The sequence below is a fragment of the Streptomyces sp. TRD_SC_5 genome (assembly GCF_056836825.1).
Map to the genome: position 1 here is coordinate 1,414,605 of NZ_JBWZZS010000001.1, position 111,011 is coordinate 1,525,615.

Genomic DNA, 111,011 nt, shown 5'->3' on the forward strand with positions numbered 1-111,011 from the left:
CTCGCCGGTCTCGACGAGGCAACGCTGGCCGCTTCGCTGTCGGAGCTCCCGCACGCCAAGGTCACGGAGCTGGGGTCCGTCGTGGACCTCTTCGTGGAGGTCGGCCTCGCGCCGAGCAAGTCGGCCGCCCGCCGTACGGTCAAGGAGGGCGGGGCCTACGTGAACAACGTCAAGGCCGCCGACGAGGACGCCGTACCGGCGACCGATGACCTGTTGCACGGCCGCTGGCTGGTGCTGCGGCGCGGAAAGAAGAACCTGGCGGCGATCGAGGTCGCGGCCGGCTGAGTCACTCGCGCACAGAGAAGCGGCCGGGAGCGTGGAATCGTCCACGTCCCGGCCGCTTCTCTGTCGCGTTTCTCTGTCGCGCAAGCGACCGCGCATCGCTCAGGCCCGGCGTTTCTTGCCCTTCATCGATGCCCAGAGCATGTCGCCGAGTCCGACGATCACCACGGCGCCGATCAGCTGGAGCAGATGCCGGATCCAGTCGATTCCCTTGGTGTCGTCGACGCCGATCCCCGCGGCGACGGCGTTGCCGACGATGCTGCCGAGGATGCCGAAGACGACCGTCAGCCACAGCGGGATCTGCTGCTTGCCCGGGATGATCGCCTTGGCGAGCAGACCGAGGACCAGACCCACGATGATTGCCCACAACCAACTCATGTCGCCTCCTCATCGGCGCGGTGTGCGCATGTTCGCCCAGTCTCCGACGGCCGCGCGTACGGCGCATGCCGGACACCGCCATACGTGGTCCGGCGGTGGGCGGACACCCCGCTGAAGGACGCCCCGCTCTCGAAGGCGTCGCAGCGTCGGCGTACCGTGGAAGGCGTCCGGTCAGGGAGCGTCCGGCAGGGAAACGGGTGGTGCGACGTGATGCGGAAGAAGAGCGACGCCGAGGTCTTCCGGATCACCGGAGCCCGGCCGGCCCTGGCCGACGATGTGCGCGGGCGCCAGCGCCGGTACGTGATCTCGATGTCGGTACGGACCCTGGCCGTGATCCTGTCGGCCGTCCTGTGGAACGTGGAGCGGCACGTCGCGATCGTGGCCCTGGCGTTGGGGCTCCTTCTCCCTTACATTGCCGTGGTGATCGCCAACGGCGGCCGGGAGAACGCCTCTTCCCTGCCCTCGGCCAACATTCCGACGCCCGTGCGGCCGGCCCTGGAGAGTTCGCACGAACCGGCCGCACCGGAACCCGCGCCGGAGACGCCGGGCCAGGGCCGTGAGCAACAGCCGCATGAACACAGTTGATCCTGTTGCGGTCTGCAAAGCTCAAGAAAAGCTCAGATCAATCATGAAGTTCCGGTGCACCGCACCCCGTGTCGCGTGACATACTTCGTAGGCGCTCCGCATCCCCCGTCGGAGCGACGGACCGACGCCGGGCAGCTCCCCCCGTGGCTGCTCGGCGTCGCCCTTGTGACCTAGGGTTGAGTGCGTGAACTCCCCTGATTCCCTTCTTTTTCCCGGTTCGGCCGACGCCGGGGCCACTGTCTGCTCCGCCAAGGGCTGCCGTTCCGCCGCCGTGTGGGTTCTCGCCTGGAACAACCCGAAGCTCCACACGCCCGAGCGCCGCAAGACGTGGCTCGCGTGCGACGAGCACCGTGAGCACCTGTCCCAATTCCTTGGCGTACGCGGCTTCCTGAAGGACGTGGTGACGCTGGAGGAGTGGGCAGCCCGGTCAGCCTCCGATGGCTGACATCGGGCGGTCGGGCTGCAGGAAGGACGGGTCGTCGAGGCCGGAGCCCGCCTTCTTGCCCCACATCGCCAGCTTCCACAGCCGGGCGATCTCCTCGTCCGGAGCGCCGGAGCGCAGGGCGCCGCGCAGGTCGGACTCCTCGCGGGCGAACAGGCACGTGCGTACCTGACCGTCGGCGGTGAGCCTGGTCCGGTCGCAGGCCCGGCAGAACGGGCGCGTGACCGAGGCGATGACGCCGACGCGGTGCGGGCCGCCGTCGACGACCCAGCGCTCGGCGGGCGCCGAGCCGCGCTCGTCCTCGCCCTCCGCCGTGAGCGTGAAGCGGGTACGCAGCGACTCCAGGATGTCACCCGCGGTGATCATGCCGTCACGCTTCCAGCCGTGCTGGGCATCGAGCGGCATCTGCTCGATGAAGCGCATCTCGTACTCGTTCTCGACGGCCCAGGCGAGCAGGTCGGGGGCCTCGTCGTCATTGAGCCCCGGCATCAGTACGGCGTTGACCTTGACCGGGGTCAGGCCGGCGTCGCGGGCGGCGGCCATGCCGTCGATGACGTCGTGGTGGCGGTCGCGACGGGTCAGGGTCTTGAAGACGTCGGGGCGCAGGGTGTCGAGCGAGACATTGACCCGGTCCAGGCCGGCCGCCTTGAGGGCGGTCGCGGTGCGCTTGAGGCCGATTCCGTTGGTGGTGAGGGACATCTTGGGGCGCGGCGCGAGCGCGGCGCAGCGCTCGACTATCCCGACCAGTCCCGGGCGCAGCAGCGGCTCGCCGCCGGTGAACCGCACCTCGGTCACGCCGAGGTCGGTGACGGCAATGCCGATCAGCCGCACGATCTCGTCGTCCGTGAGCAGATCCGGCTTGGCCAGCCACTGCAGACCCTCCTCGGGCATGCAGTACGTACAGCGCAGATTGCAGCGGTCGGTGAGGGAAACGCGCAGGTCAGTGGCTACTCGGCCATAAGTGTCGATAAGCATCGTCGACCCACTCCCCGATCCGGATTCGTCCTTGATGAACGCTGTCGAGCCTACGCGACACCTCTGACAACAACAGGGGCCCGATGCCACGGGACCTGTGTGGCCGCGTCGTACGACTCTACGACGCGGCCACGGGGGCACAGCTGTGGGAAAGGTGGAGAGCGCGGGCCCTCAGTACGCTCAGTGCGCGCCGATGCCGGTGAGTGACTTGACCTCCAGCTCCGCGTACTTCCCCTTGTCCGGCTCGTCCTTGGACAGTACGGACCCGACCCAGCCGAGCAGGAAGCCGAGCGGGATCGAGATCAGCCCGGGGTTCTCCAGCGGGAACCACGCGAAGTCCACGCCCGGGAACATTGACGAGGGCTTGCCGGAGACGACCGGCGAGAACAGCACAAGGCCCACGGAGGCGGTCAGACCGCCGTAGATGGACCACAGGGCGCCCTGTGTCGTGAACTTCTTCCAGAAGAGGCTGTAGAGGATCGTCGGCAGGTTGGCGGACGCCGCCACCGCGAAGGCGAGAGCGACCAGGCCTGCCACGTTCAGGTCGCGGGCGAGCGCGCCCAGCGCGATGGAGACCACGCCGATGGCCACGGTCGCCCAGCGGGCGGCGCGTACCTCTTCCTTCTCGGTGGCCTTGCCGCGCCTGATGACGTTGGCGTAGATGTCGTGCGCGAACGATGACGAGGACGCCAGGGTGAGGCCGGCGACCACCGCGAGGATGGTGGCGAACGCGACGGCGGAGATCACGGCGAGCAGGATCGCGCCGCCCGCGGAGCCGGCGCCGCCGCCGATCTCCAGCGCGGCGAGCGGGGCCGCCGTATTGCCCGCCTTGTTGGAGGCGATGATGTCGCCGGGCTTGAGGAGCGCGGCGGCGCCGAAGCCGAGCACGATCGTCATCAGGTAGAAGGCGCCGATGATGCCGATCGCCCAGTTCACGGACTTACGGGCGGCCTTGGCCGTGGGGACGGTGTAGAAGCGGATCAGGATGTGCGGCAGGCCGGCGGTGCCCAGGACCAGGGCGATGCCGAGCGAGATGAAGTCGAGCTTCGAGGTGGCGGTGAGGCCGTACTTGAGGCCGGGCTCCAGGAACGCCGAGCCCTTGCCGCTGTTGGAGGCCGCCGTACCGAGCAGGTCGGACAGGTTGAAGTTGAACTTCAGCAGGATCAGGAAGGTGATCAGCAGTGTGCCCGCGATGAGCAGCACGGCCTTGACCATCTGGACCCAAGTGGTGCCCTTCATGCCGCCGATGGTGACGTACACGATCATCAGGATGCCGACGAGCGCGACGATGAGGATCTTGCCGGCGTCACTGGTGATGCCCAGGAGCAGTGAGACCAGTACGCCCGCGCCCGCCATCTGCGCGAGCAGGTAGAAGATCGACACGACGATGGTGGAGGTGCCCGCGGCGGTGCGCACGGGGCGCTGGCGCATGCGGTAGGCGAGGACGTCACCCATCGTGTAGCGGCCGGAGTTGCGCAGCGGTTCGGCGACGAGGAGCAGCGCGACCAGCCAGGCGACCAGGAAGCCGATGGAGTAGAGGAAGCCGTCGTAACCGAAGAGGGCGATGGCGCCCGCGATGCCGAGGAACGACGCGGCGGACATGTAGTCGCCGGAGATCGCGAGGCCGTTCTGGAAGCCGGTGAACTGGCGGCCGCCGGCGTAGAAGTCGGAGGCGCTCTTGGTCTGACGGCCCGCCCATACCGTGATGAACAGGGTGGCGATGACGAAGAGACCGAAGAGGGTGATGATCAGCGGCCGGTGCTCGCTGGCGTCACCGGCGGCGGCGAACTGGAGCGTGGTCGCCGTGGTCAGCGCGGGGCTCATGCGTCGCTCTCCAGACGGGACTTGATGGCCTCGGACTTCGGGTCGAGCTGCGTGGCGGCATGACGCGAGTAGAACCAGGCGATGAGGAAGGTGGTGGCGAACTGGGCGAGGCCGAGGACAAGGGCCACGTTGATGTTGCCGAAGAGCTTGGTGCCCATGAAGCCGCCCGCGTAGCTGGACAGCAGGACATACAGCAGATACCAGGCGATGAAGGCGATGGTCAGGGGGAAGGCGAAGGAACGGTGGGCACGGCGCAGTGCGCCGAACTCGGCGCTCTCCTGCACCTCGACGAACTCCTCTGTCGTGTGCCCTGTTCGGATCAGGCCCGTGCCGCCCTGGGGCGGTGGTGCATCGGTTGCCACGGAATCTCCTCGCGACGCGGGTGCGGTGGGGGTGGGTGTGTGTGGGTTGGACAAGATGACCTCACTGGTGGGGGGCGGTGTTGCTCGTCCCCCTGACAACGGCACGGATCGCATCACGACTCGGTTCGGCATCCGCCATTCTTTTCCCAACACGTTGATACGAACGCATGATCGGCGCTAGCTTCACTCGTCATGTACCCGCTCATGTGCACCCGCGCAGGGGCGGCTCTCACGGATGATGTGGAGAACCCATGGCTCATCTGGGATCCAGACGGCAGCGAACCCTCGCCCTGCCCGTCGGACTGGCTCTCACGGCTTCGCTCGGCTTCCTGCCCGGAGCGGCCGCCTCGGCCGCGCCGCTCGACGGCCCCGCCGTCGCGGCGTCCACCGCCACAGGACCGAAGCTGTCGTACGTGGTCAACACCAAGGCCGGCCACGGCACGAGCGCTGCGGTGAAGCGGGCGATCGCCAAGGCCGGTGGCACGGTGGTGAAGGCGTACGACCAGATCGGCGTCATCGTCGTCCACTCGCAGAACCCGGACTTCGGCAAGCAGATACGCAAGGCCAAGGGTGTCTCGTCGGCGGGCGCGACCCGCACCGCCCCGCTCACCCCGGTCGGCATCACCGAGGAAGGCACCACCCAGAAGCTGTCCGCGGCCGAGGCCGCGAAGGCGGAGGCCGCCGCGGCGCCGGGTCAGGAGCCGCTGGAGGCCAACCAGTGGGACATCCGCGCCATCGGCGCCGACAAGGCCGCCAAGGTCAATGACGGCAGCAGCAGGGTCACGGTCGGCGTGATCGACACCGGTGTCGACGACACGCACCCGGACCTCGCGCCGAACTTCTCCAAGTCCCAGTCGGCCAACTGCGTGGGCGGCGTCGCGGACTCCTCGGAGGGCGCCTGGCGTCCGTACGCCGACGGCAGTGACCACGGCACCCATGTCGCCGGTACGATCGCCGCTCCGCGCAACGGACTCGGCGTCGCCGGTGTCGCGCCGGGCGTGAAGCTCGCGGGCATCAAGGTGAGCGAGCCGGGCACCAGCCTCTTCTTCACCGAGGCGGTCGTCTGCGGCTTCGTCTGGGCCGCCGAGCACGACATCGACGTAACGAACAACAGCTATTACGTCGACCCGTGGATGTTCAACTGCAAGGACGACCCGGACCAGAAGGCGCTGCTCGACGCCCTCACGCGCGCGACGAAGTACGCGGAGCGCAAGGGCGCCCTGAACGTCGCGGCGGCGGGCAACTCGAACTTCGACCTGTCGGCCGACGAGATCCTCGACGACTCCAGCCCGAACGACAGCACCCCCGGCGACCGGATCATCGACCCGTCCGAGTGCCTTGACGTCCCGACCCAGCTGCCGGGCGTCATGACGGTCACCGCGACGGGCGACAAGAACGTCAAGTCGTACTACTCCAGTTACGGGTACGGCGTCGCCGACGTCGCGGCCCCCGGCGGCGACAAGTGGCAGATCCCGGCCACCCCGGACGCCAACGGCCGCGTCCTGTCGACCGTCCTGAACGGCGGCTACGGCTACAAGCAGGGCACCTCGATGGCCACCCCGCACGTCGCGGGCGTAGCCGCGCTGCTCAAGAGCGCGCACCCGAAGGCGAGCCCCGCGCAGCTCCAGCGGCTGCTCAAGAAGCAGGCGGACAACCCGGGCTGCCCGAGCCACGTCTACGACGCGGCCGGCAACTGGGTCGAGGCCACCACCTGCGAGGGCGGCAAGAACTACAACGGTTACTACGGCGCCGGTGTCGTCGACGCCCTCGACGCCGTCAAGAAGTGATCGTCCAAGGTCCCGCCCACTTACGCGAACCGGAGATTTCATGACGCCGCATCGCACCCAGCGGTCCCGCCGCACCGTGGCCATATCCGCCGGCATGGCCGTCACGGCCGCCCTCGCGTTCCTGCCGGGCACCGCGTCGGCCACCTCGGCCGACGCGCTCGGCGCGGTCGGCTCGGCCGACACCAGGCCGGCCGTGACCGAGGCCGTCGGCACGCCGCTGAGTTACGTGGTCAACGTACGTCCGGGCAAGGGCAATTCGGCCAAGGTGAAGAAGGCCATCGGCCGGGCCGGCGGCACGATCGTCCAGGCGTACGACCAGATCGGCGTGATCGTCGTCCACTCGTCGAACGACGGGTTCGCGAAGACGATGCGCAGGGTCAAGGGCGTCCAGTCGGCGGGTGCGACCCGCACGGCGCCGCTGCCGGCGCAGTCGACGAAGGACGTCGGCACGCCGAAGGCGCTCACCGCCGCGCAGGCGAAGGCGGCGTCCGCGGAAGCCGTCGCCGGTGAGGACCCGCTGCAGCCGTTGCAGTGGGACCTGCCCGCCATCAAGGCGGACAAGGCCCACGAGAAGACGCTGGGCAGCAGGGACGTCACGGTCGCCGTGATCGACACGGGCGTCGACGACACCCACCCGGACCTCGCGCCGAACTTCGACCGCGAGGCGTCGGTCAACTGCGTGACCGGCAAGCCCAACACGGCGGACGGCGCCTGGCGCCCGTCGGCCGAGGAAAGCCCGCACGGCACGCACGTGGCGGGCGAGATCGCCGCCGCGAAGAACGGCGTCGGCGTCACCGGTGTCGCGCCGGGCGTCAAGGTCTCGGGCATCAAGGTGTCCACGACGGCCGGCTTCTTCTACACGGAGTCGGTCGTCTGCGGCTTCGTGTGGGCGGCCGAGCACGGCGTCGATGTGACGAACAACAGCTATTACACCGACCCGTGGATGTTCAACTGCAAGGACGACCCGGACCAGAAGGCGCTCGTCGACGCCATCGTCCGGGCCTCGCGGTACGCCGAGAAGAAGGGCGCGGTGAACGTCGCCGCGGCCGGCAACTCGAACTACGATCTCGCGGCGGACTCGATCAATGACACGACGAGCCCGAACGACACCACGCCGGTGCCGCGCGACATCGACCCGAGCGAATGCCTCGACTCGCCGACGCAGCTGCCGGGCGTCGTCACCGTCGCCTCGACGGGTGCGAAGGGCCTCAAGTCGTCGTTCTCCAACTACGGTCACGGTGTCATCGACATCGCGGCTCCGGGCGGCGACAGCACGGCGTACCAGCGGCCCGCGCCTCCCGCGACGAGCGGCCTGATCCTGGGTCCGGTGCCGGGCGGCAAGTGGGGCTACATGGCCGGTACGTCGATGGCCTCCCCGCACGTCGCGGGTGTGGCGGCGCTCATCAAGAGCACGCATCCGCACGCGTCGGCGAAGCGCGTCAAGGCCCTCCTGGCGAGCCAGGCGGACGCTGCGCCGTGCACCGACCCGTACGACATCGACGGCGACGGCAAGATCGACGCGGTGTGCGAGGGCGGTAAGAACTACAACGGCTTCTACGGGGTCGGCATCGCCGACGCGCTGGACGCCGTGACGAAGAAGTAAGCAAGCGGTACGCGGAGAGCGGGCCGCCCGGACTCCATCCGGGCGGCCCGCTCCCATGTCACGGCGTCACGGCGTCACGGCGTCACGGCGTCACGGCGTCACGGCGTCACGGCTTGACGAGGACCTTGAGGGCCGTGCGTCCGTCCATCGCCTTGTAGCCCTCGGGCACGCCGTCGAGGCCGACGGTGACGTCGAAGACCGGCGACGGGTCGATCGTCCCGTCCAGGACGTCCGGCAGCAGTTCCGGGATGTACGCGCGCACGGGCGCCACTCCCCCGCGCAGGGCGACGTTCCGGTTGAACATGTCGCTCAGGTCGAGGCCGGTGCCGCTGCCGTGCGGGACGCCGACGTAACCGATCGCGCCGCCGTCGCGGGTGATCCCGACTGCCGTACGCATCGACTGCTCGGTGCCGACGGCCTCGATCACGGCATGCGCCCCCTGGCCGCCGGTGAGTTCCCGTACGGCCGCGACCGCCGCGTCGCCGCGCTCGGCGACGATGTCGGTGGCACCGAAGGTCTTCGCGATGTCGGTACGCGCCTGATGGCGGCCCAGCGCGATGATCCGCTCGGCCCCGAGCCGCTTGGCGGCCAGTACCCCGCACAGCCCGACCGCGCCGTCGCCGACGACCGCGACCGTCGAGCCGCGCCGTACGCCCGCGCCGACAGCGGCGTGGTGTCCGGTGCCCAGTACGTCGGAGAGGGCGAGCAGCGCGGTCAGCAGCCGGTCGTCGGAGGCCGCGGCAGCCGGGAGCTTGACCAGCGTGCCGTCGGCGAAGGGCACCCGGACGGCCTCGCCCTGCCCGCCGTCGGAGCCCACCGAACCCCAGAAGCCGCCCTGCAGGCATGAGGTCTGGAGCCCTTCGGCGCAGTACTCGCACGACCCGTCGGACCACACGAAGGGCGCGACCACGAGATCGCCGGGCACGAACCCTGCGACCCGGGAACCGGCCTCCTCGACCACACCCAGGAACTCGTGCCCGATGCGCTGTCCGGGCTGCCGGGCGGACTCGCCCCGGTAGGCCCAGAGGTCGCTGCCACAGATGCAGGCGCGCAGCACCCGTACGACCACGTCAGTGGGTTCCTGGACCCGCGGATCCGGCACCTCCTCCACGCGGATGTCGTGCGGTGCATGGATGACGGTGGCGCGCATGGGGTGGTTCCTCGGTGCTCAGACGGTTGTACGGCCTTCACGGTACGCCGATGGGGTGGCCGCGACCTCTTCCCGCCCCAGCACGCCCCTGACCAGCAGAAACTGCGCGGCGACGTAGGTGAGCATGATCCAGAAGTCGGGGGCGGGCAGCTGGGGCCACTCGGCGACGCCGGTGGCGATGAGGGTGTCGGAGAGGAGGAAGAGTGCGCCGCCGAGTCCGGCGTACAGGCCGATGCCGCTCGCTCGCCAGGCCATGGCGGTGAGCAGCAGGCTGTACCCGGCGACCGGGATGCGCAGGTCGGCGGGGAGGTCGGGCCACAGGAGGGCGACCGTGGTGAGGAGGGCTACGGCGTACCCGGCGCCGAGGAGCGTGGACGTACGACTACGTCCGAACAGCACGAGATAGCAGACGTGACCGGCGGCGAAGGAACCCATGCCGACGAGGAAGGCCCAGTCCGCGTCGGCGAGCAGGAAGACATCGCCGCCCCAGCCGAAGAGCAGCGCGGCGATCAGCAGACGCGGCGCGCCGCGCACGGCCGCGTACGCCGCGAGGAGCGGCATCAGCAGCGGCTTGGCGATCATGTGGCCGGGGTCGGCCCCGGCGACGAGCGAGCCGAGGTCGGCGAGCGCCGCGACCCCGAAGGCGACAAGGAGCCCCCGCTCCCAGCCCGCCCGCCGGCCGGGGCGGGCGCCGTCGCCGGGGCGGGCGCCGTCGCCGGGGCGGGCGCCGTCGCCGGGGCGGGCGCCGGGCGTGGCCGTGGCGCTCACGCGGTGCGTCCCGCGGCGGCTTCCTGCGTCGGCCCGGTTGCTTGCGGCCCCGCCGGGTGGCGCGGCTGCCAGCCCGGGCCGCCGAAGACCCGGCCCGCGCGCTCGCCCCAGGTGGTGGCCGCCCGGACGTCGCGGGCGATGGCGGCGTACTCGTGGGTGGCGACGCGCAGCGGGTTGTAGGTCTCGATGTTCTTGGTCAGGCCGTAGACGGGCCGCTCGGTCTCGGCCGCGAAGGAACGGAAGAGCCGGTCCCAGAGGATCAGGATGCCGCCGAAATTCCGGTCCAGGTATCCGCCTTGGGAGGCGTGGTGGACGCGGTGGTGGGAGGGAGTGTTCAGGACGTACTCGAAGGGGCGCGGCAGCTTGCCGACACGCTCGGTGTGCACCCAGAACTGGTAGACGAGGTTCGCGGAGGAGCAGAACGCGAGCGCGGCCGGGTGCACGCCGCACGCGATCAGTGGCAGGTAGAACGGCCAGACGGTGAGGCTCGTCCAGGGCTGGCGCAGGGCGGTGGTGAGGTTGAACTTGCGGCTGGAGTGGTGGACGACGTGGCAGGCCCACAGGATGCGGATGACGTGGTGGCCCCGGTGGGACCAGTAGTAGAAGAAGTCCTGCGCGAGCAGCATCAGCGGAATCGTCCACCACAGGAGCGGGACGCGGGCGGGCGTCAGCTCGTATACCGCCATGTAGATCGCGACAATCGGGATCTTCCACAGCAAGTCGAACCCGATGCTGCCGAGCCCCATGCCGACGCTGGTGACGGCGTCCTTGGTCTCGTACCCGGCGGCGTCCTCGTCGGGATGCAGGCGGTAGCTCACGATCTCCAGGACGGTGAGCAGGACGAAGGCCGGTATCGACCACAGCACGACATCGGGCAGGTTCGGCATGACGGCACGATAGAGGCGCAGGTGAGGGCTCCGCTAGGGGTTGTTACCGACAAGTATGCGAGACGGCCTGTCAGCGGGGTGCGCGATACGGAATTCGGCCTCTTCCGTGACGGTCGTCCGGCATACGATGCAGGTCCGCCGACACCCGTTCCGGTTCCGGGGAGGAACACCCTTGCAGGGCCCAGAAGTTGTCCTCGCCCGGCTCGCGGGAACGGTCGCCGGCGCGGCGGCCAAGTCCCTCCTGTTTCCCCGCCCGGGCGCCGGCCTGGGCTGAGCATCGCGGGCGACATGCAAGGTGAGCAGATGGCCCGACGAAGTCCTCCGGTCCGGCTGACCGTTCTGCAGATGATCGACCAGTCCGCCCTCGACCTCGGCACTGTGGTGCATCACCAGGACGTGAGCAGGTTGCACCTGGGAAGGTCAATACGACCGTGCATGGAGCGGAGCTTTCCCTCCGGAACGGCTCGCCCACCAAAACTAGACCCCCGCCGCGCCCAGCAACGACCCCGCCCCGTACGTCACAGCCATCGCCAGCGCCCCGCCCGCCATGTTCCGCAGCACCGCCGGCCGTGGCGGCGCGGCGCCCAGGCGGGCGCTGCTCCAGCCCGTCAGGGCCAGGGCGACCAGGACCGAGACGACCGTGACCAGGAGCCGCCACGACGGGGGCGGGAGGGTGATCGCCAGGAGCGGGAGCAGCGCGCCCACCGTGAAGGCGACGAAGCTGGCGGCCGCCGCGTGCCAGGGGTTGGTGAGGTCCTCGGGGTCGATACCGAGCTCCACGCGCGCGTGGGCGCGCAAAGCGTCGCGTTCGGTGAGCTGCTGGGCGGCCTCGCGGGCCACGTCCTCGGACAGGCCGCGGGCCGCCAACAGGTCGGTCAGCTCCGCCAGTTCGGCCTCGGGCTCCTCCCGCAGCTCACGCCGTTCCTGCGCCAGCGCCGCCTCCTCCGAGTCGCGCTGCGTCGACACCGATACGTACTCCCCCGCCGCCATCGACATGGACCCGGCCAGCAGTCCGGCGAGGCCCGCCGTCAGGAGCACGGACCGGTCGTCCGTCGCCCCGGCGACGCCGACGACGATGCCGGCGGTCGAGACGATGCCGTCGTTGGCCCCGAGCACCCCGGCGCGCAGCCAGTTCAGGCGCGCGCCGAGGGCTCCGCCGTGGGCTTCGTCATGAGTCTGCTCAGTCACCCGGGGAGGGTCTCACCCGTTCCGTCACCAGACGCGTACCGACCCGCCCGGTGCGAAGGCCGGACTCGTCGCGTCGGGCGGGATCGTGGTGAGCGGCTGGGCGATCTCGTCCACCAGCGGGCCGGCTTTCGCCGCGATCGCGTCGAGCAGACCGAGGTCGAAGCCGTACACGCGGGCCGCGTTCCCGCCCACCATGGCCGCGATCTCCTCCCTCGGCAGTCCGGCGTACGCGATCCTCAGACCCTCGCGGGAGTACGGCGCCGTACCTTCGTCGTGGGGATAGTCGCTGCCCCACATGATCTTGTCGAGGCCGATACGGTCGCGCAGCGGCACCTCGTGCGGGCGCATGAAGCTCGCGCCGACGTAGCAGTTGTCGCGCCAGACCTCACCCGGACTGCTGCCCATCGAATCCGCCAGCCCGGCGCCGAATTTCGACTCGGCGGTGGAAGCGCGGGTCGCTGCCGCCACCAGACGGGAATGGTAGTAGTCCAGCATCTCGATCACGCCCGGGATCCAGCCGGAGCCCTGTTCGGTGAGCACCAGCCTCAGGCCCGGGTGGCGCCGGAAGGCTCCACCGAACATCAGGTGCCACAGCACCCGGTGTGAGAACCACGTCGTCTCCACCATGAAGACGGCGCGGGCGGCCGGTTCGTCGCCCAGGGGCGGGGAGGCCGACCCGCCGTGGTGGTTGACGGGGACCTCCAGCTCCTCACACACCGCCCAGATCGGGTCGTACGTCCGCGAGTAGAGCTCGGGTATGCCGGAACCCGGCGGCGCGCCCGGCAGCAGGACGCCTCCGGTGAGGCCCGCGTCCTTGGTGCGGCGGATCTCGCGCACCGCCTCGTCGACGTCGTTGAGGAGGATCTGCGCGACGCCGGCGCGACGCCCCGGCGCGGCCTCGCAGAAATCGGCCAGCCAGCGGTTGTGCGCGCGCAGACCGGCCCATCGCTGCTCGAGCTCCTGCCGGGTCGGCACGGGCGCCATCAGGGAAGCACTGGGAAAGAAGGGCGGGATGGTGTTCGGAAACACCACTTCCGCCACGACACCGTCCGCCTCCAGCTCGGCGAGGCGGCGCGCGGAGTTCCAGTTGCGGTCGGCGGTGTCGGCGAGGAGGTCCTCGTACGGGTTGACGTACGTCGCCGCCCAGGCGTCGAAGTCGTCGTGGTGGCGCTTCTCCAAGTACGGCTTGTAGTCCAGGAGGTCGGCGCCCGCGTGGCAGTCGGCGGTGATGACGGTGTAACGGTCGGTCGTGCGGTTGGTCGTCCGGTTGGTCGTCCGGTTGGTCGTCCGGTCGGTCGTCCGGTCGGTCATGGCGAAACTCCCAGCTGAGGGAAGTCGTGGTCGGTCAGCCAGTGCCGCCCCACCTCGCGCGACCTCGCCCACGACGCCTCGACGGGCCCCTGGTCGTCCGGCTGGCCGAGTTCCTCGGGCGTGGGGCCGATGCGGCGCGCGAGCGGGGTGAGCTTCGCTGTGTCGAAGCCGAAGACGTCGGCCGCCGCCACGCCGAGGATGCGGCGGGTCTCGTCGACGGGGATGTCGTGGAAGGTTCGCTTCAGCCACGCGCGCGTGTCGGGCCAGGTGCCCTCGGGGTGCGGGAAGTCGCTGCCCCACAGGATGTTGTCCACACCGATCTCGTAGCGCTGGGCGAGTTCGCGGCGCTTGGTGTTGGTGGCGCAGATGAAGACCTGCCGGTCCAGGTACTCACTCGGCGGCCGCTTCAGCTCGGCAAAGGGGGAGAGTTTCTTGCCGCCGTGCGCGCCGAGGTACAGCCGATCCATGAACCACAGCTGGTTCGGCAGCCACCAGCAGCCGGACTCCGCGACGCCGAACCTCAGCCCCGGGTGGCGCTCGAAGACGCCCGACCAGAGCAGGAACCACAGCGGCCTGGCCGGCCACCACGTCACCTCGGAGACGTAGATGCCGAGGTGGTCGCCGTACTCGTGGCGCGGCGCGGCTCCCGAGTGCGTCACGACCGGCATCCGCGTCTCGGCCGCCGCCGCCCACACCGGGTCGTAACGGCGGTCGTGGTACGGCGCCTTGTCGACCCACATCGAAGGGATCATCAGCGCGCCGAGCCCGGACTCCTTGGCCCGGTGGATCTCGGCGACGACCTTCTCCACCTCGCCCGTGATGGGCAGCAGCGCCACGCCGCAGTGCCGTTCGGGGTTGCGCGCCACGAATTCCGCGAGCCACCTGTTGTGCGCCTGCGCGCCCGCCATGCCCAGGCGCGGGTCCTGGTCCCCGGAGAGGCCGAGGCCGACTCCGAAGGGCGCGGCGGTCCGGCTGTCGACGGCATCGGCGTCGGGGAAGACGACCTCGGCCGCCACCCCGTCGCCGTCCAGCTCCTTGAGGCGCTGGGCGGTGTCCCAGCCGCCCCGCAGTCCCTCCTCGTTGTCGTGGAACCACTTGGCGGCGAAGGCCTCGTTGCGTACGCCGAGGCGTGTCATCTCCTCGCGGCGGGCGTCCCGCTGTCCGAGGAAGTCGTCGAAGTCCCGGTGGAAGGCGCTGTCCAGGTAGGGCCGGTACTGCTCGGTCGGCAGACCGGCGTGGCAGTCGGAGGAGATGATCAGGTACGGGTCACGGTCGCTCTGTTCTGTCATCGTGTGTCCCCCTCAGTCGAGAGTGTCGAGAATGAAGCTCTCCAGGTACGTCGGATCGGAGCGGTCGAGCATCGACTGCGACCTGGCGCGGATCTGCCGGTCGCTGTGCTCGCTGGCCGGAAGCATCCAGAAGCGGTCCGCGGTTATCCCGTCCACGACGGTCCCGGCAACGTCCTCGACCGGCGTGAACTCGATCGCGTGCCCCGCCTTCCCCATCGCCGTCTCCCACTGCCCGAGACTGCGGTACGGCGTCTTGCGCGGCCGTTCCTTGGCATAGCGCGCGGGCCGGTTGCGGTGCGACTCCCACAGCCCCGTACGGAGCATGTGCGGTCCGGGGAACAGCACCGACGCGCTCACGGGAACGTTCTCCGCCCGCAGATGGGCGTACAGCGACTCGGTCATCGTCACGACGGCCGCCTTGGTGACGGCGTACACGGACGCGGTCGGCAGCGGGGCGATCCCGCCGTCCCCCGAGGACGTGTTGACGACGTGCCCGGGTTCGCCGCCCTCGATCATCCGCGGAACGAACGCCTGGATGCCGTGGAAGACGCCCCACACGTTCACCGCGAACGCCCACTTCCAGTCGTTCACCTCGTGCTCCCACATGCGGCCCTCGGCGCCGGAGCCGACCCCCGCGTTGTTGCACAGCACGTGCACCGCTCCGAAGGTGTCGTACGCCGCGTCCGCGAGCGCGGTGACGGACTCCCGTTCGCTGACGTCGACGACGCACGCGAGCACCTGCGCGCCTTGCGCCCGGAGTTCGGAAGCGGCCTTCTCCAGCGCCTCCTCCTCCACATCGGCGAGTACGACCTTGAGCCCCTCGGCGGCGAACCGGCGCACCATCGCGAGCCCGATGCCGCTCGCCGCGCCCGTGACGACGGCGACCTGCCCCTCCCGCAGCCGCATCAGACGCTCCCCTCCGGCGGGCCGTCGAGGATCTGCTGCGGGTCGTCGTAGCGCTGGTGGATGTACGGGAGCAGCGCCTGCGCGCTCACCCGCTCCACCACGCGCCCCTTCTGGTCGGTGGTCTTCTCGCCGACGGTGATCTCCACGACGCGGCGTACGGGCAGATCGGCGATCGGGTCGTACATCGACTCGCGCAGCACCACGTCGCCGGTGATCCGCTCCAGCTTGCGCACCTTCTCGTTGCGGACGCAGTGCACGAGGACGGGGTCGGCGTCGAAGCCCCGGCCGTCCACCGCCGGCAGGAACTTGAAGTAGAAGTCCACCTTCTCCGTCGGCTCGGGCAGCGGCAGCGGTCCCTCGACCGCGCCGCGCACCTCGACGAAGGCGATGCCGTGGCGGGCGAGCGCAGCCCGTACGACGAGGCCGTCGCGGTCGACGGTGACCTCGCCGAGCTTCTTCGGCTCACCGAAGACCTCGCGGCCGCCGATCAGGGCCCGTTCGTGGGTCATCGGCATGACGAGGGGGTACCAGCCGGTGATGCCGTCATGGACGGCGGCGACGGACACCGAGCCGGCGCCCAGCGGATAGCCCGGCAGATCGACCTTGCTGATGTTGGCCCGTACGAGCGGCCGCTCGGCGGGCTTGAGCGGCGGCGGCAGTACGGCCGCCACCGCGTCCGGGTCGCTCTCCCAGAGGGCCACCACACCGGTGGACCAGATGTCGGGGAGCCTGGAACTCGCTTCGCGCGCCGCCGCGATCTCGGCCTCGGTCCGTGCGCCGTACCGTACGCGTGCCATGTCGTACCGCCCTTCGTCGGGAGAGCCTGCGCAGCCTGTAACACTGTTACACCGGCGCCGATGAAGGGGAAAGAGCCGTGCACGTACGGGATTTGGGAGCTCCATGCCACGCAGCCCACGCACTCCAGGCACCCCAGGCAGTCCGCACAGCCCACGCAGCCCGCGTACCGCGCTGACGCGCGAGGAGGTCCTGGACGCGGCCGCGGCGCTCGTCAAGCAGCACGGCCCGGCCATGCTCACCATGCGCAAGCTCGCCGCCGAACTCGGCACGGCGGTCACCTCGATCTACTGGCACGTCGGCAACCGCGAGTCCCTCCTCGACGCCCTCGTCGAGCGGACCGTGGAGGAGATGGGCGCCGTCCGCCCGGCCGGCCGCACCCCGGCCGCCCGCATCGTCTCCGTCGCTCGCGGACTGCGCCGGGAGCTGCGGGAGCGCCCCCACCTGATCGCGATGGTCCACGAACGCGGCCTCACCGAGCGGATGTTCCTGCCCGCCCAGCAGGCCCTCGTCCACGAGGTGCACGCGGCGGGCCTGCGCGGGGCTCGGGCCGCCGAGGCCGTACGGGCCGTCCAGTTCCAGGTCGTCGGGTACGTCCTCGTCGAACGCAACCGCGAACGCGCCCCCGCGCAGCACCCGGGCGAGGAGGACCTGTGGGACGCCGAGAGCGCGGAACACGACCCGGCCCTCGCCCGCGCCCTGGCCCGGCCCGCCGATCCCGAACGGCTCTTCGTCAACTCCGTGAGGGCTCTCGTGGACGGTCTGCTCACCCGGGCGGGCGGGGCTGTCAGTGGGGGCCCGTATCCTCAGTGACCATGCTCGAAGACCAGCCGACAGCACCGACAGCAGCGCCGTGGCCGACCGCCTACCCGAAGGGGTACGCGGTCGTCGACGTGGAGACCACCGGGCTCGCGCGCGACGACCGGATAATCTCCGCTGCCGTCTACCGGCTGGACTACCGGGGGGACGTCGAGGACCACTGGTACACGCTCGTCAACCCTGAGCGTGACCCCGGCCCCGTCTGGATCCACGGCCTGACGAGTGATGTGCTCGTGGGCGCCCCGCTGTTCCCGGACATCGCCGCGGAGCTGTCCGAGCGGCTCGACGGCCGGGTGCTCGTCGCGCACAACGCGATGTTCGACTGGTCGATGATCGCCCGGGAGTACGCACGCGCCGAGCGCACCGCGCCCGTCCAGCAGCGGCTGTGCACCATCGCGCTCTCCAAGGAGCTGCGACTGCCCCTGCCCAACCACAAGCTGGAGTCGCTGGCCGCGCATTTCGGCGTCGTACAGCAACGCGCTCACCACGCGCTCGACGACGCGCGCGTGTTGGCCGAGGCGTTCCGCCCGAGCCTGCACGCGGCGGCGCAGGGCGGTGTGCGACTGCCGCTGCTCGAATGCCTGCCGCTCGCCGAGTGGTCGGACTCGCCCGCGACACCACGGATCGGCTATCAGGCGTCGTACCGGGGAGGTGGCGGCAGCTGGCGCCCGTCGCGGAAGCGGCCGGCGTGCCCGCACCCGAACCCCGGACGGTACGAACCGGGCAAACTACTCAAGCAGGGCATGCGGGTGGCGTTTTCGGGCGATACGTCCGTGGACCGCGAGCTGTTGGAGGACCGGGCCGTGGAGGCGGGTCTGCACATCGCGACGAGTGTGTCGCGGCTCACGAGCCTGCTCGTCACCAATGACCCCGACTCCGCGACGTCCAAGACCGTCAAGGCCAAGTCCTTCGGCACGCCCGTCGTCGACGAGGCCGCCTTCACCCAGCTGCTGCGGGACGTGTCTCCGGCAGACGGGTGATTGGCGGCGACTCGCCCGCCCACCACTCGCCCTGCCGCGCCCACCGTCCCACCCTGTGGCGCATGGCACGTTGCGAGGTATGCGGAAACGACTACGGCATGTCCTTCGAGGTGCACGCGCAGGGCGCGGTGCACGTCTTCGACTGCTTCTCCTGCGCCATCCACCGGATGGCGCCCATCTGCGAGCACTGCCGGGTCCAGATCCTGGGCCAGGGCGTCGAGGTCGAGGGCCACTGGTTCTGCGGCGCGCACTGCTCCCGCGCGGAGGGGAAGGTGGGCATCGTCGACAAGGTCTGAGGGCCCCGGAGCCGCGAACGCGGGCTCGCCCCGGCGGGAGACCCGCCCGCCGGGGACCACCGCGCGCCAGGTAACGTCAACGACGTGTACCGCTTCCTGTTGACCCGGCAGTGGGTGATCCTCACCCTCCTGATGCTCGTCCTCATTCCCACCATGGTCGAGCTGGGCTTCTGGCAGTTCCACCGGCACGAGCACCGGGTCGCGCAGAACAGGCTGATCTCCGACAACCTCAGGGCGAAGCCCCTCCCCATCGGCAACATCACCTCCCCCGGACACACCGTCCCGCGCTCCGACTACTGGCGCCGAGTAACCGCCACCGGCACGTACGACACCGCACACGAAGTCGTCGTACGCCGCAGGACGAACGCCGACGACAAGGTCGGCTACCACGTCCTCACCCCGCTGACCATGGACGACGGCCGCGCCGTCCTCGTCAACCGCGGCTGGATCCCCTTCGACGCCGACCAGCAGGCGTACCCCGAGGTCCCTGCCGCCCCCAAGGGCGAAGTCACCGTCACCGGGCGCCTGAAGGCCGACGAGACGACGGCGGGCAGCGGCATCAAGGATCTGAGCGGTCTGCCGCCCCGGCAGGTCATGCTGATCAACAGCGAGCAGCAGGCGAAGGCGCTCTCGCGACCCGTCCTCGGCGGCTACATCGAGCAGACCGGGCCCGTCCCGGCCGGCCCCGAGCCGGAGCTGGTGCCCGAGCCCGACGCCGACTCGATCGGTGCGCACATGGCGTACGCCGTGCAGTGGTGGCTGTTCGCCGCCGCGGTGCCGTTCGGCTGGTTCGTTCTCGTACGCCGTGAACTGCGCGACCGCGCCGAGGCGGCCCGGTCCCACGACGACGCACCCGCCGAGCCGGCCACCGCGGACGCCTGAGCCGACTCCCGCCCGCGGCACTGCTTAATGCCGCTTAATGCCATGCCCGCGCGGGAACACGAGTTTGCGTGACCCAACGCATCGAGGACTACGCGCTCATCGGAGACCTGCAGACCGCGGCACTGGTCGGCAAAGACGGTTCCATCGACTGGCTCTGCCTGCCCCGCTTCGACTCGGCCGCCTGCTTCGCCGCACTGCTCGGCGACGAGGAGAACGGCCACTGGCGGATGGCCCCCGCAGGCGCCGACTCCTGCGCGCGCCGCGCGTACCGCGGCGACAGCCTCGTCCTGGACACGGTCTGGGAGACCCGTTCCGGCTCGGTCAAGGTCACCGACTTCATGCCGCAGCGCGACAAGGCGCCCGATGTCGTACGGATCGTGGAGGGCCTCTCCGGCGAGGTGACGATGCGCTCCACCCTCCGGCTGCGCTTCGACTACGGCAACATCGTGCCGTGGATGCGCCGCACGGCCGGGCACCGGGTCGCCGTCGCGGGCCCCGATGCCGTGTGGCTGCGCGCCGAGCCCGCGGACCGGGTGAAGAGCTGGGGCCAGCAGTACACCACTTACTCGTCGTTCACCGTCGCCGAGGGCGAAAAGGTGGCATTCATCCTGACATGGCACCCGTCGCACGAGCCGGAGCCGCCCTTCACCGATCCGTACGAGGGACTGGAGCACAGCCTCCAGGACTGGGAGGACTGGGCCGCCCGCTGCCGCTACGAAGGCCCCCACCGTGAGGCCGTGCTGCGCTCCCTCATCACCCTCAAGGCGCTCACGTACGCCCCGACCGGGGGCATCGTCGCCGCCCCCACCACCTCACTGCCGGAGGAGCTCGGCGGCGTACGCAACTGGGACTACCGCTACTGCTGGCTGCGCGACTCCACCCTCACGCTCGGCGCGCTCGTCGCCGCCGGCTACATCGACGAGGCCGCGGCCTGGCGCGACTGGCTGCTGCGGGCGGTCGCGGGCGACCCCGCCGACCTCCAGATCATGTACGGCCTGGCCGGCGAGCGCCGGCTGCCCGAGACGGAACTGCCGTGGCTGAGCGGATACGAGGGGTCCAAGCCCGTCCGTACCGGCAACGCGGCCGTCAAACAGCTCCAGCTCGATGTGTACGGAGAGGTCATCGACTCCCTCCACCTGGCCAGAGCCTGGGGCATGCAGTCCAAACCGCACGCGTGGAACCTGCAGCTCAGCCTCCTCGGCTTCCTGGAGTCCAACTGGCGCGAGCCGGACGAGGGCCTGTGGGAGGTCCGGGGGCCGCGCCGGCACTTCGTGCACTCCAAGGTGATGGCGTGGGTCGCGGCCGACCGCGCCGTACGCGCCCTGGAGGACGACCCGGCGCTGCGCGGCGACGCGGACCGGTGGCGGGCGATGCGCGACGAGGTGCACCGGGAGGTCTGCGAGAAGGGGTACGACCCCGCGCGCAACACCTTCACGCAGTCCTACGGCTCCACCGAACTCGACGCCGCCACACTCCTCATCCCCCGGGTCGGCTTCCTGCCGCCGGACGATCCACGGGTCGTCGGGACGGTCGAGGCGGTGCAGACCGAGCTCGGCCGCGGCGGTTTCATCCGCCGCTACAGCACGGACGGCCTCACCGTCGACGGGCTGCCCGGCGACGAAGGAACGTTCCTCGCCTGCTCGTTCTGGCTCGTCGACGCGTTGCGGATGACGGGACGGGTGAAGGAGGCCCGGGAGCTCTTCGAGCGGCTGCTGGCCCTGCGCAACGACGTGGGGCTGCTCGCCGAGGAGTACGACCCGGCCACCGGGCGGCAGCTCGGGAACTTCCCCCAGGCATTCAGTCATATCGGACTTGTGGGGTCCGCTCTCGCCCTCGGCGGGGAGGACGCGGCAGGATGGGCCCATGGATCTTGAACTGAAAGACCGCGTATACGTCGTCACCGGAGCCAGCCGCGGGCTCGGCTTCGCCTCGGCACGGCAGTTGACGGCCGACGGCGCGAAGGTGGTGGTGAGCGGCCGGGACGAGAAGGCGGTGGCCGACGCAGCCGCGGAACTCGGCCCGAACGCGGTGGGTGTCGCCGCCGACAACGCGGACCCCGCGTCGGCGGAGCGCCTGATCGCCGCTGCCCGGGCGCACTTCGGGCGCTTCGACGGCATCCTCATCAGCGTCGGCGGCCCGGTGCCGGGCGTCGCGGCCGACAACACGGACGAACAGTGGCAGGCGGCCTTCGACGCCGTCTTCCTCGGGGCGGTACGGCTGGCCCGTGCGGCGGCGGCCGAACTCTCCGAGGGCGGCGTCATCGGCTTCGTACTCTCCGGCTCGGTCCACGAACCCATCCACGGCCTCACCATCTCCAACGGCCTGCGGCTGGGGCTGGCGGGCTTCGCCAAGTCCCTCTCCGACGACCTGGGCCCCCGGGGCATCCGGGTCGTGGGCCTGCTGCCGGCCCGGATCGACACGGACCGGGTACGGCAGCTGGACGCGCTGTCCGGCGACGCGGAGGGGGCGCGCGCGGCCAACGAGTCACGCATCCCGCTGCGGCGCTACGGCAGGCCGGAGGAGTTCGGCAAGGCGGCGGCGTTCCTGCTGTCACCGGCGGCGTCGTACCTGACGGGCATCATGCTCCCGGTCGACGGCGGCACGCGTCACGGCTTCTGACCTTGCCGGGCCCACGGCCCCGGGACGACGGTGCGGGTTGCGCGGCGCGGAGCGCCGCTGCACCGCGTGTGGGGCTCCGCCCCAGACCCCGCTCCTCAAACGCCGGAGGGGCTGGAGTGTGCCGCTGAGCGGGCTGTGCCGGCCGAGGCGGGATGTGTCCGCTGCGCGGCATATCCGTCCTGCGCGGCACATCCGATCCGCCCCGCCCGGCAAATCCAGCCCGTCCGGCGTTTGAGGACACGCCCGGAGGGCGTCCGGGGGTCTGGGGGCCTGCCCCCGGTTTCGGGAAGGGGCGGGGTGGGGAAGTTTCGCCGTTACGCAACGCGCCGCCCGCGCGTACCAGCGCCGGTCGGCCGGTGCCGGGGCCGGTAGGCCGGGACCGGGCCCAAGGGCAGGGCCAAGCCACCGTGAACCGAGGCCCGGTCGCCTCAACTCACCCGGCGCGCCCCGTGTTTGACCTCGCGGAGGCGGACCTCCGCCGGGAGCGACTCCAGCCCCGCCGAGTTCCGCGCATGGGCCAGCGCCCCGTGCGTGAGCCCGGCCAGCGTTTCGGCCGGTTCCGCGTGGGGCGCGAGGAGCAGTGCGATCCGCGCCCGGGGCGCGTCCCGGCGCCCGGTCAGCGTCACGTGCGCCCGCTCCACCCCGTCCAGGGTCTGCGCCTCCCCCGCCAGCACGTTCTCCAGCGCCCGCCCCCGCAGTACCGCGCCCTCCCCGTCACCGCTGTCGACCAGCACTTCGGCGAGCCGGTGCCGGCGCAGTTGGGCCAGCAGCCACCACAGCGCGAGCAGGACGAGCACAGCAAGGGCCGCGATGACGGCCGGCCACCACCACCCCGAGTCCCGCCACCGCGTACGGTCCGCCTCGCTCAGCAGCACATCGTCGCGCCCGTCGAACGGCCACCACGACGGTACGGACATCCCGAGCCCGGTGGCGAGCACCCCCGCGCCGACGGCGAGGAGCACCAGGCCCGCGAGTCCGAGCAGGACACGGTTGACCTTCTTGGGCATCGCTCCGTCACCCCTTCTTGTCCGGCCGGAGGACACGCACCGACAGACTCGGCCGCCCGGCCAGCCCGAGCTGCTGGATCGCAGTGGTGAGCACCGCTTCCAAGTCGGCCTCCACCTCTTCGAGTTCGCGGAAGTGCGACACGGCCCGCACGCGCACCCTGGAGCGCCCCACCGCCACCCGTACGGACTGCACGCCGGACACCTCCATGGCCCGGTCGCGCAGCATCATCGCGGCGGCCTTCCGGTCGAGTCCGGCCCGGGTGTCAGCCGACGTACGCCGCATCGGCAGGATCGCGCGCAGCCCGGGCGCGACGGCGAAGAGCAGCAGCCACAGCCCGAGGGCCGCCGCGACGCCCGCGCCGATGAGCACCCACACGTTGTCCAGGGGCCGCGTCGCGAGGCCGTCCGCCAGCTCGCGGCGCCAGCGCATCGCGGGGTGGCCGGCCCGTACCGCCGCGATGTCGTACAGCAGCAGACCGGCGCCGCCGAGTACCACCAGGGCGACCAGCGCGGCCGGCACCCGGCGGGCGGACCAGAAGCGTCCCGCCCTCCCGCCGTCCTCCTCATGGAGGGTCGGGACCGGCTCCTGCACCGTGGCACTCGAACCGGGCACGGCGGGCCCGGCGGGCGCAGCGGGGGAGGCGCCGGCCGGGCCCTGCTCGCGTCCGATGATCGGAAGCCGCTGCGTGCGTCCGTTGTCTCCCAGGTCGCCGTGGTCGGGTCCGGTCATCGGATCCTCCCCCGCTCCGCGCCCCGCGCCTGCGCCGAATGCAGCCGCTCGACGTGAACCGCCACCTCGGACACTTCCATGCCGGCCAACGTGCTCACCCCCCGGGCGACTTCATGACGTACCGCACCGCACTGACCGCCGATGTCGCTGGGATAGCCGAGTTCGAGAACGACCCGTACCCGCGCCTTGTCGTGATGCACGGTCACCGTCGCGTGCGGCGCCTTGCCGCCCTCCGGCACCTTGCCGAGCGCCTCGCGCGCCGACTGCGCGGCGATCTTCGCGACGACCCGGTCGGCGATCCGGGTCGCGCCGCGCTCGGCGGCCTCGACCTGACCGGTGGCCATCGCGGGGTTCACCTCGGCCGGCCGCCGCGCTCACCCACGCGGAAGAAGTCGCCTGGTTCGAGGTCACCGTCGGCGAACTTACCCACCACGAAGCCGATCGCGCCCAACGCCGCCACCAAGAGAAATGCTCCGAACCCGCCGAAGTATCCGGCGAACCCGAGCGCCATACCGGCCACAAGGCCGACCACCGCCATGCTCATCCTGCTACTCCCTCTACTGGAGACGTGGCTCCGGCTCGTCCTCTTCCTCGTCGGGCAGCTTCACATCGCTGACCGCGATATTGACCTCGACGACTTCGAGGCCCGTCATGCGTTCCACGGCCGATACGACGTTCTCCCGGACCGCGCGGGCGACATCGGCGATCGATACGCCGTACTCGACGACGATCTCCAGGTCCAGAGCCGTCTGCACCTCGCCGACCTCGGCCTTGACGCCCCGGCTGACGGTCTTCGCTCCGCCCGGCACCCGGTCGCGCACGGCCCCGAAGGTGCGGGAGAGTCCGCTTCCCATGGCGTGCACACCCAGTACGTCACGGGCCGCGAGACCGGCGACCTTCTCGACTACGCCGTCGGCGATCGTCGTACGGCCACGGGAGGACGGATCACCGCTGCCGCGCTTCGTCATGGAGGGCTTCTTCCCCTCCTCGCCGGGCGACCCCTTGTCGGGGTTGCCGGGCCGGTTTCGCTGCGTGGTGTCACTCATAGCCGTTCGTCCCTTTCCGGGCGGTACTGGACTCCACTGCCCACATTAGGTGCGGTTGCCCGATCTCGCGCCGGGGATGCGGCAGGCTGGAGCAATGGCACCTGACGGATTGACCCGGGCAGTACGGCAACGACTCGGCCTGGGCAGACTGCTGCCTCTGGGTGAGGCGTCGGACGGCGCGTGGCTTGCGGAGAAGGCGGCCGATTCGGTTCTGCGGCAAGCAGCGGAGGAGGTTGCCGGCGTCAGTCTCGGGCCGCTGCGCATCGCGCTCGCCGACCCGGACACGGCTGCCGCACCTGCCGTTCCACCGCCGCCGGGCGCGCTGCCGCCCGGGCCGCTGCGCATCGACGCGAACCTCACGGCCACGGCCGGGGGCGAACCGCTGCCGCACCAGGCGGAGCGGCTGCGTATCGCACTGCGGGAGGCGGCCTCGGCCCGGCTGGGACTGGTGGTCGCGGCCGTGGACCTGCGTGTGACGGACCTGGTGGAAGCGGGTTGGGATCCCGCCGCGACCACTCCCCCGAACGGGGGACAGGGACGTCATGACGCTTACGAGGAGGAGTACGAGGACGACTCCTCACGGCCCGAGGGAGAACAGCCCGGGGAAGAGGCGGGCGGGCCGGAGGCGGGCGGCGCCGCCGAACGGGCAGCCGCAGCGGCGGCCGCGGCGACGTCCGTCCCCGGCGTGGCGCGCCTGACCCACACCCTCGGCGCCTCTGTCCGGCTCACGGACGGCCATGTACAGGTCCAGCTCGCGACGGCGACGGGCCACCGCGCGCTGGCGGTCGCCATCGCCGTACGCAGGGCCGTCGCCGCGTCCCAGGACGGCCGGCCCACAGTGGCCGTCCTGGTGACCGGCGTGGAGTGAACGGGCCGGCAGATCAGCCGGTCCTCGAGTCAGCGCGTCAGTCGCCGAGGCCCGCGAGGTCGCGCAGCCTGCGGGCCTGGGCGGCGCGCTCCGCGACGCGCTGCTCCTCGTACGTACGCGAGGGCGCACCCTGGAGCAGCGCCTTGGTCTCGATCACGGCGTCGCGGGGCGCGGCGAGCAGGGCGCTCGCCAAGTCCCGTACGGCGCCGTCGAGTTCGTCGCCGGGCACGACAAGGTTGGCGAGCCCGACACGCTCGGCCTCCGCCGCGTGGACGAACCGTCCGGTGGCGCAGATCTCCAGCGCACGCGCGTAGCCGACGAGGCCGGTGAGCGGGTGCGTGCCGGTGAGGTCGGGCACGAGACCGAGGCTGGTCTCGCGCATCGCGAACTGCACGTCCTCGGCGACGACCCGCAGGTCGCAGGCGAGGGCGAGCTGGAAACCGGCGCCGATGGCATGGCCCTGTACGGCGGCGATGGTGACGAGGTCGCCGCGCCGCCACCAGGTGAATGCCTCCTGGTACTCGGCGATGACCGCGTCGAGGTCTTCGTCGGAGCCGCGTGCGAGATCAAGGAAGGAGGGCTCACCGTCGAAGCCTTCGGGGCTGAACGCCTGCCGGTCCAGGCCGGCGGAGAAGGACTTGCCCTCGCCGCGCAGCACCACGACCCGCACGTTGCCAGGAAGAGACCGTCCGGCTTCCGTCAACGCCCGCCACAGAGCGGGAGACTGGGCGTTGCGCTTGGCCGCGTTGGTCAGGGTCACCGTGGCAACGGCGTCCTCGACGGTGAGTCGTACGCCGTCCTTGTCGAGCACAGAGTCGAGCGAAGCCATGTGGCGCCTCCGGTTCGGGTGGCAGTCGTGCGGTCAGTAAGTGACTGCACAGTAACCACCCGGGCGATCCTGCGATCGACCGGGTGGCCACCGCCCAAAAACCGATGGGCCGGGCCCGCCCGAGGCGGTCAGGCCGTAGTGGCCTTCTTGCCTCGTGTCGCCCCGCCGCGTCCCCGCAGCGTGACGCCGGACTCGCTGAGCATCCGGTGTACGAATCCGTAGGAGCGGCCGGTCTCTTCGGCCAGCGCCCGGATGCTCGCACCGGAGTCGTACTTCTTCTTCAGGTCTGCCGCGAGCTTGTCGCGCGCGGCGCCGGTTACCCGGCTGCCCTTCTTCAGAGTCTCGGCCACCCGTGCCTCCTCAAGGAAGTGCGCTCTGGACTCTCATGATCACCCCTCCCGGGCTTCCTGGCCACCCATTCGGCAAGGTCCGTACAACTACGTTTGCCCGAGAGGAGCCCCCGACTGCAATCGGAATGCACGGTTCCGCAGACTTTCCGTCGTACGTCCGGACGATCCCTGGAGGGAATCGGCAGGTCAGCGCGGGTATAGGAGCAGCGGAACGCGGACGGCCCGCCCCACGGGGGACGGGCCGCAATCCGGTGCATGACACGCCGGGGTACGAGAGCCACTCACTCAGATGAAGGATCACCCATAAGCCGAATGATCCAGTGGAAGTGGATCAGGCCCACGGATCCACGGATCGAGCCGGGATCAGGCCAGGGCGACGAGGTCCTTGTAGTCCGGACCCCACAGGTCCTCCACGCCGTCCGGCAGCAGGATGATCCGCTCCGGCTCCAGCGCGTCGACCGCGCCCTCGTCGTGGGTGACGAGGATGACCGCGCCCTTGTACGTGCGCAGGGCGCCGAGGATCTCCTCGCGGCTGGCCGGGTCGAGGTTGTTCGTCGGCTCGTCGAGGAGCAGGACGTTGGCGGACGAGACGACCAGGGTGGCCAGGGCGAGACGGGTCTTCTCGCCGCCGGAGAGGACCCCGGCCGGCTTGTTGACGTCGTCACCGGTGAAGAGGAACGAGCCGAGCGTCTTGCGGACCGCGACGAGGTCGAGGTCGGGCGCCGCCGAGCGCATGTTCTCCAGGACCGAGCGCTCCGGGTCGAGTGTCTCGTGCTCCTGGGCGTAGTAGCCGAGCTTGAGGCCGTGGCCCGGGATGACCTCGCCGGTGTCGGGCTTCTCCGTGCCGCCGAGCAGGCGCAGCAGGGTCGTCTTGCCCGCGCCGTTGAGGCCGAGGATGACGACGCGCGAACCCTTGTCGATGGCCAGGTTGACGTCGGTGAAGATCTCCAGCGAGCCGTACGACTTGGACAGGCCCTCCGCCATCAGCGGGGTCTTGCCGCAGGGCGCGGGGTCCGGGAAGCGCAGCTTGGCGACCTTGTCGGAGACCCGTACCGCATCGAGGCCTGAGAGCAGGCGCTCGGCGCGCTTGGCCATGTTCTGCGCGGCGACGGTCTTGGTGGCCTTCGCGCGCATCTTGTCGGCCTGCGAGTTGAGGGCGGAGGCCTTCTTCTCGGCGTTCTGACGCTCGCGCTTGCGGCGCTTCTCGTCGGCCTCGCGCTGCTGCTGGTAGAGCTTCCAGCCCATGTTGTAGACGTCGATCTGCGAGCGGTTGGCGTCCAGGTAGAAGACCTTGTTGACGACCGTCTCGACGAGCTCGACATCATGGGAGATCACGATGAAGCCGCCGCGGTACGTCTTGAGGTAGTCCCGGAGCCAGACGATGGAGTCCGCGTCGAGGTGGTTCGTCGGCTCGTCGAGGAGCAGGGTGTCGGCGTCCGAGAAGAGGATGCGGGCCAGCTCGACACGACGGCGCTGACCGCCGGAGAGCGTGTGGAGGGGCTGGCCGAGCACACGGTCGGGCAACCCGAGCGCGGCGGCGATGGTGGCGGCCTCGGCCTCGGCGGCGTAACCGCCCTTGGTGAGGAACTCCGTCTCCAGGCGCTCGTACTTCTTCATCGCCTTTTCGCGGGTGGCGCCCTGTCCGTTCGACATGCGCTCCTCGTTCTCGCGCATCTTGCGCAGGACCGAGTCGAGGTCGCGGGCGGACAGGATGCGGTCGCTGGCGAGGACGTCGAGGTCGCCGGTGCGCGGGTCCTGCGGGAGGTAGCCGACCTCGCCGGAGCGGGTGATGGTGCCGCCGGCGGGGGTGCCTTCGCCTGCGAGGCACTTGGTGAGGGTCGTCTTGCCCGCTCCGTTGCGGCCGACGAGGCCGATGCGGTCGCCCTTGGCGATACGGAAGGAGGCGGACTCGATGAGGAGACGGGCGCCGGCGCGCAGCTCGATGCCGGAGGCGGTGATCAAGGAAAAACTCCAAGGCGGTATGGACGGCGGAAGGGACGGACGGAGATTTCTTCGACGCCGTCTAATGCACAAGGAGAGTTGCCATAGACCCAGTCTAACGGTCGTCCGCAACTACTTTTCTGGCGCGGGTTCCGTCGCCGGGAAGGGCGTTGCCGAGGGGTGTGCGATCCGGCACGATCCGGCCGAGACCGTCGACGGCGACCAGTTCGGCCGTCCAGGAGGCGTCGGCGCCGCAGGGCTGCGCGACCAGCAGCGCGCCCCCGGTGCGGGCCGTGCGGCGCGCGTCGAAGGCGCATCCGGGCTCGGCGGGCAGCACCCAGCGCAGGTCGCCGTCGACGGTGCGGTACGCCGCGATGCGCTGCGGGGTGACGACGGCGAGCATGCCGGCGCCGGGGTCGAGGGGCTGCAGGACGCCGTCGGCGCGGTCGGGGCCGCCGGTCGCCGGCCGGTGCGAGAGGCCGGGGACGGCGCGGTGCCAGTGGACCGTACGGCCGGTGGTGCGGGCGGTGTCGGTGACCAGCCCGTCGCTCCACAGCGCGAAGGCGTGGCCGGGCGCGGGGCGCAGGGCGACGGGGCGCCTCCCCGCGCGGGTGTGCGTCCAGTGCCGCCGGCCGCTCGCCTTGTCGTACGCCTCGACGGCCTCGCCCCGGATGCGCAGGGCGGGGTCGGGGCGGGCCGCGGGGGTGTGGGCGGTGAGCCGGTCGCCGTACGGGGCGTGCCTGGCCTGGTGGGCGGCGGTGGCCAGGGGCAGGGCGAGGGCGGCGGCAGCGAGGGTGAGCGCGATGCGCAGGACGCGGCGGGGGGCGCGGTGACCGCTCGGGGCGATGTGCCGGTCGCGAGAGCTGCGAGGAGCGCTGCGGGGGCCGGCGGAATCGCGGGTGCCACCGGCCGGCGGCGCCGCTGACGTGCTGGCAGTCACGATTCCCCCTTGCGGCGCCGCCCATGGATCAGGCACAGAAGGTAGTCGCGGGCGTCGGGGGCCGGGTTCCGGGCCGGGCCGACACGGCGGGCGGGGCCGGACGTGTCCCCCGTTCGGCCCCGCGCGGCCACGCCCGGCCTGGTGCGGCCCTGCTCGCTTTGTCCCCGGCGGACCAGGAATGGCGTTGTCAGTGGCCGGTGCAAGACTGAGAGCCACGTCACACCTGGCACGCTCGACGAGAGGACGAGGTGATCGGCATGGCCGGCGCACCGAGCATTTACCCGACGGTTCTGTACAAGGACGCCAAGGCCGCCATCAGGCTGCTGAAGGACGCTTTCGGTTTCCGTGAGGTCGCCCTCTACGAGAGCGAGAGCGGGTACGTCGAGCACGCGGAGCTGGCGCACGGCAACGGCGCGGTGATGGTGGGGTCGCACGGCCGGGAGGGCGTCTTCGCCAAGGCGATGGCGGATGCGGGGCCGGTGGGCGTGTATGTGGTGGTCGAGGACGTGGACGCGCATCACGCGCGGGCGGTGGAGCACGGGGTGGAGATCCTGATACCGCCGACCGACCAGGACTACGGCTCCCGCGACTACATGGCCCGGGACCCCGAGGGCAACCTCTGGAGCTTCGGGACGTACACCCCGGCGGTCGGGGGCTGACACGACACGGCGCGACTGCTGGGGACGCCCTGGGGGCGTGTCCTCAAGCGCCGGACGGGGCTGAGGAGAGACGGGGACACTGGGGCTCCGCCCCCCAGACCCCGCTCCTCAAACGCCGGAGGGGCTGGAGGGTGCCGCACGGCGGGAAGGTGCTGAGCGCGGCAGACCAGCTCAGCCGCATCCAGCCCGTCCGGCCCGTAGGGGGTCCGGGCCTGGGGCTTGCCCCAGTTCGGGGAGGGGCGGGTCGAGGAACAGGCCCCCGCGGAGCGGCGGGCTACACGCCGCCCGTGTGGACCTGGAACGCCGCTCTGCGGACCGCCTTCGCCAGGGCTGGGTCCGGGTGGGCCGCGGCCAGGGCGACCAGGACCTGGACCGTGCGGGGGTGGCCGATGGCGCGGACCTCGTCCAGCAGTGCGGGCACGGTTGATTGCACCGCCGCGTCCAGGTGGCGTACCAGCAACTGCGTCTCGCCGTGGTCCGCGACCGCAGCGGCCGTGTCCACCCACAGCCACGTGGACTCCTCGCGGGTGAGGATCTCGTGGGCGTCCTCGGGATCGGCGCCCTCGTACTCCGCCAGCCACAGCAGCGCGTAGGGACGCAGCGAGCTGTCGTCGGCCGCGGCCCGTACGCCGGACTCCGCCGGGGCCCCGACCACCCGCAGCGCGTCGAAGGCGAGTCCGCGCAGCAGCGCGTCCTCGCCGCGGGCCGCTTCGAGCAGCTCGGCGACGGCGCTGGAGACGGTACGGGCGGCGAGCCAGGCGCGGTACTCGGCGCGGGCCGGGCCGGGCGTCAGGCGGGCGCAGCCGCGCAGCATGTCCTCGGCGGACTGCTCGATGTTCCCGGCGGGGCTCTGTGCCGCGACGCAGATCTGCTCCAGCTTGACCCACACCGCCCAGTTGCCGAGCGCGGTGAGGGTGGCGAGGCCGGGGGCGAGGGTCAGGGCCCCCACTGCGGCCTGGCCTGCCAGGGCCCAGTCGAGGAGGAGTGGGAGCGGAGCGGCGGGAGTGAGGGGGGCGGGGAGCGGCTCGGGGCCGTACGGGACCTCGCAGTGCTCCTCGCGGAGTTCGGCCACGCGCTGTTCGAGCAGGTCGAGCAGCGCCGGCACCTGCACGGGACCGGCCGAGAGCTGGAGGAGGGAGAGCACCTGGGGGACGGCTTCCACGACCTCGGCGACGGAGGTGGCGGCGATGCCGTCGGGCGCGGGGTGGACGATCGACCACGCGTCGAAGAGTGCGACCCAGCCGCGCAGGACGGCCGCGTCGTCACGGTCCCAGGCGCGCAGCCGCCAGCCGGGGCGGGTGCGGTCGCCGTGGAGTTCGATCAGCCCGGCGAGCCTGGCCCTGTCCCAGCCGGCGCGGACCTGGGCCGGAGTCATGTCCAGTTCCGACGAGGCCTGTTGGACGGCCTCGGCGGAGAGCGCGCCGTCCCGGCCGGGCTCGACGCGGGACGCCGCTCCGCGCGGCGACGGGGAGGCCCAGCGTGCGACCCGTACGGCGTCGGCGAGCACGGTCCTGGCCTGACGGGCCAGTTCCGCGGGGGGCGGAGTGCCCTCGGGGGGCCTCGGGGCCGGGCGGGTACGCCGGTTCGTCACGGCCTGGGGTCCGCCCTGGGAAGCCAGGGGGAGGGCAGCGGCGAGGGGTCGCGGGCGGACAAGTCGGAGCCTGGAGTCGCGCGGGGTACGGGACGTCACAGAGAGCAGTCTCGCCGCTGACGCCCCGAAAGCCCAAACGGAATCGAACTCGCCGTTCATGGACGCCATCTGGCCGGAACCTTTCTCCGCCGGACGGGCCGGATATTCCGGGCGCGGCTGGGGGCGCGGCCTACATCAAGGGGGTCAGAAAGCGGCGCAGAACCTCTTCGTAGCCGGCCGGGGACGCGTTCCACATGGCCGCGTGCGGGGCCTGCGGCACGGGGTGGAGTACGACCAGGTCGGGGAGCAGCCGCGCCAGCGCCCGCGAGGGTTGCCAGGGGGCGACCGTGTCGTCCGGGCCGTGGAAGACCAGCGTGGGGACGCGCAGCCCTTCGGGACCTGCCGCTTCGCGCAGGCGGTCGCCGCGCAGTCCCGTGCTGCCCTGCACGGCCCTGACGGCGAGCGGGAGCAGCGCGCCCGGGGTGCGGCGGGCGACGGCCAGCGCCCGCACTGTCGCCTCCCAGTCGAGGACCGGGGAGTCGAGCACGAGGCCGCTGATGCGGTCACGGAGCGGGGAGCGCACGGCGGCGTGCACGGCCATGGCGCCGCCGGTGGACCAGCCGTGCAGGATGACGCGCTCGGCGCCGCCGCGCACGGCGTAGCGGATGGCGGCGTCCACGTCGCGCCACTCCGAGTCGCCGAGGTGGCAGAGGCCGCCCGGCGGCCTGGGGGCGCCGGCGTCTCCCCGGTAGGCGAGGCCGAGGACCGGGAGGTGCTGGGACCGCAGGAACGGCATGACGTTCATGGGGTGTTCCCGGGTGGTGCCGAGGCCGTGCACGGTGATCACCCAGGTGCTGCGGGCGCCCGGCAGGAACCAGGCGGGCAGTGCGCCGAGTTCGCCCGGCACGTCCACGTCGGTGTGGTCGATGCCGAGTGCGGTGCGCGGATCGCCGACGTACAGCCGCGGGGTGAGCCGGACTCTGGCGCCGGGGCCGAGTGTGCCGTGGCTGACGCGTTCCAGGCGGCGTACGACGGTGTCGGGGGTGTGCGGCGCGTTCTCGACGACGGGTCCGACGACCGCGTGGACGCCCGGTCCCTCGATGCCGTACGTGCCGGGGCGCAGGGACGCCAGGCAGCGGGTCAGGGTGACCTGTCCCGCCGCGGTGGCGTGCACGGTGAGCCGGGGGTCGGACGGCAGCGGCCTGCCGGCCGACGCCTTGAGCGCGGCGTCGCCGGCGTACCGGCCGATCGCGACCGCTGCCGCGCCGACGCCGAGGAGTGTCGTGACGGCCGCTGCCGTCGCTGTAGCCGGGCGCACCGCTCCAGTGTCCGCATCCGGGGGGCGCGGGGCCAGTGGGCGGGGGCCGGACGGCTCCTTTGACGACGCTGCGTGGCGGGGCGTCAGCTTTGTTGCGGGGCTTCGGGTCGGGGCCTTGGCGCGGGCGTTCGCGCGGGGCCTTCGCGGGGGTCTTCGCACGGGGTCTTCGCGCGGGGTCTTCGCGCGGGCGTCAGCCTCGCTGGCCGTACCCCTTGAGCTTTTCCTGTACTTCGCGCAGCCGGCCCTCGGAGAGCAGGGACGGTTCGCGGCCCGGCACGGAGCTCGCGGTGAGCCAGAGCCTGCACATCCATTCCAGCTGCGCGGTGCGGTCGTAGGCCTGGTCGAGCGTGTCTCCGTAGGTCACGGTGCCGTGGTTCTGGAGCAGACAGCCCGAGCGGTCACGCAGGGCCTGGAGCATGTTTTCGGCCAATTCTCGCGATCCGTACGTCGCATACGGGGCGGTGCGGACGGGGCCGCCGAGGGCCGCGGCCATGTAGTGCACGAGGGGCAGCTCGGTCACGAGGGTGGAGACGGCGGTGGCGTGCACGGCGTGGGTGTGGACCACGGCCGCGGCGTCGGTGCTGCGGTAGACGGCGAGGTGCATCGGGAGCTCGCTGGTGGGGGTGAGCCCGCCGAGGATCTGCTCGCCGTCGAGGTCCACGGCGACGGCGTCCTCCGGCCGCAGCCGGTCGTACGGGACTCCGCTCGGGGTGACGAGGACGAGTTCGCCGACGCGTACGGACACATTGCCCGAGGTGCCGACCACCAGCCCTTCGCGCACTGTCCTGCGGGCCGTGGCCACCAGGTCGTCCCATGCCCGTTCGATCGCGTCCCGCGTCGTGTCCTGAATCTGCTCCGCCATGGGGCGATCCTGCCAGGAGGCGGGCGCACCGCGGTGCGCCCGCCTCCTGGCAGGTGACCAGGATCTCTTCCACGGATTCACGACCCGCCGAAGCGGTTCGCGAGGGGCTGACGGGCCCCCGATTGCCCGGATCCCCGCCGCCGCGGCCACAAGCGGAATGGCGCCGACTCCTTTGGGGTCACCGCACCGCCCGGCCCAGTTCACCTTCCGTTCACTCAGGTTGCCTACGTTCCACGTGCCACTGACGTCGAACGATTGCCTGGGTAAATGGAACACATCACCTTGCTGCTCGCGATTGTGATCGTGACAGCTCTAGTGTTCGATTTCACGAACGGTTTCCACGACACCGCCAACGCGATGGCCACCACCATCTCGACCGGCGCCCTGAAGCCCAAGACGGCGGTGGCCATGTCCGCCGTGCTCAACCTGGTCGGCGCGTTCCTGTCCGTGGAGGTCGCCAAAACGATCTCCAGCGGCATCGTGACCGAAGACGGCATCACACCCGAAGTGATCTTCGCGGCGCTCGTCGGCGCCATCCTCTGGAACCTGATGACCTGGCTGATCGGCCTGCCGTCCAGTTCCTCGCACGCCCTCATGGGCGGTCTGATCGGTGCCACCATCGCCTCGGTCGGCGTCAGTGGTGTCAACGGCGGAACCGTCGTCACCAAGGTCCTGATCCCCGCGATCGCCGCCCCGCTCGTCGCCGGCCTCGCCGCGTACCTCGGCTCCCGGCTGACGTACCGGATCGGCAGGAACGCCGACCCGAAGGCCACCGCGAAGGGCTACCGCGCCGGGCAGATCACCTCGGCGGGCCTGGTCTCGCTGGCCCACGGCACCAACGACGCGCAGAAGACGATGGGCATCATCACGCTGGCGCTCGTCGCCGGCGGTGTCCTCGCCCCCGGCTCCAACCCCCCGATGTGGGTCATCATGTCCGCCGGTGTCGCCATCGCGCTGGGCACGTACCTGGGCGGCTGGCGCATCATCCGGACCATGGGCAAGGGCCTCACCGACCTCCAGCCGCAGCAGGGCTTCGCCGCCCAGACCAGCGCGGCCAGCGTCATCCTCGCCTCCTCCAACCTCGGCTTCTCCCTGTCGACCACGCATTCCTGCTCCGGCGCCGTGATGGGTGCGGGCCTGGGCCGCAAGGGCGGCGTGGTCCGCTGGTCCACCGCCACCCGGATGTTCGTCGCCTGGGGCCTGACGCTGCCGGCCGCCGGCCTGATCGCCGCGGGCTCGGAGTTCGTGACCAAGCAGGGCGACTGGGGCGTCGCGGTCGTCGCGGTCTTCCTGGTCGCCTCCTGCATCGCGATCTGGTTCATCTCCCGCCGCCAGGTGGTCGACCACACCAACGTCAACGACGTGGACGCGGAGGCCGAGCCCGCCGGTGTGGTCACGACCGCCATGGCAGCCGTCAGCGTGCCGCCCACGGCCGCGGCCCTCGCCGCCGAGGACCTCATGACCACCATCCCGGCCCCGGCCGGCAGCTCCGCCGAGCCGGCCCGCCCGGCCGCGGTGTAAGGACTAGGGACACATCACCATGAACATCGACTGGGTAGCTCTCGGCTCCGTATTCGGCGTGAGCCTCGTGGCGACCGTGGGACTGGTTGGCCTGTTCACCCTGGGCATCGTGGGTCTCTCCAAGCAGGAGAGCGCCTCCGCGCAGGGCGGCGGCTCCGCCGTCCTGGCCCGCACCGGCGCGTACACCTGCTTCGCGCTGTGCGCGGCGGCCGTGACGTACGGGATCTACCTGATCGTCGTCTGACGCGCCGGTAAGATCCTTCGCGAACCATTGCAGAAAGCGCCCCGCCGTCGGCCTTCAACAGCCGTCGGCGGGGCGCTTTCTGTGTGCCTCAGCACACTCTCCCGTCGCAGGTCAACGGCAAGTTGACGGCGTTCGCGGAGCGTGGTGGACTGCCGGAGCCGAATACGGCGGCACGAGAGGAAGCCCGGTGCGAATCCGGCGCGGTCCCGCCACTGTGACCGGGGAAGAGGAAGAGATCCCCGGGAGCCAGGAACTCTCACCGCCGGTCACGTCGAACCAGGGCGCGGACCCTGAGTGAGGACATACCGCCATGCCCGGCTGCCGTTCAGTCAGTCCTGCCCGTTCTGCCGGATCTGTCAGTCCTGACATCCCTGAGAGCACGACGCGTTCGCTTCGAGGCGCATCGGCCTGCTGAGCCATGCGTGCCGATCGCATCTTCGCGTACGGCGCCACCGCCGGCCTGATCGGCGACCTCGTCCTCGGTGATCCTCGCCGTGGGCATCCGGTCGCCGCGTTCGGGCGGGCCGCGGGCGCCGTCGAGTCCCTGCTGTGGCGTGACCACCGCGGGTGGGGCGCGGTGCACACCCTGGTGTGCGCCGGAGGCGCCGCCGGAGCCGCCGCGCTCGCTTCCCGCGCCGTACGCCGCTCCCCCGCCGCCGCGATCGCCCTGACCGCCGCCGCCACCTGGGCCGTCGTCGGAGGTACGTCGCTGGGCCGCGAGGCCCGTGCCGTGGGCAGCGCCCTGGAGGCCGGGGACATCGAGGTCGCCCGCGAACGCCTCCCCCACCTGTGCGGCCGCGACCCGCAGTCGCTGGACGCCCAGCAGATCGCCCGCGCCGTCGTCGAGTCCGTCGCCGAGAACACCTCGGACGCGGTCGTCGGCGCGCTGGTGTGGGGCGCGCTGGGCGGTGTGCCGGGGCTCGTGGCCTTCCGCGCCATCAACACACTTGACGCCATGGTGGGGCACAAATCCGCCAAATACCTGCGCTACGGCTGGGCTTCGGCCCGCCTCGACGACGTGGCCGGCTGGCCCGGGGCCCGGCTGACGGCCGCCCTGGCAGCGGTCGCGGCCGTCTCCGGGGGCGACCCTCGCGGTGCGGTGCGGGCCTGGCGTACGGACGCCTCGAAGCATCCGAGCCCCAACGCGGGCCCGGTGGAGGCGTCCTTCGCGGGCGCGCTCGGCGTACGGCTCGGCGGGACGCTCTCGTACGCGGGCCGGGTCGAGCACCGGCCCGTGCTCAACGCCGCCGGCCGGCCCGTCGGCGTACCGGACATCGAGCGGGCGGCGCGGCTGTCGCGGCGCGTCGGCGCGCTGGCTCTGGCGACGGCTGTCGTGGGGCGGCCGGCTTTCGGCGCGGTGCGACGCGGACTTGGTGCGCGCGGTGGGATACGTACTGGCATACGTGGTGGGAAGGGGCACGCGTGAGCGGTTCATTGGGGGGCGGTCTGCTCGTCGCGGGGACCACGTCCGACGCCGGCAAGAGCGTCGTGACGGCCGGCATCTGCCGGTGGCTCGTCCGCACGGGTGTGAAGGTCGCGCCGTTCAAGGCGCAGAACATGTCGCTGAACTCGTTCGTGACGCGCGAGGGCGCGGAGATCGGACGGGCGCAGGCCATGCAGGCGCAGGCGGCGCGCGTGGAGCCGACGGCGCTCATGAACCCCGTGCTGCTCAAGCCGGGCAGCGACCGCAGCAGCCAGGTGGTGCTGATGGGCAAGCCGGTGGGCGAGATGAGTGCCCGGGGCTACCACGGGGGGCGGCAGGAAGCGCTCCTCGGAACGGTGACGGACTGTCTGCGGGAATTGCGGGGCACGTATGACGCCGTGATCTGCGAGGGGGCGGGCAGTCCCGCCGAGATCAATCTGCGGCGTACGGACATCGTGAACATGGGCATCGCGCGAGCGGCCAGGTTCCCGGTGGTCGTCGTCGGCGACATCGACCGGGGCGGGGTGTTCGCTTCCTTCTTCGGTACGACCGCGCTGCTGAGCCGGGAGGACCAGGAGCTGGTGGCCGGTTATCTGGTCAACAAGTTCCGGGGTGACGTGTCGCTCCTCGAGCCCGGTCTCGACATGCTGGAAGGGCTCACGGGGCGGCGTACGTACGGCGTCCTGCCCTTCGCGCACGGCCTCGGCATCGACGAGGAGGACGGACTGCGGGTCTCGCTTCGGGGAGCCGTACGGGAGTCGGTCGTCGCGCCGCCGGTCGGGGACGACGTGCTGCGGGTCGCCGTGTGCGCCGTACCGCTCATGTCGAACTTCACGGATGTCGACGCGCTCGCCGCCGAACCGGGTGTCGTCGTGCGGTTCGTGGACCGCGCCGAGGAGCTTGTCGACGCCGATCTCGTCATCGTGCCGGGGACGCGCGGGACCGTGAAGGCGCTGGAGTGGCTGCGCGAGCGCGGGCTGGCCGGCGCGCTGGCGCGGCGGGCGGCACAGGGCCGTCCCGTGCTCGGTATCTGCGGTGGTTTCCAGCTGCTGGGCGAACGCATCGAGGACGATGTCGAGTCGAAGGCGGGGGCGGTCGACGGGCTGGGGCTGCTGCCGGTGCGTGTGCGGTTCGCGGTCGAGAAGACGCTGGCGCGGCCGGTCGGCAGCGCGCTGGGCGAGCCCGTCGAGGGGTACGAGATCCATCACGGGGTCGCCGAAGTACTGGGCGGTGACCCCTTTCTGGACGGCTGCCGGGTGGGATCCGTCTGGGGCACCCACTGGCACGGCTCGCTGGAGAGTGACGCGTTCCGGCGGGCGTTCCTGCGCGAAGTCGCGGCTGCTGCCGGGCGCCGCTTCGTACCGGCCCCCGACACCTCGTTCGAGGCGCTGCGCGAGGAGCAGCTCGACCGCCTCGGCGACCTCATCGAAGAACACGCGGATACGGACGCGCTGCTGCGGCTCATCGAGTCTGGCGCGCCCTCAGGACTTCCCTTCATCGCACCTGGAGCGCCCGCATGAGCACTGAGCACACCGAGAGCACGGAGAACACCGTGCTGTTGCTGTCCACCGCCGATACGGACCTGCTGGCGGCCCGCGCCTCCGGCGCCCCGTACCGCATCGGCAACCCCACCCGTATCGACGCGGCGACGGAGCTGCCCGCGCTGATCGACGGCGCCACCGTCGCCGTCGTCCGGCTGCTCGGCGGCAAGCGGGCCTGGGAGGACGGGCTCGCCGTTCTCAAGGCGTCCGGGATACCGACGGTCCTGCTGGGCGGTGAGACCGTCCCCGACGCGGAGCTGATGGCCGAGTCGTCCGTACCGGCCGGTGTCGTCGCGGAGGCGCTGCGCTACCTCGTCGAGGGCGGCCCCGGCAACCTCGTCGAGCTGGCCAGGTTCCTGTCCGACACCGTGCTGCTCACGGGTGTCGGCTTCGCCGAGCCGCAGAAGATGCCCGAGTGGGGCGTGCACGGGTCGCGCAAGTACGACGATCGTCGTCCGACGGTCGGCGTGCTCTTCTACCGTGCGCACGAGCTGTCCGGGAACACGTCGTTCGTCGACGTACTGTGCGACCAGATCGAGGCGCAGGGCGCAAACGCCGTTCCCGTGTACTGCGGTTCGCTGCGCAGCGCCGACGCTGAGCTGTACCGGGAGCTCGGCAAGGCCGACGCGCTGATCGCCACCGTCCTCGCGGCGGGCGGCACGCGCGCGAGTGACGCCTCGGCCGGGGGCGACGACGAAGCGTGGGACATCGGCGCGCTCGCCGACCTCGACGTGCCCGTTCTGCAAGGGCTGTGCCTTACGTCGTCGCGCGCCACCTGGGACGCGTCCGACGCGGCGCTGTCGCCGATGGACGCGGCGATGCAGGTCGCCATCCCCGAGTTCGACGGGCGGCTCATCACCGTGCCCTTCTCCTTCAAGGAGCAGGGCGAGGGTGACGTGCCGGTGTACGTCGCCGATCCCGAGCGGGCCGCGCGCGTCGCCGGTATCGCCGTACGGCACGCCAGGCTGGCCCACAAGCCGAACAAGGACAAGCGCCTCGCGCTCGTCTTCACGGCCTACCCGACGAAGCATTCGCGGGTCGGCAACGCGGTGGGCCTCGACACGCCCGCTTCCGCGATCCGGGTGCTCGATGCCCTGCGCGATGCCGGTTACGCGGTCGAGGGCCACCCCGACAACGGCGACGAGCTGATCCACCGGCTCATCCACGCCGGTGGCCACGACGTGGAGTGGCTGACCGAGGAGCAGCTCGCGGCGGCGCCCGCGCGCGTACCGCTCGCCGACTACCAAACGTGGTTCGACAAGCTGGAGCCCGAGCTGCGCGCCGGGATGCTGGAGCACTGGGGCGAGGCTCCGGGGCAGCTGTACGTCGACGGTGACGAGATCGTGCTGGCGTCCCTGCAGTTCGGGAACGTCGTCGTGATGATCCAGCCGCCGCGCGGCTTCGGCGAGAACCCGATCGCGATCTACCACGACCCCGACATGCCGCCGTCGCACCACTACATGGCGGCGTACCGGTGGCTCGAGAATTCGTTCGGCGCGGACGCGATCGTGCACATGGGCAAGCACGGGACCATGGAGTGGCTGCCGGGCAAGGGCCTCGGCCTGTCGGCGGGCTGCGGGCCGGACGCCGTGCTCGGTGAGCTGCCGCTGATCTACCCGTTCATCGTCAACGACCCGGGCGAGGGTACGCAGGCCAAGCGGCGCGGGCACGCCACGGTCGTGGACCACCTGGTGCCGCCGATGGCGCGTGCGGACACGTACGGAGACCTCGCGAAGCTCGAGCAGTTGCTGGACGAGTACGCGCTGGTGAGCGACCTCGACCCGGCCAAGGCACCTGCCGTACGGGCGCAGATCTGGACGCTGGTGACGGCGGCCCAGCTGCACCACGACTTGCATCTCGACGAGCAGCCGACCGACGACGACTTCGACGAGTTCGTCATGCACATCGACGGCTACCTGTGCGAGATCAAGGACGTGCAGATCCGCGACGGCCTGCACATTCTGGGCGGCGGTCCGGAGGCCGAGGCCCGGGTCAACCTGGTGCTCGCCGTACTGCGCGCCTCGCAGGTGTGGGGCGGCAAGGCCAACGCGCTGCCGGGTCTGCGGGCCTGCCTCGCCGAGCACTTCGGGCTGGTCGAGAAGGAGCTGCTGGGCGAGCCGGGTGCGCCGGTGAAGGTGGCGGACGGGCTGACGGCGCTGGTCGACGGTCCGGCGCGGACCGGGGCCGATGCTGTTGATCTGCTGGAGCAGCTGTGCCGCCGGCTCGCGGAGGGCATGGAGGAGCGACGCTGGGACGCGCGGGAAGCGGCCGGTCTGGTGGGCGAGGTGCTGGGCGTCGAGCTTCCGGACGCTGTGGCTGTGCTGCGGTTCGCTTGCGAGGAAGTCGTGCCGAGGCTTGCCCGTACGACCGACGAGATCTCCAACATCCTGCACGCGCTGGACGGCGGCTACGTGCCGGCCGGGCCGTCCGGATCGCCGACGCGCGGCCTGGTGAATGTGCTGCCCACCGGGCGCAACTTCTATTCGGTGGACCCGAAGGCGATTCCGTCCCGGTTGTCGTGGGAGGTCGGCCAGGCGCTCGCCGACTCGCTCGTGGCGCGCTACCTGACGGACACCGGCGACTACCCGAAGTCGGTGGGTCTGACGGTCTGGGGTACGTCGGCGATGCGTACCCAGGGCGACGACATCGCGGAGATCCTGGCGCTGCTGGGCTGCCGGCCGGTGTGGGACGACGCGTCGCGGCGGGTCACGGGCTTCGAGGTCGTACCGCTGGACGAGCTGGGACGGCCGCGCATCGACGTGACGGTGCGGATCTCGGGGTTCTTCCGGGACGCGTTCCCGCATGTGGTGGGGCTGATCGATGACGCGGTACGGGCCGTGGCCGACCTGGACGAGCCCGCCGACCGCAACTTCGTGCGCGCCCACGCGGACGAGGACACCGCCGAGCACGGCGACCGGCGGCGCGCGACGGCCCGCATCTTCGGCTCGAAGCCGGGGGCTTACGGCGCCGGCCTGCTGCCGCTGATCGACGCGCGGAACTGGCGGTCGGACGCGGATCTGGCCGAGGTGTACGCGGTGTGGGGCGGTTACGCGTACGGGCGAGGGCTGGAGGGCAAGGCCGCTCGGGGCGACATGGAGACGGCGTTCCGGCGGATCGCCGTGGCCGCGAAAAACGTCGACACGCGCGAGCACGATCTCGTCGACGCGGACGACTACTTCCAGTACCACGGCGGCATGGTCGCCATGGTGCGCCACCTGACGGGTGCGTCGCCCGAGGCGTATGTGGGTGACAGCGCGACGCCGGACCAGGTGAAGACGCGGACGCTGGGCGAGGAGACGCACCGGGTGTTCCGGGCGCGGGTGGTCAATCCTCGGTGGATGGCGGCGATGCGCAGGCATGGCTACAAGGGGGCCTTCGAGATGGCCGCCACCGTCGACTACCTGTTCGGGTACGACGCGACGGCGGGTGTGGTCGACGACTGGATGTACGAGAAGTTGTCGAGCGAGTACGTCTTCGATCCGGAGAACCGGGACTTCATGAAGAAGTCCAACCCCTGGGCGCTGAGGGGTATTACGGAGCGGTTGCTGGAGGCGGCCGAGCGGGGGCTTTGGGCGGAGCCGGACGCACAGACGCTGGAGCGGCTGCGGGCCACGTACCTGGAGCTTGAGGGCGACCTGGAAGGTGACGCGTGAGAGCGACGCCTGCGGCGGGCTTCTTTCCCCACCCCGCCCCTTCCCACCCCGCCCCTTCCCGCTGTGACACCTTGCGGCTCCGCCGCGGGCCGGGCTGCGCCACCGGCGGGCTGACCTGTACGCCGAACAGGCTTGATGTGGAGGCTTCCTCGTGAGTACCCCCTACCCCTTCACCGCCATCGTCGGCATGGACGATCTGCGGCTGGGACTGCTGCTCAACGCCGTCTCGCCCGCCGTCGGCGGTGTGCTCGTACGTGGCGAGAAGGGCACCGCCAAGTCCACGGCCGTGCGTGCCCTCTCGGCGCTGATGCCCGAGGTGGCGGTAGTCGCCGGATGTCGGTTCTCATGTGCCCCGGGCTCCCCCGACCCGGCGTGTCCCGACGGGCCGCACGAGGTCGCGGGTGGCGTTTCGCGTCCCGCGCGGATGGTCGAACTGCCGGTCGGAGCGTCCGAGGACCGGCTCGTCGGTGCGCTCGACATCGAGCGGGCGCTGGCCGAGGGCGTGAAGGCATTCGAGCCGGGGCTGCTGGCCGACGCTCATCGCGGGATTCTGTACGTCGACGAAGTCAACCTGCTGCACGACCACTTGGTCGATCTGCTGCTGGACGCCGCCGCCATGGGCGCGTCGTACGTCGAGCGCGAAGGCGTGTCCGTGCGGCACGCCGCGCGGTTCCTGCTCGTCGGGACCATGAACCCCGAAGAGGGCGAGCTGCGGCCGCAGTTGCTGGACCGGTTCGGGCTGACCGTGGAGGTGGCCGCCTCCCGGGAGACCGATCAGCGGGTGGAGGTCGTACGGCGCAGGCTCGCCTACGACGACGACCCCGCCGCCTTTGCCGCGAAGTGGGCCGGTGAAGAGGCCGCGCTGCGCGCCCGGATCGTGGCCGCGCGGGCACTGCTGCCCGAAGTCCGGCTCGGAGACGGGGCATTGCGGCAGATCGCCGCCACCTGTGCGGCCTTCGAGGTCGACGGGATGCGGGCCGACATCGTCATGGCCCGCACCGCGACCGCGCTGGCCGCGTGGGCAGGGCGCGGCGACGTGATCGCCGAGGATGTACGTCAGGCCGCGCTGCTCGCGCTTCCGCACCGGCGCCGGCGCAATCCGTTCGACGCGCCGGGGCTCGACGAGGACAAGCTGGACGACACGCTGGAGCAGAACAGCGGGTCCGACGACGATGACTCCGACCCGGACCCGGACGGTCCTGGTGGAGGCGGGCAGCCGCCGCAGGGCGATGGTCCCGATTCACCGCACGAGGGCGAGGGCGAGGCCGACGCCGAGCAGGGCGACACCCCCGCGCAGCCCGAGGCCGGGGAGGGGCAGCAGGCTCCCGCCGGGTCGGGCGGCGAGCAGGCGGCGGCGCGGGCCGGTGAGCCGTTCCGTACGAAGATGCTGAGCGTGCCCGGACTGGGTGAGGGGGCGGCCGGGCGACGGTCTCGCGCCCGTACCGAGCACGGTCGTACGACAGGGGCCCGTCGGCCGCGGGGGGCGCTCACCAAGCTGCATCTCGCGGCGACCGTTCAGGCCGCCGCGCCGCATCAGCGGGCGCGCGGGCGCAGTGGGCGTGGGCTGGTCGTACGGCGGGACGATCTGCGGCAGGCGACGCGGGAGGGGCGCGAGGGGAACCTCGTGCTGTTCGTCGTGGACGCGTCCGGGTCGATGGCTGCCCGGCAGCGGATGAGTGCGGTGAAGGGTGCTGTGCTGTCGCTGCTGCTGGACGCGTATCAGCGGCGGGACAAGGTCGGGCTGGTGACGTTCCGGGGGAAGGACGCCGAGCTGGTTCTGCCGCCGACGTCGTCCGTGGACACGGCCGCCGTTCGGCTGGAGACGCTGCCCACCGGGGGGCGTACGCCGCTGTCCGCCGGGCTGTTGAAGGCGCACGACGTACTGCGGGTGGAGCGGCTGCGGGACCCTTCGCGGCGGCCGCTGCTCGTGGTCGTGACCGACGGGCGGGCGACGGGCGGGCCCGAGCCGGTGGCTCTGGCGGCGCGGGCGGCCCGGCTGCACGAGGTGGAGGGTGTCGCCTCGGTGGTCGTGGACTGCGAGTCCGGTCCGGTGCGGCTCGGTCTCGCCGGTGAGCTGGCGCGTGATCTGGGCGGCACCGCCGTCACGCTCGACGAGCTGCGGGCCGACAGCATCGCCGGGCTCGTCAAGGACGTACAGGGAACGAACAGCAGGAGGGCAGCCTGATGCCGCAGGGACAGCCGAGTGTCGTGCCGGAAGACGGTCTCACCACGCGCCAGCGGCGCAACCGGCCGCTTGTCGTCGTGCACACGGGGATCGGGAAGGGCAAGTCGACCGCTGCCTTCGGGCTCGCGCTGCGCGCCTGGAATCAGGGCTGGCCGATCGGGGTCTTCCAGTTCGTGAAGTCGGCGAAGTGGAAGGTCGGCGAGGAGAACGCGCTGAAGGTGCTGGGCGCGAGCGGCGAGGGCGGGTCCGTCGCCTGGCACAAGATGGGCGAGGGCTGGTCCTGGGTACAGCGCGACGCGCAGCTCGACAACGAGGCGGCGGCGCGCGAGGGGTGGGAGCAGGTCAAGCGTGACCTGGCCGCCGAGACGTACAAGCTGTACGTGCTGGACGAGTTCGCCTACCCGATGCACTGGGGCTGGGTGGACACCGACGAGGTGGTGCGCGTGCTGCGGGAGCGGCCGGGGACGCAGCATGTGGTCATCACTGGCCGTAATGCTCCGGAGAAGCTCGTTGAAGCCGCCGATCTGGTGACGGACATGTCCAAGGTCAAGCACCCGATGGACGCGGGCCAGAAGGGGCAGCGGGGCATCGAGTGGTAGCACGTCTTGTCATTGCCGCGCCGTCGTCGGGGAGTGGGAAGACCACTGTCGCGACCGGGCTGATGGCTGCCTTCGCCGAACGGGGACTGCGGGTCTCGCCGCACAAGGTGGGGCCGGATTACATCGATCCCGGGTATCACGCGCTGGCCACCGGCCGGCCGGGGCGGAATCTGGACGCGTATCTGTGCGGTACGGAGCTGATCGCGCCGCTCTTCGCGCACGGTGCGGCCGGGTGCGACGTCGCCGTCGTCGAGGGCGTGATGGGGATGTATGACGGGGCTTCGGGGCAGGGGGAGCTCGCCTCCACCGCGCAGATCGCGAAGCTGCTGCGGGCCCCGGTGGTGCTCGTCGTCGACGCCTCGTCCCAGTCGCGGTCGGTGGCGGCGCTGGTGCACGGCTTCGCGTCCTGGGATCCGGAGGTGCGGATCGGGGGCGTGATCCTGAACAAGGTGGGTTCCGCACGGCACGAGGAGTTGCTGCGGGAGGCGCTGGACGCGTCCGGTGTGCCGGTGCTGGGGGCGCTGCGGCGTGAGCGGCAGGTGCGGACTCCTTCGCGGCACCTGGGTCTTGTGCCGGTGGCCGAGCGGCGGGCCGAAGCGGTGGACGCGGTGGCGGCGCTGGCGGAGCAGGTGCGCTCGGGCTGCGACCTGGAGGCGGTGCTCGCCCTGGCCCGGAGTGCGCCGGAGCTTGGCGCGGGGGTGTGGGATCCGGCGAGGGTGTGGGATCCGGCGGGAGCGGTTGCGGGTGCGCTGAGTGGGCGGCCGGTGGTCGCCGTCGCGTCCGGGGCCGCGTTCACGTTCTCGTACGCCGAGCACAGCGAGCTGCTCGCCGCCGCCGGCGCCGAGGTCGTGCCGTTCGATCCGCTGCGGGACGAGGGTCTGCCGGAGGGAACGCGCGGGCTCGTCGTCGGCGGCGGATTCCCCGAGGTGTACGCCCCGGAGCTCTCCGCTAATGAACCCCTGCGCGAGGCCGTTGCCGAGCTCGCCCTGTCGGGGGCGCCCGTCGCCGCCGAATGCGCCGGGCTGCTCTACCTCGCGCGGTCCCTCGACGGGCAGCCCATGTGCGGGGTGCTCGACGCCGAGGCGCGGATGTCGGAGCGGCTGACGCTCGGGTATCGCGAGGCGGTCGCCGTCTCGGACAGTTCGCTGGCCGCCGTCGGGACTCGGCTGCGGGGGCACGAGTTTCACCGGACCGTGATCGAGCCCGGCGCGGGTTCGGCTCCCGCCTGGGGGATGCACCTGCCGGAGCGGCGGGTCGAGGGGTTCGTACAACTGGGTGTGCATGCGAGTTATCTGCATACCCACTGGGCTGCCGAGCCAGGCATGGCCAAGAGATTTGTCGAGAGGTGCACGGGATGAGCGGGGCGAGCGGGTTGAACGGGACGACCGGGTTGAACGGGTTGAACACGAAGCTGACAGGGGTCGGTGTCGGTCCCGGTGATCCCGAGCTGGTGACCGTGAAGGGCGTCAACGCCCTGCGGGACGCGGCTGTCGTGGTCGTACCGGTGATGGACAGCGGCGAGCGCGGGCGGGCCGAGGCGACCGTGCTGCATTACGTCGACGAGGCGAAGATCGTCCGGGTCGTCTTCGCGCTCAACGAGCGTGAGGACCGGGCGCGGCGCGAGGCCGCGTGGGACGCGGCCGGCACACGGGTCGCCGAACTGCTGCGTACGCACGGCTCGGTGGCCTTCGCGACGATCGGCGACCCCAATGTGTACTCGACGTTCACCTATCTCGCGCAGACGATCGCGGACCTGGTGCCGGGGACCGACATCGTGACGGTGCCGGGCATCACCGCCATGCAGGATCTGGCCGCCCGCAGCGGGGCCGTACTGACGGAGGGGACCGAGCCGTTGACGCTCGTGCCCGTGACCGCCGGGGCCGCTGTGCTCAAGGAGGCGCTGGAGGGCCCCGGGACCGTCGTGGCGTACAAGTTCGGGCGGCTGGCGGGCGAGGTGGCGACGGCGCTGCGCGAGACCGGGCGTACCGGGGACGCGGTGTGGGGTTCGGCGCTCGGGCTGCCCGAGGAATCGATTCGGCCCGCCGCCGAGCTTGAGGAGGGCGGCACGCTGCCGTACCTCTCCACGCTGATCGCGCCCGCGCGGCGCGACGGCGGTCGCGGGGGCAAGTTGTGAGATCAGTGCGCGATGCCCACCACCAGCCAGATGAACGCCACCCCCGCGACCGTGCACAGCAGTGTGGAGCGGGCGGGGTGTTCGTGGTGGGCCTCGGGCAGGATTTCGGCGGCCGCGAGGTAGAGCAGGGCGCCGCCGAAAAAGCCCAGATAGCTGCCGAGAAGTTCCTCCGGAAGGGTGAAGAGCAGAGTGGACGCCGCGCCCGCCACCGGGGCCAGCGCGTCCGCGAACAGCATCGCCACGGCCTTGCGGCGCGCGTTCCCGTACACGCTGGTGAGCGTGTACGTGTTGAATCCGTCGGCAAAGTCGTGAGTGACGACGGCGAGCGCGACGGTCGTTCCCATGCCCTCACCGATCTGGAACGCGGCCCCGATCGCGATGCCGTCCATCAGGCTGTGGCCGACCATCGCGCCCGCTGCCGTCAGCCCCACCTGAGGCGTTCGTTCCACGCCCGCGCCGTGCGCCGCCTGGCGTCCGGCGAGCAGCCGCTCCACCAAGTGGGCCACCAGGAAGCCGCCGACGAACAGCAGAAGTGCCTGCGGTACGCCGAACACTTCGCCGCCCGCCGCCTCCATCGCCTCCGGCAGCAGGTCCAGGCCGACGACGCCGAGCATCAGCCCGCCGGCAAGGCCCAGCACGAGGTGGCGGCGGTCGGTGACGCGCAGCGCCACCCAGCCACCGAAAAGCGTCATGAGGAACGCGCCGAGCGCGACGAACACCGCCATGTGCTCTTGCTAGTCGATTGACCCCCTGCTCCGCACATCCCGGATCCGACCTGCTTCACCCCTGAATCCCGAGAGGACCCCCACTCATGGCCGATGCCCCCACCGGCAAGGTGACCTTCGTGGGCGCCGGCCCCGGCGCCGCCGACCTGCTGACCTTCCGTGCCGCGCGCGCCATCGCCGACGCGGACGTCGTGATCTGGGCGGCGAGCCTCGTGCAGGCCGAGATCCTGGAGCACGCGCGCGAGGGCGCCGAGATCCTGGACTCCGCCGCGATGTCCCTGGAGGACGTGGTGGCGGTGTACGAGCGGGCGCTGCGGGACGGGTTGAAGGTGGCACGCGTGCACTCCGGCGACCCGGCACTGTGGGGCGGTACGCAGGAGCAGGTCGACCGGTGCGACGAACTCGGCCTGGACGTCGAGATCGTGCCGGGCGTCTCGTCGTTCTCGGCGGTCGCCGCGATCGCCCAGCGCGAGCTGACGATTCCCGAGGTCGCGCAGTCCGTGATCCTGACCCGGCTCGGCGGCGGCAAGACGCCGATGCCGCCCGGTGAGGAAGTACGGGAGTTCGCGCGGCACGGCACGACGATGGCGATCTTCCTGTCGGCGGCCAGGTCCGGCCAGCTCACGGCGGAGCTGCTCGAGGGGGGCTACCCGACGGACACGCCGGTCGTCATCGCGTACCAGGTCACCTGGCCCGAGGAGCTGGTGCTGCGCTGCACCATCGCCACGCTGGAGGAGACCGTGAAGGAGCACAAGCTCTGGAAGCACACGCTCTTCCTGGTCGGACCCGCGCTCTCCGCCTCCGGTACGCGCTCGCACCTCTACCACCCGGGCCACTTCCACGGCTTCCGGCGGGCCGACCGCACCGCGCGGGCGGCACTGCGCGAGGCGCGCAAGTCCGCGGAGGCGGGCGCAGAGGTGAGCGCGGAGTCGGGGGCCGGGAAGTCCGGCTCATGATCACTGTTTTCGGTACGGGCACGGGCGCTCCGCTCTCCCCCGACGCCCGTGCGGCGATCGACGCCGCCGGGCTCGTCGTCGGCGGGCGACGCCACCTGGACGCCGCCGGGCTGCCGGACGGCACGGCCCGCGTGGTGCTCGGGCCGCTCGTGCCCGCGCTGGACGCGGTCGCGGAGCACCTGGACAAGCGGGCGGACGCCGACATCGCGCGCGGGGTTGTGGTGCTGGCGTCGGGCGACCCCGGGTTCTTCGGGATCGTGCGGGCGCTGGCGGAGCGGTTCGGTGCGGACGCCCTGGACGTACGGCCGGGGGCACCCTCCGTCGCTGTCGCCTTCGCGCGGCTCGGGCTGCCGTGGGACGACGCGGTGGTGGTGAGCGCGCACGGGCGGGCGCTGCGTACCGCCGTGAACGTGTGCCGGGCGCACCCGAAGACGGCCGTTCTGACCGGGCCCGGCGCCGGACCCGCCGAACTGGGCGCCGCGCTGGCCCGTACCGGCATCGCACGCACCCTCGTCGTGGCGTCCGCGCTCGGCGACGCCGACGGGGGCGAGAGCGTCGAGCGCCTCTCCCCCTGCGAGGCGGCGGCGCGCGACTGGCCGACGGTCAGCGTCGTCATCTGCCTGGACGAGTCGCGGGCGCTGGCGCCGGAGCAGCGGACGGTCGCGGGGCGAGGTGTCGGCCCGGCCCAATGGGCGCTTCCGGAGGCCGCGTTCGAGCACCGCGACTCGATGATCACCAAGTTCGAGGTACGGGCGCTGGCGCTCGCCAGGCTCGGCCCCCGCCTGGGTGACCTGGTGTGGGACATCGGCGCTGGGTCGGGGTCCATGGCCGTGGAGTGCGCGCGGCTCGGGGCGGCGGCAATCGCGGTGGAGAAGACCTCCGACGGCGTGGAACGCATCCGGGCGAACGCCGCCGCGCACGGGATCGACGTACAGACGGTGCACGGAGCGGCGCCGACAGTGCTGTCCCAACTGCCCGAGCCCGACGCGGTGTTCATCGGCGGCGGCGGGCACGAACTGCCCGCCATCGTCGCGGCGTGCGCGCGCAACGCTCGGCGCACGGTCGTCGTCGCGCTGGCGGCGCTGGACCGGGTGCCTGCGGTACGGGCGGCCCTCGCGTCCGCCGGGTTCGAACCCGAGGGCGTACTGCTGCAGTCGTCGCGCCTCGCGCCGCTGCCCGGGGACGTGACCCGGCTCGCGGCCGCCAACCCAGTCTTTCTCCTGTGGGGCCATCGCCCCGCGGATCCGGCAAGTGAAGGAGCAGTTCAGTGATCGGCCTCATCTCCGCCACGGCGGCAGGCGCCATGGCCCGCGACCGGCTGGCCGCCGCCTGGCCCGGGCGTACACGGGTGTACGACGGCCCGGTACGGGAGGCGGTCGGGCGGGCCTTCGCGGAGTGCGACCAGCTGGTGTGCTTCCTCGCGACGGGCGCGGTCGTACGGCTGGTCGCCCCGCTCCTGGCGGACAAGGCGTCCGACCCGGGCGTGGTGTGCGTCGACGAGGCGCAGCGCCACGCGGTGTCGCTCGTCGGCGGCCACGGCGGCGGCGCGAACGAGCTGGCGCTCGCGGTGTCGGGCGTCCTGGGCTGCGCCCCGGTGATCACGACGGCGACGGACGCCACGGACATCCCCGGCCTGGACACCCTCGGCTGGCCGGTCGAGGGCGCGACGGCGGCCGTGACCCGGGCAATCCTGGACGGCGCCCCGGTCACGCTGGAGGCGGACGCGGTGTGGCCGCTGCCGCCGCTGCCGGGGAATGTGGCTCCGGCTGGCACGCCGAGTGGCGACGCGACGACAACTGCCCCTGGGGCGCTGGGCGCGGGCGACGCGCAGGTCTCTGCAGCGGGTGGTAGCCGTCCGGTAGACGTGGGCGGCGACCGGATCGAGGACGCGCGCATGGGCGGGCCGGGGCGCGGTGAAGAGCCCGCCGTCAGTCTGGCCGAGGCGACTGCGGCCGCTGCTGTGCCGGTGGGCGGGTTGCCCGGGGCCATGGCCGCGACCGTCGCCGCCGGTGTGATCGCCGAGGCGGCCGCGGCCAGGGCGGCGGAGGAACCGGCGCAGGACGCGCCCGCCGTGCTGCGCGTCAGCGACCGGGTCCTCGACATCGGGGAGTGCGAGGTCGTGCTGCGGCCGCCGTCGCTGGTGGTCGGGGTGGGGGCGAGCAAGGGCGCCTCCGTCGACGAGGTCCTCGGGCTGGTCGAGGAGACGCTGGCGGGCGCCGGGCTGTCGGTGCGTTCGGTCGCCGCGCTCGCGACCGTCGACGCCAAGGCGGAGGAGGCCGGGATCGTGGGGGCGGCGGCCCGGCTGGGCGTGCCCCTGCGGACGTACGCCGCCGAGGAGCTGGCCCGTATCGACGTGCCCAATCCCTCAGGAGCTCCGCTCGCCGCCGTCGGCACGCCCTCCGTCGCGGAAGCCGCCGCGCTCGCCGGTGGCGGTGAACTCCTCGTGCCCAAGCGGAAGTCCGCCCCCGAGGGACGTGCGGCCATGGCCACCTGCGCCGTCGTGCGCAAGAAGCCGCGTGGGCGGCTTGCCGTCGTCGGGCTCGGGCCCGGCGCACGCGATCTGCTGACGCCGCGCGCCCGCGACGAGATCCGGCGCGCCTCGGTGCTCGTCGGGCTCGACCAGTACGTCGACCAGATCCGCGACCTGCTGCGGCCGGGTACCCGCGTACTGGAGTCGGGGCTCGGCGCCGAGGAGGAGCGGGCCCGTACCGCCGTCGCCGAGGCCCGCGCCGGGCACGCGGTCGCGCTGATCGGATCGGGGGACGCGGGCGTGTACGCCATGGCGTCGCCCGCGCTCGCCGAGGCGAGCGACGACATCGACGTCGTCGGCGTACCGGGGGTGACGGCGGCGCTCGCCGCCGCCGCGATCCTGGGGGCGCCGCTCGGCCACGACCACGTCTCGATCAGCCTCTCCGATCTGCACACGCCGTGGGAGGTCATCGAGCGGCGTGTACGGGCGGCGGCGGAGGCCGACATCGTCGTCACGTTCTACAACCCCCGCAGCCGGGGCCGCGACTGGCAGCTCCCCAAGGCGCTGTCGATCCTCGCGGAGCACCGCGAGCCCACGACGCCCGTCGGTGTCGTACGCAACGCCTCGCGCCCGGACGGCACAAGCCGTCTCACCACGATCGCCGCGCTCGACCCGGCGACTGTCGACATGATGACCGTCGTGGTCGTCGGCAACACCGCAGCCCGCGAGATCGCCGGCCGCATGGTGACGCCGCGCGGCTACCGCTGGCAGACGCAGACGGAGGGTTCGTGATGACCGCCGACAGGGTTGTGCATCCCATCGAGCAGGAGTCGTTCCGGCGCCTGCGCTCCCGCCTCGACACCTCGCACTTCGCACCGCTGACGCGAGCCGTCGTGGAGCGGGTCATCCACTCCGCGGCGGATCTGGAGTACGCGGACGACCTCGTCTGCGACGAGCGCACGCTCGAAACCGCGCACGCCGCGCTGCACGCCGGTGCGCCGGTCGTCGTGGACGTGGAGATGGTCGCGGCGGGCATCACCCGGCGCGAGACCGTGTGCCGGCTGAAGGAAGCCACGGCGGGCCCCGGCCTGACCCGCAGCGCGCACGCGATCAGGCTGGCGTACGAGCAAGTCGGGCCCGGCGCCCTGTGGGTGATCGGCTGCGCGCCCACCGCGCTGGAGGAGCTGCTGCTCCTGAACGCCGAACCCGCACTCGTCATCGGGCTTCCCGTCGGCTTCGTCGGGGCGGCCGAGTCCAAGGCAGCACTGCGCGAAAGCGGACTGCCGGCTGTCAGCAACATCTCCGAGAAGGGCGGTTCGGCGGTCGCGGCGGCCGCGCTGAACGCCCTCCTCTACACCCCTCTCACCTCACTCGACACCCCCCTCACCAAGGAGAACGCGTGACCACCGCGCCCCCCGCACTGCTGATCGCCGGCCACGGCACCCGGGACGAAGCGGGAGCCGGAGCCTTCCGTGACTTCGTCGAGGAGCTGGGCCGGCGTCACCCCGAGCTGCCCGTCGCCGGTGGCTTCATCGAGCTGTCCCCGCCGCCGCTCGGCGACGCGGTGGCCGGCCTGGTCGAGCGGGGTGTGACGCGCTTCGCGGCCGTGCCGCTGATGCTGGTCTCGGCCGGTCATGCCAAGGGCGACATACCGGCGGCGCTGACCCGCGAGAAGGAGCGCCACCCGGGGATCACGTACACCTACGGCCGCCCGCTCGGCCCGCACCCGGGTCTGCTGGCCGTGCTGGAGCGCCGGGTCGACGAGGTGCTCGGCGACCTCGACCGGTCCGAGGTGACCGTGCTGCTGGTGGGCCGGGGCTCGACCGATCCGGACGCCAACGCCGAGGTGTACAAGGCGGCACGACTGTTCTGGGAGGGACGTGGGTATGCGGGTGTGGAAACCGCATTCGTGTCGCTCGCCGCGCCCGACGTGCCGAGCGGACTCGACCGCTGCACGAAGCTCGGGGCCAGGCACATCGTGGTTCTGCCGTACTTCCTCTTCACCGGGATCCTGCCGGACCGGGTGCGGAAGCAGACGCGGGACTGGGCCGAGGCGCATCCCGCGACAGGGGTGACTTCGGCCGATGTGATCGGCCCCACCGAGGAGTTGATGGACCTCGTGATGGAGCGCTACCGCGAAGCCGTGAAGGGTGACCTCCGCATGAACTGCGACTCCTGCGTCTACCGCATCGCACTGCCCGGCTTCGAGGACAAGGTGGGTGCGCCGCAGCAGCCGCACTTCCACCCCGACGACGACGGCCACCACCATCACCACCACCCAGGCAGCCATGCACACGCCCACTGACGCGTCCGCCGCGACGGCCGCCGGTGCCGCCGCCGGTGCCGCCGCCGGTGCCGCCGCCTCTCACGATCTGCGGCACCACGGCGACGCCGAGGTCCGCGAGGGCGATCTCACCGATCTCGCGGTCAATGTACGGGCGGACGCTCCCCCGGCCTGGCTCAAGGCCCGCATCGCCGCGTCCCTGGACACGCTCGCGGCCTACCCGGACGGCCGGGCCGCGCGCGCGGCGGTGGCGCAGCGGCACGGGCTGCCGGTGGAGCGAGTGCTGCTGACGGCGGGCGCGGCTGAGGCCTTCGTGCTGCTCGCACGGGCGCTCGCGGTGCGGCGGCCCGTCGTCGTACACCCGCAGTTCACTGAGCCGGAGGCGGCGCTGCGGGACGCGGGGCACGAGGTCGGCCGGGTCCTGCTGCGGGAGGAGGACGGTTTCCGGCTCGCACCGGCGGACGTCCCCGAGGATGCGGACCTGGTGGTCGTCGGCAACCCCACCAACCCCACGTCCGTCCTCCACCCGGCGGACACCATCGCCCGCCTCGCCCACCCCGGGCGGACGCTGGTGGTGGACGAGGCGTTCATGGACGCGGTGCCGGGCGAACCGGAGGCACTGGCAGGGCGTACGGACGTACCCGGTCTGGTCGTGCTCCGCAGCCTGACGAAGACCTGGGGCCTGGCGGGCCTGCGCATCGGGTACGTCCTTGCCGACCCCGAGACGATCGCGGCGCTGGAGCGGGCGCAGCCGCTGTGGCCGGTGTCGACGCCGGCGCTGACCGCCGCCGAGGCGTGCGTCGCACCGGCGGCGCTCGCGGAGGCGACGCGGGCCGCGCACCGGGTGGCCGCCGACCGGGCCCATCTGCTGGCCGGGCTGGCGGAGTTCGAGGAGGTACGGGCGGTGGGGGCGGCCGAGGGGCCGTTCGTACTGGTACGAATGGAACGGGCCGACGAGGTACGGGTACGCCTGCGCGGCCTGGGCTTCGCGGTGCGGCGGGGAGACACGTTCCCGGGCCTCGGCCCGCAGTGGCTCCGCCTGGCCGTACGCGACCGCGCCACGACGGGCCGCTTCCTCCAGGCCCTGGACCAGGCGCTGACGCTGGTGGGGCGCTGACGCGGGCGAGTGCCTGCGGCGGGCCTTTCCCCTACCCGCCCCTTCCCGAACTGGGGCAAGCCCCAGGCCCCGGACGCCCTACGGGCGTGTCCTCAAACGCCGGACGGGCTGGAATTGTCTGGCGGCACTATCCAGCCCCTCCGGCGTTTGAGGAGCGGGGTCTGGGGCACCGCCCCACCCCGCCCCCGCGTCACGCCCCGTTACGGGATCGCCGGCTCCTCGCCACCGCCAGCGCGCCGCCACCCGCCGCCAGCAGCAGCGCCGCTCCGCCCGCGAGATACGGAGTCGTCGAACTGCCTCCCGTCTCCGCCAGGTTCGCCTCCGTCGCCGGCACCGTCTGCGGCTTCACGTCCGGGGCGGAGGGGTCGGTGGGGGCGGAGGGCTCCCCCTTCGGCGCCTTCGGGGACTCGCACGTCGCGCCCGCCAGCGTGACCGTGCCCTCGACCTCGGCGACGTTCAGCTTGAGCGGGTTCACCGACACCTTGAGCTCGAGCGCCGTGGCAGCCGCCGTACGCGACGTGGTGTGCGTCTTCGACAGGTCCAGCGTCACCACGCCGACCGCCGGCACATCGACCCGCGTCGGCCCTCCCGCCGTCAGGGTGACCTTCTTCCCGAGTACGGTCACCGCACCGAGCACGTTGGACTCGGCAACCGGCTGCTTGCCCGCCTCGCACAGCGCCTTCGACGTGACCTTCTCGACCTCGATGAGCGAAAGCAGCGGCAACCCCGGCACATGCACCTTGGCGTGCGCGAGGTTGACGTACCCCTCGGCCTTGTGCGCGTCGGCCGTCGCCTTCGCCGTGGCAACGTCGGCGCGCAGCACACTCACCGGGTTGCCCTGCTCGATCCCGTCCAACTGGACTGTCAGCGCGGTCTTTTCGGCGCTCCCGGGGGCATTCACCTCGTTGAGCGCGGTCGTGAGCGGCACATTGACGGTCTTGTTGAGCAGGGAGACGTCGAGCCCGGTACGGAGTACGACGGCGGCGGCCTTTCCTTCGCCGCCCCCGGTGGCGTGCGCGGGAGCGGCGAGGAACAGGGCGGCGGGGCCCGCGGCCACGGCGAAGACAGCCGCAGCGGCTGCGGACCGGCGTGCGGGCATGCTGAAGAAGGTGCTGTTCAAAACGGTGGAACCCCCACAAGTGACACGGCGCCGCCCGGCGCACTCCACGGGGACACGTGAGCGCCGGGGCGGCTGAGACACAGGAATACTTACGCACTTAGAGTGAACGGTCAGCAACCTGACGTGAGTTCACTCCATCGTGGGGTTTCCGATCCCGCATTCGAATCCGCCGTACCACTCCGCACGCCCATTCCCGTCAGCCGACGACGATCCGGCCGTTCAGGATGATCCGCCGCGGCGCCGCGAGTACCCGTACGTCCGCGCGCGGGTCCTCGTCGTACACCACCAGGTCGGCGGGGGCTCCCTCCTCCAGCGAGGGGCGGCCGAGCCACTGCCGGGCTCCCCACGACGTGGCCGAGAGGGCTTCGATCGCCGGGATGCCCGCCTTCACCAGCTCCGCGACCTCGTCCGCCACCAGTCCGTGGGCCAGCGAGCCGCCCGCGTCCGTGCCGACGAAGACGGGGACGCCCGCGTCGTACGCCGCGCGGACCGTGTCGTACCGGCGCGCGTGCAGCTCCCGCATGTGCGCCGACCAGCGCGGGAACTTCGCCTCGCCGCCGTCCGCGAGATGCGGGAACGTCGCGATGTTGACGAGTGTGGGGACGATCGCGACGCCGCGCTCGGCGAAGAGCGGGATGGTGTCCTCGGTCAGGCCCGTGGCGTGTTCGATGCAGTCGATGCCGGCCTCGACGAGGTCGCGCAGCGACTCCTCGGCGAAGCAGTGCGCGGTGACCCGGGCGCCGAGCCGGTGCGCCTCCGCGATGGCCGCCTCGACCTCGCCGCGCGGCCAGCACGCGCCCAGGTCACCGGTTTCCCGGTCGAGCCAGTCGCCGACGAGCTTGACCCAGCCGTCGCCGCGCCGCGCCTCCCGGGCGACGTACGCGACCAGGTCACCCGGCTCGATCTCGTGGGCGTAATTACGGATGTAGCGGCGGGTACGGGCGATGTGCCGGCCCGCCCTGATGATCTTCGGGAGGTCTTCCCGGTCGTCGATCCACCGGGTGTCGGACGGCGACCCCGCGTCGCGGATCAGCAGCGTCCCCGCCTCCCGGTCGGTGAGCGCCTGCTTCTCGCTCGTCGCCTCGTCGACCGGGCCGTGCCGGTCGAGTCCGACATGGCAGTGCGCGTCGACCAGTCCGGGCAGCGCCCAGCCGTGGACGACCCGCACATCGCGTGCGCCCACGGGCCGTTCGTACGTGATCCTGCCGTCCACGGCCCACAGCTCGTCCCGTACGTCGTCGGGCCCGGCGAGCACCCGCCCCTTCACCCGCAGCACCATGCGATCGCTCATGAACAGCACTCTACGAGGGGGCGACTACGCTCGGCCGGGAGAGATCGAACACTGATCCATCGACGTACGTGCCGAACCTGAGACCCGAAGATCCGAAGAGAGCTCCGCCGTGACACATCCGCTTCTGGACCTGGCCCCGCTGACCGCCGCGCGCTTCGCGGCCATCGAACGCCGGGTCGCCGCCCTCCTGTCCACCGAGCAGGACGTGGTCATCATGCAGGGCGAGGCGCTGCTGCCCCTCGAAGGCTGCATCCGGGCCGGCGCCCGCCCCGGCTCGGCCGCGCTGAACGTGGTCACCGGGCCGTACGGGCAGACCTTCGGGAACTGGCTGCGCGACTGCGGCGCGGCCGTCTTCGACCTGACCGTCCCGTTCCACACGGCGGTCACCGCCGACCAGATCGGGCAGGAGCTCGACGAGCACCCGGAGATCGACTTCGTCTCGCTCGTGCACGCGGAGGCGGCGACCGGCAACACCAACCCGGTGGCCGAGATCGGCGAGGTCGTACGGGCCCACGGAGCCCTCTTCATGCTCGACGCGGTGGCCTCGGTGGCCGCCGAGCCGCTGCTGCCCGACGCCTGGGGCGTGGACCTGTGCGTGATCGGGGCGCAGAAGGCGATGGGCGGGCCGGCCGGGGTCTCCGCGGTGTCGGTGAGCGAGCGCGCCTGGGAGCGGTTCGCCGCGAACCCCGCCGCCCCGCGCCGCTCGTACCTCTCCCTCCTGGACTGGAAGGAGCGCTGGATCGACGGCGGCCGCAAGGCCTTGCTGCACGCGCCCGCGCAGCTGGAGATGCTGGCGCTGGAGGCCTGCCTGGAGCGTATCGAGGCAGCGGGGCTCGACGCGGTCGAGGCCGGGCATCTGGCTGCCGCATCGGCCACGCGGGCGGGAGCGATCGCGCTGGGCGGGGGCCTGGAGCCGTACGTTCACGCGGCGCGGGACGCCGCGCCGGTCGCCACGACGCTGCGCACCCCGGCCGGGGTGAACGCGTCGGAGGTCGTCGCGAAGGCGCTGGCCGCCGACGCGTCGCTGCCGCTGATCGCGGGTGGCGGGGCGCTGTCCAAGGAGATGATCCGGGTCAATCACTATGGAGCCGATGCCACACGGAGTGTGGTCAATGCGTCGCTCGCCGCGCTGGGCGCGGCACTGAGCGAATCGGGTCTGCGGGTCGACTTCGAAGCTGCCCGAAAGGCCGTGGCGGAAACGTGGCCCAGCGCATAAATTCTTTGAATTCAATGAATTGACGGATAACGGGAAGCCGCTTTATCAGCACAGCTTCCCGTTCTCTTCTGCCCCGGATCTCCGACCCTAAACACCTGAGTTTCGGCAAGAAATCGGCGCCGTTTCGAGTGTGTGACCGACCCCACATCGAAGGCGATTTGCCCAGATATATACGGTCAAATACCCCGAATTTGCAGTCTGCTCGAGCGAAGGGCGTGCTCGCGCGATAACACAGAAGGGGCTCTCACCCAACCCCTTCCGACGATGCACTTTTTGAATTTGCTCGGTAAATTTCATCCGCATGACCGCCGCACCAGCAGACCTTGCACGTGCCCGAAGCGAATTCCTGCAGATCGAAGCTCCGCGAGTGGAGGACGGAGCCGCGATCTGGCGCATTGCCCGTGACTCCAAGGCCCTGGACCTCAACTCCTCGTACAGCTATCTGCTGTGGTGCCGCGATTTCGCGGCAACGTCCGTCGTGGCCAGGGACCGCCCGGGCGGCGAGCCGATCGCGTTCATCACGGGCTACGTACGCCCCGAATGCCCCGAGACACTCGTCGTCTGGCAGGTCGCCGTCGACCACGAGCACCGCGGCCGCGGGCTGGCCGGCACGCTCCTGGAGGCACTGACCGAGAAGGTCGCCGCCCGGCAGGGAGTGAAGACGATCGAGACGACCGTGACCCCGGACAACACCGCATCCGACCGGCTGTTCACTTCGTACGCCGAGCGCCGTGGGGCGTCCCTGGAGCGCGAAGTGCTCTTCGACGGCGGGCTGTTCCCCGAGGGCACCCACCTGCCCGAGGTGCTGTACCGCATCGGCCCGATCGCGCCCTGACGGGCCCGCCCTCCCCCGGACTTTTCCCCCTTCTCTCTCCCAGGAGACCGCCGTGACCATCACTCCTCCCGCCCTGAGCGTCTTCGAGACCCTGGAATCCGAGGTACGCAGCTACTGCCGCGGCTGGCCGGCCGTGTTCGACCGCGCGCAGGGCAGCCACCTCCACGACGAGGACGGGCACACCTACCTCGACTTCTTCGCCGGCGCCGGGTCACTCAACTACGGACACAACAACCCGGTCCTGAAACGAGCGCTGATCGACTACATCGAGCGCGACGGCATCACCCACGGCCTGGACATGGCGACGACCGCCAAGCGCGCATTCCTCGAGACCTTCGAGAATGTGATCCTGCGGCCGCGCGACCTGCCGTACAAGGTGATGTTCCCGGGCCCGACCGGCACCAACGCCGTCGAGGCCGCGCTGAAGCTGGCCCGCAAGGTCAAGGGCCGCGAGTCGGTCGTGTCCTTCACCAACGCCTTCCACGGCATGTCGCTGGGCTCGCTGGCCGTCACCGGCAACGCGTTCAAGCGGGCCGGCGCCGGCATCCCGCTGGTGCACGGCACGCCGATGCCGTTCGACAACTACTTCGACGGCACGGTCGAGGACTTCCTGTGGTTCGAGCGACTGCTCGACGACCAGGGCTCGGGCCTCAACAAGCCCGCCGCGGTGATCGTCGAGACAGTGCAGGGCGAGGGCGGCATCAATGTGGCCCGCGCCGAGTGGCTGCGCGCGCTGCAGGATCTGTGCCACCGCCAGGACATGCTGCTGATCGTCGACGACATCCAGATGGGCTGCGGGCGTACGGGTGGCTTCTTCTCCTTCGAGGAGGCCGGCATCACGCCGGACATCGTCACCCTGTCGAAGTCCATCAGCGGCTACGGCATGCCCATGTCGCTGTGCCTGTTCAAGCCCGAGCTGGACATCTGGGAGCCGGGCGAGCACAACGGCACCTTCCGCGGCAACAACCCGGCGTTCGTCACCGCCACCGCCTCGCTCAACACCTACTGGGCCGACGGCCAGATGGAGAAGCAGACGCTGGCGCGCGGCGAGCAGGTCGAGCGCGCGCTGCTGGCCATCGCCGACGAGAACGCCGAAGCCGGCGTGAGCTTCCGCGGCCGCGGCCTGGTCTGGGGCATGGAATTCACCGACAAGGCGCGTGCCACGGCGGTCTGCCGCCGCGCCTTCGAACTGGGCATGCTGCTGGAGACATCGGGTCCCCAGAGCGAGGTCGTGAAGCTGCTGCCGGCGCTCACCATCTCTCCCGAGGAACTGGACGAGGGGCTGCGCATCATGGCCCGCTCCGTCCGCGAGACCGCCTGACCGCTGCATCGCAGTAACGAAGTAACACAGAAGGGCTCAACTCACCGTGATCGTCCGATCGTTCAAGGACATTGAGGGCACCGACCGCCATGTGAAGGCCGCATCGGGGACCTGGGAGAGCAAGCGCATCGTGCTCGCCAAGGAGAAGGTCGGCTTCTCGCTCCACGAGACCGTGCTGTACGCGGGTACGGAGACGTCGATGTGGTACGCGAACCACATCGAGGCCGTCCTGTGCACCGAGGGTGAGGCCGAGCTCACCAACGACGAGACCGGCGAGACCCACTGGATCTCGCCGGGCACGATGTACTTGCTGGACGGCCACGAGCGCCACACCATGCGCCCGAAGACCGACTTCCGCTGCGTATGCGTCTTCAACCCTCCCGTCACCGGACGGGAGGACCACGACGAGAACGGTGTCTACCCGCTGCTGACCGAGGAGGTCTGAACCATGACCGACGTACTGACCCCACGTACCGAGACCCCACGCGCCGACCTCTACCCGACGCGCGGCGCCGCCGAGGTGACCACCCCCCGCCAGGACCCGGTCGTCTGGTCCGCGCCCGGCGCGCCGGGTCCCATCGAGCCCGCCGGACTCACGGGCTTCGAGCGGGACGGTTTCCTCACCGTCGACCAGCTCATCACCCCGGACGAGGTGTCGGTCTACCGGGCGGAGCTGGACCGGCTGGTCGGCGACCCGGGGGTGCGGGCGGACGAGCGCTCGATCGTCGAGCCGAAGTCCCAGGACGTACGGACGGTCTTCGAGGTGCACCGCATCAGTGAGGTCTTCGCCCGGCTCGTGCGGGACCCCAGGGTCGTGGGCCGGGCCCGGCAGATCCTCGGCTCGGACGTGTACGTCCACCAGTCGCGGATCAACGTCAAGCCGGGCTTCGGGGCTTCGGGCTTCTACTGGCACTCGGACTTCGAGACGTGGCACGCCGAGGACGGACTGCCGAACATGCGGACCGTGTCCGTCTCGATCGCGCTGACCGAGAACTACGACACCAACGGCGGCCTGATGATCATGCCGGGGTCGCACAAGGAGTTCCTGGGCTGCGCGGGTGAGACGCCCAAGGACAACTACAAGCGGTCGCTGCAGATGCAGGACGCCGGCATCCCGTCGGACGAGGTGCTGACGCGCATGGCGGACCGGCACGGCATCAGGCTCTTCACGGGCAAGGCCGGTTCGGCGACCTGGTTCGACTGCAACGCGATGCACGGCTCGGGTGACAACATCACGCCGTACCCGCGCAGCAATGTCTTCATCGTCTTCAACAGCGTGGAGAACACGGCGGTAGAGCCGTTCGCGGCGCCCGTACCGCGGCCCGACTTCATCGGAGCGAGGGACTTTACGCCGGTGAAGTGAGGCCCCGTGTACGACGGCCAGACGGGCGGGACCGGTTCGGTGGAACCGGTCCCGCCCGTCTTGGGCTTTCGGGGACTCGGGCCCTTCAGACGCCTCAGACGTTCAGACAGCCAGCGCCGGGTAGTCGGTGTAACCCCTGTGGTCGCCGCCGAAGAAGGAGGCCGGGTCAGGGGTGTTGTACGGGCCCTCGGTCCTCAGCCGGGCCGGCAGGTCGGGGTTGGCGAGGAAGAGCGCTCCGAAGGCGACGAGGTCGGCCGCGCCCTCCTCGACGAGGCCGAGCGAACCGTGGTCCGTGGGAGCCTCGGTCGCCGGGTTGAGGACGAAGGTGCCGCCGAACTTCGCGCGCAGCTCAAGCAACAGCCCGCGCCACTCCGGGGCCACCTCGACGGCGTGCAGGTACGCGAGGCCGAGCGGTGCGACGGCCTCGATGAGGGCCGGGTACACGATGTCGGTGTCGGCCTCGGCGATGTCGTTGTACGGGTTGGCGGGCGAGATCCGCAGCCCGGTCCGGTCGGCGCCGATGGCCTCCACGACCGCCTTGGCGACCTCGACGGCGAAGCGGATGCGGTTCTCGACGGAGCCGCCCCACTCGTCGGTGCGCAGATTGGTGTTGGTGGCGAGGAACTGCTGGATCAGATAGCCGTTGGCGCCGTGCAGCTCGACGCCGTCGAATCCGGCGTCGATGGCGTTGCGGGCGGCCGCCACGAAGTCCGCGATCGCCTCGCGCACCTCGGCTCCCGTCAACTCGCGCGGGGTGACGAAGTCCTTCATGCCCTCGGCCGTGTAGAGCTGACCGGCGGGGGCGACCGCGGACGGGGCGACCGGGATCAATCCGTCGGGGAGGAGGACGGGGTGGCCGATGCGGCCCGCGTGCATGATCTGGGCGTAGATCCGGCCGCCGGCGGCGTGCACGGCGTCGGTGACCTTGCGCCAGCCCGCGACCTGCTCCGCGCTGTGCAGGCCGGGGGTGAACGGGTAGCCCTGGCCGACGACGGAGGGCTGGATGCCTTCGGTGACGATCAGCCCCGCGGAGGCGCGCTGGGCGTAATACTCGGCTGTGAGCTCGGTGGGTACGCCGCCCTCGGCGGCACGGCTGCGGGTCATCGGCGCCATCACGATGCGGTTGGCGAGCGGCGTACCCGACAGGTCGAACGGATCGAAAGCGATGGTCATGGCAGAGCCCCCAAAGGAGATATGTGGTCGGCCAAGTAATCCGACGAGTGCCACTGTAGCGCATTACTTGGCCGACCAAGGTAAAGTTGTTCCGGACAGTTCCCACAAGGAGTTCTCATGAAGGCCGCCCCTGCCTGTCCCGAGCCGCCGAGCACCGTGCGCGACGCTCCGGTCAGCCACTCCATCTCCCAGACGGCGCGGCTCCACCGCATCGCGGCGGGCAGGCTGCTGCGCGACCTCGGCCTCTACCCCGGCCAGGAAATCGTGATGATGCAGCTGTGGGACGCGGGCCCGGTGCGCCAGTCGGAGTTGATCAAGGCGGTCGGACTCGATCCGTCGACGGTGACGAAGATGCTCCAGCGCCTGGAGCAGTCGGGCCATGTGCGCCGCTGCCCCGACCCCTCCGACCGGCGCGCTGCGCTCGTCGAGGCGACCGGCGCCAGCTGCGGCCTGAAGACGCAGGTGGAGCAGGCGTGGCGGCAGCTCGAGGAGATCACGCTGGCCGGACTCGACGAGCACGAGCGCAAGGAACTGCTGAGGCTGCTGGGCCGTGTGGAAGGCAACCTCTGCCCGCAGGCGCGCGAGGCGGAGGCGTGCGAGGAACAGGCGGAGGCGTGCGACAAGCCGGCGGCTGCGTGCGACGAGCCGGCGGCCCTCTGACCGCCGCCGGACGGGCCCGAGAACGCGGCCCTCACCGCCGGACGGCCCGGAGACGCGGCCGGTCCGGCGGCGGCCACGCTCAGCCCGCGAGCACCTCCAGCACCCGGTCCACGTCGGCGCGGGTGTTGTAGAGGTGGAATGACGCCCGCAGGTTGCCCGCGCGGACCGAGACGACGATGTCCGCCTCGGTCAGCGCGTCGAGCCGGTGGTCGAGGCCGGGGGTGGCGACGACCACGGAGTCGGCGGGAACCGGCGTGTGGCCGAGGGACGCAAGCCCCTCGCGGTAGCGCGCGGCGAGCGCGAGGTTGTGGTCCCGCACGTGCTCGATGCCGACCTCCTCGAGGAACGCGAGGGACTGCTCTGCGCCGACGTACGGCAGGAAGGGCGGCGGCTCGTCGAACCGGCGCGCGCTGCGGGCGAGTTCCCGCACGGGGCCGTAGGTGCTGGTCCAGATGTCCTCGCCGGCCATCCACCCCGCGTGGAGCGGCGTGAGGCCCTCCTGCGCCTCCTCGGACACGGTGAGGAACGACGCGCCGCGCGGCGCCATCAGGTACTTGTAGCCGCCCGCGACGGTGTAGTCGAAGCTGCCCGCGTCGAAGGGCAGCCAGCCCACCGCCTGGGTGGCGTCGACGAGCGTACGGGCGCCGTGCGCGGCGGCCGCGGCCCGTACGGCGGACAGGTCGGCGACGCGGCCGTCGGCGGACTGCACCGCGGAGAAGGCCACCAGTGCGGTCTCCGGGCGTACGGACTCGGCCAGGTCCTCCAGCGGCACGTACCGCATCTTGAGGTCACCGCGCACCGCGAAGGGGTTGACCACCGAGGCGAACTCCCCCTCGGGGCACAGAACTTCGGCTCCGGCGGGCAGCGAGGCCGCGATCAGCCCGACATGGACGGCCACCGCGCTGCCGACGGCGACCCGCTCACCGGGAACGCCGACGAGCCGCCCGTAGGAGGCGCGCACGGCGGCCACCGCGTCGAAGCTGTCCCCGCCGCCGGGGGTGCCCGTCGCGTTCAGCTCGGTCGCGGCCTTGACGGCCTCGACGCCGCGCCGGGGCAGCAGCCCGCAGGTGGAGGTGTTGAGGTACGTGGTCTCCGGCGCGAACTCCGCGCTCACGGCTTCGGTGAGAGTAAGGGGCTTCATGCCCCCACTCTGCTACGCCGCCAACACCTCGTCCATTACGTATATTTGACAGGTATCTCCAAGCAATGCTTATGCGTTGCTCTTGCTGCTGTCGGCGACGTGGCTCGCCCAGGCCTGGGCGAGCGCCTGGGTGAAGACCTCGGCGGGCTGGCCGCCGGAGATCCCGTAACGCCGGTCGAAGACGAAGAACGGCACGCTGTCCGCCCCCAGCTCGGCCGCCTCGCGCTCGTCGCCGCGCACCTCTTCGGCGTACGCGCTCTCGTCGGCCAGCACCGCTCGCGCCTCCTGCGCGTCGAGTCCGGCCTCCACCGCGAGGTCCAGCAACACCCGAGGGTCGAAGACGGACCGCTCCTCGGCGAAGTTGGCGCGAAAGGCGAGGTCGAGCAACTCGTCCTGACGGCCGCGCGCCTTGGCGAGGTGCAGCAGCCGGTGGATGTCGAAGGTGTTGCCGTGGTCCCGGCCCTCGGCCAGGAAGCCGAGGCCTTCGGCATGCGCGTGGGAGGCGACCTGCTGCTCCATGGCGAGCACTTCCTCGTGCGTACGCCCGTATTTCCTGGCCAGCATGTCGGTCACGGAGTCCGTGACGCCCTTGGGGCTCGCGGGGTCGAGCTCGAAGGAGCGGTGCACCACCTCGACGTCGGCGCGGTGCGGGAAGGCGGCCAGCCCCTTCTCGAAGCGGGCCTTGCCGATGTAGCACCACGGGCAGGCGATGTCGCTCCAGATCTCGACGCGCATGTCTTTCTTCGCTCCAGGTCAGGGGGCGTGCTGCGGGTGCGGAGGGCCCCTCCGCTCCCGCCTCAACACGTTCCGGGCACGGCTCATTCCCGGCAGTAGGTCAGCAAGCGGCGGGCGCGGCACGCGTCGGGGGTACGCAACGCCGCCCGTCAGGCCCGCCCTACTCCCGCCGGTCGTCCACCCGCCGCGGCAGCCCCTGCGGGTTCGCATCCCGCAGTTCCACCGGAAGCAACGCCTCCGGCGTCGACTGGTAGGTGACCGGCCGCAGCCACCGTTCCACCGCTGTGGCCCCCACCGAGGTGGAGGTGGACGTCGTCGCCGGGTACGGCCCGCCATGGTGCTGCGCCGGCGCCACCGCCACCCCCGTCGGCCACCCGTTGACCAGCACGCGCCCCGCGAGGGGCGTGAGCTCCGCAAGCAGATCCGCACCGGTACCCCCGTCGCCCGCCAGCTCCTGCGTGGAGAGCTGCAGCGTGGCGGTGAGGTTGCCCGGCAGCCGGGAAAGCACCGCGCCGATCTCCGCCGGGTCCTCGTACCGCGCCACAACCGTGACCGGCCCGAAGCACTCCTCCAGGAGCAGGTCGTGCGCTCCTTCGGCGGCCAGCAGCCGTGCCGGTACGGTCAGGTAGCCCGCGCTGACGGTGTGCTCGCCGCCCGCGCCCGGGGTCACCGGGGCTTCGGTGTCCGGGAGGCCGGCCCGTTCCCGTACACCGGCGACAAACGCGTCCCGCATGCGGTGGTCGAGCATGACGCCCGGGTCGGTGTCGCTGACGGCCGCCGTGAGGGACTTCAGCAGACGGTCTCCGGCCGCACCGGCCGGTGCCAGTACGAAGCCGGGCTTGGTGCAGAACTGCCCCTCCCCCACCGTCATCGAGCCCGCGAGCCCCGCCCCGATCTGCTCCGCGCGCTCCTCCGCCGCCGCAGCGGTGATCACGACCGGGTTGAGGGAACCGAGTTCGCCGTGGAAGGGGATGGGCGCGGGCCGGGCCGCCGCGGCGTCGAAGAGAGCCCGTCCGCCGCGCACCGAACCGGTGAAGCCCGCGGCGGCGACCAGCGGGTGACGTACCAGCTCGATGCCGGCGTCGAAGCCGTGGAGCAGGATCACCACGTCTTGCGGCACGCCCACTTGGGCCGCCGCCCTGCGCAGTACGGACGCGCAGAGCTCCGACGTCGCGGGGTGATCGGGGTGCGCCTTGACGACGACCGGGCAACCCGCCGCGAGCGCGCTCGCCGTGTCGCCGCCGGGCACCGAGAAGGCGAGCGGGAAGTTGCTGGCCGCGTAGACGGCGACGACGCCCAACGGAATCTTGTAGCGGCGCAGATCCGGCCAGGGCGGAGTCTTCGTGCCGTCCTCGTGGTCGATCCTGATGTCGAGGAAGGCACCCTCGTCCACGACGTCCGCGAAGGCCCGCAGCTGCGCGGTCGTACGGGCGAGTTCGCCGGTCAGCCGCGTCGGGCCGAGCGCCGTCTCCGCGTCGGCCGCCTCGACGACGTGCCGCGCCGCCTCGTCGAGGAGCCCGGCGGCGGTACGGAGCAGGGCGGCCCGTACCGTACGGTCGGCGAGGGCGGAGCGAACGGCGTGCGCGGCCCGGACCGCGCGGTCGACCTCCTCCGCCGTGGCCTCCACCGCGACCTGCTCACGCGGCTTCCCCGTTCGGGGGTCGACACTCCAGACTGGTGTTGCTGCCACCGTGAGTCCTTCCAGCCGTTCAAGCTGTTCGGTATTCTGAACAGAGTTCCTGATTCTGAATATGCTGGAACTCTATTAACGGACGTTCTGAGCGGTCAAGGGTGGCCAAGAAGGGGCGGGGCTCAATGTCTACTGCCGATACGGGCGGGGCGCAGGTCAAATCGGCGGTGCGGACCGTGGAGTTGCTCGAATTCTTCGCCGGCCGCCCCGGCATGCATTCCTTGGCCGCCGTCCAAGAAGCCGTCGGGTACCCCAAGTCCAGCCTCTACATGCTGCTGCGCACGCTCGTCGAGCTCGGCTGGGTGGAGACGGACGCGACGGGCACGCGCTATGGCATCGGCGTACGCGCCCTGCTCGTCGGGACGTCGTACATCGACGGCGACGAGGTCGTGGCCTCCGCCCGCCCCACCCTCGACCGGCTGTCCGACGACACGACGGAGACGATCCACCTCGCCCGCCTCGACGGTACGAACGTCGTGTACCTCGCGACCCGCCAGTCCCAGCACTACCTGCGTCCCTTCACCCGCGTCGGCCGCCGGCTCCCCGCGCACTCCACGTCCCTCGGCAAGGCACTGCTCGCGACGCACACCGACGAGCAGGTGCGCAAGCTGCTGCCGGAGACCCTGCCGGCGCTGACCGAGCACACCATCACCGACCGCGAGAAGCTGATCGAGGAGCTGCGCCTCGTGCGCGAGCAGGGGTACGCCGTGGACCGCGAGGAGAACACGCTGGGCCTGCGCTGCTTCGGTGTCGCGATCCCGTACCGGACGCCGGCCCGCGACGCCATCAGCTGCTCGGTGCCGGTCGCCCGGCTCACCCCGGCGCACGAACAGACGGTCAAGGACGCCCTGTTCGACGCACGGGACCGGCTCACGCTCGCCACGCGCAGGCTCTGACACGGTCCGCACCCCTCAGCCTCACCGGCTGAGAGCTCTCCCCCGGATGGGGGAGGCGGATCACCGCTGCGTGGGAGGTGCGGCGGCGGCCCGTGCCGGAACGTGGGTGTCATGACAGAGACCACTCTCGCTCCGCCACCTCAAGGCCTCCGTCCGGCCCCCGTCCGGCGGCTGCGCTCCGCGCTGCGGGCAGCCGCCGTCATCTCCTGCGTCCCCTACGTCGCGCTCAAGATCGCCTGGATCGCCGGCAGCCAGGTCGGCATCCCCGACGGCAGCGTGCTGCTCGACCGCCCCGGGCTGACGGCCGCAGCCAACGGCGTCACGGTTCTGATGGACGCGACCGTCGTCGTACTGGCCCTGCTGCTCACGCAGAGCTGGGGACGACGTGTCCCGGCGTGGCTGCTGGCGCTGCCCATGTGGGTGGCGACCGGGCTGCTGACGCCGATCGTGACCGGGTTTCCGCTCCAGCTGCTGGCGAAGGTGTTCACCGGATCGGAAAGCGCACCGGGCGGAAGCGAACCGTTCCTCGACGAATGGGTCTTCGGCGTCGTCTACACCGGCTTCATCGTCCAGGGCCTCACGCTCGGCACCCTCTTCGCGCTGTACGCCCGCGAGCGGTGGGGGCACCTGTGGCAGGGCACCGTCAGGGAGCTGCCCCGCTCCTCCGTGGGGCCCCGGCTGAGGGCGGGTGCCGTGGCGGCGTCCGTACTGGCGGCGCTCACCGCCGTACCGCACGTGATGTGGGCCGCCGGTTCGGTCACGGGTCTCAGCCGCGGGAGGACCGAGCAGCGTACGACGGACTTCTACCTGCTCGAAGGGACGTACGTCCTGTTCGCGGTCGTCACCGTGGCCTCCGTCCTGGCGCTCGCTCTGCGCCGCGGCCGGGGCCTGGCGCTGAAGACACCGCTGGCGCTCGGCTGGCTGAGTTCGGGCGCGCTGGGCTGCTGGGGCGGCTGGCTGCTCGTCGCCTCGGCGATGCCCGCATTCGGCGGAGCCGATCGGGCCACCGGGCTCATGCTGCTGACCTACGCTGTCCAGATGATCTCTGGTCTCCTCGTCCTCGGCATGGGGGCCTCATTCCTGCGGGGACGCGCGGCGTGAAGCGGTTGTTCGGGGCGCGGGCCCGGCTGCGCTGGATCCATCTGATCCTCGGCGGCGCGCTGTCGATGCCGTACTTCCTCCTCGGCAGCGTCTTCGTCGGCCCGTTCCTCGGCAACCAGAACGTCTTCACCTCGACCGCCCTGCAGTTCGCCGCCTTCGGCGTCGCGCTGCCGGTCGCCGCCCTCACCGCGTTCTTCCCGCTCGTCAGACCCCTGTCGGTGGGTGCGGTACGGGCATTGTGCGGGGTGCGGCGCGAGCGGCTGGCCGAGGGGCCCGCGCGGTCCAGGGCGGCGCGGGTGCGGACCGCCGGCTGGTTCACGCTGCATCTCGGGCTCGGCGGCATCATCAGCGGCATGACGCTCGCGGTGCCGCCGTTCGCCGGCACGCTGATCGTCCTGCCGCTGCTGACCTGGCTGCGTGACCGCCCGCCCGGTCTGCCCGAAGTCCTGGACCACACCTGGGCGTTGGCGCTCGCCCCGGTTGCCGGGATCGCGATGCTGGTGGCGCTGGCGGGGTGCGCGGCGCTGGCCGGGGCGCTGCTGGCCCGCTGGGCGCCGGTGCTGCTCGGGCCGACACCGGCCGACCGGCTCGCGGCGGCGGAGCGGCGGGCCGCGGATCTCGCCGTACGCAACCGGCTGGCCCGCGAACTGCACGACTCGGTGGGGCACGCGCTCAGCGCGGTCACGCTCCAGGCGGGCGCGGCGCGCAGGGTGCTGGACAGCGATGTGGAGTTCGTACGGGAGGCGCTGACGGTGATCGAGGAGACGACGCGGCGCACGGTGGGCGAACTGGACGCCGTACTGGGCCTGTTGCGACAGGGCGAGGACGCAGCCGGTGACCTGCCGGGGCCCACGCTCGACGTACTGGACGACCTGCTGTCCCGCAGCGGTGTGAAGGTCGCGTACACGCAGGACGGCGATCCGGCCGCCCGGGCCCCCGAAGCGGTGTCCCGTGAGGCGTACCGCATCGTCCAGGAAGGGCTGAGCAACGCCCTTCGGCACGGCGGCGCCGCGCCGGTGTCGCTACGGATCGCCCTGTGCGGCGAGGAGTTGGAGATCGTGATGGAGAACCCGCTGCCCGACAGGGCTCCGGTGGTACGCCCCGGGGGCGGCCGGGGCCTGCCCGGCATAGCGGAACGGGCCACCCTGCTCGGCGGCCACGCCGAAGCGGGCCCGTACGGCGACGTGTGGCGGCTCACGGCCCGCCTGCCCGTCGGCGGCGCGGGAGGGGAACGATGAACGCGCCGGTCAGGGTCGTCCTCGCCGACGACGAGCGCATGGTCCGCACCGCGCTGCGCGTGATCCTCGACGCCGAGCCCGACCTGGAGGTCGTCGGTGAGGCCGCGACCGGTGCGGAGGCCGTGTCGGTAGTGCGTGAGCTGCGGCCCGACGTGGTGCTGATGGACGTACGCATGCCGGAGATCGACGGCATCCGCGCCACCGAGCAGATCCTCGGCGGCATGCAAGCGCCCCCGCGCATCGTCGTCGTCACCACCTTCGAGAACGACTCGTATGTGTACGACGCACTGCGCGCCGGCGCCGCGGGGTTCCTGCTCAAGCGCGCAGCCGCCGAGGATCTGGTCCAGGCGGTGCGGCTGGTCGCGCGCAGTGACTCCCTGCTCTTCCCGTCCGCCGTGCGCGGCCTGGCCGCCGAGCACGCCAGGCGGCAGCCCGCCCCGCCGCCGCCCTGGGTCGCGCGGCTGACCGAGCGCGAGGCGGAGGTGCTGCGGCTGATGGCGACGGGCCTGACGAACGCGGAGATAGCGGACCGGCTGCGGGTCGGCCCGGCGACGGCGAAGAGTCACGTGGCGGCGGTGTTGGCGAAGACGGGTGTGCGCGACCGTACACAAGCGGTGATCGCGGCGTACGAGTCGGGCTTCATCACCCCGCGCTGAGGGTGCCGCGCAAGGGGTGCCGCGCGAGATGAAGATTCTCTGAGAAGCGCGACATATGGGAACTCGGACGGCCGCTTTGTTCGTCTCCCGTACGGGATGAACAAAACGATCAGGCACGCCTCGGTCTTCTGCCTGCTGATGGTGCTCGCCCTGCTGGTGCGGATCACCTGGGTGCAGGCATACCAGGGCCAGGCCCTCGCAGACGACAAGCACAACCGGCGGAACGTCATCGCGCAGTACGCGCAGCCGCTCGGGAACATCATTGTGGCCGGTTCGCCGGTCACCGGATCGAAGAAGACGGAGGGCAGTGATCTCGAGTACAAGCGGACCTACAGGGACGGCAAGCTCTACGCGGCCGTCACCGGCTACAGCTCGCAGGCGTACGGAGCCACCCAGCTCGAAGGCATCTACAGCGACGTCCTGGACGGCACCGACCCCCGGCTGAAGAACCCGGCCGACGCCATCATGGGCAAGCAGAGCGACCCCGGTGACGTCGTGACGACGATCGACCCCGCCGTGCAGAAGGCGGCGTACGAGGCGCTGGGCGACAAGAAGGGCGCGGCGGTCGCGATCGACCCGAAGACCGGCCGGATCCTGGGCATGGTCTCCACGCCTTCGTACGATCCGTCGAAGATCAGCGGTACGAGGGACGGTGACGCCTGGCAGTCGCTGACCGGTGACGAGGACAAGCCGATGGTGAACCGGGCGCTGCGGCAGCCGCTGCCGCCGGGCTCGACGTTCAAGCTGGTGGTCGCCGCGGCGGCGCTGGAGGACGGGTTGTTCGGGTCGGTCGACGAGCGGACGGACAGCCCGGACCCGTACACGCTGCCCGGCACGCGGACGGTCCTCACGAACGAGAACGCGTCGGCGCCCTGTGAGGACGCGACGCTGCGCACCGCGCTGAAGTACTCGTGCAACAACGTCTTCGCGAAGCTCGCGGTCGACCTCGGCCAGGACAAGGTGAAGGCGATGGCGGAGAAGTTCGGCTTCAACACCGACAAGCTTGATGTGCCGGTCCGGGCGTCGGAGAGCGTGTACCCGTCCGGCATGGACAAGGCTCAGACGGCGCTGACGGGCATCGGCCAGTTCGATGTGACGGCCACCCCGGTCCAGATGGCCATGGTCTCGGCGGCCCTCGCCAACGGCGGTGAGCTCGCGTCGCCGCACATGGTGTCCAAGGTGACGGACGCCGACGGCGACACCCTGGAAGACCTCGGGGACGCGGGCAGCGAGCGGATCGTCTCGTCCTCCACCGCCGAGCAGCTGCGGAGCGCGATGGTCACGGTCGTCGAGGACGGCACGGGGACGAACGCGCGGATCGGCGGCGCCGAGGTCGGCGGCAAGACGGGCACCGCGCAGCACGGCGTCGACAACAGCAAGACGCCGTACGCCTGGTTCACGTCGTACGCGAAGGACAAGTCGACCGGCAAGGAGGTGGCCGTCGCCGTCGTCGTCGAGGACTCGGGAGCGGAGCGCTCGGAGGTCAGCGGCAACGGCCTGGCGGCCCCCATCGCGGAGAAGACGATGAGGGCGGCGCTCAGCCGCTGACGCGGAACACGGAACGCAGCACGCGGACGACGCGGAACGCGGGTGCCGGGCCGGTGGGAAGAACCGGCCCGGCGCCCCCTCGGAGGCCTGCGACTACTGGCCTGCCCAGCGCTTCACGGTGGCCTCCGCCTCGGCCCGCGCGGCGGGCGTCAGCTTGGAGATGAGCGCGCCGTGGTTGGTGTCCGGCGCGACGTAGAGGTGCGAATCGTGCTTGCTGGGCTTGAACTGCTCGGCGCTCCACGGGTCGTTCTGCCCGTACACGAACATCATCTGCTCGCCCCGGGTCGCCACCCAGCGGTCGACGTCCTTGATGACCCGGCCGTTGTAGGAGGTGCGCATGTCGGCGGGCAGCACCGAGTTGGGCTGGTAGATGTCCGGGTAGTTGCGGACATCGCGCAGGTGCTTGAACTTCAGGTCCGCCCAGCCCAGCTGGCCGGCCGCCTGCCGGTAGTACGGGCCGGCGCCCTCGGCCCCGTTGCCCTGGTCCGAGTAGATGCTCAGACCGTGGTTCAGCGACCACGTGTACAGCGCGTCGTCCGTCGCCTTCTTCGCGTCGGGAACGTCCGGGCAGTCGGTGTACGTGCCGCTCTGCCAGAAGTTCCACACCTGGTCGAGTACGGAGAACTCGAAGGCCCGGTCGGCCGATCCGAGGTACTTGAAGGTGAGCTTCTGCTCCTTGGAGGTGGCCTCGAAGCGCGGCAGCATCGCGTCGCGCCGTACCAGCATTTCGCGCTGTACTGCGTCCAGAGCCGTCCGGCACTCGGGCGTGCCGACCGTCTTGAAGAAGTTCTCGTAGACGCTGTCGTCGCGGTTGTTGGCGTCGTTCGGTGCGACGTACGCGACGACCGCGTCCAGGTCCCCGGGGTAGAAGCGCTCGTGGTAGACCTGCGTCATCCCGCCCTTGCTCGCGCCGGTTCCCAGCCACTTCGCCTTGTAGATGCTCTTGAGCGCCTGGACGATCGCGTGTTCGTCGCTCGCCTGCTGCCAGACGTCCAGGTCGTCCCAGTCGATGTCGGCGGGGCGCGAGGTGTTGAAGTAACGGTGCTCCACGCTGACCTGGTTCGCGCCGAGCAGCGTGGTGATCTCGCGGGTGCCCGACGACAGTCCGTATCCGCCGGTGTAGTGCACGACCGGCGCCGTCTCGGTCTTGTGCCAGAGCGTGAGCTTCTGCTGGAAGGTGCCGCTGCCGGGGTCGCGGTGGTCGACGGGCTGCGCCAGCGTCAGGGTGTAGAAGGGGAATCCGCCCTTGTCGGCCACCGAAACGACCGTCAGCCCCGGGATCTGCTCCAGCTTTTCGCGGATGTCGGCCGCCGCGGAGACATCGGTTGCGGCGCCATCGTTCGCGGCGGCGTCGGCGGCGAGGGCCGGTTCGGCGGCGAGGGCGGCGGGCGAAGAAGCCAGCAGACCGGTTGCCGCTATGAGGCCGCCACAGAGCAGGGAAGGCAGGACCTTGGTGCGCACGCTGAAGTCCCCTCGGTCGGAGATGATGCGATGGATGCGACGCGCCGCATGGTATGCGCTTTCGTACTGTGATCGGCCTCACTCCGGATCTTTGGATTCCGTGTCAACCGGACGCGGGCTCCCGGGCGTATGCCAGGTGAGACCGAAGAGATCCAGGAGTGGTTGTTGACCGTCGAGGAGTTTGAAGAGTTCTACGCGCATACGGCCTCCCGCCTCATCGGGCAGCTGTATGTGATGCTCGGCGATCTGCACGAGGCCCAGGACGTCGTACAGGAAGCGTTCGTCCGGGGCTGGAGCCGGCGGCGACAGCTCGACGGCGGCGGCGAACCCGAGGCGTGGATCCGTACGGTGGCGTGGCGTCTGGCGGTGAGCAGATGGCGTGTGCACCGCCGCTCCGCGGACGCGTGGCAACGGCGCGGCGGCCCGCCGTCCGAGCCGGGGCCCGGCCCCGAACAGGTCGCGCTGGTCTCGGCGCTGCGCGAACTGCCGCCCAAGCAGCGGCGGACCGTGACCCTGCACTACCTGTGCGACCTGACGGTCGTCCAGATCGCCGCCGAGACCGGCCTTTCCACCGGCACCGTCAAGACGCACCTGGCCCGGGGCCGGGCAGCGCTCTCCCACCTTCTGCAGGATCCGCGCGCTGAGGAGGCCTCCGGTGCCTGAGCCCCACGACCCTTTGAGGAACGCTTTCAAGCAGGCGGCCGCGGCCGGGCAGGCCCACGCGCGGCCCGCACCCGTCTCGGTGATCTCGCGGCGCGGCGAAGGACGCCGCCGACGGCGCATGGCGGTGGCGGCCGCCACCGCGTGCCTGGCCTTCGCCAGTACGGGCGCTGTGGCGGTGACGGCGTTGCTGCCGAGCAACGGCACGGGCACCACCGTCCCCGCTTCCACTCCGCCCGGCCTTCCTTCCGGCCTTCCGTCCAGCCTTCCTTCCGTACTGCCTTCTTCCTCGCCCTTCCCCTCCTCCTCGTCGTCTCCTACGCGCACCACTCCCCCGGTGTCCTCGCCGCCGCCCCAGACACCGACCGACACCCCGTCAGGTACGGCGCCGCCCGGGGGCTGACCCGCACCGAGCCCCGCCGTACCGCCCCCTGTCCGCCGCATCGCCGCAGGGCGATCCCGCATGCCCCGATGCCCGCACCAGGAGTACGAACATGGCCACCGCGACCCCTCTGCGGCCCCCCGTACAGGGCCGGGCCCCAGCCACCGGCCCCACGGCCGAGCCCCGTCGGCGGCTCGGGCACCGGCTCCGGCACCGGTTCCCGTTCCGGCTCGGGGCCGACGACCGGAACGTCCTGCTGCTGTACGTGCTCACCCGGGCCGGCATCTGGACCACCGCCTACTGCACGCGGTGGCTGTTCGCCGAGGACCGTAAGGCCCGCGACGTACAGCCGGCGCTGTCGTCGTGGGGCCAGTGGGACTGGTGGCACTACCTGCACATAGCCCAGGACGGTTACTTCCCGGGCGGGGCGGGGCCATGGACGGACGGCTGGGACAACAGGGAGGCCTTCTTCCCCGGCTTCCCGCTCGTCCTGCGCGCCGTCCATGTCGTGATCCCCGACTGGACGGTCGCGGGCCTGCTGATCTCCTTCGTCTCGGGGGCCGTCACCGTCCTGGCCCTGGCACGCATCGCCCACCTCCACCTGCCGGCCCGCCTCCACCTGCCGGGCACCGACAGCGCCCTCGGCCGACGTGCCGTGCTCTTCTTCCTCCTCTCGCCGTGCGCGGTGTTCCTGGCCGCGGGCTACACCGAGTCGCTCTTCCTCGCCCTGGCCCTGCCGGCCTGGCTCGCCGCCCGGCGCGGCAACTGGCCGCTCGCGGGCATCCTGGCCTGCCTGGCCACCGGCGTACGGGTCAGCGGACTGTTCCTCGCGGCGGCGATCGCGGTCCACTTCGTCGCCGCCACCGACCTCCGAAAGCAGGGGCGTTCGATTCCGTGGATCGCGCTGCCCGCGCTCCCCGCCGTCCTCTACACCTGGTTCCTGCACGCGCACACCGGCGACTGGATGGCCTGGAACCACGCCCAGGAGCGCGGCTGGTACCGGGACTTCCACGCGCCCTGGGAGGCGTGGCAGAACACCTGGAAGGCCGCCTTCGCGCACACCCAGTCCAGCGGTTACGCCGCCATGTTCCAGGCCGAACTCGTCACCATGGCCGTCGGACTGCTCCTGCTGGGGGTGCTGCTGAGGCGGCGCCGGTGGCCGGAAGCCGTGTACATCGGGCTCGGCCTGTGGGCTCTCGGCACCTCGTACTGGTACACCTCCATCCCCCGCGCCACGCTCCTGTGGTGGCCGATGTGGGTGCTACTGGCCACGTGGAGTCTGCGCCGCCCCTGGGTGCGGAGCGCGTACCTGTGCCTGGTCGCGCCCCTGTCGACCGTCCTCACCATCACCTTCCTGTCGGGACGCTGGGCGGGCTGACAGCCGGCACGACGACATCCGGAGCCACCCGGGCCGCGCGCCGCGCGAGCGACGCCGCCCAGGCCGTCGCCGCGACGCCGAGCGCACCGACGCCGGCGCCGACCCACGCGACCGAGGTGTAGCCGAAGCCCGCGTCGATGGTCATGCCACCCAGCATGGGCGTGAGCGTGATGCCCACGTTGAAGGCCGAGGTACTGACGGCCGGGACCAGCGTCGGCGCGTCGGGCGCGATGGTGAACACCCGTGACTGGAGTACGGGGTTGGTGACGTAACCGGCCACGCCGAGGACGAGGACCAGTACGACGGTGAGAGTCAGGTTCGGCGCGGCGAGCGCCACCGCCGCCGAAGCGAGTGTGAGGGCCCCGATGCCGAGGTAGAGCGTACGGAACGGAGCACGGTCGGCGACGCGCCCGCCGATCGTGATGCCGATCAGCCCGCCGATTCCGTACAGCGACAGGACGGCCGGCACCCAGCCCTCGGGCAGTCCGCTCACGCCGGTGAGCAGCGGGGCCAGGTAGCTGAACGTAACGATGGCCGCCCCGAAGGCCAGTACGGTCACGGCGAAGGAGACCCACAGCTCGGGCCGCGCCAGCCCCTTCAACTCGCGCCGGACGGAAGGAACTTCACGACCGGTGACGAGACCGCCCGGCAGCACGGCCCGGACGGCGACCAGGCTCACGGCGGTGAGCGCCGCGACCCCCCAGAAGGCCGCGCGCCAGCCGACGTGCTGGCTCATCAGTGTCCCCGCCGGTACGCCGACGATCGTGGCCAGCGTCAGACCGGTGGCGACGACGGAGAGCGCCCGGCCCTTGGCGGTCGCGGGCACCAGACTCACTGCGGTCGCGGCGGCCACGCTCCAGAACCCGGCGTACGCGACCGCTGTCACGACGCGGGTCGCGAACACCACGGCGTACTCCGGCACGAGGGCCGCCACCACGTGCCCGGCGATGAAGACTGCCTGGAAAGCGACGAGTGCGCTGCGGCGCGGGACGCGCAGGGTCAGCACACTCATCAGGGGTGCGCCGACGACCATGCCGATGGCGAAGGCGGAGATGAGCAGTCCCGCGCCGGGAATGGAGACGCCGAGGTCGTCGGCCATGGCGGGGAGCAGGCCGGAGAGCATGAACTCCGAGGTCCCCTGGGCGAATATGCCCAGGCCGAGTATGTAGACGGCGATTGGCATGAGGGAGTGCTCCGCTCGCGTGAGTGGGCCGGCATGTTGTTTTGTACTGTGCGTTTCAAAATGAGCCCATGAAAAACCGGGCGCGCGGCGGCGCGCCATCAACCTTCCTGCCTTCAGAGAGCCGCGAGGGCGGCGTCGGCGACGCTCTCCAGCGCGGACCGCTGCGGAGTGAATCGCGCCGAGACCTTGAGGCCGGCGATGGTCGCGATGACGAAGTGCGCGAGCGCGGTGGGGTTCTTGTCGCGGGCGATGTCGCCGTCCCGCTGTCCCGACTCGATCGCGGCTCGGATCACCGCGAGGCGCAGCCGGTGATCGCGGGCCAGGTCGTCCGCGATGCCCTGGTCACGGGTGGCCACTTCGACGGCCGTGTTGACGACGAGACAACCACGGCCTCCAGGCCCGTCGGAACCGCGCTCGAACTCCTCGTCGATCACACGCCGAAACTGTGTACGGATCTTCTCCCGGACCGGGAGATCGCTCTCCATCAGCTCGGTCAGCTCGGCGTTCTTGTACTCCATGTAGCGGGCGAGCGCCCGGTCGAACAGGTCGCGCTTGCTCTTGAAGGTGTTGTAGATGCTGCTGCGCCCCAGGCCGGTGGCCTCGCACAGGTCCTGGGTGGACGTCGCCTCGTAGCCGGCGGTCCAGAACGCCTGCATCGCGGCGTCGACCGCCCGCTCCTCGTCGAACTTCCTCGGCCTGGCCATGACTTGGACGCTAGCACGTTTTGGAACGCACGGTCCATTACCTGGTCGGTCACATGGCCGACCAGGACGGACTGCGGCCCGCGCGCCCCACGACCCGGTCGAGGAGCGGCGCGTCCTCGGGCACCTCGACCGGCGTCCCGAAGATCCCGTCGTCGCCCGGGGCATCGCCTGTGGGCTCCAGCAGCTCGTACGACGACTGAAGGCTCGCGGCGTCGACGGTGTACGCCTGGCCGGTGGCGCGGGCCAGGTCCCATCCGTGCACGACGATCTCGTTGAGGGCGATCTGCCCCGCGACCGCGCCCGGCAGCGTGACACCGCCCGCCCGGGTGGTGCCCTGCCAGGCGTCGGGGCTGCGCCAGGCCGCGACGAGTTCGTCGAGCCGGCGCGGGAGGCGGGTGCGCCAGTCGTCGTCGAGTACGGGCATTGCGGCGCCGGGGGCGGTGTCGGTCGTCGGCCCCAGCTTCTTCTTCGCGGCGTCGCGGAAGGCCGCGGTGAGGCCGACGAGGTGGGCCAGGAGGTGGTGTACGGCGTACTTCTCGCACGGGGTGGGGCCGGCGAGACGGTCGTCCGTGACCCCGTCGAGCAGTCGGGCGACCTGGCGGGCGGCCGGTTCGAAGTCGAGCATGTGGGGCGTGGGGTCATGGGCGGTCATGGCGCTGCCTCCGGTGAGCGGACGATCTCTGCGCAGTAATGACTGCCGACCACCGGAAAACTCATCGGCGCGCCGCCGGGGATCCTCCTCCCCACCCCGGCCCCGACCCGAACAGGGAGCAAGTCCCACCCCCCAGCCGCCCTCCGGACGTGTCTTCGAACGCCGGACCGCCGCAGCGCGGTCACGCCTCGCGAGACGCCTCGAAGGCCGCCCGGGTCAAGAACATGAGCCGTGCCCGCTTCTCCGGCAGGAAGACCTCCGGGAGGTCGATCTCCGGCATCACGATCTCCGGCCCCAGCTCGAACCCCGCCCGCTCCAACCGCGCCACCGCCTTGCCGTTGCCCGCGTCCGGCTCCGCCACGATGCGCTCGTGGGCCGGGTCCGAGAACACGAAGCCGATCAGCACGGCCAGCAGGTTCGCGGTGAAGCCACGCTCCGGGGCCGCCGAGCCGACGGGTCCGACAAGAATGTGCACCCCGAAGTCCCCAGGCCGGGCGTCGTAGCACTCGCTGACCCGGTCCGCCTCGGGCTCGTACGTCTGGAAGAGCGCGACAGGTGCGCCGTCCCGCAGGACCAGGTAGCCGTGGTGCGTGGTGAGGGAGTTCAGATGCGCGTAGATCTCCTCGACCTGTTCGAGGGTCGCCTCCCCCATGCCCCAGAACCTGGCCCGCTCCTCGGTGACCCAGCCGTGCAGCAGCCCGGCGTCGCGCGCCGGGTCCACGGGGACGAGACGGACCGTCCCGAAGCCGTCGATCTCCTCCTCGTACACGGGTTCGGCGGTGATGGGGGTGCTCGTGGTCATCGGGACTCCTTGGTCAGACGGTTCCAGTCGGTGGTCACGGGGACGAGTTCGCCCCGCAGCCACAACGGCAGTTGGTCGCGGTGGTGGGCGTCGCCCGGGACACCGGAAGCGCCGAGCGGCACCACCCAGAGGCTGTCCTCGCGTCGGGCGAGGTCCCAGACGTAGCGGGCGGCCGGCCCCCGCGCGCAGCGGTCGGTGACGCCGGGGACGCTCGACGTGGACAGCACACAGTCGTGGTCGCCGGCCACTCCGGGCCAACCACCGGCCGGGTCGGAAGGCAGCGCCTGCCACGGCGCGAGGCGGTGTACGTCGCTCCAGGGCGTCGGCACCGGATCAGTCGCGGCGACCGCCTCGACGGCCGCCGCCACGATGCCCGGCCTGTCGATGCCGGGCAGCAGGTCCGTGGTCAGCAGGGTCTCCAGCGCGAAGCCGACGCGCGTGGTGAGAACCAGCCAGGGCAGGAAGATCCCGGGGTACGCCGGATCCGCCACCGGCTCGGTCAGTGCGGCCAGGTCCGGGTGGCCCGCGATCCGCCGCACCACCTCGGTCCGGACGGCCGCGTACACCGTGGCGTCGGTACTGTCGGCCTCCATGCGGCGGTCCCACGCCAGGAGCCGCTCCCGCAGCCGCGCGCCCCGCTCGCTGAGCTCTTCGAGCCCGGCGACCGTCTCGAGCAGGGGCCGGGCGGACGCGAGATGCGTGTCGGTGTGGATGCCCGCCATGCCCCCGGCGGTCCACGCCCCGGACCCGCCGAGCAACTGCCCGATGCGGTCGGCCCGGTACGGCGGTGCGAACTCGACGCCGAGCGGTGCGGCCAAGCCACGCTGGTTCGCCATCACCGCGACGCCGTCGACGTCCGCGCGGGGCATTGGCCGGTCCTCACCGGGCCAGGCGTACGCCGCTTCCCAGGCCGGTACGACGCGCAGCCCGTTGTCCCGGTGGCGAAGCGGCACCCGGCCCGCGACCCGGTGCAGCAGTCCGCCCCCGGTGTCGGCGGCCTGTACGACGTTGACGGGCTCGACCCACTGCTCGAAGGCCCGGTCCACGTCGGCGACGGTGCGCGCCCTGAGCAGTGCGGGCAGCGCGGCGAAGCCCAGGTCCTCGTACACGCGCGTCGGGCAGCGCAGGCTGACGGTCACGGCTTCGCCGGGGCCGCCGATGATGACGGTCCCGCGCTCGGTCTCGACCACCTCGGTCTCGACGGGGTCGCCGTCCGCCACCTCGATGACCTCGGTATGGGCGGTGGCCGGCCGCCAGCCGTCCGGGCCGAGAGCCTCGACGCCGGCGCCGTCGGGGGCGCGCCGCAGTTGCTCGCGGTAGAGATCCTGGTAGTCGGCCATGGCGTTGGTGATCGCCCACGCCACGGTGGAGGTGTGACCGAAGTGGGCGATGCCCGGGATGCCGGGTACGGCGAGGCCGACGACGTCGAATTCGGGGCAGGCGAGGCGTACCTGCTGGTAGACGCCCGGGTCTTCGATGAACCGGTGCGGATCGCCCGCGATCAGCGGTGCGCCGGTGGCGGTGCGCTCGCCGGTGACGAGCCAGCCGTTGCTGCCGGAGGTGCCGGGGCCGTCGGTGGCGAAGAGGGTGATCGCCTCGTCGCCGAGCCTGCGGGCGACCTCCTCGCGCCACAGCTTGGTGGGAAAGCCGGCGAAGAGGATGTGCGTGGACAGCCAGATCCCGAGCGGCGTCCACGGCTCCCACTGCCCCGGGGCCAGCCCCACGGCGGCGAACTCGGGCGCCCGCAGCGCCCCTTCGGCCAGACCGGCGTTGACCCCGTCGACGTAACGCGTGATCCACGCGGCGGTGTCCTCGTCGAGTGCGCGGAAGCAGCGCCGGGCGGTGTCGTCCAGCCGGGACCGGCGGGCGAAGACGTCCCAGCCGACGGCGTCGGCGCCGAGGAAGGCGGCGGTGGTTCCCCGGGACCGGTGCCGCTCGACCTCGATCTGCCAGGCGCGGTCGGTAGCGGCGTTGCAGCCCTGCGCGAAGGCGAGTTCCTGTGCGCTGCCCGCGCGGAGATGGGGGACCCCCCAGGCGTCCCGGAAGACCTCGGTGCTCAAGTTGTTCCCCATCTGAATGCCGCTGGGCGGGTACGTAGGTAGGTTAGGCTCGCCTAACCTAGTGGATGGACCGTCGCGGAACCAAGCCGGGGGTGCGGGTGGCGTGCCAGGCTGACTCTTCCCGCGCAAGCGAGGCAATTCCCCGCTCAGCGGGCACATCCCCGCCCAGCGGCGCCATCCAGCCCCTCCGGCGCTTGAGGAGCGGGATCCGAAGCGGATCCCCGCAGGGCTTCGCGCACCAGCCTGAGGTCGGCGTCGGAGGCCAACCCGGCGTGATACAGGCGCAGTTGGTCCGCGCCGAGGGCGGCAGCGCGGGCCGCGTCCGCGGCAAGGGTGGCGGGGCTTCCGCCCATGCCTGCGACGACACCGAGGTTGGCCGCGACGACGGTCGCGGCGCCGGGACGGCGGTGCTCCACGAAGGGCGCGAGCAGCTCCGGGCCATCGGCGCACGGCACCACCACGCCGTCCGCCACCCCGAGGACGTGCCCGGGATCGACACCCGCGTTCGCCCCGCAGTGGTATGCCGCCGGATCGGCGTGCAGCAGCACCTGGAAGCCGGGGGGCGCGGCGGCGCGTACCGCCGCGACGGCCGATTCCTGGAGCCTACGGGCGGCCCGGGTACGCCACGCGAGCGTCGCGGCGGCGCGTTCGGCGCCGATGAGCTTCTCGACGGCCGGCCATGCGGCGCTCTCGGACGACCCGGCTGCCCACGCGGGTTCCAGGGCGCGGCGTACGGCTGCCCTCAACTCCTCGCCGTCCAGTCCGGCCTCCGCGTACCCGGCGCGGCAGTCCGCGCAGAAGCAGAGCGACATCAGGTACTGCGCGGCGTCGCCGAGCCCCACCCCCGCGATCTTGTCGTGCGCGTGCAGATGGGCCAGGCCGTACCAGCCGCAGGACTCCAGCTCGGTGCCGCGCGCCCCTGGGCGTACGGCCGCCTCCGCCGCGAGGTCGGTGAGGTAGGTACGGACGGCGGGGCGGGCGATGCACGGGGCCCAGGGGTAGCGGTCGCCGTACGCGTTGACGACGGACATGTCCGGATGGTCGGCGCCGAGGCGGGAGTTGTGGGCGAGGACGACCCAGGAGTGCACGTCGAGCCCGGCCGCCGCCAGCGCTTCGGCCGCCTCGCCGTACGGGTCGGCGGTGGGCGCCCAGTCCCCGGCCGCGTACGGCCGCAGACTCCGCCCCGACCAGCGGGCCTCGTCGACGGGGTAGAGCACCGCCGAGTGACCGGCTGTGACGACGCGGTGGCGGGGGTGGCGCGGCGTGAGGGCGCGGGTCGAGTGGTAGACGGAGGCGAGGGTGACCTGCTGGACGCCGAGGTCCACGATGCGGGCGGCGGCGTCCGGGTCGCCGACGACGTCCCACGGATAGAGGAAAGCGGCGGCCTTCACGCGCGCTCGCCGCCGCCCACGACGCCGGTCAGGGCCCTGCCCCGCTCGATGAGCTCCGCCAGCATCTTGACGTGTACGGGGTCGGGTTCACTGAGCGGCGGCCGCACTTCGCCGACATCCAGGCCGGTGAGACGTACGCCCGCCTTGACGAGCGAGACGGCGTATCCATGCCCGAGGTTGCGCAGTTCGACGAGCGGGGCGTAGAAGCCGTCGAGCAGGCGGTTGACGGTGTCGTCGTCGCCGGTGGTGAGCGCCCGGTGGAAGGCGAGCGCGATGTCCGGGGCGAAGCAGAAGACGGCGGAGGAGTAGAGGGTCACGCCGATGCCCCGGTAGGCGAGGGCGGTGAGTTCGGCGGTGGGCAGGCCGTTGAAGTAGAGGAAGGGGTGCCCGGACGGCAGGTCGCGGCGTACGGCGCCGATGATGCGCTGCATCAGGTCGAGGTCGCCGTGACCGTCCTTGAGCCCGATGACGCCGGGCACGCGCGCGAGTCCGACGACGGTCTCGGGGGTGAAGACGGCGTTGTCGCGCTGGTAGACGATGACGTCGAGGGAGGTGGCGGCGGCCAGTTCGGTGTAGTGGCGCAGCAGCCCTTCCTGGTCGGCGACGACGAGGTACGGGGGCATGGCGAGCAGCCCGTCGGCGCCCGCTTCCTCGGCGGCCCGCGCGTACCGGACGGCGAGCGCCGTGCCGTAGCCGGCTCCGGCGACGACGGGGACCCGGCCGGCCGCCTCTTCCACGGCGGCGGCGACGCACGTGCCGAATTCCTCCGGCGTCAGGGCGTGGAACTCGCCGGTGCCGCAGCAGGCGAAGACGGCGGCGGCGCCGGCCTCGACGCCGCCGCGTACATGGGCGCGGAAGGCGGCGATGTCGAGGCCGCCGTCCGGCCCGTACGCGGTGACGGGGAAGAAGAGCAGGCCGTCGAGTCGGCCGGCGAGCGGGGCTGAGGTCACGGGCGCTCCCTGTGGCGTGCACAATTATGATCAGCGTCTATATCCCTGAACGCCGTCACGCTAAGGCAGCCCCCTGGGGCCGGTCAAGACGAGAAACGCCAATGCGGAGGCGAATTGGGGGCCTCCGCGCGACACTTGACGGGGTTCGCCGCCACTCCATAGCGTGTCCACGCATGTGAATTAGATTCACCTACTTGTCCGCGAATCGCGCTCGCGCACCCCCCACCGCGCCCCGAGGAGACCCGCCGATGCCCGCACCCCGCACCCTCCTGCTGACCGGCGCCGCCGGAGGCCTCGGCACCCTGATGCGCGGCCTCCTTCCGGCGTACGGCTACGCACTGCGCCTCTTCGACGCCACCCCCATAGAGGGCGAGCCGGACGCGATCACCGCCGATCTGGCCGACAAGCAGGCGCTGGGCGAGGCCGTGCGCGGCGTGGACGCGGTCATCCATCTCGCGGGCATCTCATTGGAGGCGCCCTTCGAGAAGATCCTGCGCTCCAACATCGAGGGGACGTACAACCTCTACGAGGCGGCCCGCGAGGAGGGTGTCGGCCGGATCGTCTTCGCCTCGTCCAACCACGCGGTCGGCTTCACCCCCGTCCCGGCCGAGGGTGCACCGCTCATCCCCGTCACCGCCGCGCACCGCCCCGACACCTTCTACGGCCTCTCCAAGGCCTTCGGCGAGGACCTGGCGCAGCTCTACTGGGATCTGCACGGCCTCGAGACCGTCTCGGTGCGGATCGGTTCCTGCTTCATGGAGCCCAGTTCGGTGCGGATGCTGTCGATCTGGCTGAGCCCGGGAGACGGCGCCCGCCTCTTCCACGCCGCGCTCACCGCCGAGGACGTGGGCCACACCGTCGTCCACGGCTCCTCCGCCAACACCCGCCTGTGGTGGGACCTGACGTCCGCGCGGGCCATCGGGTACGAGCCGCAGGACGACTCCGAGCAGTACGCTCAGAAGCTCATCGCGGACCAGGGCGAACTCGACCCGGCCAACCCCGACCACGCGAACCTGGGCGGCCAGTTCTGCACCAGCCCGCCCCTGTGGCCGTACTGAAAAACCGCGCGCCCCGGCGGGCGGAGCGTACAGACACGGCAACGAGCGGGCGGCGAAAAATCACCCGCGCAACGGGTGACGGGTGAGGGAACGGCAAAGGCGTGTCGGTCGTTAGCTTTGGCATGACCGCAATGACCCCCGGCTCGAACATCCCGCTTTCCACCGCCCGCGTGGCCGTGGACGTTGCCGCCCCGGTGCGGCTCGACGTATCGGGCCTGCTGCTCACCGCCGACGGCAAGGTTCGCTCGGACGACGACTTCATCTTCTACAACCAGCCGACCGGACCCGGTGTCACCTACCGCTCCGGCGGCGGCACCGCCCCCGACGCGATCGTGGTGGACACCTCGGCGGTCCCGCCGGGCATCGAGAAGATCGTGGTCACCGCGAGCCCCGACGCCGAGGGCCAGACCTTCCAGGGCATCGAGCCCACCGCCACCGTGCGGGGCGCCGACGACGGCGTCGCGATCGCCAGCTTCACCCCGCCGCAGCTCGGCTCGGAGACGGCACTGGTGATCGTGGAGATCTACCTGCGCAACGGCGCGTGGAAGGTGCGCGCTGTCGGCCAGGGTTACGCCAACGGGCTGGCCGGCATCGCCACGGACTTCGGCGTCTCGGTGGAGGAGCCCGCCGCCACGGCCGCTCCCGCGCCCGCTCAGGCGCCCGTGGCCCCGCCCGCGGCCCCGGTGGCCGACCCGCGGGTTGCGGCCGCCCCTGCGGCCCCTGCCGCCCCCGCCGCTCCGCCCGCGGCCCCCGCCGCGAGCGGCAAGATCAACCTCGACAAGGGCCGGGTCAGCCTCCAGAAGAACCAGACGGTCTCGCTGGTCAAGGGCGGCCGTCCGCTGCTGTCCCAGGTCAAGATGGGCCTCGGCTGGGAGCCGGCGTTCCGGGGCAAGGACATCGACCTCGACGCGTCCGTCATCGCGTACGACGGCAACCGCAAGCACCTGGACAGCTGCTACTTCGGCAAGCTGTCGATCCTGAGCGGTGCGGTCAAGCACTCCGGTGACAACCTCACCGGCGAGGGGGCGGGCGACGACGAGGTGATCACCGTCGACCTCGGCCGCATCCCCCCGGAGGCGACGGGCCTGGTGTTCACGGTGAACTCCTTCACGGGACAGAAGTTCACCGAGGTGGCGAAGGCCTACTGCCGTCTGCTGGACGCGGCGACCGGTGAGGAACTGGTCCGCTTCGACCTGACGGGCGCCGAGCCGCAGACGGGGGTAATGATGGCCAAGCTGATCAAGCAGTTCTCTGGAGAATGGGAAATGACCGCGATGGGCGACTTCGTGAAGAGTCGCACCGTTCGCGGCATGGTCAAGCCGGCAGCCCAGGCCCTCTAGCGCTCGCGCGCCGGAGGGGCTAGAGCTTGGTCAGCTTGGTGAAGGGGCTCAGGATGCGGCCTTGTCGCCCTGCGAAGTCGATGAGAACTGCTGCTTCACCTTCGACTGCGATGACCCTCCCGAGTCCGAACTGATCATGCGAAACCCGGTCGCCCACCTCGAAAACCTCAATCGGGGGGGCGTCCGCGGCGGGGACGTTGAAGGGACTGGACGGCAGGTAGCGCCGGGCTCCGGCTGACTTTGTCATTAGTTGAGAGTATGCGCCCCGGGAGGCCGCCACGCCATGCCCGTCCATGATCACTTCAGCAGGGGCCGGTCGGCGGCCCTCCCCGCCTGCGGCAGCGGCACCATGCGCAAGGCCGCGTCCGTAAGGCCGTCGAGGGTGTGCCGACCAGGTGTTCCGGACGCAGCGTGACCGGCCCGGTACCCGGCGAGAGTCCAGGCGCAGACCGGAATTCTCGCCGGGAATCAGGCAGGCCGGACCACACCGGTCGTCGGGCGCGGCCTGATCGTCGGTGACGACTGCCGACGCCCTGGCGCCCCCCGACCCGTAAAGGTCTGCTGCGACACGAAATTGGCGACGTCGGGCAGAAAAAGCGCCGACCGCGCGTCGTGAAGCCGGCCAGGCAGGTCACTCCTGCCCACGAAGGCGGCCGCGAGCACGGCCCGGAACACATTCTTCTGAGCATTGAAGCGCGACATGCGGATTCCCTCGAATTCATGGCGGAACGCAGCGGAAACGGCGTGCCCGACGCCGTTCGAGAAGTCGGCGACGGACTGAAACACCTGCTCTGACCGCTGATCTGCACCGATCCGAAGCCGATGACGGAATTCGGACGGGCGCCCCACTGCCCCCTAGAAGTAACCGTTGCCCGCGCACCGGAGACTCCGTTTCCCAGGCCTCTCGAGAGCAATGGCGGCAGCGGCCTGATTTCGTGGAAGGAAGTAGTCGCGGACGGCACGCCGGAACGCGTGCACGACTTCAGGAGAGCAATTGGCGTCGGCGCCAAGGGTTTTTACCGAAAGCGCGGATCGGCCCCCGGGGCGCGCAACCGAACCGGCCGCCGTACGCGTCGCAGCTGACGTCCGGGACACTGGGTCACGATCACGATCGCGTACGACCGGAGGGACCACGGCATGGCCGAGCGCGCGGAGTACCGCATCGTCTCGCTGATCGGTGAGGGCGGTACGGGCCGTGTGCGGCTGGCACGGGATCCCGCCGGGCGACTGGTCGCACTCAAGAGCGTCCACGAGCGGCTGACCGGCGCTCCGAGGTTCCGCGAGCGCTTCCGCCGCGAGGCCGCCGCCGCCCTCCGGGTCCGCGGGCCCTTCACCGCCACGGTGTTCGACGCGGGTACGGAGGACGAGCAGCCGTGGCTGGCGGCCGAGTTCTGCGTGGGGCCGCCGCTCGTCGAGGCCATCACCACGGGGGGCCCGCTGGGCCCCTCGGACCTCGGCACGTTCGGCTCCGCGATCGCCGTGGCCCTGTCCGCCATCCACGGCGCCGGCCCCGCCCTCCTCGACCTCAAGCCGGCCCATGTCCTGATCACCCACCGCGGCCCGAAGATCATCGACTTCGGTACCGTCGGCCGCTCGGCCGGGCTCGATCCCGCCGGTTCCGGTTTCCTCGGCTTCGTCGCCCCCGAGGAGCTGACGCCCGGCAGCCGGGCGGACACACCCGCCGACGTGTTCGCTCTGGGGGCGCTGCTCGCGTTGTCCAGTACGGGACGCAATCCGTTCGGGTCGGGCAGCGCCGAGCAGGTGGCTCACCGGACCCTGCACGACGCCCCCGACCTCGTCGGCGTGCCGGGAGCCGAGTGGCCCGCCTTCCTCGCCGCCTGCCTGGCCACTGCCCCCGCCGACCGGCCGAGCATGCCGGAGGCCCTCGCCTGGTGCGCGGAGCGCGCGGCCCCCGTGCCGTGGTGGGAGCAGGAGCTGGTGGCAGGCCTGATCGGCGAGCACGAGGCCGACCTGGCCGAGCTGCTCGCCGTCAGCGAGGGCGGTGGCGCCGCCGCCACGGACCGGTGATGGCGAGCAGGATGCCGGGGCTCTGGATGTTGGCGTAGAGCGTCTTCCCGTCGGGCGAGAAGACGACCCCCGCGAACTCGCTGAACTCCGGCTCGGCGGGCGTGCCCACGTTGAGTTCATTGCGGGCGACGGGGTACGTACGGCCGCTCTCGGTGGCGCCGAAGAGGTGCTGGCCGCCCTCGCCGTCCTCCGCGAGGACCAGGCCGCCGTACGGCGAGACGGTGATGTTGTCGGGCCCGTCGAACGGCCCACCGGCCCCGAGCAGGACCTTCAGCGTGAGCGTCCGGCGCCTGGGGTCGTAGAACCACACCTGGCCGTCGTGCGGCTCACCCGGACTCTCGTCACGGGCGTACGACGAGACGATGTACGCGCCGCCGTCGGCCCACCACATGCCCTCCAGTTTCCGGGCCCGCGTGATGTCGCCGTCGTCGAACTGCTCGCGCACCGGGGCCGTCCGGCCGTCCCGGTCGGGTACGTCGATCCAGTCGACGCCGTAGACCGTGCCGATGCGCGTGGCGCGCGACAGGTCGTCGACGAACCGGCCGCCGGAGTCGTAGCACTTGGGCGCCTGCAGGGTGCCCGCGTCGTCGGCGAGCTTGCGGAGCTGCCCGCGGCCGTGCTTGAAGCCGTGCGGCGGGACCCAGCGGAAGAGCAGCCCGTTGGGCTCCGAGTCGTCCTCGGTGAGGTAGGCGTGGCCGCGCTTCGGGTCGATGACGACGGCCTCGTGGTCGAAGCGGCCGAACGCCTTGATCGGCTTGGGGTCCAGGTTGGCCCGGCGGTCGTAGGGGTCGACCTCGAAGACGTAGCCGTGGTCCTTGGTCATGCCGTTCTCGCCGGCCCGGTCGGAGTTCTCCTCGCAGGTCAGCCAGGTGCCCCAGCTGGTGCTGCCGCCGGCGCAGTTGGTGGAGGTCCCCGCGATGCCGACCCATTCGGCGACCTCGCCGCCCCGGTGGACCTCGACGACCGTGCAGCCGCCGGACGCGGCCGGGTCGTACACCAGGCCTTCGGCGAGCGGGACGGGGTGCTGCCACTTCGACCGCACGCCCTTGAGCTCATGGTTGTTGACGAGGAGCGTCGTGCCGCGCGGACCTTCGAAGGCGGCGGTGCCGTCGTGGTTGGACGGCGTGTACTCACCCGACTCCAGCTTCGTGACGCCGGAGTGCGTGATGATCCGGTACGAGAACCCCGCCGGGAGGGCCAGGATGCCCTCCGGGTCGGGGACGAGCGGCCCGTATCGGGGGCCGTGCCCGCCCTTCCCGGCCTCGTCGCCCGCGCCGCCTTCGGTTTCCGCCGGGTCGTCGGCGGCGAGGGCTCCGGGGGCGGTGGCGAGCGCGCCGACGCTGCCGACGAGCGCGACCGAGGCGCCCGTGAGCGCGGAGCGTCTGGCGAAGTCCCTGCGGCTGATCGTCATGCGTACCTCCTGAGGCCCGTGAGGGGCACGTGTTTTCGGGCTCAGGCTCGCGCGCGCGTATAAACGGGGGCTGAACAGTGCCCGTCGTACGAGAGGCCACCGTCATGCACCTGCCCCCGCACTCACCGCCGCATCTGCCCCCTGCCGGCCGTCGCGTCCTCGTCAGCGGCGCGTCGCGCGGTCTCGGCCGCGCCGTGGCCCACGCCTTCGCGGCGGTCGGCGACCGCGTGGCGGTCCACTACCACTCGCGGCGCGAGGACGCCCTGCGAACCCTGGAAGGGCTCCCCGGTACGGGCCATGTGCCGGCCGGCGGCGATCTGTCCGACCCCGCGGGCGCGGCCGCCGTCGCGGACCTGGCGGCGGAGGGGCTCGGCGGCATTGACGTACTGGTGAACAACGCGGCCGTGAACGAACGCCACCCGCTCGCGGAGACGCCGTACGACGAGTGGGCGGCCGTATGGCAGCGCCATGTGTCCGTCAACCTGCTGGCCACGGCCAACCTGAGCCATCTCGCGGCCCGCCGCATGATCGACCAGGGCACGGGAGGCCGGATCGTCAACATCGGCTCGCGCGGCGCGTTCCGCGGGGAGCCCGACCACCCGGCGTACGGGGCGACGAAGGCGGCGGTGCACGCGCTCGGCCAGTCGCTGGCGGTGTCCCTCGCGCCGTACGGCATCGGGGTGGCGTCCGTCGCGCCCGGATTCTTCGGCACCGAGCGCGTCGCGGACCGGCTGAACGGGCCGGAGGGCGAGGCGATCCGTGCGCAGAGCCCGTTCGGGCGGGTGGCGACGGCGGAGGAGATCGCGGGCGCGGTGGTGTGGCTGGCGTCGCCGGGGGCGGAGTGGTCGTCGGGGACGGTGCTGGATATGAACGGGGCGTCGTATTTGCGGACTTGAGGGCGGGGGGCGCGGGTTGCGGTGGTGCGGGTTGCCTGCGGCGCTGTTTCCCCTACCCGCCCCTTCCCGAAGCCGGGGGCAAGCCCCCAGGCCCCCCCGACGCCCTACGGGCGTGTCCTCAAACGCCGGACGGGCTGAGTTTTGACCACCCCGGCCACTTCGGCCCGTCCGGCGCTTGAGGACCGGGGCCTGGGGCGGAGCCCCGGTTCGGGAAGGGGCGAAGGGGCGGGTCGGGGAAAGCCCCGCAGGGCCACCCGCACCGCACCCCCACCCATCCCCTCAACCCGCCCTGCGCGACCTCGCCTTGAACGCCGCCTTCCGCGCTTCCTTCGCCGCCCTCTTGTCCGGATGCAACCGCCCCATCGCCTCCAGCACATCCGCCGTGGCGGGGTGGTCCACCCGCCACGCCGCGTCGAAGAAGCCGCTGTGCCGGCCGGTCAGCCCCGCCACCAGCCCCTGTAGCTCCTCCGGTTCGCCGTCCGCGTCGAGCTGCGCGGCGATGGTGTCGATCGCGAGCCAGAAGATCATCGACTCGGGCGGCGGCGGCACGTCGGACGCGCCGTGCTCGGCGAGCCAGACCCGCGCCAGCCCGCCCAGTTCCGCGTCGTCGAGCACTTCGCGCACCGCGTCCTCCGCCTCCGGCCCGACCAGCGACAGCGCCTGCTGGCTGCGCAGCCGGCGCAGCGGCGCGCCGCCGTCGGCACCACGGGCGGCGGCGAGCAACTCCCGCGCGGCGGCGGCCGGTTCGCGCCGGGCGAGCCACAGCTGCGTCTCGGCCCCGGCGGACGCCTCGGGGAAGTACGCGATGCCGTCGAGCAGCGCCTCGGCCCCCTTGTCCGCGAGATCGCCGACCGCGGGCGCGTCGACCCCCGCTTCGAGCATGCGGACCCTGACCCCGTACAGACCGAGCGGGGTCAGCCCCACCATTCCGTACCGCGACACGTCCTCGTCGTCGACGGGCGGTTCGGGCTCCGCGCCCTCCTCCGCCATCAGCGCCTCGTCGACCGGCCGGTAGGCGACGAGCCCGATCGGCTCCAGCACCCGGAACTGGTCGTCGAGCCGCATCATCGCGTCCGACACCTGCTCCAGTACGTCGTCGGTCGGCTCGCCCATGTCGTCCGGCACGATCATCGACGCGGCGAGCGCGGGCAGCGGCACCGGGCCTTCGGCCGCGCCCTCGGAGACGGTGAGCAGATACAGATTGCCCAGTACGCCCTCCAGGAACTCCGCCTCCGCCTCCGGGTCCCACTCCAGCGCCTCGAAGTCGATCTGCCCGTCCTCGTCGATGACGTCCGCGAGGTCGTCCAGGACGGGTGCGGTGGCATCGGCGAAGACGGCGTCGAAGGCTTCGAGCCAAATGGCGAGTACGTCCTGGGGGCTTCCGGAGGTGAGCAGCGCCAGGTTCTCGCCGGCGGTGACTGTGCCGCCGGTCTCCGCGTCACCCTCCTCGCCGCCCTCGGGATCCGTTACGTCGACAAGCCCCGCGTCCACGGCAAGACGCCATGCCTCGCTCGCCTCCGCCGCGCCGTCCTCGTCGGCACTGAGTCCGAGGTGCTCGGCGGCCTCGGGCAGCTGCTCGTCGACGAGTTCGCCGCCCGCGCCGACCCGGGTCGCGGGCCCCGCCCACCGGGCGAGCCGTGCGGCGCGCGCGAGCAGCGGCGAGGTGAGCGCCTCCCGCGCCAGCTCGGCGTCGGAGTGGAGCCGCACCGGCGGCAGGGTCGGGCGGTCACCGGACATCTGGGAGTTCTCCTTGGGGCATGCGGGTCGGGCGGCCCCCAGCGTAGACGTATTTGACCCCATGCCACCGGGTTCATGTACCCGTCAGGACTCGTACACCCGGCGACCCTTGACAACCCCCTGACTGACACAAGAGATTGACGCGCGTAGAACTACGTCCGGAACCACGCTCTACCCCTCATCCATCGCACTCGGAGCCACGTGATGACTGCCCGTTCCTCCTCCTCCCTCCCGAGATCCGCCGCCGTCGCGGCCGTCGTAGCCACCGCGCTGGCAGGCGGCCTCCTGGCAAGCTCGTCCTCCGCGTCGGCCACCGCCGCCGCGGAGGCCCGGATCCACGACATCCAGGGCACCACCCGGATATCCCCGCTCGTGGGACAGCAGGTCACCGCCGTGTCCGGCATCGTCACGGGTGTGCGGACGTACGGCTCCAGGGGCTTCTGGTTCCAGGACCCCGAGGCCGACTCCAACGCCGCCACCAGCGAGGGCATCTTCGTCTTCACCAGTTCCGCGCCCACCGTCGCCGTCGGTGACGCCGTCAAGGTGTCGGGCACGGTCGGCGAGTACATCCCCGGCGGTACGTCGTCCGGCAACCAGTCGCTCACCCAGATCTCCAAGCCGGCCGTGACCGTGGTCTCCTCGGGCAACGCGCTGCCCGCGCCGGTCACCGTCTCGGCCAAGTCCGTTCCGTCCACGTACGCCCCCGAAGGCGACCCGGCGGCGGACGGCAGCATCAACGCGCTGCCGCTGGACCCGTCGGCGTACGCCCTCGACTACTACGAGTCGCTGGAGGGCAGCAACATCCGCATCGGCTCGTCGCGCGTGGTCGGCGCGACCGACCCGTACTCGGAGCTGTGGGTCACGGTCAAGCCGCACGAGAACGACAACCGGCGCGGCGGCGCGGTCTACGGTTCGTACACCTCGCAGAACACCGGCCGGCTCCAGATCCAGCAGCTCGCGCCGATCTCCCAGCAGCCGTTCCCGAAAGCGAACGTCGGAGATGTGCTGTCGGGTACGACCGAAGGGCCCCTGGACTTCAACCAGTTCGGCGGCTACACGCTGACCGCCCGCACCCTCGGCACGGTCACCGACCGCGGCCTGGAGCGCGAGTCGACCCGGCCGCAGCGCCGCGGCGAGCTGGCGGTGGCGACGTACAACGTCGAGAACCTCGACCCGAGCGACCCGCAGGCGAAGTTCGACGCGCTGGCGGCGGCGGTCGTGAACAACCTCGCCTCGCCCGACATCCTCGCCCTGGAGGAGATCCAGGACGACAACGGCGCGAAGAACGACGGCACGGTCTCCGCCGACGAGACGCTGAAGAAGTTCACGGCTGCGATCGCAGCGGCCGGCGGCCCGTCGTACGCCTGGCGCACCGTCGACCCCGTCAACAACAAGGACGGCGGCGAGCCCGGCGGCAACATCCGCCAGGTCTTCCTCTTCAACCCCGAGCGGGTCTCCTTCACCGACCGCGCGGCCGGCGACGCCACCACCGCGACCGGTGTCGTACGGGAGAAGGGCCGCGCGGCCCTGACCCACTCGCCCGGCCGGATCGACCCGGCGAACGCGGCCTGGGAGAACAGCCGCAAGCCGCTCGCCGGTGAGTTCACCTTCCGTGGCCGTACGGTCTTCGTCATCGCCAACCACTTCGGCTCGAAGGGCGGCGACGAGGGCCTGTCGTCGCACCACCAGCCGCCGGTGCGCAAGTCGGAGGTCAAGCGGCTGGAGCAGGCCAAGTCGGTCAACTCCTTCGTCAAGGACATCCTCAAGGCGCAGCGCAACGCGGACGTGCTGGTCCTCGGCGACATCAACGACTTCGAGTTCTCGGCGACGACGAAGGCCCTGACGGCGGACGGCGTGCTCTACCCGGCGATCAAGTCCCTGAGTCGCTCGGAGCGTTACTCGTACGTCTTCCAGGGCAACAGCCAGGTCCTGGACCAGATCCTGACGAGCCCGTCGGTCGGGAAGTTCAGTTACGACAGCGTGCACATCAACGCGGAGTTCGCGGCGCAGAACAGCGACCACGACCCGCAGGTGCTGCGCTTCCGCCCGTAGCGGCCGCTACACGCCCGCGCTCAGGCTGAGCGCGGGCGTGTACCGCTTCACCCCGCCGCCGGTCACGCCCGGGTAGCCGTGCACCTTCGCCCACTGCGGTGTCGTCGAGCCCACTCCGCCGGTCCCGCCCAGCGCCTCGATGTGCGCCTCGGCGCTCTCCCACTCCGCGTAGTTCAGCACGCGCGTCCCGTCCGTACTGACGTGGAAGTGCCCGGCGATCCCGCCGGGGTGCAGGCCGGAGTCCGCTCCGAGCGCCTCGAATACGGTGTCCACCCAGTCCCGCTGCCGGGCCGCGTCGGGCCCCTCGAACTCGACGTCGACGATCACGATGCATCCCGGCACCCGGCCGTCGCCACCGGGCGTGAGCGCCGTGCTCCGGTAGAGCTCGTACTCATGCAGTCCGACACGCTCGATCCCGGGCACGGCCGCGTCGATCGCGGCATTGCGATCGTCCCTGAAGGTACGGAAGAACTCCCGGTAGTCCTCCACGCTCCGCCACTGCGAGTAGTGCAGCAGAGTGTCGCCGTCCTCGCCCTCGTAGACGCTGTACGAGAGCAGCCCGACGTCCGGCCACGGCCGGCTCTGCCACGCGGCGGCGACGGCCTCGACGGTGGCCCGCTGCCGCTCGGGCGTACCGACCCGCCAGGTACTGACCATGACGACCCCGGCGTCCGAACGCTCCACCTGGGGACGGGCGTTGAGCTGCGCGCTCTGCTGCACGGACATGGCGTTGCCTCCTCACTGGACGCGCCGGTGCGGCGCGTTCTCATGCCCCTCATCCTCGAACCTGAAGCAGGCTTGAGGTCAAGCGTGTGAGAATCCGGGCCATCTCCTGCGTATGCCCATGCTCCCCATCCCCCACTTCGGTGTCACCACAAGTGTCCGCCACCGTCGACAAGCAGTACCTCGCCGGTGATGCACGCGGCGCGAGCGGCGTTGAGGCACACGGCCACACCCTCACTCTTCAGCGCTGCTTACCCTTCACACGAAGAAGATCTAAGTGGACCTTCACCCTCCGGCCGCCGAGACTTCCCGTATGACCGCATCCGCATCCGCTTCAGGCCCCTTCGGCCGGGCCCTGTGCGCAATGATCACGCCCTTCACCGCCACGGGCGCACTGGACCTCGACGGCGCCCAGTCGCTGGCCGAGCGCTTGGTGTCGGAGGGCGGCTGCGAAGGCCTCGTACTGAACGGCACCACCGGTGAGTCCCCGACCACCACCGACGCCGAGAAGAGCGCGCTCGTACGGGCCGTGTCCGAGGCGGTCGGAGACCGGGCGTCGGTCCTCGCGGGCGTCGGGAGCGCCGACACGCGGCACACGGTCGAACTGGCGCGGGAGGCCGAACGGGCGGGCGCGGACGGGCTGTTGGTGGTGACGCCGTACTACAGCCGACCACCGCAGGACGCGGTGGAGGCGCACTTCCGGCGAGTCGCGGACGCGGTCGGCGTCCCGCTGATGCTGTACGACATCCCGGGCCGCACCGGCACCCGCATCGAGGTCGAGACGATGCTGCGCCTCGCCGGGCATCCGCGCATCACCGCGGTCAAGGACTGCGCGTACGACCTGCTGGGCAGCGCCACCGTCATCTCCCGTACGGATCTGGCCTACTACTCGGGCAGCGAAGAGCTGAACCTGCCGCTCTACGCGCTGGGCGGCGCGGGTTATGTCAGTACGGTCGCCAACTCCGCACCCCGCGCGATGCGGGCGGTCCTCGACGCGTACGACACCGGGGACACGGCGGGGGCCGCCCGCGCCCACCGGCGCGCGCTGACTCTCATCACCCTCACCATGGCGTCGGGCCTGCCCGGCACCGTCACCACGAAGGGGCTGCTCGGCGCGCTCGGACTGCCTGCGGGCCCGGTCAGGGAACCGCTGCGGCCCGCCGACCGTACGACGGTCGACGGGCTGCTCAAGGCGTATGAAGAGCTGACCCGGCCGGATCAGCCGATGACGTAGGTCCTGCCGAGGACCGTGGCGTGCTCCAGGACGTCCTCCAGCGGATCGTCGATCTGACCGGTGGAGATCAGCATGACGCGGGGCGCGTTGTGCGCGTTGTTGTGCGTCTCGTCGGCGTGCGCCACCCCGGCGGGCAGCCCCACTGCCATCAGAACCGCGCCGCATCCGGTGATCCACCGGGCCAGTGCCCGCGTCTGCTGTGCCTTCATGCCATTCCCTCGCCCTGATTCATCGTCCGATGTGCCGACCTGCTTATCCACCCTGCTTATCCACCCTGCTTATCCACCCGAACGGCCCAGAGGTCACGCAAGGTCATCCGTCAGAGTGCGGTTTACGGCGGCGAGTACCGCGGTCGTTGTGCGGGGGGACGGAACTCGTCCCACCCTGTGCCGGAATGCGAATGAGCGCCCTCCTGGCCTTCTGGGGCCGTGGAAGGGCGCTCACTCAGTGACGTGATCAGTTGTGGCTGTGCAGGATCTCGTTCAGGCCGCCCCAGACCGCGTTGTTCGGGCGGGCCTCGACGGCGCCGCTCACCGAGTTGCGGCGGAAGAGGATGTTGCTGGCGCCCGAGAGTTCGCGGGCCTTGACGATCTGGCCGTCGGGCATCGTGACGCGGGTGCCCGCCGTGACGTACAGGCCGGCCTCGACGACGCACTCGTCACCGAGCGCGATGCCGACGCCCGCCTCGGCGCCGACCAGGCAGCGCTCGCCGATGGTGATGCGGACGTTGCCGCCGCCGGAGAGGGTGCCCATGGTGGACGCGCCGCCGCCGATGTCGGAGCCGTTGCCGACGACGACGCCCGCCGAGACGCGGCCCTCGACCATGGAGGTGCCGAGCGTGCCGGCGTTGAAGTTCACGAAGCCCTCGTGCATCACCGTGGTGCCCTCGGCGAGGTGCGCGCCGAGGCGGACACGGTCGGCATCGGCGATACGCACGCCCTTGGGCGCGACGTAGTCGGTCATGCGCGGGAACTTGTCGACCGACGTCACCTGGAGGTGCAGGCCCTCGGCGCGGGCGTTCAGCCGTACCGTCTCCAGCTGGTCGACGGCGACCGGGCCGAGCGAGGTCCAGGCGACGTTGGCGAGGAGGCCGAAGAGGCCGTCCAGGTTCTGGCCGTGCGGCTGGACCAGGCGGTGGCTGAGGAGGTGCAGGCGCAGGTACGCGTCGTGGGCGTCCAGCGGCTTGTCGTCGAGCGAGGCGATGACCGTACGGACGGCGACGACCTCGACGCCACGGCGGGCGTCGGGGCCGGTGGCCTTCGGCGCGGAGGCGCCGAGCAGCTCGGCGGCGCGCTCGGCGGTGAGGCGCTCGGTGCCGGCGGGGCCCGGCTCGGCGACGAGCTCGGGGGCGGGGAACCAGGTGTCGAGGACGGTGCCGTCAGCGGCGATGGTGGCGAGGCCGGCGGCGACGGCGCCGGTGGTGCGAGTAGCAGTCGTATCGGTCATGCCTGAACGCTAACCGGCCCCGGCACATCGAGGCGAACCGGTCCCGGATGCCGGGCGCCGGCCGCCCGCACGAGGCCCGGTCACGGACATCGTGGCGAGCGTCGAGAGGGCGCTGGGCACCGTCAGATCCGCCGGCCGATGACGCGCGCCAGCATCTCCCGCGCGTACGCCGCGTCGTACTCAGCGCCCGTCAGCAGCACCTGAAGGCAGATCCCGTCCATCAGCGCGACCAGCGCCCGCGCCGTGACCGGGTCGGTGCGCCGCGCCAGCTGGTCGGCCACCCCCGCGCACCACTCGGCGGCGACGGGGCGCAGGGCCGGCCGGCGCAGCGCCGCCAGGTAGAGCTCGTACTCCAGCTCCACTCCGGTACGGTCCCCGGACAGCCACTCCCCCAGCAACTGGGCGAGTTCGTCCGCCAGATCGGCCTGCGGGTCCTCCAGGGCGCCGCGCGTGCTCACCGCCTTCGCGAAGCCTTCGTTGGCCTGTCGCAGCGCGGCGACCATCAGCTCGTCGAGGGTCTTGAAGTGGTACGTCGTCGAGCCGAGCGGCACATCGGCCTCGGCCGCGACGGACCGGTGGCTCAGCCCGGCGATGCCCTTGCTCCCGACGACCCGTATCGCGGCGTCGATGATGCGCTGGCGGCGCTCGGGGTCGTAACGGCGGGCCATCAGTAGCGGTCCATCAGTGCGCGCCGCCGAGGTTGAGCAGCACGACTCCGACGATGACCAGGGCGATTCCCGCCAGCCTCGCGGCATTCGCCGGCTCTCCGAGGAAGAAGATGCCGATCGCGGCGATGACGGCCGTGCCGACGCCCGCCCAGATCGCGTAGGCGGTGCCGACCGACATGGTCTTGAGGGTCTGCGCGAGCAGGGTGAAGGCGAGCAGGTAGCCGACGGCCGTGCCCAGCGAGGGCCACAGCTTGGTGAATCCGTCGCTGTACTTCATGGCCGTCGTTCCGGCCACCTCCGCCGCGATGGCCGCGGCCAGCAGTACGTAGGGCAGGGGCATGCGTACGAGAGTACACATCACTGTGTACGACCGTACGCATCGCCGCACACCCCACTGCGTTCCGCCGCGCGTCAGCCACCGGATACGGTGTAGCGCCCGGTCAGGGCCTGAAACGCAACGGAGTGACAGTGGCGCATGATTCGGGATGGAACTACGGCCCCCAAGGCGGCCCCCACGACGCCCCTCACGGCGGCGGACCGTACCCAGGCCCCCCGCCGCCCCCGCCACCCGGCTGGGGCGGTGGCTGGATGCCGCCACCTCCCCCGCCGCCCAAGCCCGGCGTGATTCCACTCGCCCCCCTCACGGCCGGGGACATCCTCGGCGGCATCTTCACAACGATGGGCCGTTACTGGAAGCAGTTGTTCGGCATAGCCGCGCTGATGTACGGCGGTGCGCTCCTGGTGGTGGGCGCGGCCCTGGCGATCGCGTTCTCCGCCGCGAGCGACACCCTGGACAGGGTGTCCGACGCCGGCCCCTACGACGACCGTTTCGACTCCGGTGACGCGTGGTCGCTCGGCATCTCGTTCGGCGCTGTGTGGATCGTGGCGATACTGGCCATGATCGTCGCCACCGCGACCGTCCACGCCGCCTGCCCCGCCGTACTCCAGGACGGCGTCCTCGGCCGCCGTACGACCTTCGGCACGGTGTGGCGCCGCACCCGGCCACGGGTGCCCGCCGTGATCGGCGCGATGCTGCTGCCCTGGTTCGCCGCGATGCTCGTCATGGCCGTCTTCGTGGTCAGTTACATCTTCCTGATCGTGTCGGTCGTGTCGTCCGACGCGAGCCCGGGCTGGGCCGCACTCGGCTTCGTCCTGATGCTCGCGGTCATGCCGGTGGGCATCTGGCTGTGGGTGCTGTTCAGCCTGGCCCCGGCCGCCGCGGTCTTCGAGTCGCAGGGCCCCGTCGCCGCTCTGCGGCGCTCGGCCCGGCTGGTGAAGGGCTCCTGGTGGCGGATCTTCGGCATCAGCCTGCTGGCCTACGTCGTCGCCACGGTCATCGGGTACTTCGTCCAGCTCCCGCTCACGATCATCGGCATGATCACCAGCATGCCCGGCATGTCCGCGCTGGGGCCGGACCCCAGCTTCCCGGAGGTCTTCGCCGCGATGGGCACCTACATGGCGTTCATCATGGTCGGGGCCGTCATCACCCAGGTCATCGCCGCCGTCCTCCCCCAGCTGGCGAACAGCCTGCTGTACGTCGACCAGCGCATCCGCAGGGAGAATCTGGCCCCCGCACTCGCCGAGGCAGCAGCGGCCCCGCACTGAGGCGGCAACCGACGCGGCACCCGCACACACACCGAGAGGCCCCCGGCAGCAGACTGCCGGGGGCCTCTCGACCAGTGGTGCACTGCACTCAGACGTTGAAGCCCAGCGCGCGAAGCTGCTCGCGGCCGTCGTCCGTGATCTTGTCCGGGCCCCACGGCGGCATCCAGACCCAGTTGATCTTCAGTTCGCTGACGATGCCCTCGGTCGCCGACTTCGCCTGGTCCTCGATGACGTCGGTCAGCGGGCAGGCCGCGGACGTCAGCGTCATGTCGAGCGTGGCGACGTTCGAGTCGTCGACGTGGACGCCGTAGATCAGGCCGAGGTTGACGACGTCGATGCCCAGCTCGGGGTCGACCACGTCGTACAGAGCCTCGCGGACCTCCTCCTCGGAGGCCGGCTTGGTCGTAACGCTCTCGGTCGGTGTCGCTGTGTTGTCGCTCATGCGGTCTTCCTCTCGGCGCCGTCGCCCAGTGCCTGGGCCGTCGCGTCCTTCCATGCCATCCAGCTCAGCAGAGCACACTTCACCCGAGCCGGATACTTCGAGACACCGGCGAACGCGACCGCGTCCTCCAGTACCTCCTCCATCGCGTCGTCCGGCTCGATCTGGCCCTTGGACTGCATCAGCTCCAGGAAGGTCGCCTGGATCTTCTGCGCCTCGGCAAGCTCCTTGCCGACCAGCAGATCATTCAGCACGGAGGCGCTGGCCTGGCTGATGGAGCAGCCCTGGCCCTCGTACGAGACGTCGGCGACGGTCGCACCTTCGTACTTCACGCGCAGCGTGATCTCGTCGCCGCACGTCGGGTTGACGTGGTGCACCTCGGCGTCGCCGTCCCGCAAGCCCCGCCCGTGCGGGTGCTTGTAGTGATCCAGGATGACTTCCTGGTACATCGAATCAAGCTTCACGATCCCCAGCCCTTAACCGAAGAAGTTCCGGACGTGCTCCAGGCCTTCGACCAGGGCGTCGACCTCGGCCGGCGTGGAGTACAGATAGAACGACGCTCGCGTGGTCGCAGGAATTCCGTACCGCAGGCAGACGGGCCGCGCGCAGTGGTGTCCGACCCGGACCGCGATGCCCAGTTCGTCGAGAACCTGGCCCACGTCGTGCGGGTGGATGTCTCCCAGCGTGAACGAGATCGTCGCCCCGCGGTCCTCGGCCGTCGTCGGGCCGATGATCCGCAGGCCCTCGACCTCCGAGAGACGCTTGACGGCGTACTCGGTGATCGCGTGCTCGTGCGCGGCGATCTTGTCCATGCCGATCGCGGTGAGGTAGTCCACGGCCGCGCCGAGGCCGACGGCCTGGGCGATCGGGGGCGTACCCGCCTCGAACTTGTGCGGAGCGGGAGCGTACGTCGACGAGCTCATCGACACGGTCTCGATCATCTCGCCGCCGCCGAGGAACGGCGGAAGGTCCTCAAGCAGCTCCTGGCGTCCCCACAGCACACCGATGCCGGTCGGGCCGACCATCTTGTGTCCGGTGAAGGCCACGAAGTCGGCCTGCAGCGCCTGTACGTCGAGCACCATGTGCGGCGCCGCCTGCGAGGCGTCGATGCAGACCAGCGCGCCGACCTCCTGGGCGCGGCGGATGATCGCCTCGACCGGGTTGATCGTGCCCATGATGTTCGAGACCAGCGTGAAGGAGACGATCTTCGTCTTCTCGGTGATGATCTCGTCGATGTCGGACAGGTCGAGACGGCCCTCGTCGGTGATGCCGAACCACTTCAGCTTCGCGCCCGTGCGCTGCGAGAGCAGCTGCCACGGCACGATGTTGGAGTGGTGCTCCATCTCCGTGATGACGATCTCGGTCTCGGCGTCCACGCGGTAGGGCTCGTCGGCCCAGCCCAGCATGTTCGCCACGAGGTTGAGCGACTCGGAGGCGTTCTTCGTGAAGATGACCTCGTTGCGGCTCGGCGCGTTGATGAAGGCGGCGACCTTGTCGCGAGCGCCCTCGTACAGCGCCGTGGCCTCCTCGGCGAGCACGTGGACGCCGCGGTGGACGTTGGCGTTGCTCTGCTCGTAGTACGCGTTCAGCGCGTCGAGGACCTGGCGCGGCTTCTGCGAAGTCGCCGCGTTGTCCAGGTAAACGATCTTCTTCCCGTCGTGGACCACACGATCCAGGATGGGGAAGTCCTTGCGGATCGCCTCGGTGTCGAGAAGGCCCGGCAGCTGTGTCACGCGATGTCCTCCTCTGAGTTCGCTCCGCTCACGGGGCCACCCTTCGTGTACTTCTCGTAGCCCTCGGCCTCGAGCTCGTCGGCGAGCTCAGGGCCACCGGACGCCACGATCCTGCCGTTGGCGAAGACGTGGACGAAGTCCGGCTTGATGTAGCGCAGGATGCGCGTGTAGTGCGTGATCAGCAGGGTGCCGACCTCGCCGGTCGAGTGGACGCGGTTGACGCCCTCGGAGACCTGGCGCAGGGCGTCGACGTCGAGGCCGGAGTCGGTCTCGTCGAGGATCGCGATCTTCGGCTTGAGGAGCTCCAGCTGAAGGATCTCGTGGCGCTTCTTCTCACCGCCGGAGAAGCCCTCGTTGACGTTGCGCTCGGCGAAGGCCGGGTCCATCTGGAGGGTCTCCATGGCGGTCCTGACCTCCTTCACCCAAGTACGCAGCTTGGGGGCCTCGCCGCGCATCGCCGTCGCCGACGTACGCAGGAAGTTGGAGACCGAGACGCCGGGGACCTCGACCGGGTACTGCATGGCGAGGAACATGCCGGCGCGGGCGCGCTCGTCGACGGACATCTCCAGGACGTCCTCGCCGTCGAGGGTGACGGTGCCGCTGGTGATCGTGTACTTGGGGTGACCGGCGATCGAGTACGCCAGGGTGGACTTGCCGGAGCCGTTGGGGCCCATGATGGCGTGGGTCTCGCCCTGCTTCACGGTCAGGTCGACGCCCTTGAGGATCTCCTTGGTGGAGTTGTCGGCCTCGACGGAAACGTGCAGGTCGCGGATTTCAAGCGTTGCCATGGGTGTCTCAGGACTCCTGGGTGACGGAGACGAGCACATCGTCCCCTTGGATCTTGACGGGGTATACGGGGACGGGGCGCGTCGCGGGAAGGCCGGAAGGCTTGCCGGTGCGGAGGTCGAAGCTCGAGCCGTGCAGCCAGCACTCGATCATGCAGTCCTCCACCTCGCCCTCCGAGAGGGAGACGTTCGCGTGCGAGCAGATGTCGTTGATCGCGTACACCTCGCCCTCGGTGCGGACGACGGACACCGGTGTGCCGTCGAGTTCCACCCGTTTCGGGGTGTCGTCCTCCAGCTCACTCAGCGCACAGGCTTTGACGAAGGCCATCAGACGGACGCCTCCAGCTCCGCGTCGATCTTGGCGAGGAGGCGTTCCTCGACGTCGGGCAGACCGATCTGCTGGACGAGCTCCGCGAAGAAGCCGCGGACCACGAGGCGGCGGGCCTCGTCGGCCGGGATACCGCGCGACATGAGGTAGAAGAGCTGCTCGTCGTCGAAGCGGCCGGTGGCCGAGGCGTGGCCGGCGCCGACGATCTCGCCGGTCTCGATCTCCAGGTTCGGTACGGAGTCGACGCGCGCGCCGTCCGTGAGGACGAGGTTGCGGTTCAGCTCGTACGTGTCCGTACCCTCGGCGGCGGCCTGGATCAGGACGTCGCCGATCCACACGGCGTGCGCGCCGTCGCCCTGGAGCGCGCCCTTGTAGGCGACGTTCGACTTGCAGTGCGGGGTGTTGTGGTCGACCAGGAGGCGGTGCTCCTGGTGCTGGCCCGCGTCGGTGAAGTACAGGCCGAAGAGCTCGGCCTCGCCGCCGGTGCCGGCGTACTGCACCTGGGGGCTGAGGCGTACCAGGTCACCGCCGAAGGTCACCACGACCGACTTGAACGAGGCGTCGCGGCCGATCCGCGCGTTGTGCTGCGAGACGTGCACGGCCGTGTCGTCCCAGTCCTGGACGGACACGACGGTCAGCTTCGCACCGTCGCCGACGACGAAGTCGACATTGGCGGCGAGCACGGCGTCACCGGTGTGGTCGATGACGACGACAGCCTCGGCGAAGGCACCCAGCTCGACGACCTGGTGGCCGTAGGCGGTGCCGCCCTCGCCGTGCACGGCGATGCGGATCGGCTCGGTCAGTACGGCTTCCTTGGGCACCGAGACGACCGAGGCCTTCTCGAAGGAGCTGTACGCCTGAGCGGCCACGCGGTCCACCGGGGTGCCGGCCTTGCCGAGCCGCGCGTCGGCGCGGTCCACCGTCTCGACGGTGACGCCCTCGGGGGCGGTCACCTCGACGGTGAGTACGCCGCCGGACTTCGCGGTGCCGTCGTGCAGCCCGCGCAGGCGCTCGAGCGGCGTGAAGCGCCACTCCTCCTCGCGGCCGTGCGGCACGGGGAAGTCCGCCACGTCGAAGGACGGCGGGGCGCTCATGCGCGTGGCGACGGTGGACTCGGCGGCCACCGCGATCGAGCCGGCGGTGGTGGAACCCACCGGGATGTTCTGAGCCTCAGCCATGGCTGTCGTAGTGCTCTCTCTCTGGGTCGAAAGTCAGTCGCTGCGGGGGTACGGGGCCTTAGCCGACCGAACCCTCCATCTGCAGCTCGATCAGCCGGTTGAGCTCCAGGGCGTACTCCATCGGCAGCTCCTTGGCGATCGGCTCGACGAATCCACGGACGATCATCGCCATGGCCTCGAACTCGGTCATGCCGCGGCTCATCAGGTAGAAGAGCTGGTCGTCGGAGACCTTGGAGACGGTCGCCTCGTGGCCCATGGACACGTCGTCCTCGCGCACGTCGACGTACGGGTACGTGTCCGAGCGGGAGATCGTGTCGACGAGCAGAGCGTCACAGAGCACGTTGGACTTCGAGCCCGCGGCGCCCTCGCCGATCTCGACGAGACCGCGGTAGGAGGTCCGGCCGCCGCCTCGCGCCACCGACTTGGAGACGATGTTGGAGGAGGTGTTCGGCGCCATGTGGACCATCTTGGAGCCGGCGTCCTGGTGCTGGCCCTCGCCCGCGAAGGCGATCGACAGGGTCTCGCCCTTGGCGTGCTCGCCCATCAGGTAGACGGCCGGGTACTTCATCGTCACCTTGGAGCCGATGTTGCCGTCGACCCACTCCATGGTCGCGCCCTCGTACGCCACGGCGCGCTTGGTGACCAGGTTGTAGACGTTGTTCGACCAGTTCTGGATGGTCGTGTAGCGGCAGCGGCCGCCCTTCTTCACGATGATCTCCACGACGGCGCTGTGCAGCGAGTCGGAGGAGTAGATCGGGGCGGTGCAGCCCTCGACGTAGTGAACGTAGGCGTCCTCGTCGACGATGATCAGCGTCCGCTCGAACTGGCCCATGTTCTCCGTGTTGATACGGAAGTAGGCCTGGAGCGGGATGTCGACGTGCACACCCTTGGGGACGTAGATGAACGAGCCACCGGACCACACGGCCGAGTTCAGCGACGCGAACTTGTTGTCGCCGACCGGGATGACCGTGCCGAAGTACTCCTGGAAGAGCTCCGGGTGCGTCTTCAGCGCGGTGTCCGTGTCGAGGAAGATGACGCCCTGCTCCTCCAGGTCCTCACGGATCTGGTGGTAGACGACCTCGGACTCGTACTGGGCCGCGACACCGGCGACGAGGCGCTGCTTCTCCGCCTCGGGGATGCCGAGCTTGTCGTACGTGTTCTTGATGTCCTCGGGCAGGTCCTCCCAGGACGCCGCCTGCTTCTCCGTGGAGCGCACGAAGTACTTGATGTTGTCGAAGTCGATGCCCGACAGGTCCGCGCCCCAGCTCGGCATGGGCTTCTTGCCGAACAGCTTGAGGCCCTTGAGCCGCAGCTTCAGCATCCACTCCGGCTCGTTCTTCTTCGCCGAGATGTCGCGGACGACCTCCTCGGAGAGGCCGCGCTTGGCCGTGGCGCCTGCCGTGTCGGAGTCGGCCCAGCCGAATTCGTACGTACCCAGGCCCTCGAGTTCGGGGTGGGCAGTCTCCGTGGGGAGAGTCATGCGGGGTTCCTCCCGGCCGTACTTGCAGATGCTGAATTGGTGGTCTTGGGGATAAACGTCGTGCATACGCCGTCGCCGTGGGCGATGGTCGCCAGCCGCTGCACATGGGTTCCGAGCAGTTCGGAGAAGAACTCGGTCTCCGCCTCACACAGCTGCGGGTACTGCTCGGCGACATGGGCGACCGGGCAGTGGTGCTGGCAGAGCTGCTCTCCGACCGGTGCGTTTCGCGCCGTAGCAGCGTACCCGTCGGCCGACAAGGCCTTGGCGAGCGCCTCGGTCCGGTGCTCGGGGGCAGCGGCCTCGACCACCTCGCGGTAGGCCCCGGCCTGGGCGGCGAACCGTGCGCGGGCGAACGCGGTGACTGCCGCCTCGCCCTTCTCGCCGCCGCCGGCCGCCTGGGAGATCCAGTGCAGGGCGTCGGCCGCGAGCTTGTCGTAGGACTGGTCGAAGGCGTCCCGGCCGCAGTCGGTGAGCGCGAAGACCTTGGCGGGCCTGCCCCGGGTCCTGGTGCCGTACACGCGCTGCTCGCGGGGCTCGACGACGTTCTCGGCGACGAGCGAATCGAGGTGGCGGCGGACGGCGGCCTGGGTGAGACCGAGGCGCTTCGCGAGATCGGCGGCTGTGGACGGGCCGTGGTCCAGGACTGACCGCGCGATCCGGTTGCGCGTCGAGCGCTCACCGGTCGCGAGCTCCTCCTGGGGAGGCTCAGTCGAACTCACACCGTATTTCACAACGCCATTGTTGCGTAATTCCGCGGAGCGTGACAACCCGCGTCCTGATCAAGCTCCGGTGGGGTGCATCACTTAGGTATACCTAATCTGACCTGCGGAAATGATCAAACCGGCGCGCGGTGACGGGTCCCGGCCGACCGCAGGCGCGGTAGGAACAGAACGGACCTTTCGGGCACCACGACCCGGTTGACCAGGGGCTTTCCTCCGTTGACCGGAGCCCCCGGCTGCCGTCGGCGACGCCGTCCTTAGACTTCCTGGCATGAGAAGCGAGCCCGTCGTCCAGGTCGCGGGACTGGTCAAGCGGTACGGAACAAAGACCGCGGTCGACGGCCTCGACCTGGAGGTCCGTCCGGGCGCGGTCACCGCCGTGCTCGGTCCCAACGGGGCCGGCAAGACGACCACGATCGAAACCTGCGAGGGCTACCGCAGGCCCGACGCCGGGACGGTCCGCGTCCTCGGCCTCGACCCGGTCGCCGACGCGGCCGAGCTGCGCCCCCGGATCGGGGTGATGCTCCAGTCCGGCGGCGTGTACTCGGGGGCCAGGGCCGACGAGATGCTGCGTCATGTGGCGAAACTGCACGCCCACCCGCTGGACGTCGACGCGCTCATCGAACGCCTGGGGCTCGGCAGCTGCGGCCGTACGACGTACCGGCGGCTGTCGGGCGGGCAGCAACAGCGGCTCGCGCTCGCGATGGCCGTCGTCGGCCGTCCCGAGCTGGTCTTCCTGGACGAGCCGACCGCCGGCCTCGACCCGCAGGCCCGCCGCTCCACCTGGGACCTCGTCCGCGAACTCCGCACCGACGGTGTCACCGTCGTCCTCACCACCCACTTCATGGACGAGGCCGAGCAGCTCGCCGACGACGTCGCGATCATCGACGGCGGCCGGGTCATCGCGCAGGGCAGCCCCGAAGAGCTGTGCCGCGGCGGCGCCGAGAACACCCTGCGCTTCACCGGGCGGCCGGGCCTCGACGTCGCGTCCCTGCTCAAGGCGCTCCCCGTGGACACCCTGGCGGCGGAGCTGACGCCGGGGACGTACCGGATCACCGGCAAGGTCGACCCACAACTGCTGGCCACCGTCACCTCCTGGTGCGCCCAGCACGGCGTGATGCCCGACGGCATTTCTGTCGAGCGGCACTCCCTGGAGGACGTCTTTCTCGAGTTGACCGGTAAGGACCTCCGTTCATGAGTATCGGTACTTACACACCGCGCCCCGGAGCGGCCCCGCTGCCCCGGATGATCGCGGCGCAGACCCTCTTCGAGACGAAGATGCTGCTGCGCAACGGCGAGCAGCTGCTGCTGACGGTGATCATCCCGGCGCTGCTGCTGGTGCTGTTCTCGGCGGTCGACATCGTCGATACGGGCACGGGCAAGTCGGTGGACTTCCTGGCCCCCGGCATCCTGGCGCTGGCCGTCATGTCCACCGCCTTCACCGGTCAGGCCATCGCGACCGGCTTCGAGCGCCGTTACGGCGTCCTGAAGCTGCTGGGCACCTCTCCGCTGCCCCGCTGGGCGCTGATGACGGCGAAGACGCTGTCGGTGCTCGTCACCGAGGTGCTCCAGGTAGTCCTGCTGACGGTGATCGCGTTCGGCCTCGGCTGGTCCCCGCACGGCAACCCGTTCACCGTGTTCCTTCTCCTGGTCCTCGGTACGGCGGCCTTCTCCGGCCTCGGCCTGCTGATGGCCGGCACGCTCAAGGCAGAGGCGACGCTGGCCGCCGCCAACCTGGTCTTCCTGCTGCTCCTGGTGGGCGGCGGCGTGATCGTGCCGCTCGACAAGTTCCCGGACGCGGTGCAGTCGGTCCTCGGCCTGCTGCCGATCTCGGCCCTCTCGGACGGCCTGCGTGACGTACTCCAGCACGGCGCGGCCGTCCCGTGGAGCAATCTCGGGATTCTGGCCGTGTGGGCGGTAATGGGCCTGGGCGCGGCCGCCCGTTTCTTCCGCTGGGAGTAAGGAACGCCCGTTTCTCCGGGGAGACGACTCCCCCATACCCCCTCGTGAAAAGCTGCACAAGCCCCGTCTTACGATGGTTCCCGTGTTGACCCCCCTCGCCCTCATCGCGCGGCGCTGGACGCCCACCCCCCGTACGCTCCAGCGCGCCGCGCTCTCCGCCGTCGTGATGACCGTCTTCATCATCGTCACGGGCGGCGCGGTACGCCTGACCGGCTCCGGCCTCGGCTGCGACACCTGGCCCAAGTGCACCGACGACAGCCTCTTCGCGACGCCCGAACAGGGCATTCACGGCGCGATCGAGTTCGGCAACCGCATGCTGACGTACGTCCTGTCGGCCGCGGTCGGCTGGGCGATCATCGCGGCCCGGTCCACGAAGCCCTGGCGGCGCGGTCTCACCCGCCTCGGCTGGGCGCAGTTCTGGATCGTGATGGGCAACGCCGTCCTCGGCGGCATCACCGTCTGGGCGGGCCTCAACCCGTGGACCGTCGCCGGTCACTTCCTCCTCGCCAACGCCCTGCTCACGGTCGCCGTGATCACCTGGCAGCGCACCCGCGAGGGCGACACCGCGCCCCGCCCGCGCGTCCCGCGCCCCGCCCGCAAGCTGTCCTGGGCGATCGTCATCACCTCGGCGCTCCTGATCGCCCTGGGCACGACGGTGACCGGCTCGGGCAAGCACGCCGGCGACAGCAGCGACGTACCGCGCATGCCGTGGGACTGGATCGACGCCGCCCATGTCCACGCCGCGGCCGCCTGGGTCGTCTGCGCGCTGGCCATCGCCATGTGGCTGGTCCTGCGCGTGGTGGACGCCCCCGACGACACCCGGGCGCGCGCCCGCGACCTGCTGATCGTCCTGCTCGCGCAGGGCGCCATCGGTTACGTCCAGTTCTTCACCGAGGTCCCCGAGATCCTGGTCGCCGTCCACATGCTCGGCTCCTCGCTGATGTGGATCGCGGTACTGCGCCTGGCGCTCAGCCTGCGCGAGCGCCCGCTCGAAGCCCCGGCCCCGGCGCCCGTCGAGTCCGGCTCAGCGGTGTCCGCCGCCGTCTGAGAGCCCGTCGACGAGTGAGTAGACGCGGCGGGCATTGCCCGCCGCGATCATCCCGGCGACCCGTTCCGCGTCCACCCGCGACCACGCGCCGTCGCCGACCCAGCCGCCGAGCACCCTGCTCAGCGCCTCGCGGAACAGCCGTGCGCCCACGACGTGCAGCTCCGGCAGGCCGCGGGCGCCGCTGGAGAAGAGCAGCTTGCCGAAGGGCGCGAGCTCCAGGATCTCCGCGAGTACGGCCGCCGCCCGCGCCCCCGTGTGCGCGAGTGCGGGGCCCAGGTCGGCGTACACATGCGGGAAGACGCTCGCCAGATGCGCGGCGTGACGGTGATACGGATAGCCGTGCAGCAGCACCAGATCGGTGCCCAGACCCGCTG

General features: G+C 71.2%; 109 protein-coding genes and 1 riboswitch (2 of these 110 cut by a window edge). Of the genes, 52 read left to right on the forward strand and 57 right to left on the reverse strand.

Going from position 1 to position 111,011, the window contains the following annotated elements; translation table 11 throughout:
* Window positions 1-285, forward strand: partial view of a tyrosine--tRNA ligase gene (gene tyrS / locus AC1P0E_RS06610; protein ID WP_482741206.1) — the end only. It extends 984 nt beyond the left edge of the window; 285 of the gene's 1,269 nt are visible here — the last part of the coding sequence; its start codon lies off the left edge, out of view; it ends in the stop codon at window positions 283-285.
* A 99-nt stretch (window positions 286-384) separates the two neighbouring features.
* Here tyrS and AC1P0E_RS06615 read toward each other — a convergent pair whose 3' ends face one another.
* Entirely contained in the window at window positions 385-660 is a 276-nt protein-coding gene (locus AC1P0E_RS06615; protein WP_482741207.1) for a GlsB/YeaQ/YmgE family stress response membrane protein, read from the reverse strand.
* Between the two features lie 210 nt (window positions 661-870).
* Here AC1P0E_RS06615 and AC1P0E_RS06620 point away from each other — a divergent pair, with 210 nt between their 5' ends.
* Together AC1P0E_RS06620 and AC1P0E_RS06625 are read left to right on the forward strand one after the other, a co-directional pair.
* On the forward strand, window positions 871-1,245 hold the full coding sequence (locus AC1P0E_RS06620; protein ID WP_482741208.1) for a DUF3099 domain-containing protein: 375 nt from the start codon (window positions 871-873) through the stop codon (window positions 1,243-1,245).
* Window positions 1,246-1,429: 184 nt separating this feature from the next.
* A complete protein-coding gene (locus tag AC1P0E_RS06625; protein ID WP_482741209.1) occupies window positions 1,430-1,690 on the forward strand; it encodes a hypothetical protein in 261 nt (86 codons plus the stop codon).
* On the opposite strand, the gene moaA is transcribed toward AC1P0E_RS06625, so the two are convergent.
* From moaA to AC1P0E_RS06640, 3 genes are all read right to left on the reverse strand, one after another.
* Window positions 1,673-2,662 (reverse strand): GTP 3',8-cyclase MoaA, encoded by a 990-nt coding sequence (gene moaA, locus AC1P0E_RS06630; protein WP_452807265.1) that lies wholly within the window; start codon window positions 2,660-2,662, stop codon window positions 1,673-1,675. The genes AC1P0E_RS06625 and moaA overlap by 18 nt on opposite strands.
* A 180-nt stretch (window positions 2,663-2,842) precedes the next feature.
* The gene (locus AC1P0E_RS06635) at window positions 2,843-4,486 is read right to left on the reverse strand and encodes a solute symporter family protein (protein ID WP_482741210.1); all 1,644 of its coding nucleotides are present in this window, start codon (window positions 4,484-4,486) and stop codon (window positions 2,843-2,845) included.
* A complete protein-coding gene (locus tag AC1P0E_RS06640) occupies window positions 4,483-4,848 on the reverse strand; it encodes a DUF485 domain-containing protein (protein ID WP_482741211.1) in 366 nt (121 codons plus the stop codon). Before AC1P0E_RS06640 ends, AC1P0E_RS06635 begins: the two co-directional genes overlap by 4 nt.
* 251 nt (window positions 4,849-5,099) lie before the next feature.
* Here AC1P0E_RS06640 and AC1P0E_RS06645 point away from each other — a divergent pair, with 251 nt between their 5' ends.
* Both AC1P0E_RS06645 and AC1P0E_RS06650 read left to right on the forward strand, forming a co-directional pair.
* The gene (locus AC1P0E_RS06645; protein ID WP_482741212.1) at window positions 5,100-6,635 is read left to right on the forward strand and encodes a S8 family peptidase; all 1,536 of its coding nucleotides are present in this window, start codon (window positions 5,100-5,102) and stop codon (window positions 6,633-6,635) included.
* Window positions 6,636-6,675: 40 nt separating this feature from the next.
* Window positions 6,676-8,238 (forward strand): S8 family peptidase, encoded by a 1,563-nt coding sequence (locus AC1P0E_RS06650; RefSeq protein WP_482741213.1) that lies wholly within the window; start codon window positions 6,676-6,678, stop codon window positions 8,236-8,238.
* Between the two features lie 106 nt (window positions 8,239-8,344).
* On the opposite strand, the gene AC1P0E_RS06655 is transcribed toward AC1P0E_RS06650, so the two are convergent.
* From AC1P0E_RS06655 to AC1P0E_RS06690, 8 genes are all read right to left on the reverse strand, one after another.
* Window positions 8,345-9,388, reverse strand: coding sequence for a zinc-dependent alcohol dehydrogenase family protein (locus AC1P0E_RS06655; RefSeq protein ID WP_482741214.1), 1,044 nt, complete (start codon window positions 9,386-9,388; stop codon window positions 8,345-8,347).
* A gap of 18 nt (window positions 9,389-9,406) precedes the next feature.
* Window positions 9,407-10,156: a lysoplasmalogenase gene (locus tag AC1P0E_RS06660; protein ID WP_482741215.1), complete on the reverse strand. Its 750-nt coding sequence runs from the start codon at window positions 10,154-10,156 to the stop codon at window positions 9,407-9,409.
* Window positions 10,153-11,043 (reverse strand): sterol desaturase family protein, encoded by an 891-nt coding sequence (locus AC1P0E_RS06665; protein ID WP_482741216.1) that lies wholly within the window; start codon window positions 11,041-11,043, stop codon window positions 10,153-10,155. The genes AC1P0E_RS06660 and AC1P0E_RS06665 overlap by 4 nt, the downstream gene beginning before the upstream one ends.
* A gap of 477 nt (window positions 11,044-11,520) precedes the next feature.
* Window positions 11,521-12,231, reverse strand: a complete 711-nt coding sequence (locus AC1P0E_RS06670; RefSeq protein WP_482741217.1) for a VIT1/CCC1 transporter family protein — start codon at window positions 12,229-12,231, stop codon at window positions 11,521-11,523.
* A gap of 24 nt (window positions 12,232-12,255) precedes the next feature.
* Window positions 12,256-13,542: an amidohydrolase family protein gene (locus AC1P0E_RS06675; protein ID WP_482741218.1), complete on the reverse strand. Its 1,287-nt coding sequence runs from the start codon at window positions 13,540-13,542 to the stop codon at window positions 12,256-12,258.
* Window positions 13,539-14,831, reverse strand: a complete 1,293-nt coding sequence (locus AC1P0E_RS06680; protein ID WP_482741219.1) for an amidohydrolase family protein — start codon at window positions 14,829-14,831, stop codon at window positions 13,539-13,541. Before AC1P0E_RS06680 ends, AC1P0E_RS06675 begins: the two co-directional genes overlap by 4 nt.
* Before the next feature lie 12 nt (window positions 14,832-14,843).
* A complete protein-coding gene (locus AC1P0E_RS06685; RefSeq protein ID WP_482741220.1) occupies window positions 14,844-15,737 on the reverse strand; it encodes an SDR family NAD(P)-dependent oxidoreductase in 894 nt (297 codons plus the stop codon).
* Window positions 15,737-16,534: an acetoacetate decarboxylase family protein gene (locus tag AC1P0E_RS06690; protein WP_482741221.1), complete on the reverse strand. Its 798-nt coding sequence runs from the start codon at window positions 16,532-16,534 to the stop codon at window positions 15,737-15,739. Before AC1P0E_RS06690 ends, AC1P0E_RS06685 begins: the two co-directional genes overlap by 1 nt.
* A gap of 103 nt (window positions 16,535-16,637) precedes the next feature.
* Between AC1P0E_RS06690 and AC1P0E_RS06695 the strand changes: the two genes are divergently transcribed.
* The 6 genes from AC1P0E_RS06695 (at window position 16,638) to AC1P0E_RS06720 (ending at window position 22,128) form a co-directional block, all read left to right on the forward strand.
* Window positions 16,638-17,345: a TetR/AcrR family transcriptional regulator gene (locus AC1P0E_RS06695; RefSeq protein WP_482741222.1), complete on the forward strand. Its 708-nt coding sequence runs from the start codon at window positions 16,638-16,640 to the stop codon at window positions 17,343-17,345.
* The gene (locus tag AC1P0E_RS06700) at window positions 17,342-18,331 is read left to right on the forward strand and encodes a DEDDh family exonuclease (protein WP_482741223.1); all 990 of its coding nucleotides are present in this window, start codon (window positions 17,342-17,344) and stop codon (window positions 18,329-18,331) included. The genes AC1P0E_RS06695 and AC1P0E_RS06700 overlap by 4 nt, the downstream gene beginning before the upstream one ends.
* Window positions 18,332-18,393: 62 nt before the next feature.
* Window positions 18,394-18,627, forward strand: coding sequence for a hypothetical protein (locus AC1P0E_RS06705; protein WP_482741224.1), 234 nt, complete (start codon window positions 18,394-18,396; stop codon window positions 18,625-18,627).
* A gap of 84 nt (window positions 18,628-18,711) precedes the next feature.
* Complete coding sequence (locus AC1P0E_RS06710) at window positions 18,712-19,509, forward strand: SURF1 family cytochrome oxidase biogenesis protein (RefSeq protein WP_482741225.1); 798 nt, start codon at window positions 18,712-18,714, stop codon at window positions 19,507-19,509.
* 68 nt (window positions 19,510-19,577) lie between these two features.
* A complete protein-coding gene (locus tag AC1P0E_RS06715; protein ID WP_482741226.1) occupies window positions 19,578-21,383 on the forward strand; it encodes a glycoside hydrolase family 15 protein in 1,806 nt (601 codons plus the stop codon).
* On the forward strand, window positions 21,373-22,128 hold the full coding sequence (locus AC1P0E_RS06720; protein ID WP_482741227.1) for an SDR family oxidoreductase: 756 nt from the start codon (window positions 21,373-21,375) through the stop codon (window positions 22,126-22,128). The genes AC1P0E_RS06715 and AC1P0E_RS06720 overlap by 11 nt, the downstream gene beginning before the upstream one ends.
* 428 nt (window positions 22,129-22,556) lie before the next feature.
* On the opposite strand, the gene amaP is transcribed toward AC1P0E_RS06720, so the two are convergent.
* The 5 genes from amaP to AC1P0E_RS06745 are packed head-to-tail and all read right to left on the reverse strand — an operon-like array spanning window position 22,557 to window position 24,911.
* Window positions 22,557-23,135, reverse strand: a complete 579-nt coding sequence (amaP, locus tag AC1P0E_RS06725) for an alkaline shock response membrane anchor protein AmaP (protein ID WP_482741228.1) — start codon at window positions 23,133-23,135, stop codon at window positions 22,557-22,559.
* A gap of 7 nt (window positions 23,136-23,142) precedes the next feature.
* A complete protein-coding gene (locus AC1P0E_RS06730) occupies window positions 23,143-23,865 on the reverse strand; it encodes a DUF6286 domain-containing protein (RefSeq protein ID WP_482741229.1) in 723 nt (240 codons plus the stop codon).
* The gene (locus AC1P0E_RS06735; protein WP_482741230.1) at window positions 23,862-24,209 is read right to left on the reverse strand and encodes an Asp23/Gls24 family envelope stress response protein; all 348 of its coding nucleotides are present in this window, start codon (window positions 24,207-24,209) and stop codon (window positions 23,862-23,864) included. Before AC1P0E_RS06735 ends, AC1P0E_RS06730 begins: the two co-directional genes overlap by 4 nt.
* A gap of 8 nt (window positions 24,210-24,217) precedes the next feature.
* Window positions 24,218-24,409: a hypothetical protein gene (locus AC1P0E_RS06740; RefSeq protein ID WP_028814280.1), complete on the reverse strand. Its 192-nt coding sequence runs from the start codon at window positions 24,407-24,409 to the stop codon at window positions 24,218-24,220.
* A 13-nt stretch (window positions 24,410-24,422) separates the two neighbouring features.
* Window positions 24,423-24,911, reverse strand: a complete 489-nt coding sequence (locus tag AC1P0E_RS06745) for an Asp23/Gls24 family envelope stress response protein (protein ID WP_482741231.1) — start codon at window positions 24,909-24,911, stop codon at window positions 24,423-24,425.
* A gap of 94 nt (window positions 24,912-25,005) precedes the next feature.
* Between AC1P0E_RS06745 and AC1P0E_RS06750 the strand changes: the two genes are divergently transcribed.
* The gene (locus AC1P0E_RS06750) at window positions 25,006-25,779 is read left to right on the forward strand and encodes a hypothetical protein (protein ID WP_482741232.1); all 774 of its coding nucleotides are present in this window, start codon (window positions 25,006-25,008) and stop codon (window positions 25,777-25,779) included.
* Between the two features lie 37 nt (window positions 25,780-25,816).
* On the opposite strand, the gene AC1P0E_RS06755 is transcribed toward AC1P0E_RS06750, so the two are convergent.
* From AC1P0E_RS06755 to AC1P0E_RS06770, 4 genes are all read right to left on the reverse strand, one after another.
* Window positions 25,817-26,608, reverse strand: a complete 792-nt coding sequence (locus tag AC1P0E_RS06755; protein ID WP_482741233.1) for an enoyl-CoA hydratase/isomerase family protein — start codon at window positions 26,606-26,608, stop codon at window positions 25,817-25,819.
* Window positions 26,609-26,736: 128 nt separating this feature from the next.
* Window positions 26,737-26,958, reverse strand: a complete 222-nt coding sequence (locus AC1P0E_RS06760) for a helix-turn-helix domain-containing protein (RefSeq protein ID WP_010987827.1) — start codon at window positions 26,956-26,958, stop codon at window positions 26,737-26,739.
* 363 nt (window positions 26,959-27,321) lie between these two features.
* A complete protein-coding gene (locus tag AC1P0E_RS06765) occupies window positions 27,322-28,920 on the reverse strand; it encodes an ABC-F family ATP-binding cassette domain-containing protein (protein WP_482741234.1) in 1,599 nt (532 codons plus the stop codon).
* Window positions 28,921-29,014: 94 nt separating this feature from the next.
* Window positions 29,015-29,839 carry a hypothetical protein gene (locus AC1P0E_RS06770; RefSeq protein WP_482741235.1) on the reverse strand — a complete coding sequence of 275 codons (825 nt, stop codon included), beginning with the start codon at window positions 29,837-29,839 and terminating at the stop codon, window positions 29,015-29,017.
* A gap of 257 nt (window positions 29,840-30,096) precedes the next feature.
* Here AC1P0E_RS06770 and AC1P0E_RS06775 point away from each other — a divergent pair, with 257 nt between their 5' ends.
* A complete protein-coding gene (locus AC1P0E_RS06775; protein ID WP_482741236.1) occupies window positions 30,097-30,498 on the forward strand; it encodes a VOC family protein in 402 nt (133 codons plus the stop codon).
* Between the two features lie 274 nt (window positions 30,499-30,772).
* On the opposite strand, the gene AC1P0E_RS06780 is transcribed toward AC1P0E_RS06775, so the two are convergent.
* The 3 genes from AC1P0E_RS06780 to AC1P0E_RS06790 form a co-directional block, all read right to left on the reverse strand.
* Entirely contained in the window at window positions 30,773-32,089 is a 1,317-nt protein-coding gene (locus AC1P0E_RS06780; RefSeq protein ID WP_482741237.1) for a hypothetical protein, read from the reverse strand.
* Between the two features lie 229 nt (window positions 32,090-32,318).
* A complete protein-coding gene (locus tag AC1P0E_RS06785; protein ID WP_482741238.1) occupies window positions 32,319-33,446 on the reverse strand; it encodes an alpha/beta hydrolase in 1,128 nt (375 codons plus the stop codon).
* A 190-nt stretch (window positions 33,447-33,636) separates the two neighbouring features.
* On the reverse strand, window positions 33,637-34,308 hold the full coding sequence (locus AC1P0E_RS06790) for a class II aldolase/adducin family protein (RefSeq protein WP_482741239.1): 672 nt from the start codon (window positions 34,306-34,308) through the stop codon (window positions 33,637-33,639).
* A gap of 267 nt (window positions 34,309-34,575) precedes the next feature.
* Between AC1P0E_RS06790 and AC1P0E_RS06795 the strand changes: the two genes are divergently transcribed.
* The 9 genes from AC1P0E_RS06795 (at window position 34,576) to cobI (ending at window position 47,608) form a co-directional block, all read left to right on the forward strand.
* A complete protein-coding gene (locus AC1P0E_RS06795; RefSeq protein ID WP_482741240.1) occupies window positions 34,576-35,829 on the forward strand; it encodes an inorganic phosphate transporter in 1,254 nt (417 codons plus the stop codon).
* A 19-nt stretch (window positions 35,830-35,848) separates the two neighbouring features.
* A complete protein-coding gene (locus tag AC1P0E_RS06800) occupies window positions 35,849-36,073 on the forward strand; it encodes a hypothetical protein (protein WP_482741241.1) in 225 nt (74 codons plus the stop codon).
* 128 nt (window positions 36,074-36,201) lie between these two features.
* A riboswitch (cobalamin riboswitch) is annotated at window positions 36,202-36,348 on the forward strand.
* A 143-nt stretch (window positions 36,349-36,491) separates the two neighbouring features.
* Window positions 36,492-37,499 (forward strand): cobalamin biosynthesis protein, encoded by a 1,008-nt coding sequence (locus AC1P0E_RS06805; protein ID WP_482741242.1) that lies wholly within the window; start codon window positions 36,492-36,494, stop codon window positions 37,497-37,499.
* A gap of 8 nt (window positions 37,500-37,507) precedes the next feature.
* The gene (locus AC1P0E_RS06810) at window positions 37,508-39,016 is read left to right on the forward strand and encodes a cobyric acid synthase (protein WP_482745673.1); all 1,509 of its coding nucleotides are present in this window, start codon (window positions 37,508-37,510) and stop codon (window positions 39,014-39,016) included.
* On the forward strand, window positions 39,013-42,690 hold the full coding sequence (gene cobN, locus AC1P0E_RS06815) for a cobaltochelatase subunit CobN (RefSeq protein ID WP_482741243.1): 3,678 nt from the start codon (window positions 39,013-39,015) through the stop codon (window positions 42,688-42,690). The genes AC1P0E_RS06810 and cobN overlap by 4 nt, the downstream gene beginning before the upstream one ends.
* Before the next feature lie 151 nt (window positions 42,691-42,841).
* Entirely contained in the window at window positions 42,842-44,875 is a 2,034-nt protein-coding gene (locus tag AC1P0E_RS06820) for a putative cobaltochelatase (RefSeq protein ID WP_482741244.1), read from the forward strand.
* Window positions 44,875-45,474: a cob(I)yrinic acid a,c-diamide adenosyltransferase gene (gene cobO, locus AC1P0E_RS06825; RefSeq protein ID WP_482741245.1), complete on the forward strand. Its 600-nt coding sequence runs from the start codon at window positions 44,875-44,877 to the stop codon at window positions 45,472-45,474. The genes AC1P0E_RS06820 and cobO overlap by 1 nt, the downstream gene beginning before the upstream one ends.
* On the forward strand, window positions 45,468-46,832 hold the full coding sequence (locus AC1P0E_RS06830; protein ID WP_482741246.1) for a cobyrinic acid a,c-diamide synthase CobB: 1,365 nt from the start codon (window positions 45,468-45,470) through the stop codon (window positions 46,830-46,832). The genes cobO and AC1P0E_RS06830 overlap by 7 nt, the downstream gene beginning before the upstream one ends.
* Entirely contained in the window at window positions 46,829-47,608 is a 780-nt protein-coding gene (gene cobI / locus AC1P0E_RS06835; RefSeq protein ID WP_482741247.1) for a precorrin-2 C(20)-methyltransferase, read from the forward strand. Before AC1P0E_RS06830 ends, cobI begins: the two co-directional genes overlap by 4 nt.
* Before the next feature lie 2 nt (window positions 47,609-47,610).
* Here cobI and AC1P0E_RS06840 read toward each other — a convergent pair whose 3' ends face one another.
* Window positions 47,611-48,333: a ZIP family metal transporter gene (locus AC1P0E_RS06840; RefSeq protein ID WP_482741248.1), complete on the reverse strand. Its 723-nt coding sequence runs from the start codon at window positions 48,331-48,333 to the stop codon at window positions 47,611-47,613.
* An 86-nt stretch (window positions 48,334-48,419) separates the two neighbouring features.
* On the opposite strand from AC1P0E_RS06840, the gene cobM reads away from it, so the two are divergent.
* The 6 genes from cobM to cobC are packed head-to-tail and all read left to right on the forward strand — an operon-like array spanning window position 48,420 to window position 55,160.
* Entirely contained in the window at window positions 48,420-49,289 is an 870-nt protein-coding gene (gene cobM / locus AC1P0E_RS06845) for a precorrin-4 C(11)-methyltransferase (RefSeq protein ID WP_482741249.1), read from the forward strand.
* Window positions 49,286-50,560 carry a precorrin-6y C5,15-methyltransferase (decarboxylating) subunit CbiE gene (gene cbiE / locus AC1P0E_RS06850; RefSeq protein WP_482741250.1) on the forward strand — a complete coding sequence of 425 codons (1,275 nt, stop codon included), beginning with the start codon at window positions 49,286-49,288 and terminating at the stop codon, window positions 50,558-50,560. The genes cobM and cbiE overlap by 4 nt, the downstream gene beginning before the upstream one ends.
* Entirely contained in the window at window positions 50,557-52,551 is a 1,995-nt protein-coding gene (gene cobJ / locus AC1P0E_RS06855; RefSeq protein WP_482741251.1) for a precorrin-3B C(17)-methyltransferase, read from the forward strand. Before cbiE ends, cobJ begins: the two co-directional genes overlap by 4 nt.
* A complete protein-coding gene (locus tag AC1P0E_RS06860) occupies window positions 52,551-53,162 on the forward strand; it encodes a precorrin-8X methylmutase (RefSeq protein WP_482741252.1) in 612 nt (203 codons plus the stop codon). Before cobJ ends, AC1P0E_RS06860 begins: the two co-directional genes overlap by 1 nt.
* Window positions 53,159-54,064, forward strand: coding sequence for a sirohydrochlorin chelatase (locus AC1P0E_RS06865; RefSeq protein ID WP_482741253.1), 906 nt, complete (start codon window positions 53,159-53,161; stop codon window positions 54,062-54,064). Before AC1P0E_RS06860 ends, AC1P0E_RS06865 begins: the two co-directional genes overlap by 4 nt.
* Window positions 54,048-55,160 carry an Rv2231c family histidinol phosphate aminotransferase CobC gene (cobC, locus tag AC1P0E_RS06870; protein WP_482745674.1) on the forward strand — a complete coding sequence of 371 codons (1,113 nt, stop codon included), beginning with the start codon at window positions 54,048-54,050 and terminating at the stop codon, window positions 55,158-55,160. Before AC1P0E_RS06865 ends, cobC begins: the two co-directional genes overlap by 17 nt.
* Before the next feature lie 190 nt (window positions 55,161-55,350).
* Here the strand turns inward: cobC and AC1P0E_RS06875 are convergent, their stop codons facing one another.
* Both AC1P0E_RS06875 and AC1P0E_RS06880 read right to left on the reverse strand, forming a co-directional pair.
* Window positions 55,351-56,259 (reverse strand): SCO1860 family LAETG-anchored protein, encoded by a 909-nt coding sequence (locus AC1P0E_RS06875; RefSeq protein ID WP_482741254.1) that lies wholly within the window; start codon window positions 56,257-56,259, stop codon window positions 55,351-55,353.
* 217 nt (window positions 56,260-56,476) lie between these two features.
* Window positions 56,477-57,571, reverse strand: coding sequence for an amidohydrolase family protein (locus AC1P0E_RS06880; RefSeq protein ID WP_482741255.1), 1,095 nt, complete (start codon window positions 57,569-57,571; stop codon window positions 56,477-56,479).
* 109 nt (window positions 57,572-57,680) lie between these two features.
* On the opposite strand from AC1P0E_RS06880, the gene AC1P0E_RS06885 reads away from it, so the two are divergent.
* The 5 genes from AC1P0E_RS06885 (at window position 57,681) to thpD (ending at window position 62,306) form a co-directional block, all read left to right on the forward strand.
* On the forward strand, window positions 57,681-58,787 hold the full coding sequence (locus tag AC1P0E_RS06885; RefSeq protein ID WP_482741256.1) for a pyridoxal-phosphate-dependent aminotransferase family protein: 1,107 nt from the start codon (window positions 57,681-57,683) through the stop codon (window positions 58,785-58,787).
* 301 nt (window positions 58,788-59,088) lie between these two features.
* A complete protein-coding gene (ectA, locus tag AC1P0E_RS06890) occupies window positions 59,089-59,622 on the forward strand; it encodes a diaminobutyrate acetyltransferase (protein WP_482741257.1) in 534 nt (177 codons plus the stop codon).
* A gap of 52 nt (window positions 59,623-59,674) precedes the next feature.
* Window positions 59,675-60,943 (forward strand): diaminobutyrate--2-oxoglutarate transaminase, encoded by a 1,269-nt coding sequence (ectB, locus tag AC1P0E_RS06895; RefSeq protein WP_482741258.1) that lies wholly within the window; start codon window positions 59,675-59,677, stop codon window positions 60,941-60,943.
* 46 nt (window positions 60,944-60,989) lie between these two features.
* Window positions 60,990-61,388, forward strand: coding sequence for an ectoine synthase (locus AC1P0E_RS06900; RefSeq protein WP_214899606.1), 399 nt, complete (start codon window positions 60,990-60,992; stop codon window positions 61,386-61,388).
* Window positions 61,389-61,391: 3 nt separating this feature from the next.
* Window positions 61,392-62,306 carry an ectoine hydroxylase gene (gene thpD, locus AC1P0E_RS06905; RefSeq protein WP_482741259.1) on the forward strand — a complete coding sequence of 305 codons (915 nt, stop codon included), beginning with the start codon at window positions 61,392-61,394 and terminating at the stop codon, window positions 62,304-62,306.
* Between the two features lie 102 nt (window positions 62,307-62,408).
* Here the strand turns inward: thpD and AC1P0E_RS06910 are convergent, their stop codons facing one another.
* Window positions 62,409-63,479: an alkene reductase gene (locus AC1P0E_RS06910; RefSeq protein ID WP_482741260.1), complete on the reverse strand. Its 1,071-nt coding sequence runs from the start codon at window positions 63,477-63,479 to the stop codon at window positions 62,409-62,411.
* 117 nt (window positions 63,480-63,596) lie between these two features.
* On the opposite strand from AC1P0E_RS06910, the gene AC1P0E_RS06915 reads away from it, so the two are divergent.
* Window positions 63,597-64,139, forward strand: a complete 543-nt coding sequence (locus AC1P0E_RS06915) for a MarR family winged helix-turn-helix transcriptional regulator (protein WP_482741261.1) — start codon at window positions 63,597-63,599, stop codon at window positions 64,137-64,139.
* A gap of 79 nt (window positions 64,140-64,218) precedes the next feature.
* On the opposite strand, the gene AC1P0E_RS06920 is transcribed toward AC1P0E_RS06915, so the two are convergent.
* From AC1P0E_RS06920 to AC1P0E_RS06930, 3 genes are all read right to left on the reverse strand, one after another.
* Window positions 64,219-65,280, reverse strand: coding sequence for an aminotransferase class V-fold PLP-dependent enzyme (locus AC1P0E_RS06920; protein ID WP_482741262.1), 1,062 nt, complete (start codon window positions 65,278-65,280; stop codon window positions 64,219-64,221).
* Between the two features lie 69 nt (window positions 65,281-65,349).
* Window positions 65,350-66,015, reverse strand: coding sequence for a DsbA family oxidoreductase (locus AC1P0E_RS06925; protein WP_482741263.1), 666 nt, complete (start codon window positions 66,013-66,015; stop codon window positions 65,350-65,352).
* A gap of 160 nt (window positions 66,016-66,175) precedes the next feature.
* The gene (locus AC1P0E_RS06930) at window positions 66,176-67,705 is read right to left on the reverse strand and encodes an aldehyde dehydrogenase (NADP(+)) (protein WP_482741264.1); all 1,530 of its coding nucleotides are present in this window, start codon (window positions 67,703-67,705) and stop codon (window positions 66,176-66,178) included.
* 125 nt (window positions 67,706-67,830) lie between these two features.
* Here AC1P0E_RS06930 and AC1P0E_RS06935 point away from each other — a divergent pair, with 125 nt between their 5' ends.
* From AC1P0E_RS06935 to AC1P0E_RS06955, 5 genes are all read left to right on the forward strand, one after another.
* The gene (locus AC1P0E_RS06935) at window positions 67,831-68,601 is read left to right on the forward strand and encodes an IclR family transcriptional regulator (RefSeq protein ID WP_482741265.1); all 771 of its coding nucleotides are present in this window, start codon (window positions 67,831-67,833) and stop codon (window positions 68,599-68,601) included.
* Window positions 68,602-68,712: 111 nt separating this feature from the next.
* Complete coding sequence (locus tag AC1P0E_RS06940) at window positions 68,713-69,702, forward strand: hypothetical protein (protein ID WP_482741266.1); 990 nt, start codon at window positions 68,713-68,715, stop codon at window positions 69,700-69,702.
* Entirely contained in the window at window positions 69,699-70,940 is a 1,242-nt protein-coding gene (locus tag AC1P0E_RS06945; protein ID WP_482741267.1) for a sensor histidine kinase, read from the forward strand. The genes AC1P0E_RS06940 and AC1P0E_RS06945 overlap by 4 nt, the downstream gene beginning before the upstream one ends.
* Window positions 70,937-71,596 (forward strand): response regulator transcription factor, encoded by a 660-nt coding sequence (locus AC1P0E_RS06950; protein WP_482741268.1) that lies wholly within the window; start codon window positions 70,937-70,939, stop codon window positions 71,594-71,596. The genes AC1P0E_RS06945 and AC1P0E_RS06950 overlap by 4 nt, the downstream gene beginning before the upstream one ends.
* Before the next feature lie 96 nt (window positions 71,597-71,692).
* A complete protein-coding gene (locus AC1P0E_RS06955) occupies window positions 71,693-73,144 on the forward strand; it encodes a penicillin-binding transpeptidase domain-containing protein (RefSeq protein WP_482741269.1) in 1,452 nt (483 codons plus the stop codon).
* Window positions 73,145-73,237: 93 nt separating this feature from the next.
* Here the strand turns inward: AC1P0E_RS06955 and AC1P0E_RS06960 are convergent, their stop codons facing one another.
* Complete coding sequence (locus tag AC1P0E_RS06960; RefSeq protein WP_482741270.1) at window positions 73,238-74,605, reverse strand: aminopeptidase; 1,368 nt, start codon at window positions 74,603-74,605, stop codon at window positions 73,238-73,240.
* A gap of 129 nt (window positions 74,606-74,734) precedes the next feature.
* Between AC1P0E_RS06960 and AC1P0E_RS06965 the strand changes: the two genes are divergently transcribed.
* The 3 genes from AC1P0E_RS06965 to AC1P0E_RS06975 all read left to right on the forward strand — a co-directional run bounded on the left by AC1P0E_RS06965 (window position 74,735) and on the right by AC1P0E_RS06975 (window position 77,025).
* Window positions 74,735-75,268 carry a SigE family RNA polymerase sigma factor gene (locus AC1P0E_RS06965; protein WP_482741271.1) on the forward strand — a complete coding sequence of 178 codons (534 nt, stop codon included), beginning with the start codon at window positions 74,735-74,737 and terminating at the stop codon, window positions 75,266-75,268.
* Complete coding sequence (locus AC1P0E_RS06970; protein ID WP_482741272.1) at window positions 75,261-75,668, forward strand: hypothetical protein; 408 nt, start codon at window positions 75,261-75,263, stop codon at window positions 75,666-75,668. Before AC1P0E_RS06965 ends, AC1P0E_RS06970 begins: the two co-directional genes overlap by 8 nt.
* A 91-nt stretch (window positions 75,669-75,759) precedes the next feature.
* Window positions 75,760-77,025 (forward strand): mannosyltransferase family protein, encoded by a 1,266-nt coding sequence (locus tag AC1P0E_RS06975; protein WP_482741273.1) that lies wholly within the window; start codon window positions 75,760-75,762, stop codon window positions 77,023-77,025.
* Here AC1P0E_RS06975 and AC1P0E_RS06980 read toward each other — a convergent pair.
* From AC1P0E_RS06980 to AC1P0E_RS07010, 7 genes are all read right to left on the reverse strand, one after another.
* Window positions 76,994-78,208, reverse strand: coding sequence for a Cmx/CmrA family chloramphenicol efflux MFS transporter (locus AC1P0E_RS06980; protein WP_482741274.1), 1,215 nt, complete (start codon window positions 78,206-78,208; stop codon window positions 76,994-76,996). The two genes, AC1P0E_RS06975 and AC1P0E_RS06980, sit on opposite strands and share 32 nt — an antisense overlap.
* 113 nt (window positions 78,209-78,321) lie before the next feature.
* Window positions 78,322-78,912 carry a TetR/AcrR family transcriptional regulator gene (locus AC1P0E_RS06985; RefSeq protein ID WP_482741275.1) on the reverse strand — a complete coding sequence of 197 codons (591 nt, stop codon included), beginning with the start codon at window positions 78,910-78,912 and terminating at the stop codon, window positions 78,322-78,324.
* 49 nt (window positions 78,913-78,961) lie between these two features.
* On the reverse strand, window positions 78,962-79,564 hold the full coding sequence (locus AC1P0E_RS06990) for a TIGR03086 family metal-binding protein (protein WP_482741276.1): 603 nt from the start codon (window positions 79,562-79,564) through the stop codon (window positions 78,962-78,964).
* Window positions 79,565-79,745: 181 nt separating this feature from the next.
* Window positions 79,746-80,366 (reverse strand): GNAT family N-acetyltransferase, encoded by a 621-nt coding sequence (locus AC1P0E_RS06995; protein WP_482741277.1) that lies wholly within the window; start codon window positions 80,364-80,366, stop codon window positions 79,746-79,748.
* The gene (locus AC1P0E_RS07000; protein ID WP_482741278.1) at window positions 80,363-82,426 is read right to left on the reverse strand and encodes a penicillin acylase family protein; all 2,064 of its coding nucleotides are present in this window, start codon (window positions 82,424-82,426) and stop codon (window positions 80,363-80,365) included. The genes AC1P0E_RS06995 and AC1P0E_RS07000 overlap by 4 nt, the downstream gene beginning before the upstream one ends.
* 146 nt (window positions 82,427-82,572) lie before the next feature.
* On the reverse strand, window positions 82,573-83,817 hold the full coding sequence (locus tag AC1P0E_RS07005) for a hypothetical protein (protein WP_482741279.1): 1,245 nt from the start codon (window positions 83,815-83,817) through the stop codon (window positions 82,573-82,575).
* Window positions 83,814-84,767, reverse strand: coding sequence for a 5-dehydro-4-deoxyglucarate dehydratase (locus AC1P0E_RS07010; RefSeq protein WP_482741280.1), 954 nt, complete (start codon window positions 84,765-84,767; stop codon window positions 83,814-83,816). The genes AC1P0E_RS07005 and AC1P0E_RS07010 overlap by 4 nt, the downstream gene beginning before the upstream one ends.
* Before the next feature lie 248 nt (window positions 84,768-85,015).
* Between AC1P0E_RS07010 and AC1P0E_RS07015 the strand changes: the two genes are divergently transcribed.
* Window positions 85,016-85,825 (forward strand): NAD-dependent epimerase/dehydratase family protein, encoded by an 810-nt coding sequence (locus AC1P0E_RS07015; protein WP_482741281.1) that lies wholly within the window; start codon window positions 85,016-85,018, stop codon window positions 85,823-85,825.
* 122 nt (window positions 85,826-85,947) lie between these two features.
* Window positions 85,948-87,165, forward strand: a complete 1,218-nt coding sequence (locus AC1P0E_RS07020; protein ID WP_482741282.1) for a TerD family protein — start codon at window positions 85,948-85,950, stop codon at window positions 87,163-87,165.
* 19 nt (window positions 87,166-87,184) lie between these two features.
* Here the strand turns inward: AC1P0E_RS07020 and AC1P0E_RS07025 are convergent, their stop codons facing one another.
* Window positions 87,185-87,412 carry a hypothetical protein gene (locus AC1P0E_RS07025; RefSeq protein ID WP_028814330.1) on the reverse strand — a complete coding sequence of 76 codons (228 nt, stop codon included), beginning with the start codon at window positions 87,410-87,412 and terminating at the stop codon, window positions 87,185-87,187.
* Window positions 87,413-87,633: 221 nt separating this feature from the next.
* Window positions 87,634-87,951 (reverse strand): hypothetical protein, encoded by a 318-nt coding sequence (locus AC1P0E_RS07030; RefSeq protein ID WP_482741283.1) that lies wholly within the window; start codon window positions 87,949-87,951, stop codon window positions 87,634-87,636.
* Window positions 87,952-88,302: 351 nt separating this feature from the next.
* On the opposite strand from AC1P0E_RS07030, the gene AC1P0E_RS07035 reads away from it, so the two are divergent.
* A complete protein-coding gene (locus AC1P0E_RS07035) occupies window positions 88,303-89,193 on the forward strand; it encodes a serine/threonine-protein kinase (protein WP_482741284.1) in 891 nt (296 codons plus the stop codon).
* Here AC1P0E_RS07035 and AC1P0E_RS07040 read toward each other — a convergent pair.
* Complete coding sequence (locus tag AC1P0E_RS07040) at window positions 89,156-90,604, reverse strand: alkaline phosphatase PhoX (RefSeq protein WP_482741285.1); 1,449 nt, start codon at window positions 90,602-90,604, stop codon at window positions 89,156-89,158. The genes AC1P0E_RS07035 and AC1P0E_RS07040 overlap by 38 nt on opposite strands.
* A gap of 104 nt (window positions 90,605-90,708) precedes the next feature.
* Between AC1P0E_RS07040 and AC1P0E_RS07045 the strand changes: the two genes are divergently transcribed.
* A complete protein-coding gene (locus tag AC1P0E_RS07045) occupies window positions 90,709-91,500 on the forward strand; it encodes an SDR family NAD(P)-dependent oxidoreductase (RefSeq protein ID WP_482745675.1) in 792 nt (263 codons plus the stop codon).
* A gap of 279 nt (window positions 91,501-91,779) precedes the next feature.
* Here AC1P0E_RS07045 and AC1P0E_RS07050 read toward each other — a convergent pair whose 3' ends face one another.
* Window positions 91,780-93,237 (reverse strand): hypothetical protein, encoded by a 1,458-nt coding sequence (locus AC1P0E_RS07050; protein WP_482741286.1) that lies wholly within the window; start codon window positions 93,235-93,237, stop codon window positions 91,780-91,782.
* A gap of 204 nt (window positions 93,238-93,441) precedes the next feature.
* On the opposite strand from AC1P0E_RS07050, the gene AC1P0E_RS07055 reads away from it, so the two are divergent.
* Window positions 93,442-95,289: an endonuclease/exonuclease/phosphatase family protein gene (locus AC1P0E_RS07055; protein WP_482741287.1), complete on the forward strand. Its 1,848-nt coding sequence runs from the start codon at window positions 93,442-93,444 to the stop codon at window positions 95,287-95,289.
* Between the two features lie 6 nt (window positions 95,290-95,295).
* Here AC1P0E_RS07055 and AC1P0E_RS07060 read toward each other — a convergent pair whose 3' ends face one another.
* Entirely contained in the window at window positions 95,296-96,015 is a 720-nt protein-coding gene (locus AC1P0E_RS07060; protein WP_482741288.1) for an antibiotic biosynthesis monooxygenase, read from the reverse strand.
* A gap of 310 nt (window positions 96,016-96,325) precedes the next feature.
* Here AC1P0E_RS07060 and dapA point away from each other — a divergent pair, with 310 nt between their 5' ends.
* Window positions 96,326-97,246 (forward strand): 4-hydroxy-tetrahydrodipicolinate synthase, encoded by a 921-nt coding sequence (gene dapA / locus AC1P0E_RS07065; protein ID WP_482741289.1) that lies wholly within the window; start codon window positions 96,326-96,328, stop codon window positions 97,244-97,246.
* Here the strand turns inward: dapA and AC1P0E_RS07070 are convergent.
* The 4 genes from AC1P0E_RS07070 to AC1P0E_RS07085 all read right to left on the reverse strand — a co-directional run bounded on the left by AC1P0E_RS07070 (window position 97,231) and on the right by AC1P0E_RS07085 (window position 99,700).
* Window positions 97,231-97,455, reverse strand: coding sequence for a hypothetical protein (locus tag AC1P0E_RS07070; protein ID WP_482745977.1), 225 nt, complete (start codon window positions 97,453-97,455; stop codon window positions 97,231-97,233). The genes dapA and AC1P0E_RS07070 overlap by 16 nt on opposite strands.
* Before the next feature lie 247 nt (window positions 97,456-97,702).
* Window positions 97,703-98,692 (reverse strand): 2,3,4,5-tetrahydropyridine-2,6-dicarboxylate N-succinyltransferase, encoded by a 990-nt coding sequence (dapD, locus tag AC1P0E_RS07075; RefSeq protein ID WP_482741290.1) that lies wholly within the window; start codon window positions 98,690-98,692, stop codon window positions 97,703-97,705.
* Between the two features lie 122 nt (window positions 98,693-98,814).
* A complete protein-coding gene (locus AC1P0E_RS07080; protein ID WP_482741291.1) occupies window positions 98,815-99,360 on the reverse strand; it encodes a TetR/AcrR family transcriptional regulator in 546 nt (181 codons plus the stop codon).
* A 13-nt stretch (window positions 99,361-99,373) separates the two neighbouring features.
* Window positions 99,374-99,700, reverse strand: a complete 327-nt coding sequence (locus AC1P0E_RS07085; protein ID WP_482741292.1) for a DMT family transporter — start codon at window positions 99,698-99,700, stop codon at window positions 99,374-99,376.
* Window positions 99,701-99,948: 248 nt separating this feature from the next.
* Here AC1P0E_RS07085 and AC1P0E_RS07090 point away from each other — a divergent pair, with 248 nt between their 5' ends.
* Window positions 99,949-100,965 carry a DUF7847 domain-containing protein gene (locus tag AC1P0E_RS07090; protein WP_482741293.1) on the forward strand — a complete coding sequence of 339 codons (1,017 nt, stop codon included), beginning with the start codon at window positions 99,949-99,951 and terminating at the stop codon, window positions 100,963-100,965.
* 88 nt (window positions 100,966-101,053) lie between these two features.
* Here AC1P0E_RS07090 and AC1P0E_RS07095 read toward each other — a convergent pair whose 3' ends face one another.
* The 8 genes from AC1P0E_RS07095 to AC1P0E_RS07130 are packed head-to-tail and all read right to left on the reverse strand — an operon-like array spanning window position 101,054 to window position 107,627.
* Entirely contained in the window at window positions 101,054-101,407 is a 354-nt protein-coding gene (locus AC1P0E_RS07095; protein ID WP_482741294.1) for a metal-sulfur cluster assembly factor, read from the reverse strand.
* Entirely contained in the window at window positions 101,404-101,868 is a 465-nt protein-coding gene (gene sufU, locus AC1P0E_RS07100) for a Fe-S cluster assembly sulfur transfer protein SufU (protein ID WP_482741295.1), read from the reverse strand. The genes AC1P0E_RS07095 and sufU overlap by 4 nt, the downstream gene beginning before the upstream one ends.
* A gap of 12 nt (window positions 101,869-101,880) precedes the next feature.
* On the reverse strand, window positions 101,881-103,137 hold the full coding sequence (locus AC1P0E_RS07105; RefSeq protein ID WP_482741296.1) for a cysteine desulfurase: 1,257 nt from the start codon (window positions 103,135-103,137) through the stop codon (window positions 101,881-101,883).
* The gene (gene sufC / locus AC1P0E_RS07110) at window positions 103,134-103,925 is read right to left on the reverse strand and encodes a Fe-S cluster assembly ATPase SufC (protein WP_482741297.1); all 792 of its coding nucleotides are present in this window, start codon (window positions 103,923-103,925) and stop codon (window positions 103,134-103,136) included. Before sufC ends, AC1P0E_RS07105 begins: the two co-directional genes overlap by 4 nt.
* 7 nt (window positions 103,926-103,932) lie before the next feature.
* Complete coding sequence (locus tag AC1P0E_RS07115; RefSeq protein ID WP_355258782.1) at window positions 103,933-104,250, reverse strand: bifunctional 3-phenylpropionate/cinnamic acid dioxygenase ferredoxin subunit; 318 nt, start codon at window positions 104,248-104,250, stop codon at window positions 103,933-103,935.
* Window positions 104,250-105,428, reverse strand: coding sequence for a Fe-S cluster assembly protein SufD (sufD, locus tag AC1P0E_RS07120; RefSeq protein ID WP_482741298.1), 1,179 nt, complete (start codon window positions 105,426-105,428; stop codon window positions 104,250-104,252). Before sufD ends, AC1P0E_RS07115 begins: the two co-directional genes overlap by 1 nt.
* Before the next feature lie 58 nt (window positions 105,429-105,486).
* On the reverse strand, window positions 105,487-106,908 hold the full coding sequence (sufB, locus tag AC1P0E_RS07125; RefSeq protein WP_482741299.1) for a Fe-S cluster assembly protein SufB: 1,422 nt from the start codon (window positions 106,906-106,908) through the stop codon (window positions 105,487-105,489).
* Entirely contained in the window at window positions 106,905-107,627 is a 723-nt protein-coding gene (locus AC1P0E_RS07130; RefSeq protein WP_482741300.1) for a helix-turn-helix transcriptional regulator, read from the reverse strand. Before AC1P0E_RS07130 ends, sufB begins: the two co-directional genes overlap by 4 nt.
* A gap of 271 nt (window positions 107,628-107,898) precedes the next feature.
* On the opposite strand from AC1P0E_RS07130, the gene AC1P0E_RS07135 reads away from it, so the two are divergent.
* The 3 genes from AC1P0E_RS07135 to AC1P0E_RS07145 all read left to right on the forward strand — a co-directional run bounded on the left by AC1P0E_RS07135 (window position 107,899) and on the right by AC1P0E_RS07145 (window position 110,637).
* Window positions 107,899-108,825: an ABC transporter ATP-binding protein gene (locus AC1P0E_RS07135; protein WP_482741301.1), complete on the forward strand. Its 927-nt coding sequence runs from the start codon at window positions 107,899-107,901 to the stop codon at window positions 108,823-108,825.
* A complete protein-coding gene (locus AC1P0E_RS07140; protein WP_482741302.1) occupies window positions 108,822-109,589 on the forward strand; it encodes an ABC transporter permease in 768 nt (255 codons plus the stop codon). The genes AC1P0E_RS07135 and AC1P0E_RS07140 overlap by 4 nt, the downstream gene beginning before the upstream one ends.
* Window positions 109,590-109,662: 73 nt before the next feature.
* The gene (locus AC1P0E_RS07145; protein ID WP_482741303.1) at window positions 109,663-110,637 is read left to right on the forward strand and encodes a COX15/CtaA family protein; all 975 of its coding nucleotides are present in this window, start codon (window positions 109,663-109,665) and stop codon (window positions 110,635-110,637) included.
* On the opposite strand, the gene AC1P0E_RS07150 is transcribed toward AC1P0E_RS07145, so the two are convergent.
* Window positions 110,614-111,011, reverse strand: partial view of an amidohydrolase family protein gene (locus tag AC1P0E_RS07150; RefSeq protein WP_482741304.1) — the 3' end only. It continues 739 nt past the right edge of the window; 398 of the gene's 1,137 nt are visible here — the last part of the coding sequence; the start codon falls outside the window, past its right edge; its stop codon occupies window positions 110,614-110,616. The genes AC1P0E_RS07145 and AC1P0E_RS07150 overlap by 24 nt on opposite strands.

What these genes read in the sequence shown, in the direction of transcription:
- AC1P0E_RS06800 (WP_482741241.1), top strand. Translation starts at nt 35,849, where the DNA reads ATGAACATCGACTGGGTAGCTCTCGGCTCCGTATTCGGCGTGAGCCTC.
- AC1P0E_RS07055 (WP_482741287.1), top strand. Translation starts at nt 93,442, where the DNA reads ATGACTGCCCGTTCCTCCTCCTCCCTCCCGAGATCCGCCGCCGTCGCG.
- AC1P0E_RS06990 (WP_482741276.1), bottom strand. Translation starts at nt 79,564, where the DNA reads ATGACCGCCCATGACCCCACGCCCCACATGCTCGACTTCGAACCGGCC.
- AC1P0E_RS07020 (WP_482741282.1), top strand. Translation starts at nt 85,948, where the DNA reads ATGACCGCAATGACCCCCGGCTCGAACATCCCGCTTTCCACCGCCCGC.
- AC1P0E_RS07035 (WP_482741284.1), top strand. Translation starts at nt 88,303, where the DNA reads ATGGCCGAGCGCGCGGAGTACCGCATCGTCTCGCTGATCGGTGAGGGC.
- AC1P0E_RS07145 (WP_482741303.1), top strand. Translation starts at nt 109,663, where the DNA reads ATGGTTCCCGTGTTGACCCCCCTCGCCCTCATCGCGCGGCGCTGGACG.
- AC1P0E_RS06690 (WP_482741221.1), bottom strand. Translation starts at nt 16,534, where the DNA reads ATGGCACGCGTACGGTACGGCGCACGGACCGAGGCCGAGATCGCGGCG.
- sufC (WP_482741297.1), bottom strand. Translation starts at nt 103,925, where the DNA reads ATGGCAACGCTTGAAATCCGCGACCTGCACGTTTCCGTCGAGGCCGAC.
- AC1P0E_RS06655 (WP_482741214.1), bottom strand. Translation starts at nt 9,388, where the DNA reads ATGCGCGCCACCGTCATCCATGCACCGCACGACATCCGCGTGGAGGAG.
- AC1P0E_RS06965 (WP_482741271.1), top strand. Translation starts at nt 74,735, where the DNA reads ATGCCAGGTGAGACCGAAGAGATCCAGGAGTGGTTGTTGACCGTCGAG.
- AC1P0E_RS06680 (WP_482741219.1), bottom strand. Translation starts at nt 14,831, where the DNA reads ATGACAGAACAGAGCGACCGTGACCCGTACCTGATCATCTCCTCCGAC.
- AC1P0E_RS06935 (WP_482741265.1), top strand. Translation starts at nt 67,831, where the DNA reads ATGTCTACTGCCGATACGGGCGGGGCGCAGGTCAAATCGGCGGTGCGG.
- AC1P0E_RS06880 (WP_482741255.1), bottom strand. Translation starts at nt 57,571, where the DNA reads ATGAGCGATCGCATGGTGCTGCGGGTGAAGGGGCGGGTGCTCGCCGGG.
- AC1P0E_RS06915 (WP_482741261.1), top strand. Translation starts at nt 63,597, where the DNA reads ATGAAGGCCGCCCCTGCCTGTCCCGAGCCGCCGAGCACCGTGCGCGAC.
- dapD (WP_482741290.1), bottom strand. Translation starts at nt 98,692, where the DNA reads ATGACCGATACGACTGCTACTCGCACCACCGGCGCCGTCGCCGCCGGC.
- AC1P0E_RS06980 (WP_482741274.1), bottom strand. Translation starts at nt 78,208, where the DNA reads ATGCCAATCGCCGTCTACATACTCGGCCTGGGCATATTCGCCCAGGGG.
- AC1P0E_RS07115 (WP_355258782.1), bottom strand. Translation starts at nt 104,250, where the DNA reads ATGGCCTTCGTCAAAGCCTGTGCGCTGAGTGAGCTGGAGGACGACACC.
- AC1P0E_RS06995 (WP_482741277.1), bottom strand. Translation starts at nt 80,366, where the DNA reads ATGACCACGAGCACCCCCATCACCGCCGAACCCGTGTACGAGGAGGAG.
- AC1P0E_RS06910 (WP_482741260.1), bottom strand. Translation starts at nt 63,479, where the DNA reads ATGACCATCGCTTTCGATCCGTTCGACCTGTCGGGTACGCCGCTCGCC.
- cobC (WP_482745674.1), top strand. Translation starts at nt 54,048, where the DNA reads ATGCACACGCCCACTGACGCGTCCGCCGCGACGGCCGCCGGTGCCGCC.
- AC1P0E_RS06745 (WP_482741231.1), bottom strand. Translation starts at nt 24,911, where the DNA reads ATGAGTGACACCACGCAGCGAAACCGGCCCGGCAACCCCGACAAGGGG.
- cobM (WP_482741249.1), top strand. Translation starts at nt 48,420, where the DNA reads ATGGCCGATGCCCCCACCGGCAAGGTGACCTTCGTGGGCGCCGGCCCC.
- AC1P0E_RS06695 (WP_482741222.1), top strand. Translation starts at nt 16,638, where the DNA reads ATGCCACGCAGCCCACGCACTCCAGGCACCCCAGGCAGTCCGCACAGC.
- moaA (WP_452807265.1), bottom strand. Translation starts at nt 2,662, where the DNA reads ATGCTTATCGACACTTATGGCCGAGTAGCCACTGACCTGCGCGTTTCC.
- AC1P0E_RS06925 (WP_482741263.1), bottom strand. Translation starts at nt 66,015, where the DNA reads ATGCGCGTCGAGATCTGGAGCGACATCGCCTGCCCGTGGTGCTACATC.
- AC1P0E_RS07025 (WP_028814330.1), bottom strand. Translation starts at nt 87,412, where the DNA reads ATGACAAAGTCAGCCGGAGCCCGGCGCTACCTGCCGTCCAGTCCCTTC.
- AC1P0E_RS06645 (WP_482741212.1), top strand. Translation starts at nt 5,100, where the DNA reads ATGGCTCATCTGGGATCCAGACGGCAGCGAACCCTCGCCCTGCCCGTC.
- AC1P0E_RS06620 (WP_482741208.1), top strand. Translation starts at nt 871, where the DNA reads ATGCGGAAGAAGAGCGACGCCGAGGTCTTCCGGATCACCGGAGCCCGG.
- dapA (WP_482741289.1), top strand. Translation starts at nt 96,326, where the DNA reads ATGACCGCATCCGCATCCGCTTCAGGCCCCTTCGGCCGGGCCCTGTGC.
- AC1P0E_RS06955 (WP_482741269.1), top strand. Translation starts at nt 71,693, where the DNA reads ATGAACAAAACGATCAGGCACGCCTCGGTCTTCTGCCTGCTGATGGTG.
- AC1P0E_RS06790 (WP_482741239.1), bottom strand. Translation starts at nt 34,308, where the DNA reads ATGGCGGAGCAGATTCAGGACACGACGCGGGACGCGATCGAACGGGCA.
- AC1P0E_RS06975 (WP_482741273.1), top strand. Translation starts at nt 75,760, where the DNA reads ATGGCCACCGCGACCCCTCTGCGGCCCCCCGTACAGGGCCGGGCCCCA.
- AC1P0E_RS07140 (WP_482741302.1), top strand. Translation starts at nt 108,822, where the DNA reads ATGAGTATCGGTACTTACACACCGCGCCCCGGAGCGGCCCCGCTGCCC.
- AC1P0E_RS07070 (WP_482745977.1), bottom strand. Translation starts at nt 97,455, where the DNA reads ATGAAGGCACAGCAGACGCGGGCACTGGCCCGGTGGATCACCGGATGC.
- AC1P0E_RS07085 (WP_482741292.1), bottom strand. Translation starts at nt 99,700, where the DNA reads ATGCCCCTGCCCTACGTACTGCTGGCCGCGGCCATCGCGGCGGAGGTG.
- cobO (WP_482741245.1), top strand. Translation starts at nt 44,875, where the DNA reads ATGCCGCAGGGACAGCCGAGTGTCGTGCCGGAAGACGGTCTCACCACG.
- AC1P0E_RS06795 (WP_482741240.1), top strand. Translation starts at nt 34,576, where the DNA reads ATGGAACACATCACCTTGCTGCTCGCGATTGTGATCGTGACAGCTCTA.
- AC1P0E_RS06920 (WP_482741262.1), bottom strand. Translation starts at nt 65,280, where the DNA reads ATGAAGCCCCTTACTCTCACCGAAGCCGTGAGCGCGGAGTTCGCGCCG.
- sufD (WP_482741298.1), bottom strand. Translation starts at nt 105,428, where the DNA reads ATGGCTGAGGCTCAGAACATCCCGGTGGGTTCCACCACCGCCGGCTCG.
- AC1P0E_RS06860 (WP_482741252.1), top strand. Translation starts at nt 52,551, where the DNA reads ATGACCGCCGACAGGGTTGTGCATCCCATCGAGCAGGAGTCGTTCCGG.
- AC1P0E_RS06805 (WP_482741242.1), top strand. Translation starts at nt 36,492, where the DNA reads ATGCGTGCCGATCGCATCTTCGCGTACGGCGCCACCGCCGGCCTGATC.
- amaP (WP_482741228.1), bottom strand. Translation starts at nt 23,135, where the DNA reads ATGCCCAAGAAGGTCAACCGTGTCCTGCTCGGACTCGCGGGCCTGGTG.
- AC1P0E_RS06755 (WP_482741233.1), bottom strand. Translation starts at nt 26,608, where the DNA reads ATGGCTTCGCTCGACTCTGTGCTCGACAAGGACGGCGTACGACTCACC.
- AC1P0E_RS06735 (WP_482741230.1), bottom strand. Translation starts at nt 24,209, where the DNA reads ATGGCCACCGGTCAGGTCGAGGCCGCCGAGCGCGGCGCGACCCGGATC.
- sufB (WP_482741299.1), bottom strand. Translation starts at nt 106,908, where the DNA reads ATGACTCTCCCCACGGAGACTGCCCACCCCGAACTCGAGGGCCTGGGT.
- AC1P0E_RS06720 (WP_482741227.1), top strand. Translation starts at nt 21,373, where the DNA reads ATGGATCTTGAACTGAAAGACCGCGTATACGTCGTCACCGGAGCCAGC.
- AC1P0E_RS07040 (WP_482741285.1), bottom strand. Translation starts at nt 90,604, where the DNA reads ATGACGATCAGCCGCAGGGACTTCGCCAGACGCTCCGCGCTCACGGGC.
- AC1P0E_RS06615 (WP_482741207.1), bottom strand. Translation starts at nt 660, where the DNA reads ATGAGTTGGTTGTGGGCAATCATCGTGGGTCTGGTCCTCGGTCTGCTC.
- AC1P0E_RS07090 (WP_482741293.1), top strand. Translation starts at nt 99,949, where the DNA reads ATGCCGCCACCTCCCCCGCCGCCCAAGCCCGGCGTGATTCCACTCGCC.
- AC1P0E_RS06685 (WP_482741220.1), bottom strand. Translation starts at nt 15,737, where the DNA reads ATGCGGCTGCGGGAGGGGCAGGTCGCCGTCGTCACGGGCGCGGCGAGC.
- AC1P0E_RS06705 (WP_482741224.1), top strand. Translation starts at nt 18,394, where the DNA reads ATGGCACGTTGCGAGGTATGCGGAAACGACTACGGCATGTCCTTCGAG.
- AC1P0E_RS07060 (WP_482741288.1), bottom strand. Translation starts at nt 96,015, where the DNA reads ATGTCCGTGCAGCAGAGCGCGCAGCTCAACGCCCGTCCCCAGGTGGAG.
- thpD (WP_482741259.1), top strand. Translation starts at nt 61,392, where the DNA reads ATGACCGACGTACTGACCCCACGTACCGAGACCCCACGCGCCGACCTC.
- AC1P0E_RS06840 (WP_482741248.1), bottom strand. Translation starts at nt 48,333, where the DNA reads ATGGCGGTGTTCGTCGCGCTCGGCGCGTTCCTCATGACGCTTTTCGGT.
- AC1P0E_RS06985 (WP_482741275.1), bottom strand. Translation starts at nt 78,912, where the DNA reads ATGGCCAGGCCGAGGAAGTTCGACGAGGAGCGGGCGGTCGACGCCGCG.
- AC1P0E_RS06950 (WP_482741268.1), top strand. Translation starts at nt 70,937, where the DNA reads ATGAACGCGCCGGTCAGGGTCGTCCTCGCCGACGACGAGCGCATGGTC.
- cobN (WP_482741243.1), top strand. Translation starts at nt 39,013, where the DNA reads ATGAGCACTGAGCACACCGAGAGCACGGAGAACACCGTGCTGTTGCTG.
- AC1P0E_RS07095 (WP_482741294.1), bottom strand. Translation starts at nt 101,407, where the DNA reads ATGAGCGACAACACAGCGACACCGACCGAGAGCGTTACGACCAAGCCG.
- AC1P0E_RS06940 (WP_482741266.1), top strand. Translation starts at nt 68,713, where the DNA reads ATGACAGAGACCACTCTCGCTCCGCCACCTCAAGGCCTCCGTCCGGCC.
- ectA (WP_482741257.1), top strand. Translation starts at nt 59,089, where the DNA reads ATGACCGCCGCACCAGCAGACCTTGCACGTGCCCGAAGCGAATTCCTG.
- AC1P0E_RS06650 (WP_482741213.1), top strand. Translation starts at nt 6,676, where the DNA reads ATGACGCCGCATCGCACCCAGCGGTCCCGCCGCACCGTGGCCATATCC.
- AC1P0E_RS06775 (WP_482741236.1), top strand. Translation starts at nt 30,097, where the DNA reads ATGGCCGGCGCACCGAGCATTTACCCGACGGTTCTGTACAAGGACGCC.
- AC1P0E_RS07135 (WP_482741301.1), top strand. Translation starts at nt 107,899, where the DNA reads ATGAGAAGCGAGCCCGTCGTCCAGGTCGCGGGACTGGTCAAGCGGTAC.
- AC1P0E_RS07015 (WP_482741281.1), top strand. Translation starts at nt 85,016, where the DNA reads ATGCCCGCACCCCGCACCCTCCTGCTGACCGGCGCCGCCGGAGGCCTC.
- AC1P0E_RS06730 (WP_482741229.1), bottom strand. Translation starts at nt 23,865, where the DNA reads ATGACCGGACCCGACCACGGCGACCTGGGAGACAACGGACGCACGCAG.
- AC1P0E_RS07080 (WP_482741291.1), bottom strand. Translation starts at nt 99,360, where the DNA reads ATGGCCCGCCGTTACGACCCCGAGCGCCGCCAGCGCATCATCGACGCC.
- cobI (WP_482741247.1), top strand. Translation starts at nt 46,829, where the DNA reads ATGAGCGGGGCGAGCGGGTTGAACGGGACGACCGGGTTGAACGGGTTG.
- AC1P0E_RS06675 (WP_482741218.1), bottom strand. Translation starts at nt 13,542, where the DNA reads ATGACCGACCGGACGACCGACCGGACGACCAACCGGACGACCAACCGG.
- AC1P0E_RS06875 (WP_482741254.1), bottom strand. Translation starts at nt 56,259, where the DNA reads ATGCCCGCACGCCGGTCCGCAGCCGCTGCGGCTGTCTTCGCCGTGGCC.
- AC1P0E_RS07045 (WP_482745675.1), top strand. Translation starts at nt 90,709, where the DNA reads ATGCACCTGCCCCCGCACTCACCGCCGCATCTGCCCCCTGCCGGCCGT.
- AC1P0E_RS06750 (WP_482741232.1), top strand. Translation starts at nt 25,006, where the DNA reads ATGGCACCTGACGGATTGACCCGGGCAGTACGGCAACGACTCGGCCTG.
- AC1P0E_RS06740 (WP_028814280.1), bottom strand. Translation starts at nt 24,409, where the DNA reads ATGAGCATGGCGGTGGTCGGCCTTGTGGCCGGTATGGCGCTCGGGTTC.
- cbiE (WP_482741250.1), top strand. Translation starts at nt 49,286, where the DNA reads ATGATCACTGTTTTCGGTACGGGCACGGGCGCTCCGCTCTCCCCCGAC.
- AC1P0E_RS06635 (WP_482741210.1), bottom strand. Translation starts at nt 4,486, where the DNA reads ATGAGCCCCGCGCTGACCACGGCGACCACGCTCCAGTTCGCCGCCGCC.
- AC1P0E_RS06665 (WP_482741216.1), bottom strand. Translation starts at nt 11,043, where the DNA reads ATGCCGAACCTGCCCGATGTCGTGCTGTGGTCGATACCGGCCTTCGTC.
- AC1P0E_RS07050 (WP_482741286.1), bottom strand. Translation starts at nt 93,237, where the DNA reads ATGTCCGGTGACCGCCCGACCCTGCCGCCGGTGCGGCTCCACTCCGAC.